Source organism: Paludibacter propionicigenes WB4 (assembly GCF_000183135.1).
Classification (GTDB): domain Bacteria; phylum Bacteroidota; class Bacteroidia; order Bacteroidales; family Paludibacteraceae; genus Paludibacter; species Paludibacter propionicigenes.
The window spans coordinates 1,903,156-2,018,498 of the sequence record NC_014734.1 but is presented as its reverse complement, the minus strand read 5'-3'; the positions used below and the strand labels follow the sequence as shown (position 1 = coordinate 2,018,498).

The window sequence follows — 115,343 nt, the reverse complement described above, 5'->3', positions numbered from 1 at the left end:
TCCAACTCAATGCGACCAATATCTGCCATGGCCGAGAGTTTCAGGTTGGTTTCGTTTTTGCCTACAATGCGTTCAAGGTCTTTTTGCAGGCAGAATTTCCACGGTCCATACACGCTGCGGTCGAATGCTTTTTCGCTGCTCAGATAACCGATCTCCATATAATCGATTCCGGCTTCCACACAGGCGTTGTAAACTCCACGAACGAAGTTGTCGGAAAATTGCCATTTATTCATCAGCCCACCGTCGCGCACGGTGCAGTCCATTACTTTAATTTCTTGTTTGTACATCTGTTGACCCCCAACCCCCTAAAGGGGGCTTTTTGATTAGTTGTTATTTGATTAATTATTGTTTGTTGTTGATTTGACTCTTAAGCCCCTTTAGGGGTTTGGGGTCTTCTTCCCAGAATTTCCAACTCTTTGCCGATATTATGATCTACCAGAAAGCGGTAAATCTGTTCGAAAGTATCTTTGTCTAACCCGTGATTTTCTGCCCATTCGCCACGCACTTTTATCACATGATCTTTGCGATCCTGCGCTACCACGCTTTCTGCATCGTTCTTGTATTTCACAATTTCGCTGACATATTGAAAACGCAGTGCAAACAGTGCAATGATTTCTTTATCAATGATATCAATTTGATGACGAATTTCGTCTTTGCTTATGCATTCGGAAGGTTTTTTTGTCAGATTCAAAGCCGCAATGTTTTATATTTGTGTAAAAGTCGCACAAAAATAGGGAATTTGTTTTGAAATTTAAAACGCAGGATTGAAATAAGTTTCAATTTGATATTTATTTGGTCGGGCATAGATTCAATATTCGGGCTCACTGCTGCTGAATAAAAAACCGGCGATAGAACATAAAGTCCTATCGCCGGTAAATTTTCAATTTTCGACTATCAATTATAAAAGATCTACGCTTCGTTTTACAAAGTTGGCTAACGCTTCGCCTTTCAGCATGTTGTTTGCCAATAGTGCCAGGTCAATTAACTGACGTACTTGTTTGTTGTTGCCGGCAAACGCTTTGTAAACAGCCTTTTTCTTGTCGGTAAGATCCTGAATTTGTTTTTCCAGTTCTTCCAGTTGGGCTTTTTCTTCGCTTGGGATTTCTTCGTCTTTTTTGCCTTTCTGGTTGTCTTTCAACGTCGATTTCTTTTCTTCGGCAAGAGTCAGTTCAGTAGCAAACGGACTTACTTCTGTTTTGCAGGCTGTTTCTTCTTCGGTCAGCAGTTTTTCGATAACGGGGTGAGCCGTATTTACCACCAGGTTATAGCTGTCGGGCATTTCGCCGTAGAAGCCCATCATGCCGCCTTGTAGTGCCGACATTTCTTTCATGCGGCGCATAAATTCGTTTTGAGTAACGAAAACAGGATTGGCAGTAGCCGAAAGTTGTTCAAAAGTTACAATGAAATTGGTTTTGTCCAGCGTAGGAATCTGCGATTCGAAAACGGTAACGAGAGCATCGCGTTGGTCGTTGGTGAGAGTTACTTTATTGTCGTCATTTTTTTGAATGATTTTGTCAATAACATCGCTGTCAACACGAACGAAACGCGTTTTCTCGAATTTTTGTTCCAGTTGGCTTACCACGTGTACGTCCAGTTGTCCGTCCATAATCAGCACGTCATAACCTTTGTCTTTGGCGTGTTGAATGTAGCTGTATTGTTCGTCGGCGTTGCTGGCGTACAGGTAAATAAGGTCGCCGTTTTTGTCTTTTTGGTTTTCGCCCACTAATGTTTTGTATTCTTCGAAGGTGAAGTATTTTCCATCGACATTTTTCAGTAAAGCGAATTTTTCGCCACGTTCGTAGAATTTTTCGTCGCTGAGCATGCCGTATTGGATGAAGAGTTTGAGGTTATCCCATTTTTCTTCGAAGGCAGTACGGTCGGCTTTGAAAATTTCGTTCAGGCGGTCAGCCACCTTTTTGGTGATATGGCTTGAAATCTTTTTCACGTTACCGTCGCTTTGCAGGTAGCTGCGCGAAACGTTCAACGGAATATCGGGTGAATCAATCACACCGTGCAACAGCGTCAGGTATTCGGGTACGATGTTTTCCACGTGGTCGGTAACGTACACCTGATTGCAATACAGCTGAATTTTGTTGCGCTGCATGTCGATGTTGTTCTTGATTTTTGGGAAATACAGAATACCTGTAAGGTTGAACGGATAATCTACGTTGAGGTGAATGTGGAACAACGGATCTTCGCTCATTGGGTTTAGCTCGCGATAGAAATTGCTGTAGTCTTCTTCTGTCAGGTCGGTAGGTTTACGTGTCCAGGCAGGGTTGGTATTGTTGATGATGTTGTCCTGATCGGTTTCTACGTTTTTGCCGTCTTTCCATTCTTTCTTTTTGCCGAAAGCAATTTCGATAGGGAGAAACTTACAGTATTTGGTGAGCAATTCCTGGATTTTTGATTCTTCGAGGAAGTCTTTGTTTTCATCGTCGATGTGCAATACAATGTCAGTTCCGCGGTCGGCTTTGATGGTGTCTTCCAGGTTGTACTCGGGGCTACCATCGCATGCCCAGTGCTGAGCTACGGTGTCTTCTTTGTGCGACTGTGTAAAGATTTCAACTTGTTTGGATACCATGAACGAGGAATAGAAACCAAGTCCGAAGTGACCGATAATGGCTTGCGCATCGTTTTTGTATTTTTCCAAAAACTCTTCGGCTCCCGAGAAAGCAATCTGGTTGATGTACTTGTCAATTTCGTCGGCGGTCATCCCTATTCCGCGGTCGGAAATGGTCAGTGTGCCTTTCTTTTTGTCGATGGCCACGCGCACGGTGAGGTCGCCAAGTTCGCCTTTGTATTCGCCAACGGCTGCCAACGTTTTGAGCTTTTGTGTGGCATCTACGGCATTCGATACTAATTCACGCAAAAAGATTTCGTGATCGCTGTACAAAAATTTCTTGATAACGGGGAAAATATTATCACTCGTAACCCCGATGTTTCCTTTACCCATTGTAATCTATAAGTTAATTGGTTTAATATGTTGATTTGTTTTATAAGTGCTTAATCGGGGCGCGACGTTGAGTCGTACTCCGATTTATAGGTTGTGCGGTGTTGTGCTATTCAAAAAAAGTGCCAGCGGGGCAGGGGTGACAGAATGACAGGAATTAATGCATAATTCATAATGCATAGTTCATAATTGGCGGAGATTAATTTTTCTAACCCTTCGTCGGGTTGCGCGTCTCTCGATTGAATTCTGTTTTTCTAACCCTTCCCCCTGCGGGTACTTCCCTTTATCAAAAGGGAAGATTTCGGTGTGCGGGAGTTTGTGCGTTGAATATGATAATTGCAATGTGGAAAGACAGCCTGTAAGGCTACTATATACTAGCCCAAGGTGAAGCCTTGGGGTTTTATGAGTGGGATAGGTTTTCGGGCTGCAAGCCCGGCATAATGTGATGAAACAAATATATTGCCCTTTCAGGGCGCATTGCGCATTTGTGGAACTAAACCCAACGCGTCACTTCGTTTTGCATTGGGCTAGTGTATACCGGGCTTACAGCCCAAAGATGCTTCAGCATGAAAGACGGATTTCAATGACATTTATTTGGCACGTATTATAGATATACGCATTGGTGCGAGTAAAACTACTTGCAGAATTGAGCCAACAAGTTGGTTAATCAGATTCTGCCACTTAGTTCTTATATGTAGTATTACAGTAAGGATGTGTAAGTTGACCATTGTCTGGAATTCCTAAACCTCCATCTTCTTTTCTTTGAATGTGATCAATTGAAATGGCATTTTTATGAAGGAAACCGTTACAAATTTTACATCTTAATCCGTTTTTTATTGCTTCCCTTATAAACACTTCTGATTTTGTATCTGTGGTGAAATCTTTATACTCATTACTCTCATTTTCATTATCCTCAAGTTTTAGAAACTTGAATTTTTCTGTTTTTACTATTTTCTGAATAGATTCATTGAGAGTGATATTGTTATTTAAATCAGAAATGAGAATTAAGAAAAAATCAACAACATGAGGAATACTCCTTGTCGCACTTCTAAAATTTCTTGTGATTTGGGTTATAATGTAGTCATAATCAAGCAAAAACTTCTCAAATTGTTCTCTAGCTTTGATGAAATTATTAAAGTAACTTTTTCTTTCAAGTTCTAATAAGAAAGCAACTATATAGTAAAATGATGCAGGTTTATGTTTTCCCTCAATAGAATAAAAGTAAACAATTGGATGTAGGCCAAGTGAGGATGGATGAACACTATTTATCCTCCAGGCGATTTTTCTTGCTTGCTTTAAATAATTAATTGTCACATCTCCTTCTTTGTCATCATTTAAAGTTTTTGAAAAGTCATCATCTATTTTATTAGACATATTGACAAATTCCAAAATTAAAGGAAGGCTTTGTGCTGAAAATAATTTACCACCAATTGGTATATCTAGAGTCTTTACAGGTGTTTTTAAAACAGGACTATAAATTATATCGTGAATTTCTTTTGACAATTTTTGAATCTCTGCTTGATTCTCTGCGGAGAAGTCAGCCCAATATTTGTGTCCTTGCCCACCTCTAATAATACCTCTAGCAGCTATGCAGTTTGGTTTTTTTCTTGATTGTAGAATCTTTAATTCAGTAGGGTCGATTTTTGAAGCTTGTTGATTGATTTTGAAGAATGAATTTTCTGCTTTCTTAGCATCTCCATCAACCCATTGCACTTGAATTGAATATGCTCCAAGATTTTTTGCCCTTTCAACAAAAATAGGATTTGAATTTATGTTATTAGGGGCTTTAATTATATCTAGGTACTTTCCAATTCTTTTGTTGACGAGTTGTCTTGTCTTATTCGCAACGTCTATTTGTTCTTCGTTAATAATGGAGTTGTAAAATTTTTTAGATATCTCACCGTCGCCATAATCATCATTTATCCATGAAATTAAGGCGCTTAATCTGTGTGCTCCATCTATTACAAAATATAATCCAGTCTGACTACGCCACAAAATGATCGCAGGAATTAATTCTCCATTTATATAGCTTTCAATGAATTCTATGATCTTTTTACTCTCCCATTCGTTTGTTTCTCTTTGAAAGTCTGGTTTTCTTAAGAAAGGGTAGAAAAAACCACCAGTAAAATTTGTGATAGAAATAGAACTAAATAAGTTCGTCGAATTTTGTACTCCCGAAATTTCAAAGTCCTCTCTTGGTATAAGAGCATCTAAATTTACTTTTGACATAGTTTTTAAATTGTAGTTATCATTTTTGTGTTGAATATGGCAGATTATATTGGATAATATCAATGTAATCTAAAATAAAAATATATATACTGAGTAAATATATTTACCCTTAAGGGCTTAATTTGCAAAATTATTCTTTTTTGTTGAATAATTAATAACTTTATAAGTTTAGTTATATTTGTAATGTTCGAATAGGGGCGCAAACCTTGCGCCCCTCTCAATCCTCATTTATTTCCCCGTTGCGTTGGCATCGGGTGCAGTTCCCTTTTTATGTCCACCGGCTGTGTGAATTATTTCGCGGGCATTCTGATAATGGCCGTATGCCGTTGGGTTTACGGTTTTGTATGGCAGCATCATGGCATCGAGCGAGTCTTTGGTGAAGTTGTAGGCTTCGTCCAGTTTTGCTTTGATGTCGGCAGTGGCTTTTGCTGAGCGCGCTTTGATGTTTTTGATGGCGGGATCTTTTGCATCAAATTCGGTCGAATTGGTGTTGAGCGCATCAATGTCTTGTTGCGCCACGTGCCAGGTTGACAGATAAGGCATTAAGGGCAACGCCATGTCGTAAATAGTATGAATCTCTGTAATCAGGTCGTTTTGACGCAAGCGGTTCAGGTCATACTCCGTGATGTCCGAATCCATCTTCAGACGGCTGTCATTAGTAGCCGCAGCGTGTGCACCTATGCCTGCCAGCACTTTTAAAGCAGCATTTATTAAAGCTGTTTTGGTTTCGCCTTTTAATGCTGTCTCTGTTTTTGCATTTTTGGCTTGCTCTAGTTCAAGTGCTTCCACTTCGGCAACGTAATTTCTCAGTTTTTCAACCGCCTGTTGTAGTGCTGGTTTGCCTTCAAACAATTGTGGGTTTTCGTCGAAAAAACGAAGTACGCTTTTCAACATGTCTAACAAATTAATCAATTTTCTGGTCATAATTTTAAATACAGTTTTAGAGTTAATGATTTGTTTTTGATTTTTATAATGGAGAATTGCCTGTCGACAATTGCCTATTATCGAAATTAAAATGGAGTGCGAATAGATATTTGCTCGTTGTGCGTCGTACAGATGGCGTTGCGTGTGCGACTGGTGTCATTGTGAACTTGTCAGACTTCAATGTGAGATCGGCAGATGCCATTGTGCGCGCGACAGACATTGTTGTGTAGTTGACAGATGTCATTGTGTAAAAGTCAGACGTCGTTGTGAGCTTGTCAGACCTTATTGCGCGGCTGAAAACCGTTTGAGTATATAAGGGATGTTTTGTCGGATTGTTGGCGGGGTTAACCAGTTTTACATAATATGCGAAACCCGCATGGATAGGCAATTTCGGGGATGTGTGGTTCATAAGTATAGTAAGGGTTAGGTGATTAATGACAAACAATAGATAAAGACAGCACAAATATATATAAATGTTTTAAATTAAAAAATAACTCTTTGTATTTTTCTTGAAAAATAATTCGAAGCTTGTTTATTAGCCTTTCGGCGTCTCTTTATCTTTCCAGTTATTTTTTGTAATTTTGCACCCCTGAAATGGTTATCGGTCTGTCCGGTGGTCGTATTAATTGGTAAATGCATATTTCTGATGAAAAAATTTAAAGAATATAGCGGTCTGAATTTGTCGGACATCAACAAGGAAATGTTGTCGCAATGGAGCGAAAAGGACATTTTCCATAAAAGTATAGAAACCCGCGAGGGAAAACCATCGTTTGTTTTTTATGAAGGACCTCCTTCGGCTAACGGTCTGCCCGGAATTCACCACGTGATGGGACGTACGATCAAGGATGTTTTTTGTCGCTATAAAACTATGCAGGGCTTTCAGGTAAAACGTAAGGCAGGATGGGATACGCACGGACTTCCCGTGGAACTTGGTGTGGAAAAAGCACTGGGCATTACCAAAGAAGACATTGGTAGCAAAATCAGTGTGGACGACTACAATGCCGCCTGCCGCAAAGACGTGCTCAAATACACCAAAGAGTGGGAAGACCTGACCACCAAAATGGGTTATTGGGTGGATATGAACGACCCGTACATCACGTACGATAATCGTTATATCGAAACACTGTGGTGGTTGCTCAAACAACTTTACAACAAAAACTTATTATACAAAGGCTACACCATTCAGCCTTACTCGCCGGCTGCCGGTACCGGACTTTCAACGCACGAGCTCAACCAACCCGGTTGCTACCGCGATGTGAAAGATACTACTTGCGTGGCGCAGTTTAAACTGAAAAACGAAGAGAATACCTACTTCCTGGCCTGGACAACCACGCCCTGGACTTTGCCTTCGAACACCGCTTTGTGTGTTGGACCGGCTATTGATTACGTAAAAGTAAAGACTCAGAATCCGTATACCAAACAAGACTGTAACCTCATTTTAGCCGAAAGTCTGCTTGCAGCCGTTATGGGCAAAAATGAATACGAAATACTTGATCGCAAAAAAGGTACTGAACTGGCAGGAACTCCTTACGAGCAACTAATCCCCTGGGTAAATCCGGGCGAAGGCGCTTTCAAGGTTATCACCGGCGACTTTGTAACTACCGAAGACGGTACGGGTATCGTTCACATTGCACCTACTTTCGGTGCCGACGATGATCGTGTGGCGAAGCAAAACGGAGTACCTCCCATGTTGCTTATCGACAAAGATGGTAACCGCCAGCCGATGGTAGACCGCACCGGTAAATTCTTCAAACTGGAAGATTTAAGCGCTGAGTTTGTAGCTTCAAACGTCAATGCCGAATTGTATGCCGAATATGCCGGACGCTATGTGAAAAATGCGTACGACAGTAGTCTGACTGAAGATGATGCCACGCTGGATATTGATATCTGTGTGATGTTGAAACAACAGGGCCTAGCTTTCAAAATAGAAAAACATACACACAATTATCCACACTGCTGGCGTACCGACAAACCTGTATTGTATTATCCGTTGGATAGCTGGTTTGTGAAAACCACTGCTTGCCGTGAGGAAATGATGGCACTCAACGACACCATCAACTGGAAACCACAATCAACCGGAACCGGACGTTTTGGTAAATGGTTGGAAAACCTGCAGGACTGGAACTTATCGCGCAGTCGCTACTGGGGAACTCCACTTCCTATCTGGCGCAGCGAAGATGGAACCGAAGAAATCTGTATTGGTTCGGTCGAAGAACTTGTTGCTGAAATCGAGAAATCAATTGCAGCCGGATTTATGTCCGAGAATCCATACAAAAACTTTAAAGTGGGTGAATATACAGCCGAAAATTACGCAGTAAAAAATATAGATTTACACCGTCCGTATGTGGATGGCATCGTGTTGGTGTCTGCCTCAGGCAAACCGATGAAGCGCGAGCTCGACCTGATCGACGTTTGGTTCGATTCGGGTGCTATGCCCTACGCACAATTGCATTATCCGTTCGAAAACAAAGAACTGATTGATAATCATACGAATTTTCCTGCCGACTTTATTTCGGAAGGTGTTGATCAAACACGCGGTTGGTTCTTTACACTTCATGCTATCAGCACCATGGTTAAAGGAAGTGTAGCGTTTAAAAGCGTTATCTCCAACGGACTTGTTTTGGACAAAAACGGCAACAAGATGTCGAAACGTCTGGGCAATGGTGTCGATCCATTCTCAACGATTGAGAAATACGGTTCCGATCCGCTTCGCTGGTACATGATGACTAATGCTTCGCCCTGGGATAACCTGAAATTTGATTCGGAAGGTATCGACGAAGTGCGTCGTAAATTCTTCGGAACGCTTTACAATACCTATTCGTTCTTCTCGCTGTATGCCAACGTGGATAAATTCACCTATGCCGAGGCTGAAGTTCCGATGGATAACCGCCCTGAAATCGATCGTTGGATTATTTCGTTGCTGAACACGCTGGTGAAAGACGTAACCGAGTATTACGAAACTTACGAACCAACCCGTGCGGGACGCGCGATATCTGATTTTGTGGGTGAAAATCTCAGCAACTGGTATGTTCGCCTGAACCGTAAACGGTACTGGGGCGGCGAGTATGATGAAGATAAAATTTCGGCTTACCAAACACTTTATACTTGTTTGGAGACCGTTACACGTCTGATGGCTCCGATTGCTCCGTTTTTTGCCGATCAGTTATTCCTCGATCTGAATGCTGTTACCGGAAAAGACAGCAATGAATCCGTTCACCTGGCCGATTTCCCAACGTACGACGAAACATTGATTGACAGCAACCTCGAAGCATGTATGCAATTGGCGCAGCAAACTTCGTCCATGATATTGGCATTACGCCGTAAAGCGGAAAAGAAGGTTCGTCAGCCACTTAGCAAAGCCGTGGTTCCTGCACCGGACGAGATCACTTTCAATCAACTCAGCTACATTGCCGATTTGGTAAAGGCTGAAGTTAACGTGAAAGAGTTCGAGGTAATTCCTGCCGACAACGACATGGAAAACCTGGTAAAGAAAATCAAACCAAACTTTAAAACGCTGGGTAAGAAATACGGTAAACAAATGAAGGAAATTGCTCAGGCAATGACCTCATTTGGCAACCATGAAATAGCCGAAATAGAGCGTAACGGAGTATTTGTACTCGCATTACCAACAGGTAACGTGGAACTAACCACCGAAGATGTGGAAATCTTTACGGAAGATATGCCGGGCTGGTTGGTAGCCAACGAAGGAAAGCTCACCGTGGCGTTGGATATAACCGTTACTGATGCTTTAATTCGCGAAGGAATTGCCCGTGAGTTGGTAAACCGCATTCAGAATATCCGTAAGTCAAGTGGATATGAAATAGTGGATAAAATCGCCATTGAAATTGAAGGACGCGACGAGATAAACGATGCTGTAAATGAGTATGCGGGTTATATAGCTTCGCAAACGCTCGCAAATTCCGTAGAATTGGTGCTGAATCTGGAAGATGCCACCGAGCTGGAGTTTGATGAATATATGGTGAAAGTAGCCGTGAAAAAAGTGTAAAATAGCCTCTTCGGCTAAAACGGGCTTTTTTGCGTGTGTATCTTTCTGAAAATCGTTTATGAGTGTTATGATAAATATATATTGCGTTTAGCTAAAATTAAATACAAAAATAATTGGCAAACTGAAACTTATTTCCTATTTTCGCAGGCAATTAAAAAAGCAGTCTAACTGGCTTTTACAAAGAGAATTTCAAAACCTTTTTTAAAATATATGAATATGGCTGAGAAGACTAGATACACAGATGCTGAATTGGATGAATTTCGGACGCTGATCACCGAAAAGCTCGAAAAAGCGCAACTGGAATATGAAGCATTGCGCAATGGCATTACCAATTTGGATGGGAACGATGTAATGGATACTTCTCCCACTTTTAAAGTACTGGAAGAAGGTGCTGCTACACTTTCGAAAGAAGAATCAGGACGATTGGCTCAACGCCAAATGAAGTTTATACAACATTTACAATCGGCTTTAATTCGTATCGAAAACAAAACTTACGGAATTTGTCGGGAAACCGGAAAATTGATTCCTAAAGAACGCTTGCGTGCCGTGCCTCATGCTACACTGAGCATCGAAGCTAAAAACGATAAAAAATAAGAAGTTGAAACATAACGAAATTCGGCAACGGGGCAATTGCCTGTTGTCGAATTTGTGTTTTTTAAAACCCGGGAATGTTGCCGTCAGGTGTACTTTCATAGATTATCCCGGGTTGAATATTAATTAATAATGATATCTCTCAATGTCAATCACTAAAAAGTCAATTTTACTGATATTTCTGGTTTTGTTTATAGATCAGGCGGCTAAAATCTATGTCAAATTGCACTTCACCATTGGCGACCATGTTGATATTTTCAGCTGGTTCCAGATTTATTTCATCGAAAATAACGGAATGGCATTTGGAATGGAAATTCTCAGCAAACTGTTTCTGACGCTTTTCCGTATAGTTGCAGTGGTGTTGTTGGCTTTCTATATTCGTAATCTGATTCGGAAAAACTTCAAAACAGGCTTTATTCTTACCGTTTCGCTGGTATTGGCCGGAGCTGCCGGTAACATTATCGATTGTCTGTTTTACGGGGTTCTATTTAGCGAAAGCAGCTTTGCTAGCGTAGCTTCGTTTCTACCCGATGGAGGTGGATATGCACCCATGTTTTATGGCAAAGTGGTGGATATGCTTTATTTTCCGTTGATTCGCAGCGCGGAAGGTCAAACCCTCTTTTTCAGTCCTATATTTAATATTGCCGATTCGGCTATCAGTGTTGCTGTAGTTGTCATTTTGTTGTTTTATCGCAAAGAACTCAATGAAAGTCTTGAATCCAAAAAAGATAAGAATGTTGAACCAATCGAATAGATTTTACACACGTGTAGTCTGGTTTCTTGGATTCATATTGCTTTTATCAGCTTGCGAAGGCCGACCAAAAGGCGTGCTGAATAAGTCTGATATGACCAAGGTGTTGGTGGACATGCACAAAGCAGAAGCAGTTTTGTCGGAAAAAGGCCTGAGTTATGGTTTATATTCCAAAAAAGCTCCTTATTACAAATACATTCTGAAGAAATACGGTATCACTCAGGCCGAGTTTGATTCATCGTTGGTGTGGTATACCAAACACCCGAAAAATTTCACGCTGGTATACGCTAATGTAGTTGAAGAACTGACTGATTTCCAAAAAGAAATAAAAAACGGCAAGTATCATCCTGTAGATACTATGTCGTATAGAATTATCAAAAACAATGTGTGGAATCAACGTACAAAATACGTACTCACGAAGGATTCTGCCAGAACGCATTTGGCTTTTCTGATTCCCACTCAGGGATTTATGTATAAAGATGTATACGTGTTGAAGTTCTTGCAATGTATTGCACCGGAAGATTCGAGTGTGAGACAACGGATTGTTTTACGGATAAACTATTGGAATGGTAAGACAGACAGTGTTTCCAAAATGGCTTATCACGATAGCATTCTCCGCCGCTATACTTTCCGCTTCCCGGCGATAAGAAAATACAAAATCAAATCCGTTTCTGGTGAATTGTTGAGTAGCACTGCTTACAAAGGGAAATTGAATGCTTTTGTGGATAGTATAAGTCTGACCCGTGAGTTTGATTATGTTCTGCAGGACAGTCTGCGGAGAATGGTTGAAAAAGCGGACCCTAAAAATTATGAAGTGAATGGCAATCCTGCTCAGCCTTTGCCTGGACGCAGAGTCATTCGACCCAATCACAAGATATTACCTCAGTAATCATGGTCTGCATTGGTAGCCAACTGACTTTTTGTTCGCCCGGCAACATCCTCCGAAGAACAGCTGTAGAAAAAGATGAACGTAATGTTGTAAGCCGTATTTTCAGCTTGGATGAATCCTCGGTAGAGTCTGCCCATACCTTGTTTTACGATGGTATTATTTCTGCCGAAATGGTGTCGCTGAAGCAGCATGTGTCGAGTGAAAAAATAGCAGAACTAACCGCAGATTATTGCTATATTGATGCTTCTGAAGATAACTTTTCGGAGAAAATTATTGATCATGCAAACCCAATAATTCTCGATTTTGGAGGCTTGACGCTGAAAGAAATTAATCGGAAACTTGCTGAAATAGCTCAACAGTGTTCGTTAATTCCGGTGTTCGACGTAATAGCCGGATGTGTTTTTTATCCGGCTTTGTTGCTCGGATATGAAGCGCAACTAACCCAGGGTCGTCAAACAAAATTGCTTCTTTGGGAGCATACTGACTTAGTGAATAAGACTCTTACAGTTTCTACAAAAATACAGGAATTTTAGTATTTCTGAATTGTAACCGAAACAAAAGTCAATCAACTGTGTTATTACAGAGTCTCAATTAATCATCCGTTATAACTGGCTAAAGGGCATAGTGAGTTCTTTCGGAGATGTATTTTTCAACAATAAAACAACATTAACAATGTGGCAAATATTTCTTGGTAGTTTACTCCTTAGCCTGATTCACGCATTGATTCCTCACCATTGGATTCCAATTATTGCTATTTCGAAGACGGAAAAATGGACTAACAGACAGGCTATTAATGCAACTTTGATTACCGGGCTCTCGCACATGATAAGCACCATTGTTATTGGTATTGTTGTAGGATTTGTGGGCATAAAACTATTTGAAAAATACAGCTCCATCACAAGTATAGTTGCGCCCACCATCCTGTTGGTGATAGGTATCGTGTATTTGATTCTGGATTTTCGCTCAGGACATCACCACCATCATTTCGATTTGGATGATGAAAAACTAAAAAGCCGAAAATCAAGAACTGCGATTATTTCTTCGTTGAGTTTGGCCATGTTTTTGACGCCTTGTGTAGAAATTGAAGTTTACTATTTTCAGGCAGCCAACTTTGGTTGGGCAGGAATTTTTACGGTGTCAGCGGTTTATCTGATCATGACTTTGCTTTTCATGTCTGCTTTGGTTTATTTTGGACTGAATGGAGTGAATAAATTAAATCTGAGCTTTCTGGAGCATCATGCAAAAAGAATAACCGGTGTTGTTCTTATCGCTTTGGGAGTTGTGGCTTATTTTGTTGAATTTTGAAATACACCGAGACGTTTTTTGTATGTCCTAAACAAGTAGATAGATTAAAATATGGCAAGTCAAAAATGGATTGTATCAAATATGCCTGATTTATCAGGCAAAACAATAATTGTTACAGGCGGTAACAGTGGATTGGGATTTGAAGCCGTTAAGGCTTTTGTTTCAAAAAACGCGGATGTTATCATAGCTTGCCGTTCGCTGGATAGAGGTGAAAAGGCTAAAAAGGAAATAATCAGATTTTTTCCGAATGCTCAAATTACAGTTATGGAGCTTGATTTATCCAGTATTCAGTCGATATATAGTTTTGCTGCAAAATTTAAAAAGAACTTTGTTAGATTGGATGTTTTGCTCAACAATGCCGGCATTATGATGGTTCCTTATGGAATGACACTGGACGGATTTGAGCAACAGCTAGGAACGAATCATCTAGGTCATTTTGCATTGACCGGTTTGTTGTTGGAATTTCTCCGGAAAACGCCGGGCTCCAGAGTCGTGAATGTAAGTAGTCTGGCTCATAAACAAGGCAAAATAGACTTTGCAAATTTACTTTACGTCGGAGGGAAAGGATATACTCCATTGAAAGCATACGGACAGTCGAAGTTGGCTAATTTGCTTTTTACCTATGAATTGCAGCGTTATTTTGAAAAAAACAATATTGATTGCAAGGCATTGGTTGCGCATCCGGGTGTTTCTGACACCAATCTTTTTGTACACATTGCGCCTAAATGGGTTATGAAATTGATACGCCCTGTTTTTAAGCGCTTAACCCAGCCTGCATCTATGGGAGTTCTTCCGGAGTTACGTGCGTCTGTCGATCCGGAGGCGAAAGGAAGTGATTTCTTTGGGCCTGATGGGAAGTATGAAACTAAAGGTTATCCTGTTCTTGTTCGTTCGAACGCTGCTTCGCTGGATAGAGAAAGTGCCGCAAAGCTGTGGGAAGCTTCTGAAAAACTGACCGGAGTGATTTATAATTAGCCTCTATCGGTTGTTCCCAAACCTCAAGATTGATATTGCTCATAGTTTCTAAAGTTATCCTATATTTCGATAGAATAGGTTAACATTTGCGAGAGCATGACTCTCATTTCGGGAAAAAATTAGTATTTTTGCAGTCAAATTTATAAATATAGGTTGTCAATTGTCTGATAGATCTTCAATTTTCAACTGCCATTATCAAATTGTACATGAGTGTTGTAGAAAAGATTAAAAGTGCCAAAACAACGGCTTTCTCGTTTGAATTGCTGCCTCCTTTGAAAGGAAATGGTATCGAAAGTGTGTATAGAACCATCGATGCTTTACGCGAATTTGACCCAAAATACATTAATATCACAACGCACCGTAGTGAATTGGTTTTTAAAGAAAATGCACAGGGACTTTTCGAACAGGTTGCTGAGCGTCATCGCCCGGGCACTGTGGCAATTGCAGCAGCTATTCAGAACAAATATAAAATTGCCGTTGTACCGCATATTATATGCAGTGGATTTACACGTGAGGAAACTGAATATGCACTTATCGATCTACAATTTCTTGGAATAACAGATTTGCTTTTGCTCAGAGGAGACAAGGGCAAACATGAACGTGATTTTTCCCCAACGGGTCATAAGAATGCTACTGAACTTCAGGTTCAGGTGAATAATTTTAATCAGGGCTCATTCCTTGATGGCTCTAAAATGAAATCGCCTATTGTTCCTTTTTCTTACGGAATGGCTTGTTATCCTGAAAAACATGAAGAAGCTCCAAATTTGGATTCAGACTTGTTTTATGCTAAAAAGAAGGTAGATGCAGGTGCTGAATATCTGGTAACTCAAATGTTCTTCGATAATCAAAAGTATTATGATTTTGTTGAGAAATGTAAGGCTAATGGAATAAATGTACCCATTATCCCGGGCATAAAACCTATAACGCTGATGAATCAGCTGACTGTTTTGCCAAAGATATTTCATACCGATATTCCGGAAGAGTTTGCTGCCGAGTTGAGAAAGTGCAAGACCGATGCAGAAGCTGTTGAAGTAGGAGTGGAGTGGTGCGCAAAGCAAGCCAAAGATTTAATAGCGCAGGGTGTGCCAAGTATTCATTTTTATAGTATGATGGCTACTCAGAGTGTGAAACGAGTGGCTAAAGATGTATTCTAAATATATATTCCGATGTTAGGTTTTCTTTTATTTATAATAGTTTTTGTACTGGTAATCGGGCTAATACTTATTACTACAGTACTGGGATTTATACGCTCTATTTTCAGCTTTGGAAGACGCGCTGATAAAACGCAAAATTCAGCTTCCGAAACTTATCAGCAGCCTTCGGCAAAATCAAAGATATTTGATAAGAATGAAGGTGAGTACGTTGATTACGAAGAGATAAAGTAGCAGGTTCTATTGGAATCTTACTTCTTTAAAGTAAAATCCTTTTCTTTCTCCAAGCTTAGTTTCCAATTCAAGCTGCCCATCGGAGTGTACAGATATTATTCTGGCCTGAAAAGTTTCTGTTTCCGTACTGTAAGTATGAAAACCATCCTTGCGATATAATGCTTCTGCATAAGATGTGCGAATTTCCGACAGGTTTAATTCGGCATATAACTCCATGATATTGCGGTGGATTTTATCAAGCAACGCTTTTCTGTTCTGACGTTTTCCGGTTATTTGGAGTAACGAAACCGGATTTGGGGCGTTGCTTACAAACGTTTTTTGGTTTACATTTAAACCAATCCCTATCACAGCCGACTTAATTTTATTCCCCTGAAGAGAATTTTCTATCAGAATTCCAACCAGCTTTTTTTCATTCCAGTATATGTCATTCGGCCATTTTATGGTAATTCCATCAGTGTATTCGTCTAATGCTTTTTTTATGCCCAGACTTACTATCTGGGAAAGCAAGAACTGATTTTCAACCGATACTCGTAGAGGATAAAGAATCATACTGAAAAGTAGATTCTTACCGGCTTCCGATTCCCACGAATTTCCAATTTGCCCTTTGCCGGCTGTCTGAAAATCTGTCCGAACAATGAAACCTTCTTCTAAAGTGCTTAACCGTGACATTTCCCATAGCAGCGCATTGGTGGAGTGGGTTTCTTTACAATAATAGCTTTTTAATACGCTCGTGGTATTTTCAACTGGTGTTTTCATGGATTCTATATCGGCGAATTGCTATTATTGCGTTATTTGTAAAAGCAGCTCTTCTATTTTTTTCGTTGCGGCTTTCGATGTTCCGTTGAAATGATTTACAAGGATAGAGAAGACAAAGGTTTTATTATTTTTCTCAATATACCCGGCATAGCATTTAACCCCGCCTATGGTGCCGCTTTTTGCATATACTTTTCCTTGCAGCGATGTTTTTGCAAGGAAATTAGTCAGTGTGCCACTTTTACCTGATATCGGTAGAGAATTAAAGAACGCATCTTTATAGAGGCTCTTTGTTTTCATGTAGGTCAGTAATTCCACAAAGAAATTAGCTGAAACAGCATCCAATGGTGATAAGCCGCAACCATCGTACATAAAAAGCTGATTTGTGTTTAATCCTTTTTCTTTCCAATAGGTTCTTATCTCTCTGATTGCACCGTTTGAAGTTGCTACTTTGTTGCTTTTCAATGCCAGATACCGGAAAATTTCCTCGGCATAACCATTGTTGCTATGCACGTTCGTTTCTTTGATTATTTCGGCAAGTGTTGGTGAGTTATGTACGTATATAACTTTGCGTTCAATTGTGTTTTTGACAATATCGGAAGGCAACTCACTTACGAAAATACCACTCTGTTTAAGTTTTTCCTGAAAGTGCTCGGCCAGCAATATGCTTGGATTAGGAATGTCACCCTTGATTACAAATTCTTGTCTGTCAGCAGGAATCTCGCCACGAATAACCCGATGATTCGATTTCGGTGCACCGTAGAAGTAGGCACTGTCCGAGTTGATTTCGGTCGATTTTAAGTGGTTTTCGAACAACAGAGATGGTAGTGTTGGCTCTGTTCGCAAAATTTCGGGCACCGTTCCTGTATTTCCTGATTTCAATACCAGTTTGAAGGTATTGTCCATATACGAAATGCCGTATGCTCCTGCAGCATAATAGTTTCCTATATCTTCCCATGTCCATTTGGGGTTCACTCCTTCGTCATCAAAGATAGTTCCGTCAGCCACTATTTGTCCGTTGATTTTCTTAATGCCGCATTCCTTTACAGCTTCCACCCATTTTTTTAGAAAATCAGCATCGCCCATTTTTTCAGATCCCAATGTCGGGTCGCCTCCGCCACGAATATATAAATTCCCGTTTAATGTTCCATCGTGGCTTAAAGTTCCGTCAATTTCAAGCTTGGTTTGGAAGCAAAATGAAGGCCCGAGTAGTTCCAATGCAGTTGCCGTTGTTACCAATTTCATGGTTGAGGCTGGGATGGTTACATTGTTCGATCTGTATTCGCAGATGGTTTTGTCAGATGTCAGGTCTTTTACGATCAGGCTTATGTTGGCATTTTTCATCAGAGGATTATTGATGAAATTTTCCATCGGATTGGCTGCAAAGCTTAGCAAATGGCACAACAGAAAGGATAACAGACAAAATTTGAGTTTCATTTTCGGATATTTAATGTGTTGGAAGAATAGAGTGATATGCGAACTCCAATACCTTACAAAAGTAAGAAAAAATGCAATGGCAGCCATGAAACTTATCTTTTTCAATCAATTATTTCGATTAGGGATAGAGTAATGTGTTATTCATTTTGCTATATTTGTAGCCCTAAAGCTAATGAAAGTATAATCCTTCAGAAAATACTGAACCTCTATCTCCTTATATTTTATATGAAAAACACATTTTTCTTCTTAATAGTTGTCTCCCTTCTCTTGTTATCTTCATGTGCCACCAATACGGATTTTCTTACTTCTCCGCTGACTTTTAAAGGCGTGTCGATAACATCTTTAAGCAATGCCGAAACCGAAGTGTTTACGAGTTATGATATCAAATCATTTAATGGAACAACAGGTCAGATATGTTTTGTGGATGAAAAAGTGGGCAGCAAGCTAAGTCACTACCGAAAGTTAAACTGCTATATAGGAACTGACTCTATTTTTTCTGTTAATCTTACTTCGGATGTTATGTCATCGGTAGTAAATGATTTGGTACTAAATTCCAGCAGCAGTGGTAACTATTATTTTGCGGATGGATATCCTGCGCTTATTCAAAATGCAGGTTCAATAACTTTGCGTGCTCAGAATAAGACTAAAAGAGCAAATTCCTGGGCTCTCTTTATTGCGATACTAAAAACGGAACAAAAATACAACGACTGACAGTTAACAGTGATCAATCAATAGTGATCAGTTAGCTTTTCTATATCTCTGTGACAAAAAGAGCTGCAACCCTTTCGGATTGCAGCTCTTTCTTTAGTCTCCTTTAGGGGATTTAGGGGTTTTATTCCGCTTTTGGTTTGTCTTCACGTGGAGGACGTGGCAACAACGCTTTGCGTGAAAGTTTGAATTTACCGGTCTTTTGGTCAATTTCCAACAGTTTCACATCAATCATATCGCCTTCTTTAATTCCGGCTTGATCCATGGTTTCGATGCGTTTCCAGTCGATTTCGGAAATGTGCAACAAACCTTCTTTACCCGGCATAAATTCAACAAATGCACCATAAGGCATTACCGATTTTACTTTAGAAGGATAAGTTTCGCCAATTTCAGGGATCGCAACAATTCCTTTGATTTTAGCAATAGCAGCATCGATAGCAGCTTTATTGTTAGCCGCAATTTCTACACGACCTTGGTCACCAACTTCTTCGATAGTGATTACAGCACCTGTTTCAACCTGCATGTTTTGAATAATTTTTCCTCCAGGTCCAATTACTGCGCCAATCATCTCTTTAGGTATCATCATGACAATAATACGTGGAGCATTCGGTTTCATATCTTCACGTGGAGCTTCCAATGTTTCCTGGATTTTGCCTAGAATGTGCATACGTCCTGCTTTAGCCTGGTTCAAAGCTGTTTCCAGAATTTCGTACGAAAGTCCATCAACTTTGATATCCATTTGTGTAGCAGTGATACCATCTTTAGTTCCGGTTACCTTGAAGTCCATATCGCCTAAGTGATCTTCATCACCCAAGATGTCCGAAAGAACAGCAAAGTTCTTACCTTTATTTTCAGAAATCAATCCCATGGCAATACCCGAAACCGGTTTCTTGATTTGTACACCTGCATCCATCAACGCCAATGTTCCGGCACAAACCGTTGCCATTGAAGAAGATCCGTTTGATTCCAAAATATCAGAAACCACACGTACTACGTAAGGATAGTTTTCAGGAATCATGTTTTTCAATGCACGTAGCGCCAGGTTACCATGACCTACTTCGCGACGACCAACACCACGAGAAGCTTTTGCTTCACCGGTAGAGAATGGAGGGAAGTTATAGTGCAACAAGAAACGTTCTTTACCTTTGAACAAAGCATCATCAACCAATTTCTCATCCATTTTTGTTCCTAAGGTAACAGTAGTCAACGACTGAGTTTCACCACGGGTAAATACGGCAGAACCGTGAGCTCCCGGAAGGTAATCAACTTCCGACCAGATAGGACGAATTTCAGTTGTTTTACGACCATCCAAGCGTTTGCCTTCATCCAAAATAGAACGACGCATAGCTTCTTTTTCTACTTCGTGATAGTATTTACCAATCAGACCCTTTTTCTCAGTAGCTACTTCTGGCTCCAATGCAGCAATATATTCATCTTTGATAGCTTTGAAATTGTCAACGCGTGAGTGTTTGTCGGTATTGCACGAAGCAGCCACAGCATACACCTTGTCATACGTTTTAGCCCAAATATCTTTTTTCAGATCTTCGTCGTTTTCTTCGTGGCAATAAACACGTTTTACGGTTTTACCTACAGCTTCCATTAGCTCTAACTGCACCTGGCAATGAACTTTGATCGCTTCGTGAGCCACTTTCATTGCTTCCAACAAAACTTCTTCACTTACTTCTTTCATTTCGCCTTCAACCATCATAATGTTGTCGATAGTTGCAGCTACCATGATTTCTAAATCGGCAGTTGCCAATTGAGCAAAAGTAGGATTTATAACAAATTGTCCGTCGATACGCGCAACACGTACTTCAGAGATTGGTCCGTTAAAAGGAACATCCGATACAGCCAAAGCAGCTGAAGCAGCCAAACCGGCCAATGCATCAGGCATATCTTCGCCATCAGACGATACAAGCATTACGTTTACAAAAGTCTCAGCATGAAAATCATCAGGAAACAAAGGGCGCAACGCGCGGTCAACAAGGCGAGACACTAAAATTTCGTAATCGGATGCACGACCTTCACGTTTCAGGAAACCTCCCGGAAAGCGACCAAAGGCAGCATATTTTTCTTTATAATCAACCGAAAGTGGCATAAAATCGGTTCCCGGAACAGCATCTTGTGCCGAACAAACGGTAGCCAACAGCATGGTGTCACCCATACGAACCATAACAGATCCATCGGCTTGTTTGGCCAATTTTCCTGTTTCAATAGAAATGGTACGACCATCACCCAATGTGATAGTTTTTGTAACTACATTCATAAAATTACATTTTTTCTTTTTAAACTTCTAAATTTCGCGCGCAAAGTTACGATATTTTTTGCAGAATGAGCTTTAGCCGTCGTTAATTTTATTAGCGATGTTCTTATAGCTATTTGTACGATAGAAAATTTCAAATTTGTTTTTTTGTACTCATGCAAAATTTAGATTACGAAACATCTCAAATTACATTGCTAATTTGGGATGTTTTTGTACTTTAGCGTCAATATTGAGTTTGTATAAGGTTAATCATGAATCTGATTATTTCCATTTGTCAATAGCAAGATATAGAAGTGAATTAGTTGTCTGTAATTGATTGATTAGTATGTTTTTTGCCTGCTTTACTTTAATGAACGAAAATTGGGGACGGACATTAATTGTATGGTTGTAAGATTTTTCTAAAAACTCATAAAAATGTAATATTGCTAAAATCACAACTTGCCCAGAACAAATATTTAAATGAAAAAGATTCATTCAATAACATTTCTTCTTTTTTTTCTGCTATTTCAGCCTTTCTTAACTTTTGTGTGGAGTAATACAATGCTACCTCAATTGCATGTAGAAGGCAGAAACCTTAAGGATCCTAATGGTAATACAGTGATTTTGCATGGTTTTGCTCAGACATATTCGCCTTTCTTTAATGAGGTAGGAAAATATTGGAGCAATTATGATGTCAATGGATGTTTGACGTATAATAAAGGGTTGATAGATAAAATGCTATCGGCGGGTTGGAAAGTGAACTTTATACGTTTACATATGGATCCTTATTGGAGTAATACTCCGGGCTGTCAGGGGAGATATGAGGGAGAAGAGTGTTTTGATGAAACTCGTTTTACAAAATATCTTGATGAGGTTTTTGTCCCTATGGCAGAATACTGTGTATCTAAGGGATTGTATGTGGTTATGCGTCCTCCGGGAGTTTTTCCGGATAAAATTCAGGTAGGAGATGTATACAACCAATACCTGATAAAAGTCTGGAAAATTGTAAGTAACCACCCCAAATTAAAAAATCACCCGAATATTATGTTTGAATTAGGGAATGAACCAATTGACATACTGGGAACTGATGGAGCTTATGGCTCAAACGGTGATGCTAAATTTGCCAATCTGCAAAAGTATATGCAAGTAATTGTTGACGCGATCAGAAATAACGGATCAAATAACATTCTTTGGATTCCCGGCTTATGTTGGCAGCAATCGTATTCAGGTTATCTTAAATATCCTATAGTCGGTGATAACCTGGGATACGCCATCCATCTTTACCCGGGCTGGTTTGGTAGTTCAGCAGGATATAAAGCGTTTCAAAGTGAATGGGACAGCGCAATTAAGCCAATTGCTGATGTTTCGCCAATAATGGTTACCGAAATGGATTGGGCTCCGGAAGTTTACAACTCGTCATGGGGAAAAAGTACTACAGGAGTTGTTGGAGGAGGAGGTTTTGGAGCCAATTTTAAGTATATTACGGATAATTCAGGGAATGTAAGCTGGCTCGTTTTTACTGATGCCGCTAAGCTTGCTGAATTTAAGGATGAAGCACCTGCCGCTGGTGCGCCGTATAATTTTTTGAACGATCCGGAAGCATGTCCCTGGCAAACATATCATTGGTTTAAAGACTATGCTAACCCTCCCGTTAGCACTGTGACGAATCTTGAGATTTTTGATGGCATGCTAAAACCGATAGTAAATAATCAAACAATTCAAATATCGGCAGGGAGCAATGCTTATATTTTGGTAAGAGCAACGTATGCAGATGGACGAATTGATTTTGTTAGTTCAAAAGCTAATTATCAAAGTAGCAATCCATTGGTAGCAATCGGGTCTGCGGGTCGAATCTCAGCGCTTAAGGAGGGCTTGGCAACCCTTACTGTTAGTTATGGCGGCTTTCAGAAAGAGATTTCTGTAAAATCAAATTACTTTTTGTTGCAATCAGAAGCAATGAATCTGACTATGTTTGGTGCCAATACTTTTGATAATAACTCGCACACACTCCATTTGACACAATGGGGACAGGCAGGCTGGAGTTTTCCAAATGGTATAGATCTTTCAGGATATAAGTATTTGGTGTTCAAATTTGGTTCATATAATTATCCATGGGGGAGCAATATAGTAATTAAAGATGGATCTACAGAGTCCATAGGGTATAAATGGGAAGGAAAGAATGAACTTATCATTGATTTGAATAATCTGGTAACTGAAACTGGAATTAAGATTTCACCCAATCATATTACTGCTGTCAGATTTTGGTCAGGAGGTGGTGACTACATTATTGATAATGTATATCTGACAAATAGATCTGATGCAAGCCAAGAAACTACCGGTTTAGAAATTCCTATAATTAAAAGTGAGGATGATATTGTAGATGTTTTTTCTGTAACCGGAAAGTTACTAAAGAAACAAATTAGGCGTGGTGATGCTCAAAAGAATCTTTTAAATGGTGTTTATATTATAGGTCACGAAAAAGTGTTGATTTATAGGTAAAGCTCGTAAACTCTTAAATTCTAATAAATAATGAAATCAATAAAGACTATTATTGCATTGATGCTTTTTGTAAATTGTACTTTAAAAGCACAGGAAGTTATTTCGCTTTACAGCACAACAATCCCGAATTCCAAAGTTGTGCCTGCCGATTATAAAGAAAGTTTTGGTGGTGGCATGTATCGAAATGTCACAAACCCTACATTGGAAATTTATCTGCCCGAGAAAGGCAAAGAAACCGGAGCAGCAGTAGTAATTTGTCCCGGTGGTGGTTATAGTGTGGTGGTGTATCAGGGCGAAGGAGTATCTAATGCTAAAGAATTAGCTAAGAATGGTATAGCTGCTTTTGTACTTAAGTACCGCTTGCCGAGTGATGCCATTATGACCGATAAATCTACAGGTCCGTTGCAAGATGTTCAACAAGCCATTAAACTTGTACGCGAAAATTCAGTCAAATGGAATGTAGATCCATCTAAAATTGGCATTATGGGTTTTTCTGCTGGAGGGCATTTAGCTTCTTCCGCAGCGACACATTTTGAGAAAGCATTGATTGATAACCCAAAAGCTACAAGTTTGCGCCCCGATTTCCAGGTGGTTGTTTATCCGGTTATTACTATGCAGCAGAGTCTGACGCATCGCGATTCGAGGAAACAGCTTTTGGGAGATCAGCCTTCTCAGCAGCTGGTTGATTTGTTTTCGAACGAACTTCAGGTGAAAGATAATACTCCGCCGGCATACATTACCCATGCAGCCGATGATAATGTGGTGGATGTGGATAACAGTATCAACTACTTTGAAGTATTGCGTCGCCATAAAGTATCAGTTGAACTGCATGTATATCCTAAGGGAGGACACGGATTTATTTTCGGACGCAAAGGCTGGATGACTCCGTTGTTGGAGTGGATGAAACAATCAAAGATAATTCAATAAATAACTAATAATAAAAATAATGAATCTAAATTTGAAAATCAGTTTATTGGTATTAGGGCTATCTTTGACTGTTGTCAGCCCACAAGCTGCCAATAAAAATAAGTCGGGCAAACAAGACAAAAATAAGTCTGCAGCTTTTTATACTGGAAAATACCGTAATGTTTTTGCAGAAGCGGGATACAGTAAAAAGGACATCGATCAAAAAGTGGATCAAGTGTATCGTGACCTTTTCGAAGGACCGAATAAAATTTATTTTGAAGTCGGCGATTCAATGGGTTACGTTTCAGATATAAAGAATCATGATGCGCGTACCGAAGGTCTTTCGTATGGAATGATGGTGGCGGTACAGCTAAACAAAAAAGATGTTTTTGACCGTATATGGCGTTGGTCTAAAAAATACCTGCAACATCAGAGTGGTCCTCGTGAGGCTTATTTTGCATGGAGCTATGATCCTGCAAAACAGAGACAGAATTCACCGGGTTCGGCAACTGATGGTGAGCTTTATTATATTACCAGTTTGTTGTTTGCATCTAATCGTTGGGGCAACAATACTGGTATTAATTATTACGGTGAGGCTCGCAGAATACTGGATGCTATGTGGAAAAAAGATGGAACAGGCAACATCTACAACCTGATTAATGTGGAGCACAAACAAATCACTTTTGTACCAGAAGGTGCCAGTTACAAGTGGACAGATCCCTCATATCATTTACCAGCCTTTATGGAAGTGTGGGCTATGTATGCCAAGGATGGTCATGAGCAATTTTATAAAGAATGCGCCGATACTTCGCGCGTATTCCTTCACAGAGCCTGCAATTCTGTTACCGGATTAAATGCCGATTATACCGAATTTAGCGGAGCTCCTCATACTTCACGCTGGATGCCGTCTGCTTTCCGTTACGATTCATGGAGAGTACCAATGAACATTGCTATGGATTACAACTGGTTTGGAAAAGATAAAGCATGGCAGGAAGATTATGCTAAACGAATTCAGACATTCTTCAAATCGAAAGGTTTGAATACTTTTGTTGATCAGTTTAATCTGGATGGTACTACGCCTGAATTTATTTTGAAAGCAGGAACTAATACTCAGAAACTAAGACATTCGATAGGATTGATTTCCACTGCAACATCAACAAACCTAATGCATAAGGATTTTGACTACGTGCATAAATTGTGGAATGAGAAACTACAACCTTATGAAGATGGTTACTTCGATCCATATTATGATGGATTGTTGTATCTATTTAGCTTGATGCATTTAAGCGGAAAATACCAGGTTATTACTCCGGCAAAAGTGCCTGTTGCCATAAGATAGAAAATATAAAATGCTAAGAACATCTGAGCTTCTCATTGGAGCTCAGATTTTTTGGCTTACTAAGAAAACACATTGAATTACAACAATCAAATATAATAAAATGAATAAAGTAAAAGTAGTATTGTTAACCTCACTGTTTGCACTTTTGCCTTTGGCTCAGTCAAGCGCACAAAAAGGTGGTAAACTAAAGCTATGGTATGATAAACCAGCTGCGAACTGGAATGAAGCATTGCCAATAGCGAATGGAAGAATTGCTGCGATGGTACACGGAAACCCATCCAAAGAATTACTTCAGTTAAATGAGAGCTCATTTTGGTCTGGTGGACCTTCTAGAAACGACAATCCGGATGGATTGAAAGGGCTGGATTCTATTCGGACTTATATATTTCAAGGAAATTACACACGTGCGAATACACTTTCCAATCAGTTCCTCACAGCCAAACAACTTCATGGTTCCAAATTTCAATCCATAGGAAACCTAAATATCAGTTTTCCAAATGCTGAAAAATTTACTGATTATTATAGAGACCTTGATATCGAAAATGCTTTATCGTCAGTTTCTTATAAGGTCGATGATGTAATTTATAAAAGAGAAATTCTGGCTTCAATTCCTGATCAGGTTATTGTAGTTAGGTTAACTGCAAGTAAACCCGGGAAACTAACTTTTACGACTAATTTTGACAGCCAACTCAAAAAAACATCAGTTGCACTGGATAACCACACACTTGAAATGACTGGATTGTCGGGTACACACGAAGGTGTAATCGGTCAGGTGAAGTTCGATGCTCGGGCAAAGGTAATCAACAATGGAGGAACTGTTAGTTTTGTTTCTGACTCGTTGAAGGTGAAAAATGCCAATGAAGTTATAATTATGGTTTCTATAGCAACAAATTTTGTAGATTACCAAAATCTGACAGCTAACGAAACTCAAAAATGTATTCAGTATTTATCTGTAGCAGAGAAAAAGCCGTTTAATACTATTCTGAAAAATCATATATCGACTTATCAGAAATATTTCAAACGTGTGAATTTTGATTTAGGAACTTCGGAAGCTGCTAAAGCTACCACCAAAGACCGAATTAAAAATTTCTCTAAAAGCTATGATCCCGAATTGGTTAGTCTGTATTATCAATTTGGTCGATATCTGCTGATTTGCTCGTCGCAACCCAATGGACAGCCTTCCAACTTACAGGGCATCTGGAACGGAAGCAATAACCCAATGTGGGATAGCAAATACACAATTAATATCAATACAGAAATGAATTATTGGCCGGCCGAAAAAACGAATCTTACAGAAATGCACGAGCCGCTGATTAAAATGATCAAGGAGCTTTCTCAGTCAGGTAAAGAAACTGCCAAAGTAATGTATGGTAGCAATGGTTGGGTGGCTCACCACAATACAGATATTTGGCGTATAACCGGTGTTGTTGATTTTGCCGATGCAGGTCAGTGGCCAATGGGTGGAGCTTGGCTTTCTCAGCATCTTTGGGAAAAATATCTTTACAACGGAAACCTCAAATACCTGGAATCTGTATATCCTGTTTTAAAATCGGCTTGCGAATTTTATAAGGATTTTCTAATAGAAGAACCTACTCATAAATGGTTAGTGGTGTCTCCTTCAGTTTCGCCGGAGAATACACCTCAAGGTCACAAAAGTGCATTGGTAGCAGGTTGCACCATCGATAATCAACTTCTTTTCGACTTATTCACCAAAACAATCAAAGCTGCAAAATTATTGAAAAAAGATGCTTCTCTGATGGTCGATTTCCAAAAAATACTTGATCGCTTACCTCCTATGCAAATAGGTCGTTTAGGACAACTTCAGGAATGGCTGGAAGATTGGGATAATGCTAAAGATCAAAACAGACACGTTTCACATTTGTATGGACTGTTTCCTAGTAATCAGATAACTCCGTATACCACTCCGCAATTATTTGACGCAGCTAAAACTTCGCTTCTGTATAGAGGGGATGTGTCAACCGGTTGGTCAATGGGTTGGAAAGTGAATTTCTGGGCACGTTTACTTGATGGAAATCATGCAAAGAAATTGATATCAGATCAACTTACATTAGTTGAACCCGGTCAGGGTAGAAATTCTACTATGGGCGGTGGCGGAACATATCCGAATATGTTTGATGCGCACCCACCTTTCCAAATTGATGGTAACTTTGGTTGTACCTCCGGTATTACCGAAATGCTTTTGCAAAGTCATGACGGATCAGTTGATATATTACCGGCTCTGCCTGATGATTGGAAAAACGGTAGTATTACCGGTCTGAAAGCCTATGGAGGATTTGAGGTGAGCATAATTTGGAAAGATAATAAAGCTCAAAAGGTGATAATCAAATCGAACTTTGGTGGAAATTGCCGCCTTCGTGTACCCAATGCAATGGTGTTAGCGGGAGGCAAGAAACTGAACACTGCTAAAGGAACAAACCCAAATCCATTTTTTGAAATTGTCAAGGTAAAAGAACCAATAATATCTTCAGCTGCGAAGTTGAATACAGTGGTTGTTAAACCAACCTTCTTGTATGATATTCCAACAGAATCAGGTAAAACTTATACCTTTATTATAAAGTAATTCAATAACATATTTATTAATGAAAGAAACGAATTTAAAATTGAAGAGATTTAGCCGGGTACAATTGTTTTTAATGACAGTTTTAATGACATCATTTTCTGTTATGTCATTTGCAGCCGATAAACCGAATAAAGTGAAAGTGGCAAAGAATGCTCCGTTATTCTCCAAATTTGTTTATCAGGGAGAAGATGAGGTTTACAAAAACAACCCGTTGAAAGCGAATGAGTTTTATAACCCTATTTTACAGGGCTGTTACCCTGATCCAAGTATTACGCGTAAAGGAGATGATTATTATCTGGTATGTTCATCGTTTGCGATGTTCCCCGGTGTACCCATCTTTCATTCTAAAGATTTGGTGAACTGGACACAAATAGGTCACGTGCTCGATAGAGTCTCGCAACTGAAAGTGCACGATTGCGGTATCAGTGCAGGAGTTTATGCACCACAAATTTTGTATAACCCCAATAACGATACCTTCTACATGATTACCACAGAATTTGCTGGTGGTTTTGGTAATATTATGGTTAAATCAAAAGATCCGCTTAAAGGATGGAGTGACCCCATTAAACTGAATTTTGATGGAATTGATCCTTCTATCTTCTTTGATGATAATGGTAAGGCGTACATTGTACACAATGATGCTCCTGACAAGGGAAAAGAGCTTTACAACGGGCACAGAGTCATTAAAGTATGGGAATATGACGTGGAAAAAGATCAGATTATTCCCGGAACATCTCAAACGATAGTTGATGGTGGCGTTGATTTGTCTAAGAAACCTATCTGGATTGAAGCTCCTCATTTATACAAAAAGAATGGTCGTTATTATTTGATGTGTGCGGAAGGTGGAACCGGAGATTGGCACAGTGAAGTAATTTTTGTGAGCGATAGTCCCAAAGGTCCGTTTAAGCCAGCTCCAAGCAATCCAATTTTATCTCAAAGATATTTGAATCCAAAGCGTACCAATATGGTAGATTGGGCTGGTCATGCTGATTTGGTTCAAACGCCTGATGGAAAATATTACGGAGTATTTCTGGCTGTGCGTCCAAACGAAAAGAAACGGGTAAACACGGGTCGCGAAACATTTATTCTACCGGTTGACTGGTCGGGAGAGTTTCCTGTTTTCGAAAACGGTTTAGTTCCGATGGAACCTAAACTTAAAATGCCTAAAGGAGTAGAAAACAAAACCGGAAAAGATGGATTTTTCCCAAATGGGAACTTCACTTTTACCGACGATTTCCTGGCTCCCAAACTGGATTACAGATGGATTGGACTAAGAGGTCCGCGTGAAGATTTTATTGTGACTTCCAAAAAAGGTTTAATTATCAATCCGTTTGCAGCGAATATTAAGGAGCTAAAACCAACTTCAACTCTTTTCTATCGTCAGCAACACATTAGTTTCACTGCAACGGCTACGCTCTCTTATCAGCCTCAAACAGAAAAAGACTTGGCTGGAATTACTTGTGTGCAGGGCGAAAGATTCAATTATGTGTTTGGAGTTACAAAGAAAGATAAGGACTTCTATTTACTGCTCGAAAGAACAGCAAGAGGAAAATCAACCATTGTTGCCAGCACTAAAATTGACATGAAAACCGCTGTACAACTCAGGGTGAAAGCAACTGGCGACAATTATGAATTCAGTTATTCAGCAAACGGAACAGACTTCACTAATCTTGGAGGAACTGTTTCCGGTGATATTTTATCTACAGACGTTGCGGGTGGTTTTACAGGAGCTATGATAGGATTGTATGCCACATCGGCAAACAATGCAATACCTGAATAATCACATTTAAAACATGGATTTGATTGACAGTAACTAATCTTAGATTAGCTACTGTCAATTCGTTGTTTTATTGATGTTTAAATGAGAAAAATGATAGATGTTGTTGTGGTAATATCTATCATACATTTTTAATCCCCAATAAATAGTTTTCGTAGAATTTCAACGCTTAATGTATTTTTGCTAGGAAATCTGCTGGTGTGAGTATTATTTTGAATGAATGTTTAATATTAAAATTATAATATTATGAAGAAAAGAGTAAGTTTTTTGACTGTATTATTTTTGCTTTCTTTTGTAGGAGTTGCTGTTGCTCAACAACCTGCTCCCGTAAAAGTAGCTGAAGGTTTAGTGCAGGGTGCAATTGAAGGAGACTTGACTGTTTACAAGGGTATTCCTTTCGCCGCACCTCCGGTTGGCGATCTTCGTTGGAAAGCGCCTCAACCTGCTTCAAAATGGCAGGGTGTGAAACAAACAATCAAATTTGCTCCCGGCCCCATTCAGGGAGGAAACCCTCCTTCAGGAAAAAGTGAAGATTGCCTCTACCTCAATGTTTGGACTCCTGCAAAGTCAGCTAAGGAAAAAGTTCCTGTGTTTGTGTGGATTTATGGTGGCGGTTTTGGTGCCGGAGCTACATCCGAATGGCCGTACAGTGGTGAAAAACTTGCTAAAAAAGGAGTCGTGTTAGTCAGCATTGCTTACAGAGTGGGACAACTTGGTTTTTTTGCACATTCTGAACTGACTGCTGAAAATCCGAATAAAGTTTCAGGGAATTATGGATTGCTGGATATGATTGCCGGCTTGAAATGGATTAAAAAGAACATTGCAGCATTCGGTGGTGATCCTGATAAAGTGACTATTTTTGGTGAATCTGCTGGTGGCATTGCAGTTAGTATGTTGTGCGCATCGCCTCAGGCAAAAGGCCTGTTCAAAGGAGCTATTTCTGAAAGTGGTGGCTCTTTTGGTCCTTCGAGACAGACGATAACCTATCCGGGTGAAAATATGAAACGTTTAAAAGACGCAGAAATAGATGGAATTACCTACATGAAAAATGCAGGTGTAACTTCAATTGCTGAATTGCGTAAAATAGCTCCGGATAAATTACCGGCTGCCCGCGGCTTAGGTATGTTCTGGCCTATTGTAGATGGATATGTTATCCCTGACGATCAACACAAGCTATATGAAGCAGGTAAATACAACGATGTAGCTATTCTTGTAGGATATAATTCCGACGAAGGTGCCAGTTTTTCACCTCCCAAAACCCCACAAGATTATATCAACGGAGTCAAAACCCGCTATGGCAAATTTGCCGATGCATTGATAAAAGCGTATCCGGTTGGAGAAACCACAGTCCCTAAAACTGCTCGTGATTTAGCCAGGGATGCAGCATTTGGATGGCAAACATGGAGCTGGGCTCGTTTACAAGCTAAAACAGGAAAATCCAAAGTTTTCTACTATTATTTCGATCAACATCCGGATTATCCGGAAGGATCGCCACGGGCAGGTGCAGGCTCGCCTCACGGTCAGGAGGTTGCTTATGTTTTCAATCATCTTGATCCGAACAATCCTCAGACAAGCAAAACCGATTTGGAAATTTCGGATGCAATGGCTACTTATTGGACAAACTTCGCGAAATACGGAGATCCTAATGGCAGCGGATTACCACATTGGCCATCATTCAGTGATGCGAATCCTGTATTGATGTACTTCCAACAAACTCCACACACCGGTCCTGTACCTAGTGCCGAATCGTTGAAAGTGCTTGATTCGTACTTCGAATGGAGACGTACTCCTGAAGGAGCTGCTTGGGCTAAGTAACCGACTTATCAACTGATAGATTATGAAATACCAATCGTTGGTTATTTTAGTTATTACCGGATTGTTTGCATCGTTTTCGTACGGGCAAACGCCGGTAATTGGGAAAACTCCCCGATACTGCAATCCGTTGCCGATGGTAACTGCGCCCGGTGGCAATGCTTCAGGCGATGTCACAGTCATTAAAGAAAATGGAAAGTACTACATGTACTGCACAGGTGGCGGGGCTTGGGTTTCGGATGATATGCTGAACTGGACTTTTCATCGTATCGATAATGTACCGGTTGCACCGCATGTGGTCAAATTCAACGGAAGCTTTTACATGTGCGGCAATGATTGTCCGGTGTACAAAGCCGATAATCCGCTAGGACCGTTTACCAGTATTGGCGACTGGAAAAATACTCCCGATGTGAAAGGTGGTTGGAATGGAGCCTTTGATGTAGATATTTTTATTGATGATGACAACAAACCCTATCTCTATTATCCCGGTCGTGGTGTCAGTGGAATTTATGTCGTACCGCTCGATCCAAACGATATCAGTCGGTTTGCCGGTCCGGTAAAACATCTTTTCGGATTCAATAACAAGCATGAATGGGAACGATATGGGGAGATGAACGAATATCCCGATGTTGCATGGATTGAAGGACCGTGGTTACAAAAACACAAGGGAACTTATTATCTGCAATATTCTGCATCGGGTACTCAGTGGAAAACCTATGCCGAAGGTTATTATACTGCAAAATCTCCTTTAGGGCCTTTTACGTATGCGCCAAATAATCCTTTGCTCCGCAAAACGGAAGGACTTGTCACCGGAACGGCTCATGGCAGTATTGTTGAAGGCCCGGATGGTAATCTTTGGCAGTTCTACACCATCGTTCTTTCCAATCCTCCCGGCGGACGACGCATTGGTATGGATCGCATTACTTTCGACAAAGCAGGAAATATGTCGGTTAAAATTACCGATACACCACAATGGGCACCGGGCACCGTAACTGATCCTGCAAAAGGCAATAGCGAATCTCTTCCTGTTATCATCAATAAAATCCTGGCAATGAATGCCTTGTCTAAATTTTCGACAGAAAAACCCGGACACGAGGCTGCTTATGCTGTAGATAATTCCAGCGGTACCTGGTGGGAACCTGCTGCGACCGATTCTCTGCCATCTTTATTGATTGAATTATCGCCGGCTACGCGTTTCGATGTGGTGCAGATGTTCACCATTGACGGTGTTCGGTTAATGTTCAACGGCGGACGACGCGGGTTCGGAAGACCCGCTCAAGGAGCGCAACAACCTTCAGCAGAAATATACCAGTACAAAATTGAAGTTTCAACCGATGGAAAAACGTTTGAGACTGCACTGGATCAATCTCGAAATACCATCGCCCGAAATACTATTTTTGATGAGATATCTCCGGTCAAATGTCGTTTTGTCCGCCTGACTGTTACCAACTGGCCAAAAGCATCACCGCTGGGACTTCTGGAATTTACTGTATTCGGAAAAGCCGCAGGGGCACTACCGGCCGCTGTAGCCATTCCCGTCTCTAATTGAAATAAATTTAATCTGTAGATTATGCTAAAGAAGCAATTACAATATCTGATTCTGTTATGGTTGACGATTGTTATGCCATCAACCTTAATTCATGCTCAGGAAACTATCGATGTCGGAAAAACAGGTTGGGATGTAAAACGTCCGGTGATTGCAGGAGCATGCGATACCGGTTGTCCCTGGGGTGAGTTGGGTGATTTTGTGCAGCAATCCATGAAACCGTACGGCTATTCAGTCATTATTTGTCGCAATTGCAACCGTTCGTACGGTCCTCGGCTGGTTTCAACCAACGATTATCCACCTCCACTCGATGAGATAAATCTGGAAGATGGGGTCAATGTTCGTGTCAATGCGCGTGTTGACTTTGGCTTAACGTCCAGCGCCATGCTGAGTTCTGCCTATCGTGGAACCCCCGGGGGTAAAGAAGGGTATAAAAATCTTCGTTTAATAGCAAAACTCGAAGACCCTTTTTATTATCTGATTGCTGTAAGGAAAGAAACCGGAATAAAAGATTTCAGCAACATTAAACAGCAACATTTACCTGTTCGGATTGTGGGTGCCGATGCTGCTATGAGTACTATTCTGAATTATTATGGAATTTCTACCGACGATATCAAGTCTTGGGGTGGAAAAACAGATGTAACGCTGGATGAAGCCAAAAAAGGAAATTTTGATATAGTTGCTGGATTTCTTGCAAGTCCGGCACTCAATCCGGAATCTTCTTGGTGGACTACCCTGAGTCAGAAATTTGATTTTTATTTTTTAGAGCTGCCCGAAAACTTATTGAAACAGATTGCACAGCAAAATGTGGATGCTGAAATAGTGGAGGTGCACTACGGTTTGCTCAAAGGGGTCAATCGTCGTTTCAAAACTCTTGGACGATCGGGAGAAGCTGTTTTTGCGCGCGATGATACGCCGGAGCAGGCGGCATACGACATTGCAAAAGCGATTGATGAAAATCGCGGTGCATTAAAGTGGTTTATCCGCATTTATACTTATGATACAAAGACTGTGTGGACAAATTTCGGGGTGCCGCTTCATCCTGGTGCACAGAGATATTACCGGGAAGTCGGATATATGAAATAGAGATTTTATCCATTCTATTTTAGAACCCTTGATAAACTGAAAATTTCGGAAGGATAAATAGACCCATAAAAAATGTTCAAAGTTCGTTTGGACGTTAAACCTTTGTGATAAACTTTAGTCAAAATATATTGTCAACCTGAAAAAGTTCAATTTTTAAAAACAGACCGATTAAAAACACGAAATAATAAAATTTAAACTCAATATGTCAAAAAAACAGTTTCTTATTCTTGCACTTTTTGTTGCATTTGGAGCTTCCACGGTGCTTAACGCACAAATAAAAAAGGCTACTAATCCAATCATCTATGCAGATGTACCTGATATGTCGATGATTCGCGTAGGTGACACTTATTATATGAGTAGCACCACTATGCACATGAACCCGGGTGTTCCAGTTATGAAATCTAAAGATTTAGTGAATTGGGAAACCGTAAGTTATGCTTATAATACGTTGGGAGAGATGGATAAGTTGAACCTGAATAACGGCAAGAATGATTATGGTAAAGGATCGTGGGCAAGCAGTATACGTTTCCATAAAGGGCTTTATTACATTTCTACCTTTTCTTCAACTACAAATAAAACCTACATTTTTACAACTAAAGACATAGAAAAAGGTCCTTGGGTTGAACACTCATTTAGTCCTTCATATCATGATAATTCATTATTTTTTGACGATAATGGAAGTATTTATTTAGTAACAGGTGCCGGAAAGCTAAAAATCTATGAAATAAAAGAAGATTTGTCAGGGGTGAAGGAAGGAACGGAAAGAGTGCTAATAGAAAATGCTAGTGCTCCGGGTGGAAGTATAATGCTTCAAGCCGAAGGTTCGCAGTTGTTTAAGCACGATGGCAAATACTATTTATTCAATATCTGCTGGCCTAGAAATAGTATGCGCACTGTATTAGTTCACAGAGCCGATAAAATTACCGGACCCTGGGAGGGAAAAGTAGCACTTCAGGATCAGGGTGTAGCGCAGGGAGGTATGATTGATACCCCCGATGGACGTTGGTTTGCATATCTGTTTCAGGATCACGGTTCGGTAGGTCGTATTCCTTACCTTGTACCAATGAAATGGGAAAATGGCTGGCCTGTAATAGGTGAAAATGGCAAAGTTCCAACAACACTTGATCTGCCTGCAAGCAAAGGTTTGATTCCGGGAATTGTAAATAATGATGAATTTACCCGCAAAAAAGGAGAACCTGCTTTGCCGTTGGTTTGGCAATGGAATCATAATCCGGACAACAAGTTATGGTCTGTAACTGAGCGCAAAGGATATTTAAGATTAAAAACCGGACGGATAGATTCTATGTTTGTACAAGCAAAAAATACGCTCACTCAACGAACATTTGGTCCGGTTTCAGCTGGTATCACTTCGCTCGATGTGTCAGGTTTGAAAGATGGAGACTATGCCGGTCTTGGGCTTTTGCAACAAAAGTACGGTCAGGTAGGAGTTAAAGTGGCGAATGGAACCAAATCGATTGTAATGATTAATGGAGAAGCACGCAAACCTGTCGAAGTTCAAAATGTACCTATTAATCAAAAAGTGGTTTATCTAAAAGCAGAATGCGATTTCACGAATAAAGTGGATATAGGCCGTTTCTTCTACAGTCTGGATGGAAAATCATGGAAACAAATAGGCTCGCAGATAAAAATGGAATACACCTTGACTCATTTTATGGGTTATCGCTTTGGATTATACTATTATTCTTCCAAAACTCCCGGTGGTTATGCCGATTTCGATTATTTCCACATAACAGATAAGATAACAAAGAACTAGGCTAATACTCTTAACCAGCAATAATACATGAAAAAAATAGTAGTTGTTTTAGTCGTTTCCATTTTAATGGGAAATGCTTTAATTGCTCAAAATAAGAGTAGTAAAACTCCTCGTCCGCCATTGATGGGATGGGCAAGTTGGAACCAATTCGGGCCTAAGATTGATGAAGGTGTCATCAAAGGGCAGGCCGATGCCATGGTGTCCTCCGGATTGGCTGCCGTTGGTTTTCAATATGTTAATATTGACGATGGCTTTTTCAATAAACGTTATGCTGATGGAACCCTGAAAATTGATTCGATAAAATTCCCCAAAGGAATGAAAGAGTTGGCCGACTATATTCATTCAAAAGGATTGAAGGCAGGATTTTACTCTGAAGCAGGCGAAAACACTTGTGGCTCTCAGTACAGCGGTCAACCCGGTGGAGTTGGTGGAGGTCTGTACGGCCATGATCAGCAAGATGCCGATTTGTTTTTCAAAACCTGGGGTTTCGATTTTCTTAAGGTTGATTATTGTGGTGGACGCGTGCAAAAACTTGATGAACAAACACGCTATACTGCCATTCGTAAAGCAATAGATAATACCGGTAGAGACGTAAACTTCAATGTATGCCGCTGGCAATTTCCCGGAACCTGGGTGACTAAACTGGCTGATTCGTGGAGAATGTCTAACGATATAAATTTCGTACCAGGCTCTAAAGCAAAGTGGAAAAGTGTAATCGATATCATTAATCTAAATAAATACCTTGCTCAATATGCCAGCCCGGGTCATTACAACGATATGGATATGCTCGAAGTTGGGCGTGGAATGAGTTTTGAAGAAGACAAAAGCCATTTCACCATGTGGTGTATCTTATCGTCACCCCTTGCTTTGGGTTGCGATATGACTAAAATGTCGAACGAAACAAAGACAATTCTGACCAATAAAGAAATTATCGCACTTAATCAGGATGTAGCCGGTTTGCAGGCTCATTTGATTTATGAAGGTGATAGCGTGCAAATTTGGGCAAAAAACCTGAAAGATCGTCAAAGTAAAGAGTTTGTCGTTGCCATGTTAAATTTGAAGAAAAGGCCAGCTGAATTGAAGTTGCGCTTGAAAGATTTGAATATAGTAGGTAAAGCCGCTGTAAGGGATCTTTGGGCACATGCTGATTTTGGAACAATTGATTCTGTTTTTTCGGCGACTGTTCCGAGTCACGGTGTTTCTGCAATAAAGATAAATGCACAAAAAACAAAACTCAAAGAGGTGTTTGAAGCCGAATATGCATGGATGAATAATTTCAATTTGACGGTTAATACTCAAGTCCTTCCGGAACAAGCCAAGCCGGTGGCTGATGCTTTGTGTTCAGGAAAAACAAAAGTGATCAATATTGGTAAACGTCCTGACAATTACATTGAATTTCAGGATGTATTCGCTAATGTTGCCGGAAATTACTCTTTGGAATTATTTTACCTTTCGAATGAAGACAGAGACGCTACAATTCGTGTAAATGGAAAGAACTTTCATCTTACTAAACTGAATTCAGGTGCTTCAAAACAAATAGCTAAGGAGACAATTTCTGTAACGCTAAATAAAGGCTACAATACTATTCGAATTTCAAATGACAAGGCTTTCGCTCCTGAAATTGATAAAATCCGAATAAATCTGAACAGGAATACTAAGTGAAACATAAAGAAATAATTAACCAATAAATAGATTTAATAGAATGAAAAGTAGAAAATTAAAGTGGGTGGCTCTGGTTGCGACAGCGTCTTTTTTTATTTCCGGAGCAATGGCACAAAATCCAATTATTCGGGATCAATTCAGTGCCGATCCAACAGCCAGAGTGTTTAATGGTAAAGTTTATCTTTATCCGTCACATGACATCATTGCGCCAGTAGACAAGAATTTGCGTAAAGATTGGTTCTGTATGGAAGACTATCATGTGTTCTCTTCTGAAAATTTGACTGACTGGACCGATCATGGAGTTATTGTAACGCAGACCAAGGTACCCTGGCTTACCAAAGCTAATTATGACATGTGGGCTCCTGACTGTGTTTTCAAAAATGGGAAGTATTACTTTTATTTCCCGGTTGGAGGTAAAATTGGTGTAGCTACAGCTGACAAACCTGAAGGTCCTTACACTGTTTTGGAACAAGCTGTTAAAGGTGCAGGTGGTATTGACCCATGTGTGCTGTTCGACAAAGAAGGAAAGGCTTATATTTTCACAGCGGGCGGACGTATTCGTGTAGCAAAGCTTAAAGACAACTTGATAGAAACAGATGGTGCAGCTCAGGTTATAGATAATCTTCCGACGAAAGGCCTTATCGAAGGTCCGTTTGCATTTGAGCATAATGGAAAATACTACCTCACTTATCCTCATGTTGAAAACCAGATTGAACGGTTGGAGTATGCCATGAGCGATAGCCCAATGGGACCTTACAAATTTACCGGAGTTATCATGGATGAATCAAAATCCGGATGCTGGACTAACCATCAATCTATCGTTCAATACAAAGGTCAATGGTATCTTTTTTATCACGACAGAGATTACTCTCCAAAATTTGACAAAAATCGTTCGGTAAGAGCTGACAGCTTATTCTTTAATGCTGATGGAACTATCCGTAAAGTTATCCCAACGCTTCGCGGGGTAGGGTTGATAAATGCTTCTAAGGAAATACAGATTGACCGTTATAGCCGTATTTCTGACAAGGGCGTGTCTATTGCTTTCAATGATACCACGAACACCTTTAAAGGATGGAAAACTGTTTTCGAAGCGAAAGATGCTTGGCTTCAATTCAATGCAGTCAATTTCGCATCGACCAATCTCAAATCCATCGTTGTTCGAGCAAACTCTGCTAAAGGCGGTAAAATTCAAATTCATTTAAATAGTGCCAATGGTCCTGTAATCGCTAATGTTTCAATACCGAAAGGTCAGGCTTGGCAAACAATTAAATCACCTGTCACAAAACTCAAAAAAGGAGTTCAAAATCTGTATATTACATCAGCTGATACCAATCCTATCGAAATTGATTGGATAAGCTTTAAATAATTAACGAGCTCTCAACAGACTTCTCTTGATTAATACAACATTACACTTTTGAAGATTTAAATTTTTATATATAACCAAAAAAGATATCACATGAAAAACAAATTATTAGTTGCAATTTTTGCAATTTTGACAACGAGCGGATTTTGTTTTGCACAAACAAATCAACCTGCTATCATTGAAGACTTCAAGCCTTCTACATGTAATCAACCGGGTCAGGAATACCCGAAAGTAAACTCACAGGGATATGCACGTTTTCGTGTAGTAGCTCCACAGGCTCAAAGCATTGTAGTAAGTCTCGGACTTGGTGGCGCAAAGGGTGGTACTCCACTTACCAAAGCTGATGATGGATCATGGATGGGAACTACTGCTGGTCCAATGGATGAAGGTTTTCACTACTATCATTTAACTATTGACGGTGGTGTATTCAACGATCCGGGTGCATTAAATTTCTACGGTTCTACCCGTTGGGAAAGCGGTATCGAAATTCCTGCTCACGACAAAGATTTCTATGCATTGAAAGACGTTCCTCACGGTAATGTTCAGCAGATTCTTTTCCCTTCTAAGAGCACCAACACTTCACGTCGCGCATTTGTGTATACTCCTGCCGGATACGACAAAAATGCAAAGACCAAATATCCTGTACTCTATTTGCAACATGGTTGGGGTGAAGATGAAACAGCTTGGAGTGTTCAGGGTCATGCCAATTTGATTATGGATAACCTGATTGCTGAAGGTAAAATCAAACCGTTTATCATTGTGATGACTTACGGAATGACAAATGATACTAAACCAGGAGGTATAAGAAGTTTCAACTATAATGCTTTCCAAACAGTTCTTGTAGATGAACTTATACCTTATGTTGATGCTAATTTCCGCACAATTGCAGCAAAGGATAGTCGTGCTATGGCAGGTCTTTCAATGGGTGGTATGGAAACTCACTCAATTACGCTTGCTCGTCCTGAAGTATTCTCGTATTATGCATTATTAAGCGGCGGAACTTATACACCGGCTGAAATTAAGGATAAATCTCAGGCAAAACTTATTTTTATGAGTTGCGGTAGCCGCGAAAATCCTGATGGAGTGAAGAAAGCTGCAGTAGATTTGAAAGCTGCTGGTTATAATGCAGTATCTTTTGTTTCAGAAAATACAGCGCATGAGTTTCTTACATGGCGTCGCAGTTTGAAAGAACTTGCTCCGCTTCTTTTCAAGTAAAATAACTATATTATAAATTATTATCATGAAATATAAATCATTAGCTTTATTATTGATATCTGCATCAAGCAGTTTGCTTTGTTTGGGTCAAACAAGTACTGCAACTGTTGTAGAAGACTTTAAAACGACTCCTACAACTCAGCAGGAGCAGAAGTATCCTCAGGTAAATTCTGAAGGTAGAGTACGTGTAAAAATATCTGCGCCTCAGGCGTTGAAAGTTCAATTAGATATTGGCGGAGTGAAGTATGACCTTGTTAAAGATGACAAAGGAGTATGGACAGGCGAATCTGCTCCGCAAGATGTTGGTTTTCATTATTATCAATTGAATATTGATGGCGCTTCAGTTCCGGATCCGGGAAGTTTGTACTATTATGGAGCCAGTCGTTGGGGTAGCGGTATCGAGATTCCTGCTAAAGACCAAGAGTTTTATGCATTGAAGAATGTTCCCCACGGTCAGTTGCGCGAAACTCAATACTTCTCAAAAACATCGAATAGTGTTCGTCGTGTGTTCATCTATACTCCTCCAGGATACGATAAAAACAACCAAAAGTATCCTGTACTCTATCTTCAGCATGGTATGGGCGAAAACGAAACCGGTTGGGGAAATCAGGGACGTACAGCGCAGATTATGGATAACCTGATTGCCGAAGGTAAATCACTTCCATTTATCATCGTTATGGAAAATAGTAGTGTGAATATGGGAGGCGCTCCACGTGGTCCAAGACCTGCAGGAGCACCTACAGCAGCTCCTCCTGCTCCAGCACCAGGACAAGCTGCACCTGCCCCTGGCGCACCTCGTCCCGGCGGAATGGGTGGAATGAACTTCGCTGCTCAGTTTGAACGCATTCTTATTGACGATTTAATTCCTTTTGTAGAATCTAATTTCCGTGTCATTCCAGATCAGGCTCATCGCGCGATGGCCGGATTGTCGATGGGAGGTATGCAAACTCATACTATCGTGGTTGCTAATCCAAATCTATTCTCACATGTTGGAATGTTCAGTAGCGGAACTTTCGAACCTAAAGAAATTAAAGATATTGATGCATTCAAGAAGAAAGTAAAAGTTGTATTTATGAGTTTCGGAGGTCGCGAAGGGGGTTCAGCTAGAATTGGAGCTGCTGCCGAAGAATGGAATAAAGTTGGAATAAAAGGTGTTTCTTATATTTCGCCTGAAACTGCTCATGAATGGCAATCATGGAGAAGAAGTTTACATGAATTTGCTCCGCTTCTTTTCAGATAATTGATAGAATGAGAATCTAATTATGAATATTAGAAACGCAATTATAGTTCTTGCAGCAATAGTTCTGAGCCAATTTTCTATGGCTCAGAACGTTGTTGAAGACTTTAAACCATCCTCTGTAAATCAGGTCGGTAGTCAATATCCTCAGGTTAATTCCGAAGGGCGTGTGCGTGTGAAAATTTCTGCGCCGTGGGCATTACGTGTTCAACTGGACATTGGCGGTATAAAATATGACTTGAAAAAAGATGAAAAAGGAGTCTGGATAGGTGAATCTGCCCCTCAAGTGGAAGGCTTTCACTATTATCAATTGAATATTGACGGAGCTTCAGTACCCGATCCGGGAAGTCTTTACTTTTATGGCGCAAGTCGTTGGGGTAGTGCTATCGAAATTCCTGCCCCGGATGAAGATTTTTACGCCCAGAAAGATGTACCTCATGGTTTGGTAAGTCAGAAAATGTATTTTTCCAAGGTTACCAATTCATGGCGTCGCTGTTTTGTTTATACCCCGGCAGAATACGACAAAAATTCTTCAAAACGTTATCCAGTGCTTTATTTACAACACGGAAGTGGTGAAGATGAAACAGGTTGGCCAACTCAGGGTAAAGCAAATCTGATTCTCGATAACCTTATTGCTGCAAAAAAGGCGGTACCCATGATTATCGTCATGGATAATGGCTATGCCACCAAAGCTCCCGCACCGAATGGTATAACTGCACAGAGCAAGTCTGCTTTTCCATTTGAAGAAGTGATAATTAATGAAATTATCCCGATGATTGATGGCTCTTTCAGGACGCTTAAAGATCGTGACCACCGAGCAATGGCAGGGCTTTCGATGGGTGCTAATCAGACTATCACCATTACCATGAATAACCTGGATAAATTCTCCTATATTGCCGGATTTAGCGGAACATCCAACTATCCGCGTACCGATGTGATTGATCCGGCTACATTTATGGGAGGTAAATTCAAGGATGGAGCAGCACTCAATAAAAAAATTAAACTTTTCTGGCTGGGATTGGGAACGAAAGAACCTGCTCCATTTCCCGGCTCGGTTAAAGCATTTCGGGATATGTTGGATAAACAAGGTGTGAAATATACCTACTACGAATCAATTGGTACAGCACATGAATGGCTAACATGGAGACGGGATCTGAATCAATTTGCTGCTTTGATATTTAAATAATCAAATTATACTAGTTATGAAAAAATTTTTATTGGCAATGCTGGGTGTGACTATCAGTATTGCAAGCTACTCACAAAGTGCCGATTTTCCAGCTGATACTAAACCAGCCTCTACAAATATTGTCGGACAGGAATATCCTCGTATTGACTCTCAACGTCGTGTTTATTTCCGTTTTCTTGCTCCCGGAGCACAAAGTGTGTCGGTAGGTCTTGGCAATACTGCCCTGACTAAAGGTGAGGATGGTTTCTGGACAGGTGTAACCAAGCCCGAAGATCCCGGTTTTCATTACTATACGCTTAAAATTGATGGAGTTGATGTGGCAGATCCATCAAGTGAATCGTTTTTCGGTGCAGGTAAGATGATGAGTGGAATGGAAATCCCTGAAGATGGAGTCGATTTCTACAATATCAAAAACGTTCCTCATGGCAATGTTAACTCTTTCTGGTATTTTGCGAAATCTACCAATGAATACCGTCATGCTTACATTTACACTCCGCCGGGATACGACAAAAATACAACTCAACGTTATCCGGTTCTTTATCTTCAACATGGTATGGGAGAAGATCGTCGTGCCTGGTCAAATCAGGGACGTGCAAACTTTATTCTTGACAACCTGATTGCCGAAGGAAAAGCAACACCGATGATTATTGTAATGGAAGATGGTGGTATTGCTGCCGGTATGGGTGGTGGTGCACGTCGTCCTGCCGGTCAACGTCCTCCACAGGCTCCTGCTGCAGGACAAGCTCCCGGTGGTGCTCCTCAGGGGCAGGCTCCACGTGGTCCTATGGGTGCTCCGGGCGGAATGGCTTCTTTTTGGGATGGTTTTGGCAAAGTTATCGTAAATGATCTTATACCTACCATAGATGCAAGTTACCGCACGCTTTCCGATCGTGAGCATCGTGCTATAGCCGGTCTTTCGTTGGGAGGAACTCAAACTTATGGAATTTCTCAGGCTAATTTAGATAAATTCTCGCATATCGGTATATTCAGTGCTCCGTTTGGTTTTCCGGGAGTAGAAACAGGCTATAACGGATTATTGAAGAAACCGGCTGAATTTGCCAAACTAGTGAAGGTATTTTATGTAAGTATGGGATCCAAAGAAGGTGCAAACTCAGGACGTGCAATCCACGAAGCCCTTGATCAAGCGGGTGTGAAGAACGTATATTACGAAGCTCCGGGCACCGCTCACGAATTCCAAACATGGCGCAAGAGCCTGTATGGTTACGCACAACTTTTGTTTCAGAATAAATAACTGACTCGATGAAAAAGACGATTCTGATCCTTTTTGCTGTTCTCTCGCAGACTGCTTTTGTCTGTTTCGGACAGGAAGCTGATAATTCGAAACCGGCATCAACCAATGTTGCCGGCGCCGATTATCCGCGTGTCGATGCACAGCATCGCGTACTCTTTCGTATCAATGCTCCAAAGGCAACGAGTGTTGTGGTGAGTCTTGGAAATACGGCGTTGACTAAAGGAGAAGATGGTTTCTGGACCGGTAGAACAGAGCCTCAGACTCCCGGATTTCTTTGCTATTCGATCAAAATCGACGGTGTTGAACTCAACGATCCTTCGAGCGAGACATTTTACGATGCGGGTCATATTTACAGTTGTATTGAAATACCTGAACAGGGTGTCGACTTTTACGATGTAAAGGATGTGCCGCATGGCGATGTTCGTTCGGTGTGGTACAAAGCCAAATCGACCGGCGAAATGCGTCACGCGTACATTTATACTCCGCCGGGATATGACCAGAATATCAAACAGCGTTATCCTGTTCTCTATCTCTTGCATGGTATGAATCAGGATCGGCGTGCGTGGGAAAGTCAGGGTAGGGCCAATTTTATTCTTGATAATCTCATTGCTCAAGGCAAAGCCAAACAGATGATTCTTGTTATGGAAGACGGAGGCTTAGCCGGAATTAATCTTGCCGCCCGCAGGACTCAGAATCCTGCAGGATCGGCGAATGGAGCAGCTGCTCAACGTCCGGGTGGAATGGATCCTTTCTGGAATGGCTTTACCAAAGTTATGATAGAAGATATCATTCCGATGGTCGATGCACGATACCGTACGCTTACCGATCGGGAACATCGGGCTATTGCCGGTCTTTCTCTCGGAGGTGCGCAAACATACCAGATTTCCGAAACTCACCTCGATAAGTTTGCAAGCATCGGCGTTTTCAGCGCAGCTCCTTTCGGCTTCTCGGGAATAGAGACGGCCTACAATGGGCTGCTTGCCAAGCCAGAGGCTTTTTCCAAACAAGTGAAAGTTTTTTATATCGGTCAAGGTTCAGAAGAGGGTCCGAATGCCGGGCGTGCCATTCACGAAGCGCTTGACAAAGCCGGTGTGAAGAACGTATATTACGAAGCTCCGGGCACTGCGCATGTCTTTCAGACCTGGCGTAAATGCCTCTATGGCTTCGCTCCATTGTTATTTCAGGATAAATAATTGATTGCATGAGAAAAACACTTTTACTAGTTTTTGTTGTCTTGTTGCAGGCTACCTTTGCCTGCTTCGGACAGCAATCTGATAATTCGACGCCGGCAGTAACCAATATTACCGGTGCCGGATATCCGCGTATTTTGCCCGACCTGCGGGTTACGTTTCGTATCAAAGCGCCCGAAGCCCAGAAGGTGCAGCTTGATTTGGGTAAGAAATATGACATGGAAAAGGGAAGTGATGGTTTCTGGACTGTTACTACGGCTCCTCAGGTTCCCGGCTTTCACTACTACTCTTTAGTGATCGATGGCGTTGCGGTTGCCGATCCTGCCAGCGAAACTTTTTTCGGCATGAGCCGCGAGGCGAGCGGTATCGAAATTCCTGAAGCGGGAGTCGATTTTCATCTCATCAAGGATGTGCCTCACGGAACGGTTCAGAGCAAACGCTATTTCTCCACCAAAACCAACTCGTGGCGTAGAATTTTTGTCTATCTCCCTCCCGGGTACGAACAAAACCCGACAAAAAAATACCCGGTGCTCTATCTGCAACATGGTGCCGGTGAAGATGAAACAGGATGGGTGAAACAGGGTCATTTGGATATTATTATGGATAACCTGATTGCCCAAAAGCAAGCAATCCCGATGATTGTTGTTACAACCAACGAGTATGTTATTCGTGACATAGGAGCCGGTTACAATACCGAATCTACCAACCACTTCATGGATCTTTTCAAAGACGAACTGGTCGACGTGATTATCCCGTTTGTGAACCAAAACTATCGGATTGCGAATGATCGCGAACATCGCGCCATTGCGGGACTTTCAATGGGTGGCGGTACCTCTTTCCGGATCGGTATGCTGAATCCGGATAAATTTGCCTGGGTCGGTGCTTTTAGTTCGAGCGCCTTTCGTGGAACAAACGGCAATATTTTTGATGCCGAAAAACAAATTCCCGGCATCTTTACCCATCCCGAAAAATTTAATACTCAATTGAAATTGCTCTATATCTCCAGTGGAGAGCAGGATCATTCGTACGAATACACGAAGAAGACCATTGAAACATTTAAAGAAAAGGGATTGAAACTGCAATATAACTATTTCCCGGGTGCACACGAATGGCATGTCTGGCGAAAGGCTCTGCATGATTTTGTACCCAAACTTTTCAAATAAATTACCAGTACCATGACACACAAAAACATTTCAGCGCTGATGGCGTTGTTTGCATTTGCATTTCTGTTTTCAGGAGTGGCCAGCGCCCAGCAAACAGTCGTTGGCAAACCTGCCGTAACCAACATTAATCCGGATGGTTTTCCGCGTATTTTGGACAACCTGAGCGTTGTTTTCAAGATCAAAGCCCCTGATGCTAAAAAGATGCAGATTGATTTGGGAAAACTGTACGATATGACCAAAGACGATCAGGGTTTCTGGACGGTTACCACCGCTCCTCAGGTTCCCGGTTTTCATTATTATTCGCTCGTAATCGATGGCGTTAAAGTTGTCGATCCGGCCAGTGAAACGTTTTACGGAACAGGACGTATGTCCAGCGCCATCGATATTCCCGAAAAAGGTGTCGATTTTTATGATGTAAAAGATGTTCCGCACGGAGCGCTAAGTTCCAAATACTATTTCTCGAAGGTGACCAATAGCTGGCGTCGGTTGTTTGTCTATACTCCTGCCGGATACGATGTCAATACGAAGCTGAAATATCCTGTGGTATATATTCAGCACGGTGGTGGAGAAGATGAACGTGGATGGGCTGTACAGGGTAAAACGGATATTATTCTCGATAATCTTATTGCCGAAGGCAAGGCAAAACCGATGATTGTTGTCATTTCAAATGGAAATGTATCTGCAAGTGGCGGATATACTTCCTCTGCAATGGCTGCATTCAAAGAAGAAATAACGAATAACGTTGTTCCATTCATCGATAAAAATTTCCGAACATTGGCCGATGTAAAAAACAGAGCACTTTGCGGTCTTTCTATGGGCGGTGGTCAGGCTTTTTATGCCGGATTGGGCAGTCTTGACTGTTTTGCTTCTGTGGGAGTATTCAGTTCGGGCATTTTTGGCGGAATTGCTAACCCGACAGGCAAGGTGTTTGATGCCGATAAAGAAATTCCCGGTTTACTCACTAAGGCGCAGCAATTCAATCAAAAACTGAAATTGTTCTATGTCTCTGTTGGCGAGCAGGATCCCCGTTTCGAATTTACTCAAAAGGAAGTGAAAAAATTTCAGAATAGCGGATTGAAAGTTCAGTTTGCATCTTTCCCCGGCGATCATGAATGGCAGGTTTGGCGCAAATCCTTACACGACTTTGCTTCCAGAGTTTTTAAATGAATAATTTTTCAAAATAATGCTGTCTGAAAAATGACTGCGAATAAAAATATGAAATACTCGGTTTTAGGATTAATTTTAATGTGTATAAGTCCACTTTTGCATGCAGAAGATGGGCATAGTCTTTGGCTAAGGAATAAGGGCAAGGGATCGGTAAATGTTGTATGTTCAAAAAATTCCCCAACACTTGCATTGGCTAAACAGGAGCTACGCGAAGGTTGGTCAGGAAATGCAGGAGCAACAGTCAATCTTATTCTCAAAACAGATAAAGCACTTAAAGCCGATGGTTTTAAGCTGAAGGAAAATCAGATACAAGCCAATACAGAGTCAGGAATTCTGTACGGAGTCTATGAATTATTACGCCGTCAGCAAACGGGTGAAGTCATTAAAGAAGAAACGATTAATCCATCGTACGAGCGCCGTATATTGAACCATTGGGATAATCCGAACGGGACTATTGAACGCGGATATGCCGGACGTTCTATTTTTTGGAGACCGAGTAAAGACTCTTTGGGAGTTACCGAGAAAGATAAAACGCTTTGGACTGAGTATGCCCGTGCTAATGCTTCGGTGGGTATCAATGGTGCTGTACTGGACAATGTGAATGCGGATCAAAAGATGCTCACAGCGCCTTATCTGGAAAGAGTAAAAGGCATTGCTGATATTTTACGTCCGTATGGAGTGAAAACATATCTTTCCGTAAAGTTCTCATCTCCTAGTATGATAGGAGGCTTGAAAACTTCAGATCCGTTGAATCCGGAGGTAATCAAGTGGTGGAAAGATAAAGTGAAGGAGATTTATAAAATCATTCCTGATTTTGGTGGTTTTTTAGTGAAAGCGAATAGTGAAGGTCAGCCGGGACCACAGGATTACAAACGTACACATGCCGATGGTGCCAATATGATGGCCGATGCACTGAAGCCTTACGGTGGAATAGTAATGTGGCGTGCATTTGTGTACAGCACTTCTGATGAAGACAGAGCAAAGCAGGCCTACGGTGAATTTATGCCGCTTGATGGACAGTTTCGTGACAACGTAATCATTCAGGTAAAGAACGGACCTGTAGATTTTCAGCCACGCGAGCCTTTCAGTCCGCTTTTTGGTGCGATGAAAAAAACATCGGTTATGCCCGAAGTCCAAATTACTCAGGAGTATCTCGGTCATTCAACTCACTTGGTTTATTTGGCTCCAATGTGGGAAGAGTTCCTGAAAAGTGATACTTATCAGGCAGGTGTAGGAAGTACGGTCGCCCGTTGTACCGATGGAAGTGTCTACTCTCAGAAACATACAGCTATTGCGGGAGTATCTAATATCGGTCTGGATACCAACTGGTGTGGTCATGATTTTGCACAGTCAAACTGGTACGCATTTGGTCGCTTGGCTTGGGATAATAAGCTGACAAGTGAGCAAATAGCTGATGAATGGATTAAACTCACTTTCAGAAATGAAGGGGCAGAAAGCGCTGATTGGAATAACAATTTTTTGAAACCGGTAAAAGAAATGATGCTTCTGAGTCGGGAAGCAGCGGTGAATTATATGATGCCGCTTGGCTTGCATCATATCATGTCTGCAAACGAACACTATGGTCCGGGTCCGTGGTGGGCTCCGGCCAGAACGCGTAAAGACTGGACGCCTCCCTATTTTCATAAAGCGGACTTAACAGGAGTTGGATTTGACAGATCAAAAACCGGCAGTAATGCGGTAAGTCAATACCATGAGCCGCTGGCATCGCAGTTAAATGATATCAATACATGTCCCGCAGAATTACTCTTGTGGTTCCACCATACGCCGTGGAATTTTAAACTGAAAACAGGACGAACCTTGTGGGATGAAATGTGCTATAAGTATGACACGGGTGTGAAACAGGTTCGTCAGTTCCAGAAAACCTGGGATAAAATAGAACCATACGTAGATGCTGACAGATTCACCCGTATTCAAAACAAGCTTCGTGCTCAAAGTCAGAATGCTCAGGTCTGGAAAGACGCTTGTTTGCTATACTTTCAGCAATTCAGCAAAATGCCTATCCCGTATGATATAGAGCGTCCGGTAAATAATCTGGACGATTTAATAAAAAATGATATGAAAAGACGATAGTCTATCGATATTTAAACATAATAAGCAATTAAAATTAATTTGCAAGAATGATATTGTCTTGATATTCTATTTTTTTATGGTATTTTTATGCCTCGTTATCCAAATGAGCGGTTTCACGCCAGATTAATATAAGATATAATAATATTAAAACATGTTGACTTTGCGGAACTATCTGTGAACCAAAGATTAGGTGTGTTTGAATTAAATATAAATAATATGAAATCAAAAATTAAATTTTTTGTATTAGCAGGTTTTCTCTTGTTGAGTACAGGTGCATTTTCTCAAGATCCCAATTTTTACATTTTTTTGTGTTTTGGACAGTCAAATATGGAAGGTAACGCCAGATTTGAACCGCAAGACACTGTCGTAGATAAACGTTTTCAGGTATTAGAAACCTTGGATTGCGCTAATCTGAACAGAACAAAAGGCAAATGGTATACAGCTGTACCACCGTTGTGTCGTTGTAATACAGGTTTAACTCCGGCTGATTATTTTGGCAAAACTCTTGTTGCAAATCTGCCAAAGAATGTGAGAGTAGGAGTTATCAACGTGGCTGTTGGCGGTTGTAAAATCGAATTGTTCGACAAAGACAATTATCAATCTTATGTGGCTACTGCACCGGGTTGGATGAAAAATATGATTAAGGACTATGATGGAAATCCTTATGGCCGTCTTGTTGAGATGGCTAAGCTGGCTCAAAAGGATGGTGTTATAAAAGGAATTTTAATACATCAGGGCGAGTCTAATACAAACGATAGTATTTGGCCTGTAAAAGTAAAGGGTGTATATGACAACTTGATGAAGGACCTGAATTTGAAGCCTAAATCTGTACCTTTATTGGCCGGAGAACTTGTAAATACAGATCAGAATGGAGCTTGTGCAAGCATGAACAAGATTATTGCAACTTTGCCTCAGGTCATCCCTAATTCGTATGTCATTCCTTCTACAGGATGTGTAGGCATAAAAGATCACCTCCATTTTAGTGCTGAAGGTTACCGTGAATTAGGTAAACGTTACGCTACACAAATGCTAACTCTTTTGAATTCTAATTCTAAAGTAAGTAAGAAGAAAAAATAAATGCCTCAAGAGTAATGCACATCTTTACATTTCGAAGATTCTGAGCTGTTCTAAGATAAAAATGAAGGCTTTTCGAGAGTAAAGGCTTGGATTACAAAAGAAAAAATAATCATTACAATTAATGAAACACCTGTTATTAACGATTTTCTGCACGCTGTTTTTATTGTCTTCTGCCTCTGCTTTTGCAGGACAAGAGAAAACCTACATAACCAATAATGCAGCAGATAACCAATTTATATTATCAACTACCAAAGGTTCAACTCCATTAGTTATCAGTTCCGAAGACTTTCCGGGAGTAATTTCAGCGCTGAAAAATCTGAAAACTGATATCGGCAAAGTTACAGGAAGTGAACCGGAAATTAAATATACCAACAAACCGGATACCAAGGAAGTGGTTATTGTTGGAACTATCGGTAAGAGTCCACTTATTGACCAACTGATCAAAAGCAAAAAACTCGATGTGAAGAATATTTCAGGTAAATGGGAGTCTTTTGTCATACAGACCATTGATTCTCCCCTCCCCGGAGTTGAAAAAGCACTCGTTATTGCCGGTAGCGACAAGCGTGGTACTATTTATGGGATCTATGATGTATCCAAAAATATTGGTGTTTCACCCTGGTATTATTGGGCAGATGTTCCGGTGGTAAAACAAGAATCGTTATTTGTAAAGAATGGCCGTTATGTCACTGACAGTCCGAAAGTGAAGTACAGGGGTATTTTCCTAAATGACGAAGCTCCATCGCTAAGTGGCTGGTCAAAAGAAACTTTCGGAGGATTCAATAGTAAGTTTTACGAAAAAGTGTTTGAATTATTACTTCGTTTAAAAGCCAATTACCTCTGGCCTGCCATGTGGGGAAATGCTTTTTATGACGATGATCCTGCAAATGGCGTGTTGGCTAATGAAATGGGCATTGTCATGGGAACTTCTCATCATGAGCCTATGGCTATGGCTCAGCAAGACTGGCACCGATACACCGAGCGCAATAAGCTGTCTAAGGTTTGGGATTATTCCAAAAACGCTGATGCCTTACAAAAATCATGGAAATTCGGTATTGAAAGAAGTAAAAACTGGGACAAAGTTGTCACTGTGGGTATGCGTGGTGATGGCGATGAAGCTATGGGCGAAGGAACAAATATCGCACTGCTTGAGCAAATTGTAAAAGATCAACGCAAAATTATTGAAGACGTAACCGGACAAAAAGCCGAAAAAACCCCACAGGTATGGGCATTGTATAAAGAGGTGCAAGATTATTATGATCATGGCATGCGTGTGCCCGATGATGTAACTCTGCTATTTTGCGATGACAACTGGGGTAATGTGCGTAAGCTTCCTGAAATTAATGCCAAACCTCGTAAAGGTGGATACGGAATGTACTATCATTTCGATTATGTCGGTGCTCCGCGCAATTCTAAATGGATTAATATTAGTCCTATTCAACGGGTATGGGAACAAATGAATTTGAGTTACACGCATGGTGTTCAAGAACTCTGGGTTGTAAATGTGGGCGATCTGAAACCGATGGAATATCCAATCAGCTTCTTCCTCGATATGGCATGGGATCCATCTAAATTCAATGCAAATAATCTACTGTCTCACACAGAGAATTGGTGTGCCGAGCAGTTTGGTCAACCATACGCTAAAGAAGCTGCACGCATTATTAATCTTTATACAAAGTATAACAGACGAGTAACGCCTGAGACGTTGAACGACAGGACTTATAGTTTGGAAAATTATAATGAGTTTGAAAACGTGACTGCCGATTATCGCAACCTGGCTTTGGATGCGCTTCGTTTATATTACACTATTCCTCCGAAGTACAAAGATGCTTTTGACCAGTTAGTGTTGTATCCGGTCAATGCCTGCAGCAATCTTTACGAAATGTATTATGCCGTAGCCAAAAATAAATTTTACGCAAAAAATAATGATATACAGGCTAATGTATGGGCTGATAAAGTACAGGAATGCTATAAAAGAGATTCTGTATTGACTTATGCTTACAATCATATCATTGCGAATGGTAAGTGGAATCACATGATGGATCAATTGCATATTGGATATACTAATTGGCAAGAACCCCGAAGAAGTAAAATGCCCAATGTGACGTATGTTGCTGAAAAGGATCAAGCCAAAGCGCCGAAAATATTTGTAGAGAGTGATGGGTATGTATCTATTGAAGCTGAAAATTTCAATCGTGCCGTTAATTCTGATAGAATTAGCTGGCAGATAATTCCTTATCTGGGAAAAACTAAATCGGCTATAACTACCGTTCCACAGAATGTATATCCAAAGGACAATGAAAATATCTATGTTGAGTACGATATTGACTTCGCAACTACAGGTGAATTTGATGTGCAGCTCTTATTTTCGCCGACATTGAACTTTAATGCTAACAAAGGGCTACGGTACAGCATTGCTTTTGATGATGCAGCGCCGCAGGTGATAAATTTGAATGGTCATTACAGAGGTGAGTTGGGACGCTGGCAGTCCGAACATATTATCAATTCGGTTACAAAGCATAAGATTGAATCTGTCGGTAAACACACACTACGTTTCTCTGTGAAAGAAGCCGGGCTTGTGTTGCAAAAGATATTAATCAATACCGGTGGACTGAAACCAAGTTATCTGGGAGCTCCCGAAAGTAAAATACTAACAAAGTCTGAAGCAGGTAAATGAAATCGGTTAGTAGATTATTAGTAATCCTGATAGTGGCAGGCTTGTGGTCAAACCCTGCAAAAGCTGTGGTCAAACTGCCTCGGCTGATAAGTAATGGTATGGTGCTTCAGCGCGATACGCCGTTAAAGATATGGGGCTGGGCAGATCCGGGTGAAAAAGTGAAGGTTGAGTTTCTGGGAAAGAAATATCAAACTAAGGCTGACAAACAAGGAAACTGGAAAGTAGATTTTCCTTCCATTGCTGCAGGTGGTCCTTACACAATGAAGGTAAATGATATTGAGATCAAAGACATTTTGATGGGCGATGTGTGGTTGTGTTCCGGTCAGTCCAATATGGAGTTGATGGTTTACCGAGTACTGGATTTATATCAAAAAGAAATAGACCAAACGAATAATACCAATATCCGTTATTTCAAACCAACTATACGTACCGATTCGCAAACTCCTCAGACCGACTTTAAAGAAGGAACATGGCTTCCGGCTACTCAGGAGAATATCCTGAACTTTTCTTCACTGTCATATTTCTTTGGAGATCAACTGTATCAGAAGTATAAAGTTCCTATCGGTCTGATCAATAATGCTATTGGCGGTACAGCCATTGAATCTTGGGTGAGTGAAGATTTTATGAAATCTTATATGGATAAATGGAAAACGGCCAGAGCTAAAGCTGATTCCATTCGTGCAACAAGATCTTCTTCCGGTAGTCCGGTTCGATTTAATTTTAATGCTGAACTGGCTAAAAATGATCCGGGACTGGGACGTTGGTCAAAGGGCGATGTGAATACCTCCGACTGGCCTCAGATTTCGCTTCCGGGTTATTGGTCGGACAAAGGTGTTGATCTTCGCATGGGGTCTATGTGGTTCTACAAAGAGTTTGATGTGCCGGATTCACTGGTGAATAAGAAAGATGCAGTCCTTCGGTTGGGTCGTATCATCGAAAGTGATTCGGCTTTTCTGAACGGAACATTTGTAGGAACTATATCTTATCAATACCCTCCGCGCATTTACAAACTGCTTGTAGGCGTGCTTAAGCCGGGTAAGAATAAATTGATGGTACGCGTAATTCTGCCGAATGGTAAAGGTGGTTTTGTGGAAGATAAAACGTACGAACTTCGTATCGGCTCTCAAAAAATAGATTTGACCGGTCAGTGGAACTATCATATAGGTGCTAATCTGAAACCGCAAATGGGACAAGGTGCCGGCGGTGGAGGCGGAGCGGGAACACGCCCTTCGGGATTGTATAACAGTTTGACCAGCCCGATAATCGGCTACCGCCTGAAAGGAACAATCTGGTATCAGGGAGAATCTAATACAGGTACATCGCAGGATGAATATCAACGCCTGTTCAAAGACTTGATTGTGAGCTGGCGTACAAAATTCAACCAACCTGATATGCCGTTTATATTTGCTCAGATAGCTAATCTGGGAGTTCCAAACAAGCAACCCGTAGAAAGTGGCATGGCTGGTGTGCGCGAGGCGCAAAGACGTGCGTTGGAAATACCCAACACAGGTATGGCTGTTACCACCGATTTGGGTGAGTGGAATGATATTCACCCATTAAACAAAAAGGAAGTAGCACGAAGATTGGGAATGGAAGCTGCGCGCGTTGCTTATCGCGACAATTCGGTTGTCAGCTCAGGTCCGTTATACCAATCTATGGAGATTGAAAATAGCAGTATTATTCTTACTTTTGCATCCGTTGGTAGTGGATTATTCACTAATAGCCTTCTGGATGGATTTCAAATTGCGGGTTCTGATGGCAAATTTGAGTGGGCAAATGCAGTTGTTGTGTCTACCAACAAGGTGAAAGTATGGAGTCGTAAGATCACGCATCCAACTGTTGTGCGATATGCATGGGATGATAACCCGGCTTATGCAAACCTGAAAAACAAAGAAGGATTGCCTGCTTCGCCATTTACTACGAATAAATAAATCACTAACAAATATAATATGAATAATTCAACTTCACAGAAACTTTCTGTTCTCGAAAAAGTAGGGTACAGTTTTGGAGATTTGGCTGCCAATCTGATTTTTCAAACGCTTGTTACCTATTTAGCTTATTTTTATACCGATATTTATGGACTTAAAGCAGCCGATGCGTCTGCAGTTACTTTGGCTGTTGGGTTGGTTGCTGCCTTTTTGTTTAACCCATTGATTGGTGTTCTAGCTGATCGCACCAGTTCAAGATGGGGAAAATTCAGACCTTGGATACTCTTCACTGCTGTTCCAATGGGTGTTATTGCGTTATTGGCATTTTCAACACCTGATTTTTCGTACAAAGGTAAATTGATTTATGCTGCAGCAACTTATACGCTTTTGTTGTTGTGCTATGCTTCCAGTAACTTGCCTTATTCTGCGTTGAGTGGTGTAATTACCGGCGATATGAGTGAAAGAAACAGTCTTTCGTCTTATCGTTTTGTAGCTGTAATGTTTGCTCAGTTTTTCGTACAGGTATTTATGTTACCTATTATCATTTATGCCGGTCATGGCGATAAAGCAGCCGGTATTGAGCAGGTAATGACCTGGATGGCTATCCTGGGTACAGTATTGTTGCTTATTACATTCTTAACAACAAAAGAACGTATCGTTCCAAGACCAGAACAAAAATCAACATTGAAAGAAGATTTTTCAGACCTTTCTAAAAATAAACCTTGGTTTATAATGTTAGTTCTGACCATTTTATTGTTCGTTACGCTGGCAATGAAAGGTGGTTCATATGTGTATTATTTTTACAATTTTGTGGATAGACCTGCGCTTGCAAATCTTATTAGTCCGGTAATTGCAGGCCTGAATGGCATGGGAATCAATTTCTTTGGTTCTGACCCTGTTTCAGCTGGATTAGGTCTGTTTAATGCCGGTGGAATTATTTTCCAAATTATTGGTATTTCTTTGTCAAAAAAATTGGCTGATAAATATGGAAAACGCGATGTGTTTAAAACAGGATTGTTTATTTCAACTCTTTTCATTTTAGCATTCTACTTTTTTACGCCAAGTAACGTTATTTTAATGTTCGGATCACAAATACTTCACGGATTCTTCTATGGTATTACAGTTCCAATTCTTTGGGCTATGATTGCGGATGTTGCTGATTTCTCCGAATATAAAACTTCACGTAGAGCAACAGCTATTATTTTCTCAGCTATGATGGTTGGGCTTAAAGCCGGTTTGTCAATTGGTAGTGCGCTTGTTACATGGATTTTAGGTCTATATGGTTATATTGGAAAAGCCGGTGCTGCCGGTGCTGATATCGTGCAACCCGCAAGTGTGGCCAGTGGCGCAAAGATGTTGGTAAGTATTTATCCATCTATTCCATTTCTTATCGGAGTTGGCTTACTGTTCTTCTATGTGATTGACAAGAAATTGGAAGTACAGATTGAAACAGAACTGAAAGCCCGTCGTGCAGCTAACGCCGAAGCCGATAATTTGGCAGAAAGCGCTAAATAAAACTAATATTTAAACAAATCAAGAAAATCATGAAACACAAATCAATTTACGCAATTGCTGCTATGTGTTGTTTGGCATCTGTGCAAACAATGGCCCAAAAAACCTTAGGTGAAGCAACTAAAGGTAAATTTCTGTTTGGTACCGCTGTAAATATGCAGCAGGTAAATGGTGTAAATGCAGCTGAATCAGCAATTATTGCCAGTGAATTTAGTGCAATTGTAGCCGAAAATGATATGAAACCCCAACCGATTCATCCGGCAGAGGATCGTTTCAATTGGGATAATGCAGATAAGATTGTAGCTTTTGCTGAAAAAAACAAGCAAACCCTTACCGGTCATTGCCTTATCTGGCATTCGCAAGTGCCTAACTGGTTCTTTGTTGGTGAAGACGGCAAACCTGCTACTCCTGAAGTTCTCAAAGAGAGAATGCGTAAACATATTCATGCCGTTGTAGGACGTTATAAAGGTAAAATCAAAGGTTGGGATGTAGTGAATGAGGCTTTTGAGGATAATGGATCTTACAGAAATAGCAAGTTCTATCAGATTTTAGGTAAGGACTTTATTAAGTATGCTTTCCAATTTGCACATGAAGCAGATCCAAATGCCGAATTGTACTACAATGATTATAATGTAGAAACTCCGTCCAAATGTGATGCTATTGTACAATTGGTAAAAGAGCTAAAGGCAGCAGGTCTTAGAATTGATGCGGTTGGTTCTCAGTCGCATATGCATATGATTAATCCTACAGTAGAGGCTGCCGAAGCAAGTTTCAAAAAACTGAAAGCTGCCGGAGTTCATATCCTGATAACAGAATGGGATATTTCGATACTTCCAAGTCCGTATGAAGGAGCTAACATCTCTACAAATTTTAGTTATTCTAAAGAAATGGATCCTTATCGTGACGGTGTACCGGCTGATGTTCAGGCAAAATGGAATAAACGTATGTTGGATATGTTTAATCTGTTCTTGAAATATGATGATGTGATTGACCGTGTTACTGTTTGGGGTGTTACCGATAATGGAACCTGGTTGAATGGATTCCCTATCCGTGGAAGAATGGATTATCCAATGCTTTTCGATCGTAATAATAAGCGTAAGCCTATTGTTGATCAAATGATTAAACTGGCAAAGAAATATAAAACTATAAAGAAAAAATAATTTATAGCTTTATTCACAAAAACGCTTCAGGATATTTTGAAATAAGAAATATCCTGAAGCGTTTTAATTTTATGGGAATTGATTAATGCTTGTGAAAGAAAATGTTAGCTTAGTTTATGTTTTTATATTGAGACGGTTTTACCCCGAATTCCTCTTGAAAACATTTTGTAAAGTAACTGGTTGTTCCAAATCCAACCCTGGATGCTACTTCGGAAACCTGCAACCCGTTTTTTAATAACAGTGCTGCCTTCTTTAATCTAACCGATCGGATAAATTCACTGGGCGTTTGTCCGGTAATGACTGATAATTTTCTGTACAAGCCTGTCCTGTCCATAAAAAGGTCTTTACTGAGTTGTTCTACAGAATAAGATACATTGCCAAGATTTTTCTCAATGTGCCCAAGTGCGTTTTTAATAAGCTCTTTATCAACGCTCGTTGATGCAAGTACTCCGGGGTTTATAGTTATAGCATTTTTAAACTGCTCTTTTCGTTGATTCTGTTGTTCAATTAAATGATGAATACGCAGCAGGAGTATGTCCATATTAAATGGTTTTGAAATGTACGCATCTGCACCTGCTTCAAAGCCCTCAATTTGTGCTTTATCTGATGTTTTGGCGGTAAGTAATATCACCGGAATATGAGAAGTTTGTATATTCTTCTTGAGCAGTCGACAAAGTTCAGTACCTGACATTTCAGGCATCATAACATCGGTAATTATCAAATCGGGTTGATGTTTCAGCGCTTTTTCGAGTCCATCTTTACCATTTGCAGCTTCAATGACGTGGTATTTTTCCATCAGTTCTCCCATGATAAACATCCGAAATTCAGCATTATCTTCCACAACGAGTACTTTTATCTTTTGTTCATCTATACTCTCTGTTTCCGATTGTATTTCGTCCGCAGACTGTAAGTCTATCGGAATGCTGACTGTGAATAAGCTTCCTTCATTTAAACGGCTTTCAACTTCAATCGTACCATTGTGCAATTCTACGTATTCTTTGACCAGATGCAGACCAATTCCACTACCCGTATTGATACTTTTTTGTTTTTTTACCTGATAAAAACGATCAAATATCTGGCTTACATCAACTTCGGGGATGCCTATTCCTGTATCTGAAACTTGTATAACGAACATTTGCTCATCAGTATCTTTCATAGCTTTCAGCAGTATTCTTCCTCCGGACGGAGTGAATTTGATTGCATTGGACAGCAGATTGTTGATAATTTTCTGCATTTTATCCTTATCAACATAAGCGTAGATATTATCATCTTCGCATTCAGAAACTAATTCTATACCATTGTTTGCCGCCATTTCCTGAAATGAAAAGGCTGTTACTTCGATAAAGTCATTTATACTGCAATAACTCAGTTCCAGTGTTTCACCTTTCATCTCGAGTTTACGGAAATCCAGCAGTTGGTTTACGAGTTTAAGCAATTCGTTAGCATTTCTGTAGATGCCATTGAGTTGTTTTTTTAATGATTCATCGTCAACTTTTTTCAGAATAGAATCAAGAGGCGTCAAAATTAATGTCAACGGCGTTCTCAATTCGTGACTAATATTGGTGAAAAAAGAATACTTCAATTGGTCAAGTTCTTCTTTTTGTAGCGTCTCCATTTTATGTCTGTTCCGTCTTATGTAGTAAGAAACAGAGGAATATAGAACATAGATAATTATCAGCAGATAGAAAATATACGCCCAAATAGTTTTCCAGAATGGAGGACTGATGACGATTTTTATCTCAGCATACTTCTTTCCCCAATTGTGCCTGTCATTTGAAGCATAAACTTTAAGCGTGTATGTTCCGGGCGACAAGTTTGTGTAGTTCGCAGACCCAACTCCATTGACAGCTTTTATCTCATTCCATGCGTCATCCGCTCCTTCCAGCTGGTAACGGTAATAAGTTTGCGTAGGATTTACATAATTGAGAGCTGAAAACTCCAATCCAATAAAGTTTTGAAAGTGTTTGAGGTGTATTTCCGAAGTAGAACTTATAGATTGTTTTAAAATTATATTTCCATCAGAATAATCATTTTGTCTGATTTCTTTGCCGGATAGAAGAAGCTTTGTAAATAACGGAACTGAGAGTGGTTGTTCATAGCTGTTTATTTTTGCCAGATTTATCTCGTTAAATCCATCCAATCCTCCCCATATTAGGCTGTTGTAAGATGTTTTTAATACTGAGCGCGGCAGGAACTCGGTTTCGATGACTCCATCGAATTTGTTGTAATTATAAAAGCTGTACTGGTATGATTCGTTTTTTTCGCTTACTGCTATTCGTGAAATTCCATTGGATGTGGAAACCCAAATCATTCCTAAATCATCTTCTACGATAGAACGTATGCTATTGTTGATTAAACCATCTTTTTCGGAGAAACTTTTCGTGCTGTTATTTGTAGGATTATATACGTTAAGACCATCCATAGTTCCAAGCCAAACCAAGCCCCGACTATCTGTAAACAAGCAATGGTAATGATGGCAATTGTGCTGTTGTAAAGGGTTTTTCTTATCTGGAATTGTAATATTATTTTTCCGGGTATTATATAAAAATAGACCGTTGTCAGAATACCCAAGCAACATATCCTTTTTCAAATAAGTCAATTGGTATGAATAATCAGGTAAATTTTTCGATGTGTAACTAGCCTTTTTGAAATCTCCAGTTGAGGGATCGAGTAAGCCCACTCCGTCGTTAGTACAGAGGTAAAGCTTGTTATCAAAGGATTCGTAAATGGACAAGCAGTATTTAGGTGTGTTGAAGCGTTTGATTACGTTATTTTCGATACAAAACAAACCATTATTTTGTGTACACAGCCAAATGCGTTGTTTACTGTCCTTTAAAAGCATTTCGCACACAGAATTGGTAGGAATGCTTTTGTATAGCTCCAATGAAGCAGATCCTTTTTCTTTTCGAAACAAACCATTCTGCGTCCCGACTAAAATATAATTGTCTTTTTCAGCAAAACATCGAACGCTTATTTTCTTGATTTCCTGCAATTTGAATAAAGAACGTCCAAAATTTTGAAACTTAAACCTGTCAGGGTGATAGTACAATACTCCTCTATCTACAGAGCCAACCCATATACCTCCTTTGTTGTCAATGTATTGAGTGCTAATCTCGGTTTCAAATACGCGTCCATCCACTAAATGCAGAGGGGAGATCAGTCGTTTGTTCTGGAGGTTTTTATCTATTGACCAAAGCCCGATTAAAGAACTAATCCAGCAATTACCTTTGTTGTCAAGAGTGAGTGTATTTAGCCAATAATCGGTCTTCAGGATATTCTCCCACCTTCTGTTCTTTACATTGAATCGCAGCAATGATCCAATCCCACTTCCATTACGCACTTGGTAGAAATAATTCTTGTAGGGTATAACGGCTAAATTACTTGAGTATATATTATTGCCGTTGAATGGATCTTCAACATACAACTTTTTACGAGTAACCATATCGAAACAGGCCATTCGTCCCGATTTATAGAACAGAAAAAGTTGTTTTTTATATACGACTAAATCGTATAAGCGATCAGAATTCCCGTTTATCCTCGATACATGGCTTAAGAAGGTATGTGATGTGTTGTTATTTCTATAGATCAATTCATCATTTGCTGTTGTATACCAGAAATTATGCTCTGTATCCATGAAAAAATTGCTAACCTGGCTTTTAATCCCCTGAGAAACGAACACGCTATCAGTATTTGGAATAAACAACTCTTTGCGGATATCAAAAATCAGAAGTCTATGTTGATTCTTAACCCACAACCGTTGATCATTATCAATGTAAACACGATGCCATCCTGAATAGTCTTTTAAAAGATATGCTTTTCGATCGTCGTAGTGTATATATCTAAAGTTGGCTCCATCATAAATATTAATCAATCCTTCGGTGACGATTATCATTCTGTCATCAGGCAATTGGCAGATAGAACGTACACGATTATCGGAAAGCCCGTTGCTACTGTTGATAGGCGAAAAAACATAATGTTCCTGTGCAGCACAGTGAATACAAAGCAAAAAAATGATGGTTAATAGAGAATTTCTCATTTGTGAAAAATATTTGTTGCAAAAGTACGAAAAATGATTATAGCTAAGTATTTATTTTCTCAGCTTTACTTACAATTCAACAAAAACGATACTTCTTACAACATATGTTTTATAATTTATCCGGAAAACTAAAGTATATTTGTAGCAAAATGTAATGTTTTAATTTAGCCGCAAAATCACACATGATAATCGTGCAATAAGAGCCACAGCTTTTTGAGCAGAAGGGATTAAATGTGTTATTTTTTCGTGCAGCTTTAATCCAAATGATGAAATCTCAGTCTTATTAAGTTTAGGGTAATTTTTTTCTCTTGTTCCAAAATGTAGAGAACCTAAAAGCAATACCATTGTCTTAATAGTTTAAAGACAATAGAAACCGGCAGGGACTAATGAAATTGAAATAATTTGGCTATTTCACATTAAAAGCAGTTTTAAATGTGATAGTAAAATAAAGTATAATCTAATGAAATGTAAGACAATTGTTGGCCTTTTTTTAATGAGTACGCTTGCCGTTTTTTCTCAAAATGCGAGTGTTGTTTCTCCGAATAAGAAAATATCAGTAGAACTCCGTAACAGCGCAAATACTCAAGTGGGCGGATGGTATTTGAAAGTGAATTATTCGAATGACGGTAAAATCTCTGAGGTTTTTCAACAGATAACATTAGGTCTCGATAGAGCAGATCAATCTTTCTCAACTGCCCTGAAGTACCTAAAGACAAGTAAACCAAATTTGATAAATGAGCATTATTCTGTTGTACATGGCAAACGTGTGCAATGCACAAACTCCGCTAATGAAGTCGTAGTGTCATTTGAGAATCAGGGTAAATCAAAATTGAATCTGATTATCAGAGCATATAATGATGGGGTGGCATTTCGCTATGAATTTCCTGAAAAAGGAGGGACTTTTGTTGTAAACGACGAACTCACAACTTATTGTGTGGCGGATAGTACTAAAAGATGGTTGGAAAAGTTTAATCCGGCCAATGAAGGTCTTTATACCAGCTCAAAAGATGGAAATCTTCAACAGGACTGGGGTTATCCTGCGCTTTTCAATACGCCCGATAAAGGCTGCTGGTATTTGATTCATGAAGCCGACTTGGATAAAAATTATTGTGGAACAAAGCTCTCTAATGTTGCAGAAAAATCGAAATATAAACTTACTTTCCCCGATCAATGGAACGGAAGAGGACAGGGAGAAGTAAAACCGACTATTACGCTTCCGTGGAAATCGCCCTGGCGGGTTGTTATTATCGGGAGTCTGTCTGATATTGTAGAATCTACTTTGGTGGATGATGTTTCGACTCCTTCAATTATTTCTAAAACCGATTGGATTAAGCCGGGAATTGCTTCGTGGAATTACTGGTCAAGCAATCATGGTACGAAAGATTTTAAAAAAGTGTGTGAGTTTGCCGATCTGGCCGCCTCAATGGGATGGCCTTATACTTTGCTGGACTGGGAATGGGATACCATGGGCAATGGTGGAAAACTGGAGGATGCTTTAAAGTACATTCACTCGTTGGGTCTGAAACCCTTGATGTGGTATAACTCGGGAGGTAATCATACATGGGTTTCTTCCACCCCTAAAGATCGAATGTTGACACACGAGAACCGTGTTGAAGAGTTCACCAAACTAAAGAAACTTGGTGTTGCTGGTGTGAAAATTGATTTCTTCGAGAGTGAAAAACAAAGCATGATTCAATATTATCTCGATATTCTGGAAGATGCCGCAAAATTTGATATGATGGTATATTTCCATGGCTGTCTGGTTCCACGCGGTTGGGCGCGCACTTATCCTCACCTGATGACATACGAAGGCGTACGTGGTGCCGAATGGTACAATAACGGACCTGAGTTTACCACAACAGCTCCTGAACATAACACTATTTTACCTTTTACCCGAAATGTAGTGGGTGCAATGGATTATACGCCGGTAACTTTTACCAATTCGCAATTTCCGCATATTACTTCTTACGGACACGAACTGGCACTTAGTGTAGTGTTTGAATCCGGTATTCAGCATATGGCTGATCGTCCGGAAGGCTATCAGGATTTACCCGATGCTGCAAAGACATTTTTGAAAGAAGTTCCCAATGCCTGGGATAACACCAAACTCCTTGATGGTTATCCCGGAAAAGACGTGATTATTGCCCGTAGTAAAGGAAATGCATGGTATATTGGAGGTATAAGTGCAGAAAGATTTCCTAAAAATAAGACACTAAGCTTTAATTTTCTGCCAGAAAACGTAAAATACAAACTGACATTGATATCCGATGGCGAGCACGATAAGAAGCTTGTAACAGAATATATGGTAGTTGAAAAATCAAGTGTCGTAAAAGTCAGATTATTAGGAAGAGGTGGTTTTGTAGCATGTCTTAAACCAATTTTGTAGTCAATAATTGCATAAATAAAGTATGAAAAAATCAACACATTTAAGCTTAAAGGGTGGATTGTTTGTTATTGCCGCTCTTTTGTTTTCAGTAAGTTCGTGGGCTCAGCAATTGCCGTACAAGAACCCTAATTTAAGTTCGGAAGAACGTGCTAAAGATTTAATTTCCCGCCTAACGCTGAGTGAAAAAGCAACATTAATGTGCGATATTTCCGATGCAGTTCCCCGCTTGGGTATCAAAAAATTCAACTGGTGGAGTGAAGCATTGCATGGCTTTGCCAATAATGGTAATGTGACTGTTTTCCCTGAACCGGTTGGTATGGCGGCATCGTTTGATGACAATCTGGTCTATAAAATTTTTGATGCAGTTTCGGATGAAGCCAGAGCAAAATACAACGAAGCTACGAAGAAAGGATTAGAGAACGCTCGTTTTCTAAGTCTTTCGGTTTGGACTCCGAATGTGAATATATTTCGTGATCCTCGTTGGGGACGTGGTCAGGAAACATACGGAGAAGATCCCTATCTTACTTCGCGCATGGGGGTTTCGGTGGTAAAAGGTTTGCAAGGACCGGCTGATGCCAAGTACAGAAAACTACTGGCTTGTGCCAAGCATTTTGCCGTTCACTCAGGACCTGAGTGGAGTAGACATTCTCTAAACATCAACAATCTCGATCCGCGAGATTTATGGGAAACTTATCTTCCTGCTTTCAAATCCCTGGTGCAAAAATCCGATGTGCGTCAGGTAATGTGTGCGTATCAACGATTGGACGATGAGCCTTGCTGTGGAAATACGCAATTACTTCAACGCATTTTGAGAGACGAATGGGGGTATAAATATATGGTTGTTGCAGATTGTGGTGCGGTATCCGATTTTTATACCAGTCACAAAGTTTCATCCGATGCGGTTCACGCAGCATCTAAGGGAGTTTGGGCCGGGACAGATGTTGAATGTCAATGGGATAATCACATTTACAAACAATTGCCTGATGCTGTAGCCAAGGGCTTAATTACGGAAGCTGAAATAAATAAACATCTCCTGAACGTTCTGATTGGTCGTTTCGACTTAGGCGAAATGGACGATGATGCATTGGTTCCATGGTCTAAAATTCCTATGTCAGTAGTAAATAACGAAGAGCATAGGAAACTTGCTTTGGATATGGCGCTAAAATCGATGACTCTGCTTCAGAATAAGAATAATATTCTTCCGCTTAGTAAATCAAAGAAAATAGCTGTAGTTGGACCAAATGCTAACGATAAACCCATGTTATGGGGAAATTATAACGGAACTCCGGTGAGAACTATTACGATTCTTGATGGTATCACCTCCAAACTCTCAGCGAATAAAGTTCTTTATGAGAAAGGCTGTGATTTGGTTGAAGATAAAGTGACCGAAAGCTATTTTCCGCAATGTTCTATTGATGGAAAAAAAGGATTCAAAGTAAGTTATTGGAATAATAAAGATCTTAAAGGTGATGTTGTAGCTACACAACAAATTGTAAACCCAATCAAATTAACCACTGCCGGACAACACGAATTTGCGACCGGTGTTCGACTTGAAGGATTCTCAGGAAAGTACGAAACAGAATTTGTGGCACCCAAGACAGAAGAAATTGTGTTCAAGTGCGGAGCTACCGGATATTTTGAATTGTTTGTCAATGGCGAATCTCTGGTAACCTATAACAATTGGAGAACACTACCTTCTCGAATTCCGTATAAAGTTGAGAGCGGTAAGAAATACAAGATTGAAATTCGCTATGCTCAACTCAATAATTGGGAGGCTAATATAGAATTTAACTTGGGGAAAGAAGTAGATGTTGATTATAGTGATCTTCTAAAGAAGCTCAAGGGAGTTGATGTTGTTGTATTTGTAGGAGGGCTTTCTACATTATTAGAAGGAGAAGAAATGCCGGTTTCATATCCTGGTTTCAAAGGTGGTGACCGTACCGATATTGAGCTTCCTGCAGTACAACGAAATTGTTTGAAGGCTTTGAAAGAAGCAGGAAAGCAAGTGATTTTTGTGAATTGCTCGGGTTCGGCAATTGCTCTGATTCCAGAAACTGAAAGTTGCGATGCCATTCTCCAGGCTTGGTATGGTGGTGAATCGGGTGGTCAGGCAGTGGCAGACGTACTCTTTGGCGACTATAATCCATCGGGAAAACTACCGATCACTTTTTATAAAAGCGTGAAGCAGTTGTCTGATTTTGAAGATTATTCTATGAAAGGCCGCACGTATCGTTACATGTCCGATCCGTTGTTTCCGTTTGGTTTTGGTTTGAGTTATACCACTTTTGCTATAGGTAATGCTAAATTAAGCAACCCCGAAATTAAATCCAACCAATCTGTGGAGCTTACGATTCCTGTTTCAAATAAAGGTAAGCGCAGCGGAACTGAAATTGTACAGGTTTATGTTCGGATGGTAAATGATACTGATGGACCGCTTAAGACTTTAAAAGGCTTTCAGCGAGTAGAAGTAGCGGCGGGCAAGACTGCGCAGGCTGTTATCAACTTACCGTATAATTCATTCGAATTTTTCAATCGAAATACAGTGAAAATGGAAGTGGTGCCGGGTGAGTATGAAGTGTTGTACGGTAACAGTTCAGCGACTAAAGATTTAAAAACAGCCAAAGTAAGAATCCTGTAAATCTATTTTAATAACAAATAATGACCCTTAAATATTTAATCATGAATTTAAAAAAATCTAGAGTAGTAATTTTATTTCTTTGCACTCTTCCGATGATGGCCTTTATGCCTCCGAGAGATAATAAGAAACCAATTTATTTAAACACTGCGTACTCTTTTAAGGAAAGAGCTGCCGATCTTGTCTCAAGAATGACTTTGGAAGAAAAACAAAGCCAATTGGGTAATACTATGCCTCCAATTCCTCGTCTTGGAGTAAATAAATACGATGTTTGGGGTGAAGCTTTACACGGAGTAGTGGGTAGAAATAACAACAGTGGCATGATTGCTACTTCATTTCCTAACAGTGTTGCTGTGGGTTCAACCTGGGATCCGGCTTTGATCAAGCGCGAAACTTCGGTTGTGGCTGATGAAGCACGCGGTTTCAACCACGATTTGATTTTTACACTTACCTACTGGTCGCCAGTTATTGAACCGGCGCGTGATCCAAGGTGGGGTCGTACTGCTGAAACATTTGGAGAAGATCCATTTTTAGTATCGCAGATTGGTAGTGGATTTGTTCAGGGATTAATGGGCGACGATCCTACTTATCTGAAAACAGTGCCCTGCGGCAAGCATTATTTTGCTAACAATTCGGAATTTAATCGTCACAATGGAAGTGCCAATATGGACGACCGTGATATGAGAGAATTTTATCTTACACCATATCGTACGCTTATTCAAAAAGATAAATTGCCATCTATTATGACAGCTTACAGTGCTGTAAATGGTGTGCCTATGTCGGCCAGTAAATTTTTAGTTGATACAATTGCTAAAAGAACTTATGGACTAGATGGCTATGTGACAGGTGACTGTGATGCAGTGGCCGATGTTGTAAACAGTCATCGTTATGCAAAAAGCAAAGCTGAGGCAGCTGCAATGGGTTTAAAAACGGGAGTTGATTCCGACTGTGGAGGTATATACCAAACCAGTGCACTCGAAGCATTGAAACAAGGGTTGATTTCTGAAGCTGATATGGATAAAGCTTTGGTAAATATCTACACGATACGAATGAGACTGGGTGAATTTGATCCTCAGAATATTGTTCCTTATGCCGGTATCAAACCAAGCATTATCAATGACCCTTCGCATAACGATCTTGCTTTAGAGATCGCCACTAAATCTCCGGTTTTGCTTAAAAATAATTTGGTGGGTAAAAGTGGAAAGAAAGCCTTGCCACTTAACGCAGGAACTATTAAGAAAATTGCTGTTTTAGGACCGCAAGCCGATAAAGTTGAGCTTGGTGATTACTCCGGCGAAGCAGATCCTAAGTATAAAATAACTCCGTTGGAAGGAATTAAAAATTATATAGCTCAGAATAATCTGAACACTGAAGTTGTTTCAAAAGCAAGTGGAAATACTGCTAAAAGAACAGATTTCTTTACTATGGTTGGTTTTTCAACAGTGACTAAAGCAGGTGTTAAGGACTATGATGCTACAAAATTCGATGCTTCTGCCAGCGGTTTGATAACATCTGCACGTTTTGGTTCGGCTTCCGTAAGAGGAATTAAAGATGGCGACTGGACTTCGTACAACAATGTGGATATTACCAACGTAGATTCGATGCGCTTTAATATGACAGTGTCTCCTGATGGGGGAGTAATCGAAGTCAGAGTTGGATCTAAAACAGGAAACATTCTTGCTTCTCAGAAAATTGCCGGTTCACCACAAGCTGGAGGCATGGGTGGTTTTGGCGGAGGCAGATCCAAAATTATTCCTGTGAAAATTAATACACTTGGTATTACCGGACCACAAACTATAGTGCTTGTTTACCGCGAATCGGAAGTTCCGGCTACAGATAAAGAAACGCTTGATATGGCTGCTTCAGCTGATGTTGCGGTTGTCTTTGTTGGTACCGATCAAACAACAGGTAGAGAAGAATCGGACAGGTTTGCTATTACCTTGCCGGGAAATCAAAATGAATTGATTAAATCAATTGCTGCGGTTAATCCGAATACCATTGTTGTCATTCAGGGAATGGGAATGGTAGAAGTAGAGCAATTTAAAAATAATCCGAATGTTGCCGGAATTATTTTCACCGGATACAATGGACAAGCACAGGGAACGGCAATGGCTAAAGTTTTGTTTGGAGATGTCAACCCCGGAGGAAAAACAAGTTTGACATGGTACAAATCCATTAACGATCTTCCTGCATTAACTGACTATACATTGAGAGGTGGAGCAGGAAAGAACGGTAGAACATACATGTATTTCAACAAGGATGTTTCGTATGAATTCGGCTACGGATTGTCATACACTACATTTGCGTATAGCAATTTTAATATTAGTAAAACCAGTATTACTCCAAACGATAAAGTAACTGTGACTGTGGATGTAAAAAATACAGGAACTGTTGATGGAGACGAAGTGGTACAAATCTACGTGAAAACACCGGACAGTCCTGCATCGCTTGAGAGACCAATTAAACGCCTGAAAGGTTTCAAAAGAGTGGCAATTCCAGCCGGTCAGACCAAAACTGTATCAATCGAAGTTGACTGCGCCGATCTTTGGTTCTGGGATATTAAAGGGAAAAAGATTACTTTTGATCAGGGAAAATATGTGTTTGAAATCGGAGCTTCTTCGAAAGACATTAAAGGTCAGTTAGAAGCTACTATGAGCGGTTCATTTAAACCGGTATTGAAAACCGTTGTGCTTGATTGTGATAAAGTTGTACTACGTCCGGGTAATACCGTTACCACCAGTGTAACAGCTTCCATGTCGGATGATAGTTTCATAAATATTAAAGATGCCAAAGTGACTTATAAAAGCAACAATCCGCTGGTTGCGACAATCGATGAATCAGGGAAAGTGACTGCAACCGGTGTTGGAGCTGCATTGATTTTTGTAGATGTAACGGTGAACGGAAAAACCGTATCAAACAGTTGCCCTGTGAAAGTTATGCCTGATTTGACTCCAAAATTAATCACTATTGATGGAAAGAATATTGACGGATTTAGCAAGGATGTAAAATCTTATAGCTATTTGTTGAAGAATAACGCCAAAGCACCTGTAGTTAAAGCTTCTGCAATGGTGAAAGATGTTACAGTTGATATTGAACAAGCTAAAACTGTTCCGGGAACCACTGTAGTAAAATATGTTGATAATATAACTCAAGAAAAGAATATCTACTACTTTAATTTTGATATTCAATCAGTTAGTGATGAGTTCAATGCTTCGACACTAGGTAAACCTTGGGAATGGGTAAGAGAAAATAAATCAACTTACAGTTTGACAAAGAATTCAGGTTCTTTGACTATAACCAGTGAGAAGGGAGATGTTTCTGAGAATAGCAATAATGCCAAGAATTTACTCTTGCAGAGCGCTAACAACGATTGGACTATTGACACAAAGTTAACTTGTTCGCGTATTCCATCTCAACCTGAGAATGCCGGAATTTTGGTTTATGAAAATGATGACAACTTTGTGAAGTTGATGCTTCGTGCGGTAACAAAAACTACACGGTCGGGAAGAGGCACTGAAGAGCAACCGGGAACGCTTGATTTCATCATCGAAGAAAATGGTATCGCGAAGTCAATGGCATCCTTTAATTTGAGAAAAGCAATTACTGGAAGTAATTCTTTGATTCTAAGATTGGATAAAAAAGGTGGTATTTATACAGCCTACTATTCGTTAGACGGCGAGAAGTTTGACAAACTGGGAACGGCAAGTATCTCGCTTAAAGACATTAAAGCCGGATTGATGGTTTGCGATGGTATTATTATTCAGGGAATGAAAAGTACATTCTATTTCAATCCTGATACCACTAAACCAAGTACTCCGTTTGATGTTTCGTTCGACTATTTCCATATAAATAACAAATAATCATGAACATACTGAGATTAACATGATCTCAGTATGTTTCTAATTTTTATAAACATGTTCAAGAGAAAAACATTATTCTTTAGTTTGGTTTTTGCAGGAATGACCTCATTAGGTGGAATTTTTGCTCAAAACAATGCTCCGATTCCTCCGGAAATTGAAAATCCCGAATTACTCGGCATAAATAAAGAGCCGTATCATGCAACCTTAATGCCTTATGCCAATTTGCAGGAGGCTTTAGTCGCCAAACGACATGCTTCATCGCTTTGTCAAAGCCTTAACGGATCATGGAAATTCAATTGGGTTCCAACGCCTGAAAAACGTCCGGTTGATTTTTACAAACCAGACTTTGATGTTTCGGGCTGGAAAGAAATTCCGGTGCCTTCTAACTGGGAGGTACAGGGTTACGGTACGCCTTTTTACAGGAATTTGGGTTATACCATTAAAAAAGATTATCCACATGTAATGAGCGAACCGGATAAGAACTTTACTGCTTACGTTGAGCGCAATCCGGTAGGAAGCTATCGTAGAGAGTTTAATGTTCCTGCAGAATGGACCGGTCGCCGTAATTTCATCACGTTCGATGGAGTTGATTGTGCTTTTTTCTTATGGGTTAATGGAGAAAAAGTAGGTTTTAGTGTCAACAGCCGCAATGCTGCAGAATTTGATCTGACGAAATACCTCAAGCCCGGTAAAAATATGATTGCTGTGGAGGTATATCAGTATAGTTCGGGTACCTGGCTCGAAGATCAGGATATGTTCCGTCTTCACGGAATTTTCCGCAATGTAACTATGTGGAGTGCTCCACAGATACATATCCGCGACTTTTTTGCTTTGCCAGATTTAGATAAAGACTATAAGGATGCAACACTTGATGTAACAGCAAAAATCCGAAACTACGGTGGTCAGACAGCTAAAGCTCAAACTTTGACTGCCACTTTGTATGACAAAGAGGGCAAAGAAGTGGCTAAAGGCATTGCAACAGGTGCGGCTCTTAAGGCAAATCAGGAAGAAGCGCTGAAGGTAAAACTTCAAGTGACTAATCCTCAGAAGTGGACAGCCGAGACTCCAAATTTATATACTGTTGTTCTTACTAATTCGGAAGGAGAAATATTGTCTAAAAAAGTAGGTTTCCGCAAAATAGAAATTAAAGGACGAGTTTTCACCGTTAATGGTGTGCCTATCAAATTGAAAGGGGTGAACCGACACGAACATTGGTCGGATGTGGGTCACGCTGTTACCGAAGAACAAATGATTCATGACCTTCAGGTGATAAAACAGGGAAACTGTAATCACATACGAACCAGTCACTATTCCGATGATCCTCGTTGGTACGAGCTTTGCGATGAGTGGGGAATCTGGTTGGTGGCCGAAGCCAATGTAGAATGCCACGGATATGACGGCCGTTTTGATAACGAACCTACCATAAAATCAGCTATTATTGATAGAAATGTGGCTAATATTGAAAACTTCAAGAATAGTCCGTCAGTAATTATTTGGTCATTGGGTAATGAATGCGGATGGGGTGCTACTCCTAATTTTGTAGCCGCCATGAATGCCGTGAAGGCAATGGATCCTTCCAGACCAATTCATTACGAACGTTTTGGAACAGGCAAAAACAATCCGGCTGATTTGGATGGTCGTATGTATGGAACTGCGCAGGATTATGCGCGTAGCGCTCAGGACAAATCTCTCACAAAACCATTTTATATTTGTGAGTTTGTTCATGCCATGTTCAATTCTATGGGTTCGCTTGACGAGTATTCGGAAGTTTTTGATAACAATCCTGAAATTTTGGGAGGTGCTATTTGGGAATACCAAGATCAGGGCTTGTGGAACAAACGCGATCCTAATCATCCTGTATTAGCATACGGAGGTGGTTTTGGCGAAACACCAAACGATCATTACTTTATCCACAAAGGTGTTGTGTCTTACGATCGTTCTACCGAAGGAAATAAAGTGAAACCACATTATCCTGAAATGAAAAAAGCATTTCAATGGATTGACACAAACCTATCTGATCCTATTTCAGGAGAAATTTCTATTCGGAATAAATTTCAATTTATTTCTTTGAGCAGATTTGAGGCAACTTGGAGTTTGACAGAGAATGGTGTAGAGATAGCCAAAGGCAATATTAATCTGAATCGTCCTATCAATGCTCGTAGCACAGGCAGAGCATTTGTTCCTTATAAGATAGAACATCCAAAAGCAGGAGCCGAATATTATTTGCGCATTTCGTATAAGCAAAAAGAAAAGACGCTTTGGGCTGACAAAGGATTTGAAGTAGCTACCGCTCAATTTAAACTTCCAATTAATACCCCTCCGGTGTTGGAAGCTAAAGTAACTCAGTCCGTAAAACTGGTTCAGAATGAGCAGGCTGCAACTGTTTCAGGTAAAGATTTTTCAGTAAGCTTCGACAAGAAAACAGGCTTTATGAGTCAGTTAATCAAAAACGGAACAAATCTGTTGGCTACCGATGGTGCTCCAAAATTGCACTTGTGGCGTGCAGCTCACCGTACTGACGATGACTGGGCTTACAGACAATGGGATAAATTTGGGGTAACCACCCTTCAATATAAGCCGGTTGATTTTAAAGTGGAGATTGTTGACAACGCAACTGTAAAAGTTATTTCGACAACAAAAGCCGACGGGAAAGAAGGATTTGGAGTTTACCATACTGCAACTTATGTGGTAAAAGGTGATGGAACAATAAAGGTAGATAATCAGGTTAAATTTACCGGTTTGCCAATTAATCTGGCTAAAATAGGTGTGCGCATGTTGCTCGACAAAAAACTTGATCAGATGGATTTCTTTGGCCGTGGTCCGTTCGAAAATTATTCAGATCGCAAGAGTGCTGCTGAAGTTGGTCTTTATGAAATTGGAGTAAACGAACAGTATGAATACGAAAAACCTATGGAGCGTGGCAACCACGAAGAAGTACGTTGGGCTAAGCTAAACGGTAAGGATATGCCTTCGTTATTGGTTCAATCGGATGAAAAACTAATGCAAGTGGCTGCTATTCCTTATACGGATGAACAAATGAATCCGGTAGAGTACAAAATAGATTTGCCTGCAAGCACATCAACTGTGTTCACCGTTTCTACAAAAACCCTGGGCGTTGGTTCTAACAGTTGTGGTCCACAGCCGCTTGACAAATTCAAAGTAGCTGCTGAAGATACTTCTTTTAGCTACACTATAAAATTGCTAAATACAAAATAAGCAGACCCTTTAAAATAACCTCACCGGTTTGAATAAAGCCGGTGAGGTTTTTGGCTCAAATAAAATAAATATTTGTACAAATGGACAACAGAAAACCAATCAAGCTCGCAATAATCAGTTTGATTTTATTTTCGACATTGATTTCATATGACCTGCACGCTCAGAATTCGCAAACGGTGAAGAATGACAGTGTTTATGGGAATCTCAAAGCGGAGTTTGTTTGGGAAGCCAAAGTAAAAATTGCCAATATGATTAATGTTGGGAAAAGTAAGTACGGCGCAAGAAGAGTAATTCCGATAACGGGAGGCACATTCACCGGCAACAATATTAAAGGAGTGGTTTTGCCTGGAGGTGAAGACTGGCAGTTGGTTCGTCCCGATGGGGATACCGAACTTCAGGCACGTTACCTGCTGAAGACCAATGATGGTTATGTAATTCAGGTAATCAACAGAGCATTGATCCATGTTCCGGCCGCGGGTGATAACAAAACTCCGTACATCAGATCGGTTATTGATCTGGAAGCGCCAAGCGATAGTCCGTACGATTATCTCAATCATGCAATATTCCTTGGAACGTTGAAAGTGCCTGAAATAAAAAATGGCGAAGAGCCTTATGTAATAATTGGTTTTTATAAACTATTGTAATATCGTTAAGAAAAAATGAAGATTATTAGTGTCGCAGAGCTGGCAATTCCCTTGCTGCTATTTACCTTTTACATAAAGGCTCAAAACCCTATCATTCAAACCAAATATACAGCTGATCCTGCACCGATGGTGCACAATGATACTGTTTTTCTTTATACAAGTCATGATGAAGAGAATGCAGATGTGTTCTTAATGAAAAACTGGCTATTGTATACATCCACCGATATGGTTAACTGGACTGATCATGGACAGGTTGCCTCTCTTTATGATTTTAAATGGGCGGATAAAGCCATTACGGGGTGGGGTGGATTTGAAAACGGTGCATGGGCGCCTCAATGTATTGAAAAGGATGGAAAGTTTTACATGTATTGTCCGGTACAGGGAAGAGGTATCGGTGTACTTGTGGCCAACAGCCCCTATGGCCCTTTTACCGACCCAATCGGTAAACCACTCATTGGTGGAAATTACGACAGCATTGACCCAACCGTATTTATTGATGACGATGGACAAGCCTATCTTTACTGGGGAAACCCTAATCTATGGTATGTAAAACTCAATAAAGATATGATTTCGTTTGGTGGTGACCCGATTAAAGATCCTTCGATAGCAAAAGTGAAGGATCAACCAGATCCATTCCATTATCAGGAGGGACCGTGGGCCTATAAACGAAACGGAAAGTATTACATGGCCTATGCTTCTACCTGTTGTCCTGAAGGTATCGGTTATGCCATGAGTAATTCTCCTACCGGTCCCTGGCAATATAAAGGAAGCATAATGGATGGCGACCCACGATCCAGTGGAAACCATCCGGGAATTATCGACTACAAAGGAAGTACCTATGTTTTCGGGTTTAATTATGCTATTATGAAGCAAACTATGTCGAAACACTACGAACGTCGTTCAGTGTGTGTTGAAAAACTCACTTTCAACAATGATGGTACTATTCAGAAATTGCCTTTCTGGAAAGTAACAAACAATGCAACCCAATTAAGTACTTTTAATCCCTATGTTCGCGTAGAAGCCGAGACCATGGCATATAGTGAAGGTCTCAAAACAACTAAATCACCGATATGGGAACGCGACGATATCTGGAATCATGGAAAAAAAATGGGTGAGATGAACTTTGTTACATCTATTCACAACGGCGATTATATTAAAGTACAAGGTGTGAATTTCTCAAAAGGAGCTTCAGCGGTCGATGTTTCTGTAGCGTCTTTATTCGGAGGAAAAATAGAAATTCGGACCGATAAGATTGATGGACCAATAATGGGAACAATAAACGTAACCACTTCAGGCGAAGGTGATAGTTGGAAAACGATTACAACTCCTGTAAAGAATATTAAAGGAGTACACGATTTATTTTTTATTTTCAAGGGAGAAAAGGATTTATTCAACTTTGATTGGTGGAAGTTTAATGTTCAATAGCAAATTCAAAAAACAATAATATCAAATAGAAAGACATTAATGAAAACAACAAGTAACATTAGATTAGCTGCTATTGCAGGTTTTATAATCATTTCCAGTCTGCTGGGTTTTGGGCAGGTTTCTGCTCAAACTGTATGGCTTGATCAACTCGATCTTAGCACAGCAACTCAGGGTTATGGAGTTCCAATGAAAAACAAATCTCTCGATGGTCACCCACTAACTATAGCAGGTAAAACTTTCGAGCGTGGTTTTGGAAGCCATTCTGAAAGCTCGTTGACTATTTTGCTCGAAGGGAAAGCTACTTTATTTACAGCTCAGGTTGGTATAGACGATGAGGTAAAAGGGCAGAGGCCTGCAGCCGAATTTGTTGTTTATGGTGACAATAAAAAATTATGGGCGAGTGGAGTAATGCATCTAGGCGATGCTGCCATCCCTTGTTCTGTGAAGCTTGATGGAGTTAAAAAACTAGAGTTGGTGGTAACCGATGGAGGAAACGGCAATTACTACGATCACGTTGATTGGGTAGATGCAAAGTTTGAAACCACCGGAGTAAGTACTTTTAAAACTTTCAGTCCTGTAGCGACCGAGCCTTACATTCTTACTCCTGCTCCTAAATCAACCCCAAAGATTACCGGAGCTAAAGTTTTTGGTGTGCGTCCTGGTTCACCGTTTCAATATCTTGTAACAGCTACTGGCGATCGTCCGATGACTTTCTCAGCTACAGGTTTGCCGAAGGGCTTGAAGATAAACACCCAAACTGGTCTTATTACTGGTAAACTTACAAAGGTGGGTACTTATCTTGTTTCGCTGGAAGCTAAAAATGCGAAAGGCAAGGCAGTAAGAAAATTTAAAATAGAATGTGGCGACAAAATTGCACTTACTCCACCGATGGGTTGGAATAGCTGGAACTGTTTTGCGCAGGAGGTCTCAGCCGACAAAGTGAAACGAGCAGCCAACGCCATGGTGAAAAGCGGACTTATCAACCACGGTTGGACTTATATCAATATTGATGACTTCTGGGAAAACAACCGTGATTCCAAAGATCAATCCATACGTGGTAAGTTCCGCGATGAGGCAGGTAACATTGTTCCAAACTCACGTTTTGTAGATATGAAAGGTCTGGCTGATTATGTGCATGGACTTGGTCTGAAAATTGGATTGTATTCAAGTCCCGGCCCATGGACGTGTGGTGGATGTGCCGGAAGTTATGGTTATGAAAAACTTGATGCCGAAAGCTATGCCAAATGGGGCTTCGATTACCTTAAATACGACTGGTGCAGTTATGGTAATGTGATTAACGGTTTGCCGAACAACGATCCATTGAAAGTATCGTCTTTGTCGTACAATGGTGGTAGTGTATTGAGTACTGCCATGAAACCATTTCAGCTAATGGGTGATTTATTGAAGCAACAACCCCGTGATATTGTATTTAGCGTGTGTCAGTACGGTATGTCTGACGTTTGGAAATGGGGTGGTTCGGTTGGTGGCAATTTATGGCGCACCACCAATGACATTACCGATACCTGGGCTAGTGTAAAAAGCATTATACTCGATCAGGATAAATCGGCTGCTTATGCAAAGCCGGGCAATTGGAATGATCCTGATATGCTTGTAGTTGGTCATGTAGGTTGGGGAAATCCGCATCCAAGCAAACTTAGACCCGATGAACAATATCTTCATATCAGTTTATGGAGCTTATTTGCTGCGCCGCTTCTTATTGGTTGCGATATGGAAAAACTGGATGACTTTACCTTGAATTTGCTAACAAATGATGAAGTCATTGAAATCAATCAGGATCCGCTTGGTAAACAAGCTACATGCATACAAACCATAGGTGAGCTTCGTATTTACGTGAAAGAGCTTGAAGATGGCAGTCGTGCCGTTGGATTCTGTAATTTAGGTGCTGATATTATAGATATTTCATACAAGGATTTCGATAAAATTGGTCTTAACGGAAAATTTAATGTACGTGATGTATGGAGACAAAAAAATATTAGCACAATCGAAACTAAAACAAGTCAGCTAGCACTCAAAGTTCCTGTTCACGGAGTGTTACTTTATAAATTTACAGCTACAAAATAATCTTGAATAAAAATACAGAATCATGAAAATGAGAATATCAGCCATACTTGTGCTGATTTTGATTGCACTCGTGCCATCGAAATTAAAAGCAGATAACCCGATTGTTCAGACAAACTACACTGCCGATCCCGCACCAATGGTGCACAACGGTACGGTGTATTTATATACCACTCACGATGAAGATAAAACAGTAAGAAATTTCTTCACCATGAATGACTGGAAATGCTATTCTTCAACCGATATGGTGAACTGGACCGATCATGGTACCATCCTTTCTTACAAAGACTTTAGCTGGTCGAGAGGTGATGCTTGGGCAGGGCAATGTGTTTACAGAAACGGAAAGTTTTATTTTTATGTTCCTATGAATATGAAAAACGGAGGCAATGCCATCGGTGTGGCGGTTTCCGATAGTCCAACCGGCCCTTTCAAGGATGCGCTGGGTAAACCATTGCTTGTTGGATATGGCTATATCGATCCAACCGTGTTTATCGATGACGATGGGCAGGCTTATCTGTATTGGGGAAATCCGCATCTCTGGTATGTGAAACTCAACAAAGATATGCTTTCGTACGACGAAAAAGCTGGTATTGTGCAGGTTCCGCTTACCGATGAAAGCTTCAAACTACGCACTATCAATGCACATAAAACCTTCTCGTGGGCTTCGTCTATCGATGGACGAGCCTCGCACAGTATCAAAGGTCCTAACAACAAATACTACTGGTTTGTAAGCGCGGTTGATAAAGCCACCAACAAACAAGTAATCGGATTGGGTGTCGGTACTCAGGCTATCGGTCCGTTCGAAGATGTGCTTGGCAAACCGTTCATCACCGAACATTGTGGCGATGGCAACATCAACCCAACTGTTATTATCGACAATGAGAAACAACCGTTTTTGGTTTGGGGTGAATCGGAACTTTGGTCTGTCAAGCTTAATGCCGACTGGATTTCTTACGACTCAACCAAAGGAGCGGAGCTTATTCCGGCAGATAAAAAAGAATGGTTTGCTTCCAAAATAAAAGGAACGGTCAATTCAACTGAAAAAAGAACCACCACTTACGAAGAAGGTCCATGGGTTTTCAAACGTAACTCAAAATACTATTTGCTTTATCCGGCGGGTGGTGTGCCAGAACATTTGGCTTATTCCACAGGTAAAAGTGTAACCGGCCCATGGGTTTACGGCGATACCATTATGCGTATCATTCCAAAAGATGGCGCATTCACCAACCATCCGGGATACATTGACTATAAAGGCAAATCGTATCTGTTTTATCACAATGCAGGATTGCCAGGCGGAGGTGGATTCAAGCGCTCGGTATGTATTGAGGAATTTAAATTTAATGCAGATGGTTCTATTCCGGTCATTCAGCCAACTAAAGTAGGTGTAAATGAAAGTGTAACAAAACTGAATCCTTTTGCCAGGGTTGAAGCAGAAACCATCGCCTGGGAAGAAGGTATTGAGACTGCAGCGCAAGAAACTACAGGGGTTTATGTGACGGATATTCATAACGGCGATTATATCAAAGTTCGGAGCGTTGATTTTGGAAAAGGTGCAAAAAATTTCCAGGCTAATGTAGCAACTGCCACCGAAGGCGGAAGCATCGAAATTCACTTGGACAGTAAATCAGGGGCTATTATTGGAACGCTGAATATCAAGACTACGGGTGATGCTCTTAAATGGGCGGTTCAATCGGCAAAGATCAATAGAGCAAAAGGTGTACACGATATTTACTTCGTATTCAAAGGCGGAGAAGGCAATCTGTTCAATTTTGACTGGTGGAAACTGAATTAATAATATCCATAATTTATACTTATGCTTAAAAAATATTTCTCAATCATTCTATTTTCATTGATTTTCACTGGTTTTGCCAAATCCGAGAATCCGATTATGCAATCTCATTTTGGTCCGGATCCTGCTCCAATGGTGTACAAGGGTACGGTTTATGCTTATGTGGGAGATGACATCCCCGGAACCGACTTTTACTACATGACCAAATGGAGAATTCTTTCAACCACCGACATGGTGAATTGGACAGATCACGGATCGCCTATCTCGCTTGAATCGTTCTCGTGGGCACGCGACCGTGCATGGGCTGCTCAGTGTATCGAACGTAACGGTAAGTTTTACTGGTATATATGTGCACAAAGTACTAAAAACGATATGTCAATCGGTGTGGCGGTATCCGATTCACCTACCGGCCCTTTCAAAGATGCTATAGGAAAGCCGCTGATTGCTAACGGAAGCTGGTCGAATATTGACCCAACAGTGGCAATTGACGATGATGGACAGGCTTATCTTTACTGGGGTAATGGAAGTTTGTTCTATGTAAAGCTCAACAAAGACATGATTTCCTATTCGGGCGATATTGTTACGGTTCCGCAAAGTGTAGAATCATTTGGTGGAGTAAGAGGCAACAAAAGCACTGATAATCCGAACAAGGATAGCTATGTGGAAGGTCCATGGTTTTACAAACGCAATGACATTTATTATTTGATGTACGCCGGAATGGGCAAAGGTGGCGAGTGTCTTTCGTATTCAACAAGCAAAAGTCCAATTGGACCCTGGAAATATCAGGGAAAGATTATGGAAGACCAAAAATTGAACAGTTTCACCAATCATGGTGGAATTATCGACTACAAAGGAAACTCATACCTTTTCTATCATAGCGGTTTGCTTCCTAATGGTGGTAGTTATGGTAGAGCGGCCTGTGTCGAGCAATTTACCTACAACCCCGATGGCACAATTCCTTCGGTAAAAGCAACTAAAGAAGGTCCTGCTCCGGTAGGTACCGTGAATCCCTACAATCGTGTAGAGGCCGAAACAATGGCATGGTCGGAAAAATGCACTATTTCTCAAAACAAGAATAACGGTATTTACGTGTCAGGCACCCGTCAGAAAGGTTATATCAAAGTTCGCGAGGTTGATTTTGGAACTCAATCACCTGCATCCTTCACTGCATCGCTGGCAGCCGGAGTTGATGGTGGCATTCTGGAAGTACGACTGGACAGTGTAAAAGGCAAAGTGCTTTCATCAATCAGCGTACCACGTACAGGTGGCTGGGATAAGTTCAAAACATTTACGTCGGAGATAAAAGAAAAGGTTACGGGCAAACATGACCTCTACCTGTATTTCAACGGTCAAAACATCACTGCCGGACGCGAATTGTTCAATTTCGACTGGTGGAGTTTTAAATAAAAATCAATTTTTAAAGATGGGTCTCGTTTCAAAAAATATAAAAATTAAAAGTTTCATAGGCTTTTTCCTGTTTTTTCAGGTTATCTTCTTATGTCCGTTAAGAAGCCAGAATGTTATCATTTCCAATACCTCAAGCCGGAATTCTACCAGTTTAAATGGTAAGTGGAAATATGTAATTGATCATTATGACGCAGGACAACTTGGATTTCTACCCATTTATACTAACTTGAAACCCAAAGATAAAACGGATAGGGTTGAATATAGCTTTGATCAGGCTGAATCACTCTGGGTTCCGGGATCGTGGAACACCCAGAAACCTGAACTGTTCTACTTAGAGGGAACGATTTGGTATCGGAAAACATTCGATCAGGAGAATATCTCAAAAGACAAGCGGTATTTTGTCTATTTTGGAGCGGCTAATTATCTTAGTACGGTAACTTTTAATGGGAAGATTTTAGGAAAACACGAAGGTGGATTCACTCCTTTTTGTTTTGAAATCACCAAGCTGATTAAAGATAAAGACAACTATTTGATAATAGGAGTGAGTAACACACGGGCAAGCGATTATATTCCGGGTAAAGTAACCGACTGGTTTAATCACGGAGGAATAACCCGCGATGTGAAATTGATTGAAGTGCCGACGACTTTTATCAGTAACTATTTTTTGTCACTGGATAAAACAACGCTTAACAGTAAAACTAAAATCATTAAAGGAAGCTTGACGCTTAACGGAAAAGCTGCCGGACAAAAAGCCAGAGTAACAATTCCTGAACTTAAAGTAGTGAAGGAAGTAACTATTGATTCGACAGGTTCTTGCAAGTTTAGCTTGGCTTCGAACAAACTCGAATTATGGTCACCCGAAAATCCAAAGCTCTATGATGTTACCATTGAATCGGGAACGGATAAGGTGACAGACCGGATTGGGTTTAGAACAATTGAAGCAAAAGGTAAGCAAATTTTGCTCAATGGCAAGCCTGTATTTTTGAAAGGAATTTCGTTACACGATGAAAATCCGCTTCGCAAAGACAGAGCAAATTCCAAGGACGATGCACGGCTTATGTTGGGATGGGCAAAAGAGCTGGGCTGTAATTTCCTGCGTTTGGCGCATTATCCGCACCAGGAGAATATTGTACGGCTGGCCGACGAAATGGGGATCATGCTTTGGGAAGAACTGCCTTTATATTGGGGTATCGACTGGGGAAATGCCAAGGTGCTTCAAAAAGCGAAGGATCAATACTCCGAACTCATTAATCGGGATTATAACCGGGCAAGTTCCATTATTTGGTCGATAGCCAACGAAACTTCGCCTTCGCCTACCCGTAATCAGTTTCTGATTTCGTTGGTGGAACATGTTAGGGGCATGGATAGTACGCGCTTGCTCAGCGCAGCTTGCAAGAAAGATCAGGCTGTGGATGGACACCCGGATGATGACTATACACTTGGCGACCCGATAATGAAGTACCTCGATATTATAAGTTTTAACGAATACTTGGGGTGGTATGGAGGTTTGCCCGAGGAATGTAGGAAAAAAACATACAAAGCCAGTATGGAAAAACCTGTCATTGTCAGCGAATTTGGTGGCGATGCCTTGCAGGGATTTTATGGCGATAGCCTCACCCGTTGGAGCGAAAACTATCAGGAAAATCTATACAAAGAGAATCTTGCCATGTTTGATCGCATTGATGGACTGGCCGGCTTAACACCCTGGATTTTGACTGATTTCATGACACCGCTTAGGCAATTGCCTAATGTTCAGGATGGGTGGAATCGCAAGGGACTTATCTCAGAAAAAGGAATTAAAAAAAGAGCCTTTTTTGTCTTACAAAAATATTATAAGAAGAAATAAGAAGATTAAATTAGATTTTTTGCTAACTATATAATTTTTAGAATCATATGAAATTAAAAAAATCACTTGTTCCGTTAGTTCTATGTTATGCTATGAGCATATTAAGCGTTACGGCTCAGACTCAAAAAAAATATCACACATGGGCACCAACTCCTCCATTGGGCTGGAATAGCTGGGATTGTTTTGGTACGACTGTGACCGAACAACAAATCAAAGAGCAGGCGGACGCCATGGCTAAGTATCTTTTGCCAAGCGGGTACAAATACCTCACGGTGGATATTCAATGGTATGAACCGGAGGCTAAAGGGCATGCCTATGATCCAAAGGCTACGCTAACAATGGATGAATATGGACGTTTAACCCCGGGTTTGAAGAAATTTCCATCAGCGGCTAATGGCGTAGGTTTCAAAGTTCTGGCAGATTATGTTCATTCCAAAGGACTTAAGTTTGGAATCCACATTATGCGCGGTATTCCACGTCAGGCTGTTGAAAAAAACACACCTGTACTTGGAACCACGGTCAAAGCGCAGGATATTGCCGTTAAGAGTTCTACCTGTTCCTGGAATCCGGATATGTACGGCGTGGATGCTACAAAGCCGGAGGGACAGGCTTACTACAATTCTATTGTTAAGATGTATGCCGACTGGGGTGTTGATATTATTAAGTGCGACGATATTTCGCGCCCATATGATGATGTTCAAAAAGCAGAGGTTGAAGCCCTCCGAAAAGCGATTGATAAAACAGATCGTCAAATTATTTTAAGCTTATCACCCGGTGCAACGCCGGTGAAAATGGGTGAACATGTGATGAACCATGCCAATATGTGGCGTATCACTGACGATTTTTGGGATAGATGGGGCTTGCTCCTTGCTATGTTCGAAAGGCTTGATGCATGGACTCCTTACCGCGGACCCGGACATTTTCCTGATGCAGATATGCTTCCGATTGGAATTGTTGAATTTACGCGTCCTACAAACTTCACAAAGAATGAGCAATATACTCTTATGAGTATGTGGGCTATCGGTCGCTCGCCACTTATTTTTGGTGGTGATATGACTAAGCTGGATGATTTCACGAAGGAAATGCTTACCAACCCCGAAATGTTGAAGGTAAACCAACAAAGTACCAACAATCGTCAGGTGTCACGCGATAAGAACCTGATTGTATGGACTGCCGATGTGCCAAAAAGTAAGGATAAATATGTCGCGCTTTTCAATGCACAAAGCAAAGGAGATAATATCGATTTTAGCAATGCTGACTATTCAAGTCCGATAATTGCAGGAAAAGGCAGTTCACAAAAAGTGGAAGTGTCGGTAAAAGACGGAAAGAAACTTGTATTATTTGTAAAAGATGGTGGCAATGGTTTCGATTGGGATCACGTGGTGTGGGTCGACCCGGTTCTTCACGGACCTAAAGGAGATCTTAAACTGACCAGTTTGAAATGGATTAATGCTACTGCCGGTTGGGGCGAAGCAAGGGTAAACCGAACCTGTGACAACAGACCGATAATTATCAACAATAAACCTGCTGAAGGTATTGGTACTCACGGAGAATCTGTCATTATTTACGATTTGCCCGAAGGTTATGATACATTTACTGCTACCGGAGTGGTTACTCAGGAAAAGGGCTCGGTAGTTTTTGGTGTGCTTGTTAGTAAAGGTGGTATGGATTTTCCGGAGAAAGCTCAGGTGAAGATAAATTTCGAATCGATTGGTCTGAAAGGCAAAGTGAAAGTGCATGATTTGTGGAGTCACAAAGATCTTGGTACTTTCAAAGGTAGCTTTGGTCGTGAGTTACCTCAACACAGTGCAGGATTATATCGACTAACTCCAATAAAATAAACATGAAAAACAATATATTTATGAAAAGAGTCAAACTATTAGTATCGTTATTGCTGGTACTTGCCGTGAGTATTCAGGCTCAATCGTATCAGAAAACCGATTTGGGAATAAAAACAAAAATAAATTCAACCGATGTTGAAATTCAGTTTTTTAGTCCAACAACTGTTAGGATTTTGAAGTCCCCTGTTGGGAAACCGTTTAAAAAAGAAAGCTTGACGGTAATAAAAAAACCACAAGCAACCAAATTGGCAATCAGTCAACAAGGAGACATCGTTTCGTTGAAAAGTAACAAGTTGAAAGTAGATGTTGATGTGAAATCAGGCAAAGTCTCTTATTCAACGCTTGTAGGAGCAAAACTCTTAAGCGAAAAAGAAGCGAGTGCAACCTTCACCGATTTCGACGATGCTGGTTCAAAGACATACACCGTAAACCAATCATTCACACTCGATAAAGATGAGGCTGTTTATGGTTTAGGACAACAACAACGCGGTAAACTATCGTTGCGGAACGAAAAAATCAACATGGTTCAGGGTAATACCGACGACTATGTTCCTTTCCTTGTTTCAACAAAGGGTTACGGTCTGTTCTGGGATAATTACTCTCCAACAACTTTTGAAGATAAGCCCGAAAGCACTTCATTCAGATCGGATGTGGGAGATTGCATTGATTACTATTTCATGCTGGGTGGAAGCATTGATGGTTCCATTGCCTGCATGCGTGATTTGAGCGGTCAGGCTCCGATGTTCCCATTGTGGACATTTGGTTACTGGCAAAGTAAAGAACGCTACAAAAGCCAGAACGAATTGGTGGGTGTAGTGAATAAATACCGTGAATTGGGCGTTCCACTCGATGGTATTATTCAGGATTGGCAATATTGGGGCAACAACTACTTGTGGAATGCTATGGATTTTCTCAACACTGAATTTCCGGCTCCAAAGAAGATGGTTGAAGATATTCACAAGCAAAACGCACACGTAATTATTTCTATCTGGAATTCTTTTGGCCCTCAAACCAAGCAATACCGCGAAATGAAACCAAAAGGTATGCTTTTAAATTTTGGCACATGGCCTCAATCAGGTTTGGAAGCTTGGCCACCGAATCGTGAATATCCTTCAGGTGTTGAACCTTATGATGTATATAATCCCGAAGCGCGTGATATTTACTGGAAATACCTGAACAAAGGGCTTTTCTCGGTGGGAATCGACGGTTGGTGGATGGATTCTTCCGAGCCGGATCATTTAGATTTCAAACCTTCAGATTTCGACTTGAAAACCTATCTGGGTTCATTCCGTAAAGTTCGCAATGCTTTCCCGTTGATGACGGTAGGAGGTGTTTCTGAACATCAACGCGCTACAAGTTCAGATAAACGTGTGTTTATCCTAACCCGCTCAGCATTTGCCGGCCAACAACGCTATGGAGCCAATACCTGGTCGGGCGATGTAAATTCATCATGGCAATCGCTTCGCAACCAAATTCCGGCTGGTCTTAACTTCTCAATGAGTGCTATTCCTTACTGGAATACAGATATAGGAGGTTTCTTTGCCAGCGCATATAACAGAGGTTGGAACGAAGGTGCTAAGAATCCTGCTTTTCAGGAATTGTACGTTCGCTGGCTTCAGTTTGGCGCATTTACGCCTATGATGCGTTCACACGGAACTGACATACCAAGAGAAATTTATAACTTCGGAAAAAAAGGAGAGCCTATTTACGATGCGATAGCAAAATCGATTGATTTACGTTACTCCTTGTTGCCATACATTTATTCAGCCGCTTGGGATATCACCAACAGTCAATCTACTATGATGCGTGCATTGGTTATGGATTTTAGTGATAAAAATGTAGTGAATACGAACAACGAATATATGTTTGGAAAATCGATATTGGTGGCTCCGATTGTAAATGCTCAATATACTCCGGAAACCATCTTAAGAGCCAATGCAGAAACCGGTTGGGATAAGAAAGAAGCTACTGACAATGCAAAAAATCAAGCTGTAAGCTTTGCTCAACCAAAATCGACTAAAGTTTATCTTCCGGAAGGAACTTCATGGTACGATTTCTGGACGAACGAGAAAGTGAAAGGTGGTCAGGAAATAACCAAATCAACCACTATCGATGAAATTCCTTTGTTCATTAAGGCTGGAAGTATCATTCCATTCGGACCTCAGGTACAGTATGCTACTGAAAAGAAATGGGATAATCTGGAAATCCGTGTTTATCCGGGAGCCAATGGAGAATTTAGCCTGTACGAAGATGAAAACGATAATTACAATTATGAAAAAGGGGCTTACTCAACCATTACTTTTACCTGGAATGACGCCAGTAAATCATTAATTATTAATAATCGAAAAGGCTCGTTCCCCGGAATGATTACTTCTCGAAAATTTAATGTTGCAGTGATTGCAGCAGGTAAGAAAATTGAGAAAGCAGTAACTTACACTGGAAAAAAAGTTGTAGTTAAACTATAAAAATGCTATTGATTTACAGATTAATCAGTTTTTGATCTGTGTTTTAGTTGTACTTGGTTTTAGCTTTTTAGCTGAAGCCAAGCCACTAAAGCATATTTAGAGATATAACCTTCAAAACTGATTGGCAGCATGTCAAAAGCACAAAATTATTGAGAAAATATAGCTATTTAACTATTAGTCAATAATAACTAACTAAATATAATACATTATGATGAAAAAATTTTTTATTGCAGGATTTATCCTGATTGAGGCTTTAGCAGTCTCTGTACATGGTCAGGACAATGCGTCCCTGAAGACGCTAAAACAAGCATTTCACGGAAAATTTCTTATCGGTTGTGCTGATGATCTTACATCGAATAATGATGCCTATCAGGCAAGTATTAAAGCGCAGTACGACATCGTTACTCCTGAAAACTGCATGAAACCGCAGTCGCTTCATCCATCGGAAGATGTTTATAACTTCAAAACAGCCGATGCGATGCTTGATTGGTGTCAGAAAAACGGGTTAAAAGTATGGGGACATACTTTAGGCTGGCATTCACAGACTCCGAACTGGTTTTTTCAGGCAGTAAACCCAAAAACAGAAGAAACTCAACAACCTCAACAAGGTCAGCCTCCAAGACGACCGGGAGCAAGACCGAATTTTGATCCAAATGCACCACGTCCTACAATGGATGAAATGTGGGCACGCGGTATCAAAGGGGATTTGGCGAGCAAAGAAGTTGCGCTGGAGCGTTTGGAAAAACATATCAAAACTGTGGTTGGACGATACAAAGGACGCATTATTGGTTGGGATGTGTTCAATGAATCTATTGCCGATGGTGGTGATGGTTCTACAGAGAACCTTCGAAATTTCAGTTGGTATAAAGTTGTTGGACCGGAAGTATTAGCCAAAGCATTTAAATGGGCGCATGAAGCCGACCCTAAAGCTAAATTATACTATAACGACTACAACATCGAACAGGGTGCAGTTCAAAACAAAGGAAAACACGCAAGCTCTATGTTGTTGCTTAAGCGTCTCATCAAAGAAGGTGCTCCTATCACAGGTGTTGGAATTCAAGGACACTGGCACTTGGATACTAACCTTGCCGACGTTGAAAAAGCCATTGAAAACTACGCATCGTTGGGATTGAAGGTCTCTATCACAGAACTTGACGTAACTGCAACTGGGGAGAACAGTGGTGCTTTTAGCGTGAATCAGGGCGACAGAAAAATTCCGGTTGAAAACTATATAAAACAAGCTGAAGTATACAAGAAACTATTCGAAATTTTCATGAAACATTCCAAGGTGATTGAACGTGTAACTTTCTGGGGACTTAGCGATACTCGCTCATGGCGTCGTGGACAGGATGCGCTTTTATTTGATGGAGAATTGAATCCAAAACCAGCCTATAAAGCGGTTATTGAAGCAAGCAAAGCGAAATAAATCTGTTTTTCTATAAGTAAATTTGTTTTTATAAGAATAAACATAAAATCAAATAATTATGAACCATCGCACCCCGATAATACTGTTATTTATTACCTGCTTTTTGACTCAGTAATTCTTCGAAGGAAAGCAAGAAAACTACTGCCACCGGGTATATACAGTAGGAGGGGTGGGATGGTATCGTAAAACATTTACTTTTAATTCAAAAGATATTTCGACAGAAAGTCAAGTTTTCACTCAGTCTATGTGCTGTAAATCAACATGTAATAAGAAAACTAATACATAAATATCAACAAAATATGAAATTAAAATTTTTATTATTAGCTGGACTTTTTCCTCTTCTATGTCAGGGGCAAATTGTAAAAAGCTTCAAACAATTATCCGACCGGGTAAATGTGACCTTAGCGGATGGAACGCTCAGCATTTCTCCTTTGTCCGACAATGCCGTAAGAATTAAATTTTACAAAGTGTCAGAGGGAAATTTACCGGAGCTTGTTTTTACAGCAGGGACAGTAAATCCTGTTTTTCAGGTTGTCGATTCGCCTTCCAAACTTGAAATTAAAGTACCTAAAATTACCGTATTGCTGGATAAGCAAACCGGTACACTATCGTATGCTGACAAGACCGGCAAGGTTTTTCTGAGCGAGAAAGCCGGAACCCGTAAACTCACTCCTGATGTTATTCAGGGCGAATCCTGTTTTGCTGTTGAGCAAAGTTTTGAATCGCCTGCAGACGAGTCAGTTTTTGGCTTGGGACAATTTCAGGATGGACAATATAACCTGAAAAATGTAGCTCGTAGGCTGACACAGGTAAATACGCAGATTGCTATTCCGTTCATTTATTCAAGCAAAGGATATGGTTTGTTGTGGCATCAGTACGGCCTTACCGATTTTAATCCGGCGGATAATTCTATTGCTTTAAACAAACAAGAGCAATCAACCAACGGAAATGCTCAAATGGCAGAGGTAACTACTACTTCCGGAACCCAAAAAGTATCCCAGAATCAATCATTATACCAAGGGAAGTTTAATGTCCCTGCTGACGGTGAATATTCCATTTTCCTTGATCTTGGCGATATGGGTAACCGTCATTTTGTGGTCATAGATGGAAAGCCTTGCATGGATCAAAGCAATATGTGGCTTCCACCTACTGCCGGAGCATTGGTCAATCTAAAAGCAGGTGAACATCAGGTCCAAGTGCTTTGTAAATCGAATAATACACCTAAACTGTCGTGGAGACAGAGCGACAATTCTGCTACATTCCGCTCGCCGGTTGCTAAGGCTTTGGATTATATTGTGTTTTACGGACCATCCGCCGATGATGTGATTGCTTCTTACCGGAATTTATCGGGCAATGCACCCATGTTCCCTAAATGGGCTTATGGTTTCTGGCAATGTCGGGAGCGTTACACATCTGGAACGCATTTGGTAGAAACAATTAAAGAATTTCGCAAAAGGAATCTTCCGGTGGATGTAATCGTTCAGGATTGGCAATACTGGGGCAACAGAGGCTGGGGAGTTCCTCAGTTTGATGAAAAGAATTACCCAAATCCAGCTGGTTTTATCAAGGAATTACATGATTTGAATGCACACTTTAATATCTCAATCTGGTCGAACCCTGATAAGAATTCAGCAATAGGAAAAGAGTATGTGGCTAAAAACCGATTTATCCCCAACACTAAATGGTTGGATTATTTTAATCCTGAAACCCGGAAAGAATATTGGAATACATTGAAAGTAAATATGTTTGATAATGGAGTTGATTCATGGTGGATGGATGCTGTAGAGCCCGAAAATGATGCTTTGAAAGGAGAAAAAACATTTATAGGAGCAGGTGACTTTTATCGTCTAACTTATCCACTGATGGTTAGTCAGGCTGTGTATGAAGGGCAGCGCGAAGCTTCGTCCGACAAGCGGGTTTGTATACTTACCCGTTCGGCTTTCTCAGGACAGCAACGTTACGGTGTCATCAATTGGTCCGGTGATATTGGTTATACATGGGATGTGTTCAGAAATCAAATTGTGGCCGGATTAAACTATACCATCACCGGAATGCCATACTGGACTACCGATATAGGTGGATTTTTCCGTCCCGGACGTACGCAATACACCGACGAAAAATACCACGAACTATTGACCCGCTGGTATCAGTGGGGCGCAATGAGTCCGATTTTCCGTATGCATGGTTATCAAACAGAAACCGAACCTTGGAAATTTGGGCAGAAAGTAGAAGACAATATGCGTAAAATGCTGAATCTGCGTTACCGATTGCTTCCGTATATTTATTCCGAAGCATGGCAGGTTACCAAAAATGGTTCAACTATGATGCGTCCGTTAGTGATGGACTTTAATGGAGATGCTGATGCGGTTAGCCGTCAGTTCCAGTATATGTTTGGTAAATCAATTCTGACAGCACCTGTGACCGAAGCCAATGCAACTGAATGGAATGTTTATTTACCTAAATCTGCAGGTTGGTTTGATTTCTGGACAGGGAAACAATTCAAAGGTGGACAAACGGTGAAAACGGCTGCTCCGTTGGATAGAATTCCTTTGTTTGTAAAAGCGGGCTCTATTATTCCGATGGGTAAAATTATTCAATCTACTGCCGAAAAATCTGACACGCTTGAAATTCGGATTTACAAAGGTGCCAATGGTGGATTTACATTGTATGAAGACGAAGGCGATAATTACAATTACGAAAAAGGTAAATACTCCACTATTTCTTTCCATTGGAATGAGAAGACTCAATCGCTTACCATTGGAGACAAAAAAGGAAATTATTCGGGCAGCCTGAAGAAACGAATCTTTAATGTTGTATTAGTTGATGAGAATAAAGGCTTTGGAATAAATACCAATGCAGCCGGAAAAAAAGTCTCGTATCTGGGCAAACAAATTAAACTTAGTTTCTGATTGATCGTCTATAAATAGCCTTGAATGATATCTATTAAGGCAAAATCAAAAAAAGAGAACAATTAATCCGAAAATAACTAATTATAAACATTATATAAAAATCAAGAATGAAAAGAAACTTTTCTATTTTAAAAAAAACATTGGCGATGTCATTGTTTACCGCTATGTTTTTGTTTGTGGTAAATGGAGTTAAAGCACAAACCACTTCTGCTACAAAAGCCAAGTCGAGTAACAAATTCACGCATACTTTAGCAGGTAATCCTTACTTACCGTTGTGGGAACATTTGCCGGACGGAGAACCACGTGTTTTTGAAGATCCGGACAATCCCGGGAAATACCGTGCTTATATTATCGGTTCGCACGATGTCAGATTTAATAGCTATTGTGGCCCTGACATTCGGGCTTGGTCGGCACCTGTTGAGGATCTGACCAGCTGGCGCGATGAAGGCCCTATTTTTACCTATCCGATCGATGGACAGTGGGATGTAATGTATGCTCCCGACTTGGTTGAAGTAAAAGGGAAAGACGGCAAAAAGGTATATTATTTGTACCCACATAGCCGCGGTCGTAACAGAGAAGCAATGGTTTGTAAAGGCGATCGTCCTGATGGACCATTTACTCCTGTCAATATTACACAAGATGGAACCAAAACAATTCCGGGGAGTACCTTGGGATTTGATCCTGGAATACTTGTTGATTACGTTACTGATAAAAAAGATCCAGATTTTGAGAAGGGATATCGTGTTTATGGTTACTGGGGATTCCAAACCTCGTCCGCAGGTGAGTTGGATCAAAAAACGATGTATTCACTCAAGCCCGGAACTCAGGCTATTAATCGTTTTCAAACCAATGTTTATCCGGATCAGGATGCTACTTCATTCGCCTTTTTTGAAGCTGCTTCTATACGCAAGATAGATAACAAATACATTTGGGTGTATAGCGGATATTCAGGTACTGAATATGGATTAGGCAGATCGAACTCTGCTTTGCGTTATGCATTTAGCGATTCACCGCTAGGCCCATGGAAAAGTGGCGGTGTACTTGTAGATTCACGTGGTGTTGTTCTGAATGAGGATGGAACTAAGCTTCAAACAACCAATGCAGGACACAATACCCATGGTAGTATCCAGCAAATCAATAATCAATGGTATGTTTTCTATCACAGACCACCTAGAGGATTCGGATATGCTCGTCAGGCAATGGTTGCTCCGGTCACTATTAAGTGGGATAAGAAATCGGTAACCGATGGAGGAAAAGTTGTTATCAGAGCATATGACCCTTATGCGAAAGATAATATATGGACTGCTAAAGATAGTCAGAGTAAAGAGTATACCGGAGCAGAAGTTACTTCTGAAGGTTTCCATATTTATGGTCTTGATCCTTATCAATACTATTCAGCCGGATATGCTTGCTATCTTTCAAACATTGGAAGTCAACAGGATTCGTGGGATATTTGGGACAACAATATGCCTATAACCGCGGTAAAGAATGGTAACATTATTGGATATAAATATTTCGGTTTTGGAGGTCTTGCCAAAGATACTAAAGGATTGAAAGCTTTTGAAGGTGTAAAAGTTGGAAACAAAACCGCTTTCAATCTTTTCCTTACTCCAAAAACCAAAAATGCATTTAAAGTCAACGTTTGGATAGACGGACCGTGGGACAATGCTACATGGAAAGGTAAAAAAATAGGCGTGATTGATGTTCCTGCAAATTCAGTTCAGGAAACCACAAAGTTTACGATAGATGTTTCATCAGTTGTTGATAAACTAGGAAAGAAACATGCTGTATACCTTGTAGCAGAAGGTGCTGAAAATGAAGGCCTATTCGATTTAATTGGATTAGGATTCAGCTCCGCCAAAAAGGAAATTGTTCGTCCTGTTACACCTCGTGTAAGCATTAAGGTGAACGGTGAAGCGATAGTTGTGCCTGAAACTCCGGTTAGATCTACAAATGCCAACGGTATTGTTGGGTATGATATTTATCAGGCTACTTACAAAGTTCCAGCCAGTGCTACTGCAACACCAAATGTAACAGCTTCTTCGAGCAACCCTGCTGTAAAAATAAATATTACTCAGGCTGATTCGAAAACTGGTACCGCTGTGATTAAATGCGATTATAAAGGGTTGATTAAAACCTATAAAGTAGTGTTATCACCAGCAGAATAATCAAACTGTAGAGACATGCTCTCAAATAATTCTGATATCAAAAAGGCACAAGAAATTGTGCCTTTTTATTTGCGGCATTGTGAATCCACTACGGATAATTAGCTCATGCAAAAGGATGATATAGAAAAAACTCACGGGATTGAAAATGCAATGCAACATTTTCAATCTCATGAGTTTTTATTTGATGTTGGTAAATTTTGCAGAGAGGAAGAAAAATGAACTTTTCCTCCTTTATTCCGTAATTATCAGGTAATTAATTATTCAATTATTTCTATTAGTAACGATTTAGTAACTCATTTTTTTATAAAGCGTGGGGCGACTAATTTTTAGTAAGTTAGCGGTCAGGTCCTTGTTATTCCGGGTCGCATCAAGTGCTTTGATAATGTGTTCCCGTTCTTCGTTTCCGGCTTTTAGAGCATAACCGTCAGCCGTTACTTGTAAGTCAATATACAGTTCTTTTTTCCCAACTGTATCGTTATCCACCAATAGTACCGCACTGCGGACACAATGCCGAAGTTCCCGCACATTTCCAGGTCATTCATAAGCTTGCATTATTTTCTGTGTCTCCACATCAAATCGGATGACTTTTTTACTAAATTCTATACAACTCTGTCCCCGGAAGAATTCTGCTAGTGGCAGAATATCTTCCCTACATTCTGCGAGAGAGGGAACAGTGATGGTGAATTCACAGAGGCGTGGTACAAATCTTCCCGGAAACGTCCCGTTTCAATCGCTTTTCCAATATGTTCGTTACTCGCAGCAATAATCCGTACATTGGTCTTCAATTCCAATTTACCTCCAATTGGGCGATAGCTGCGTTCTTGCAATGCCCTTAGCAATAATGCCTGTATCTCGTACGGAAGATTACATACCTCGTCCAGAAACAGTGTCCCTCCATTGGCACTATTTAGTACGCCATGTTTGTCATCCGTTGCTCCTGTGAACGCTCCCTTAGTGTGTCCAAAGAACTCCGAAGCCGCCAATTCTTTCGGGATAGCCCCGCAATCGATGGCTACGAAAGGTTGACTTGCCCGTTGACTTGCAGCATGAATGCTCCGTGCCACTGGCTTTACTCTCGCGCCGAAAGATAATAGTACGTTCTGGTTTATTTTTTCGTTGAAACAGTTCCCTAAGCAGACTGTAAAGCTTATCAGGATTTCCGGGCTTAGGTAGATAGTCCTCCGCACCAAGTTTCATGGCCTGTACAGCAGAAGATATACCGGAGTATTCTGTCATCACAATAAAAGGGATGCGAATTTGTTGTTTGTTCATCCACTTCAATATATCTTCCACGCCGTCACCATCACTAGTTGAATCCGGTATCGCATCCTTTTTTTATATCAATATGCAGGATAAGGTAGAACCCAATAGCAAATAGGATGGTACCAATACCAAGGTAGGAGATAAGCCTTAAAGTTTTTTCCTGTCCGAGAAAATAGGTGTCCGACTTTTCTTTCGCATTTAGTTGTGCTGTATGGTAGAACTCCGTTATTAACCGGCCTATTTGGGTATTCTACCTGTTTAGGCTGTCCATGTGTAAAAGTAATAGCTCACTTTTTTTCTTCTGTATATGCAGCATGTTGTTCGCTAAAGAGTGGGATAGGATACCGGAACTATCTTGATTTTTATGTAGGATAGTTTCATTCATCTTCTATGCTCCGCTAGCTTTTGTTTATTTTGTTTTGTCTGTTGAATAATGTTAGGCATCCATTCACTTATCAGTTTCTTGCTAGCCCGCAACTCTTTCAAATCTTCCACGATGGCAAGGGTCTGAGTTTTTTTTTGACCGAAAGTAAGGTGAGAATAGAACAAATACGGCGATGTTGACTTCATTCCAGCAATTGATTTTGTAGCCTTTTCAACGAGCTCATGACTTCATCTCGTTTTCCCTGGTAAGTGGTGATGTCATTCTCGTCCCAGATAATGGCTTGCTCGCTCAATAGAGCAATGTCGAGTATTTGTACAATAATAGCCTCGCCTTGTTTTTGTTGTATCAGTGCAGTTTTGGAGTACTTGTCTATGAGCGAAAAACGGTTGTTTTCTCGATAAGTCAGCAATGAGAAGAACCACAAACAGTAGCACTAGTGTTATGAAGCCCGTGATGATTTTCAACTTTAAAGAGAATAATGAAGATGCCATAAGCAGGTATTATAAATACGTACTAAATTCAATTAAAGAATAGCTGCCTAACTATGGAATGTCTATATGCCAAACAATTGTGATTACAGTATTTTATTAAAAACCATAATGACTGCACATTTATTTTCGTTTCTAGGATTTTACACATTGACATTGTTTATGATTTTTGAGGACAGCTACCACTTAGAATTCATAACCTTTTACAATTTATCAAACCTCTTTTTGAATAGTCTCAGACAAGAGTTTTTAACCAAATGAAAATCTTTTTTTTCTAATCATAACTTTCCAAAAAAGACCTTCCTGAATTACTGAAACCACTTGATGGCCTTCATTCCGAACCGATCCCGGTACGTTTTGAATTGGTTGTCCATCATCAAGCCAGATCTCTAACAATTCACCCGATTTCATGGTCGCCAGTTCAATTTTTGTTTTTACAAAGTTCATCGGACAAGCCACCCCACGATAGTCTTTTACGCGAATATCAACGTCGGTTGTTTTTATTTCCTGAACAGGATTTTCCTGTTGCGTTTCAATTTGTTTCGTAGAAGGAACTTTAAATTGCAAAGAATCGTCCATGCCTTCGTACAATTTTATTACCGCATCAGACAATGAGACGATCTCCTCTTTTCTTGTTGAAAAATCAGTATCCGGATTGGTTTGAGCAATTTTTACCAAGTCTTTAAACGATTCGTCCACCAAGCCTTCGTTTATAAATTTATCAATAAAAAGTTCAAAAGCCTCAGCAGTTATTCTAGGCTCTGCTCCTTTAGTCACCAACAACATGCGCGCTGACGAAAAAACGATGTCAAACAGGATTTGATTAATCTTATTTGCTTCTGTTTCGCTTTTCAATGAGTCAAAACCTTGTTTGATAAAATTCAAATCTACATCTATCATATCAAACAATCCCGCCGAACACTCTGCCGGTCCTTTGTTTGCAACCGAGAAGAGTTCCTCACTTCCCCAATCGTAATAATAGTTTTTATCCTCATCGAAATCGGGAATGTCCTTGTATTTCTCTACCAACGATTTTATTTTGTCCTTGCCATTAGCATCCAAATAGTTTCGGAATGAAGAGTGCGCAACTTTTACACTAATGTAATCCGCCAAAATATCTTCCGTAAATTGTGGCAAATCTTTGGCACTTACTGTTCCTATAGCCTCGCCTAACTGTGGATTATTTCCTTTTTGAGCACCAACATATACATTGTAAGCTGCATACATTCTTTCATTGCGTCCCACTCTACCTGAAAAGCCTATGTCGGACCAAATTTGCTGAGCACATGAATTAGGACAACCTGAAATGTTGATTTGCAATTCGCTAACCTCGTTTAAATTCAGCTTACTTTTACCCAGTTTTTTTCGTAAAGCCAGCGAAGCACCCTTAGAATAACAAATGCCTAATCTACAGGTATCAGCTCCGGTACAAGAAACGATATTATCTATAACAACCGGAAGTTCTGTTGGAATATTCAGTTCCTTAAGCAGGAGGTATACATTTCCCAGATATTTTTCGGGAATATTTCGTAATTGAAGTTGCTGACGAGCTGTGAAACGCAATACGTCATTTCCAAATTCAGAAGCAAAACCGGCAATTTTCAACAGTGTTTCACTATCAGTATTCCCATTTACAAAAGAAACGATAGTAGAGAAAAGTCCGTTTTGCTTTTGAGACGATGCATGCTGTTTCTTCCACAATTCAAATTCAGAAGAATGTACGTCAGATGCTGCAAATGAAGGATTTCTATATTCAAAATTCAAACTAGCGGGAGTATAAACTACATTCTCTTTAGCTTTAATCTCATTGTAGTAATTGAAGAATAATTCTTTGGTTTTTTCTTCACCTTCTTTGTAAAAGATGTAACGGATTCGGGCTTTATGCTTATTCTTACGGTTACCGTGGTTATTGAAAAATCTTTTGGCGGCAATAGCTATATTGATTAATTCTTCCTCGGGAGCAAAATCGAACAATTCCCATCCAAGCGTTGGATTTGATGCCACCGAACCACCCAGATAAACTTTAAAACCTCGTTTTCCATCTTTAATCGTAGCAATAAATCCCAAATCATTAATAACAGCAAAATCCGCCTTTGATTCACTTGTAGAGAATGCAATCTTCAGTTTGCGAGGTAAACTGAATGAGTCAGGTTTAGCAATTAACTTGGTAGTCAAATCTACGGCATAAGGCAACACATCAAAAACTTCGGTGTGACTAATGCCGCTGTTTACATCTACCAAAAAATTACGTACTGTATTACCTCCGCCACCTTTCGATGATAGTTCAACCTTTTGCAGTTCGGGTAAAATCGTTTTCACCTGATCGATGCTAATGTGATGAATCTGAATTTCCTGACGAGTGGTGATGTGCAATAGTGTAGAATGGTGGCTTTGAGCAGTCAGAGCCACTTGCTTTAGTTGTTGCGGGCTGATATATCCGCCGGTACAACGAACACGAACCATGTATGTCCCATCTTTACGTTGCTCGTAAATACCCATTGGCACTCGCGTTCCTTTAAACTTTACAGGTTCAATCTTTCCCTGATGGAAATCATCAATAAGTGTTCCGAAGTAAGCAATATCTTCTGTGAGAGTAGTTGGTAATTTGTACATTTCAAATAGAAAAAGCACCCAAAGTTCCTCCTATAAAGAACTTTGGGATAGCTGTATTATGATGAGTATTATAATTTAGGACGAATTAAACTTCCGTTAAGTCGACCTTGGATATTTATTGGACTTTTATTTCAGTTTGGCAATTCCTTTATTCAATTTTTCTTTTGGCAGACTGATATAACCGTTTGGAACATTGTATTTTTGACCTTCGGTAAGGATAAATTTCAAAAATGCAACTACTGCAGGATTTGTAGGTTTTCCATTTGCAACCAGATACAAATCGCGAGCAGGAGGTGAAGGATACTTACCTTGCGCAATAGCTGAAATCAATTGATTAGATGTTGCATAAAAATTTTCGGCAGCATCAATCTTTCCATTATTATTTACATCAATAGGCAATACCAAAATGCCGGAATTTGGTTTTTTAGTTTTCAAATCATAGGCATATGCTATGTTGTTATAACCCAAACCAAGTGGATCTTTCTGAACAGCCGATGCCACTCCGGGATCACCAAAAACGGCAGTCCCTTTCAGGTCTTCCTGTTTTTTATTTCCAAGATATTTAGCCCAGGTTTCGCCGGCACCGCATGCATCTGAACGTACATAAAGATGAAGCGGAATATTGCTTTGTACACCCAATACTTGTCCCCATGTTTTATATTCTTCGGTTATAAAGATTTTGGTTGCAGCAGCCTGTGTTAATCCTTTAGCCAACAATTCCTTGATTTTAGGGTTCTTTGCATTGATAGTTGGCACAACGGCATCTTTCGCCACGGCTACAAACCATGCACCTTGAGCAACTTCCTCCGGTTTAACTTCTCTTGAAACCATACCTAAATCTACAACTTTTGCCAAGGCATCAGTTATTCCCTTACCAGCTCCACCACCAGAAACATCAATTTTGACATTAGGGTGAAGTTTTTTAAACTCCTCAGCCCATTTAACGGCTAATGGATAAAGAGCAAAAGCCCCTGATAATGAAATTTGTCCTTTAAGTTCATTTTTTTGGGCTTGTACCTGATTGGTAAGTCCCAAAATAACCGCAAATACGAGTGTTAATGTTACAATCTTTTTCATATATTTTTTTATTTATGATGATATTTAAACTTACGATACAAAACCAATCTGTATAATCTTTCACTTGTACAAAGTTCTCACAATTAGGAGATTTGCACAATCCCATTCAGATGGTATTTCTCTACCCTGTTTATGGTATTCATCTTTGTATAAAAAACCAAATCAACGACACTTTCTGAAAAGCAAAAAACATATCAAATATCTTTAGCTCTTGCCCAGTGTATAACATTAGCAGGTGGGCGCTTATGTTTTAACTCATTAGCCATAAACTGCATGTAAGGATGTACATGATTAAAGTAGTGTTTAAGACCTGAACAGAGATAATTGTGAGCCGATCCATCTGACAATTTTAGAATGCGATTCTTGGGGCACTCCCCATGACATGCTTTCAGAAATTGGCATTGTTTACATGCTGATGATAACTTATCACGCTTGTCATTTCCAAATTTGAATTGTGCCGGCGAAAGCATCATTTCTGTAATGGTTTTTTGATGGATATTTCCCTGCTTAAATTCCGGAAAAACAAAATGATCGCAGCTATACAAATCACCGTTAGCTTCGAGAGCTGACGCATGACCACAAGTCTCTGAAAAAATACAGGTACATGGCGCCACTCCAACATAGCCCGCTAGCGTAGCATCAAAGGTTGTAACATATATTTGTCCTACATCATTTCGAACCCACTCATCAAAAATAGCTGACAAAAACTGTCCATACTCCAATGCTCCAACCGACCACGAAGTGAGCTTTCCTTCCGTGTTATCAGGTGCGGTAAGCAATCCTGATTCTGCATTCAACCTTTCTACAACTGGCGAAAATTGAATGTATTTAGCACCTATTAGTTTGAAAAAACGATATACTTCGAGCGGATATTGAGCATTGTAGTCATTTACCACCGACAGTACGTTGAATTCTACCTGATGTTTTTGAAGCAATTTTATTCCATTCATTGCTTTCTGGAAAGAACCATCGTTACCGATAGTCCGTCGATATCGATTATGGCAATGCTCCGGGCCGTCAATAGAAAGTCCGATCAGAAAATTATTCTCCTTGAAAAATTTGCACCATTCCTCGGTAAGTAAAGTTCCATTAGTTTGCAATACGTTTTCTATCCTGCGATTTCGCCCATAAACCTTTTGTAAGCGAATGGCACGCTGATAATACTCAATTCCCATAAGAAGAGGTTCTCCACCATGCCATGTAAAAAGCACTTCTTCACCCGGTTGAGCATTGATATATTGTTCAATAAATAATTCAAGCGTTTCTTCGCTCATTCTATTGGAACTATTATTCGGGCTTAAACTTTTTTTATCTAGGTAATAGCAGTAGCTGCAACGCAGGTTACAAGCCGGACCAATAGCTTTGGCCATAACGTAAACAGGATATTTCAGCGGGTTGAATTGAATGGTTTTGTTCATATGATTGCAGCAGTGAATAGAATTTTTGTCGATTTGTCAATGCAAAATCGTCTTTAATTGCTTGAAAAAAACTATTAATAATATCCTAGATATAATACTCTGTCAGATCTACCAAGCCATTTTTCAAAGCAAACTTGATCAGCTCCTGTACATTGTTGATTTCCAGTTTGCGAAATATATTCTTGCGATGTGTATTAATGGTGTGGTGACTCAGACAACGCGAATCGGCAATTTCTTTTGCAGTCTTCCCTTGCGTAAATAACTGAATAAGCTCCAATTCGGTGTGAGTAAGCAAATCTCGTTTACCGGAAGATTCTTTTTTTCGATTATGCCCATCCATGATAATCTGAAGTGCTTCGCTACAAAAATACTTTTTGCCGGAAAGTGTATCCAAAATAGCCATGGTGATCACATCGTACTCGTTTGATTTGAGAATAAAGTTAGCTCGTTCAAAGGAGGCAGTTAATGGCATCAGAAAAGACTCATCAGGAATATCACCCATAAACAACCAATTAGATCGTGGAAAACAGTCGGATAGTACGATTACTTCTTCTATGTTATCTATGGCCAAGCTTTCAAAATCAATGATGACAGTTGCATCCTCATTATACAGCAGCGCCTTGTGCAATTCCAACTTACTTGAAACTGTCACAATAGTAGGTGACTGGACTTGATCTTGAATGATACAAGTGAGTCCCAATCGACATAAATCGCAATTCTCAGCAATTATAAAAGTAGCTTCGTCCATTAATTTCGGTTATGTTGTGTGATTATTTGTTCGTGTAAGTACTTTCTTCCAATAAAGAAATTTTACTTATGTTCAAAAGCTGATAATAGAAATGCTTTATAATTGAGCATTAACTTTTGTATGATATATCGGGTAGATAGTTAGTATAATATTAGCATCCTAATTTGAATGAATGACAGTATATCATTGCGTAGAAATTCTGTTTCCAGAAATTAATGGGTAAACAAGATTATCCTTCATTTTTAATGTTCCTTTAGATATCCATTAATTTATTTGCAAAGTTCATACTATTTTGAGGTATACGAAATACCCCAATCATAGTATTTACATACCATAATTGGGGTATATGATTATAGCTTAAACAATCAACAATCACTTAAAGACTTCATCCAGTTTTTTCTCTAATTCTTCTCCTCTTAGATTTCGTGCTACGATGTTTCCGTGAGGGTCAATTAATACATTAGAGGGTATATTCCGTACAGCATACAATCTTGCAGGTTCACTATTCCAAAACTTCAAATCAGATACATGCGTCCAAGTTAAATTATCTTTAGAAATCGCCTCTATCCAGTTTTCTCTTTTTTGATCTAGTGATACGGCAAAGATATTGAATCCTTTAGATTTAAATTTATTATATATTCTCACCAGATTGGGATTTTCACGTCGGCAAGGACCACACCACGAAGCCCAAAAATCAAGTAATAAATAATTACCATAGAACTGAGAAAGTTTCAATAATTTACCATCAGGTGTTAATGCCGAGAAGTCAATGGCTTTCTGCCCAACATCCACCTGCTTTTTTATTGCAAGAATTTCTTTCAGTTCTTTAATGTAACTCAAATCAGCTAATGACGGATCGAAAAGTGCAAGATTCTTTTCAAGCTGATTCACCGATAAATCATTAGCATAATTACGATATAAAATATAAGCTGCCACGGGTGATTGGGGTTGAGCTGTTATAAGCGAATCAATTTTATATCCTCTGCGAGCGGCTTTGAAACTTTCAAAAAGATCATTTGAAGCTGAACCATATATTTTGATTGGATGATGATTAGCTGTATCAATGAGCACTTTTATTGGAGTATTTTCGATGAAAATATAGTATGGGTTGAACGTTTCATTTCTGTCTGTACTTAACCCAAATAAATCGGGATTCTTTACACTACCTTTGAATTTAAAATGACCGTTTATTATTTGAGTAGAATCAATGTTGAAAAAAATCTTATTATGGAAGCCTTTTAGATAAATGGTTCCCGATGGGAGATTGATTTCCCCATTGATCAAAAAATGCGGAGGAGTTTGTTTATTCCTTGCTTTCTGTTGTGCCAACAGAATGGACATAGTTGCAACCAACAGCAATATTACCATCCAGTATTTTTTATTGAGTTTCATTTCTTTTCTATTTTAAATTGTTGTTTATAAACTAGCCGGTATATTGAAAGCATCATGGTAAGACTGAGTAACAAACTTATCTACCCAATTATAAAAACCAATGATTTCTTTTTCATTAACCGTAGGTTGACTGCGCCACTTAATCAAGTTCGTGTTTGCCTGATTCAGAATTTGCTTTTCAATTGGCAATAAATTCTGTAAAATACCTTTCTTATCTTTCGAAATCAGAGCAGCCAGATTGATATAATCACTCCCTTCGCCTCTTTCAATCGGGAACAACTGTTTCTTCAATGTCAACGACCATTCGTTGAGTTTGGCAGAGCCACCGGTCTTATCAGCTATAAGAATTTTGGGCAAATCCAGTGTAGAAGTTATCCAAACAGGAATGGCAACTGTGGTTAAAGGAGATCCCAGAATTGTCCATAAAACGGTTTGAGTAGGAGATTCATTCACTTTTACTCCTTGAACGATGATAGAAGATGCTGTAAGATACCTTGGGATATAATCTCTGAAAGCTACAAAAACAGGTTTTGCTCCATTGTCGGGAGCTAATGACAAAAGGTCTGTTTTAGTTATTCCATGTTTTAAATAACGGGTTACATCAATAAGAAAATCAACCGAGATCGAGTTGTTCAATGAAGCCTGAGAAAACAACTCCTGAGCAGACTCATATCTTGCCAATCCTTTATCTTGTAATCTGTCCCCAGAATATGAGAAATTGGTACGGATGATATAACCGAATGGAGCTGTATCAGGATTATTGGCATCGTACTTTTTGTAGTTGTAATTGCCTGTTTCGTAATAAGCAGCGCCTCCTTTGGCGTCAATAACACCAAAATTTGAACTTACATTCAACGGTTTCGGTAGCGAATCGAGCAGACGCTCAAAATCGGCCAACGTAGCGCATTTTTGTAAAGCCTGTTTCATAATTAAACCATCTGCTCCATCATCCTTACCCGAATCGTTTGGATTCAGATTGTACGAAGCCGAATTCATTATTGCAAACCCGGCTTTATTGAAACCTCCAAATACCTCTTTACCAAGTGTATCTTTGGTGTTTACCAATCCAAGATAAGGATATTTTCCATCTTGAAAAGCTACCAACTTATTTTCCAATTGAGGCGTATCCCGTTGTTTAAAAAGCATAGGACGCCCATCGGCGGTATATTTCCCCGAAACAACGGCAGTAGTACAGGCCTGTAACGATTTGAATGAGAAAAAAACAATAAGAATTGTAAGAATCACGGTTATTCTCTGTTTCATATGCTTGGATTCATTATTTTTTTAAACAAAATGCATCCAACAATTATCTCCTTTAAAAAAGAATGATAATTGTTGAATGACTTTGTATTGAATTATTAAGATAGTAGTTGAAAACTACAGCTGGTTATTTTTTTCAGAGCACAGCTTATTTGGCATCAAACCACAATTTTGTAGTAAGTATGTCTTTCCCCTGTACAGCTACTGCAGCCTGATAACTAGCACCATTCAACGATTGCTCAGTTCCCGGATAGAAGAAACGCGAAGGTATCTGTCCGTCCAAAACAGTAGCCGGACCTGCAGTCAACTGAGGATAATCAAGTCTTCTCCATTCTGCAAAAGCATCCAATCCCTGTCCGAAAAATGCAATCCATTTTTGTATACCAATTGACTTGGCATAATTCGTTGCATCGTATTTCACAATTGACTGGTTAAGATAATTGGAGATAACGGTTGCATCGGTAATGCCAAATTGGTTGAATGATGCTGTAATTGCATTTTTATAGAATTGCTCAGCATCACCTGCAATGTAACCACGAGCCACAGCTTCAGAAAGATCGAATAACACTTCGGAGTAAGTGAAAATTACTGCCGGTGATTGCGAAGTCAGGAAGTAAGTACCCGGTTTTGATGTTTTGGCAAAACCCTGACTATTAGCAGCACTGTTTGACAATCCATTAGCACCACCAACGTATTTTCCTACACTAGCATCTGAAGGTAATTGAGCATAGACCGGTAAACGCGGATCGGACAATTCATATAATTTATCAACCAGAGTCTTAGATATGCGATAATCATCTCGGGTCTCGAACCATGCTGAAGCCGGATTTTGCTGTGGCGAACTGGTGTAAACAAACTGGAATATTTCACTGTTGCTGCTAATTAAACCAGCTGCATCCGTAGTTGCATCAATCACTGCTTGTTTAGCCAATGCAGGTTCTTTATCCGAAATACGTAACGCAATACGCAAACGAAGCGAGTTCACCAGTTTTTTCCATTTCGCAATATTGCCTTTATAAGCCAAATCACCTGTAACAGTACCATTGGCAGTACCCAGCAAAGATTGAGCTTGCTTCAAATCTTCGAGCAAACCGGTATACACTTCTTTTTGAGTATTATAAGCCGGCGTTACTTTCAGACCAGCTTCTTTGTAAGGAATACTTCCATAAGCATCTGTCAGCAATAGGAATGTCCAAGAACGCAATGTCAGCGCAATTCCTTTATAGTTTGAATTAGCTTGTTGATCTGAGAAATTCAGAATCGTGTTCAAGTCCGTGATAAGTGTTGAATAGCCTGTGTTCCACAAAGAGGTGAAACTAGTGTTAGATACATCATATCTGTCTGGTTCGGCATACTGAATCTTTGCCCATTGCTGAACAAACAACAACGATGAATTAAAATTACTTTCCGAACCCCAGTAGAGATCGGCACCCTGTTTTAAAGTGCTGGTTAACAGGTAAGGTGGCAGTGGCGTTTCAGTTGCATTTGGATTTTTATTGATTTCATCCAATGTGCTGTTGCAAGAGCTTAATGCAAGTGCGAATATGATTATATATAATATATTTTTTAGCATAATTTCGTGTTTTTAAAATTTGAGATTGACATTAAAGCTAAAGCTTCTGGTAGTTGGCAATGCAAGACTTTCCAGTCCTTGAGCATTTCCCGTGTTGAATGCTGTTTCAGGATCGATATTAGGCACCGACTTGTAAATAAAGAAGAGATTACGACCTGTAGCAGTTATACTGGCTCCATCAAATCCGATCTTCTTAATCAGCTTTTTATTGAAATTATAAGTAAGTTTTACTTCTCTCAACTTCACAAAACTTGAACTGTAAACATAAGCTTCGCTGATATTATAGGACGCTTTGTAATACTCCTGAGCACTGATTACCTGAGTATTGGGTGATCCATTGGCATATACACCTGTAAAGATAACTCCATCATCATATACTGTTTCACCATTTGGAGCAGTAGCAGTTGTTAGTAAGGTCTTTGTACCGGCAGTGTTATTTCCCGGGTAATAATAGTTTAGTCCGCCGTGAGCTGCATCGCGACCAGGAAGAGTTTGTGCTAGCACCCCTGTATAAATACCTGTTCGGTTGGTTCCTGAAAATATTTTTCCACCTACACTTGCATCAATAAGGAACGATAATTCAAGATGTTTGTAAGTAATCGTGTTGGTGATACCACCTAACCAATCGGGAGTATAATGTCCCAACACTCTGTTTTGAGGATCGGCTTTCGGCAATCCGTTAGCACCTACTACGATATTTCCATTTGCATCGCGCAGATATGCCGTACCGTACAATGTACCGTAAGCTTTTCCAACCGATGCCAATACGTCTACACCGCCGGAAGAACCAATTGTATAGTTTTGAATTTTTCCATCATAGTCAAGAATTTCTACTTTACTTTTATTGCTTGAATAGTTTAAACCTACATTCCATTTGAAATTACGACCTTCAATAGGAGTTCCATCCAACTGGATTTCGATACCATGATTGTTTATTTTACCTGCATTGATCAACTGTGAAGTATAACCGCTTGCTGCAGTTGTTTTTATTTCCAGAATTTGGTCAAAACTATTGGTATTATAATATGCAACATCAAAATGCACTCTGTTTTTCAAGAAAGATGACTCAAGACCTAACTCAGTAGAACGTGTTGTTTCCGGTTTCAGATCCGGATTCAGTTTCTTTTGCGAAGATGTTTGAATCGGGTTTCCGTCGAATGCTGTTTGAAAATTATAAACGGTTGACAATTGGTAAGGATCAGCATCATTACCAACTTCCGACCAACCACCACGTATTTTCAAGAAATCAAGCGTATTGCTCTTCAGGTTCAATGCTTCGGACAATACTAAACTTCCGTTGATTGATGGATAGAAATATGAACGGTTACTGCTAGGCAATGTCGACGACCAATCATTACGGGCTGTCAGGTTCAGATAGGCATAATTCTTATAGCCCAATTGAGCTGACGCGTAACCACTGTACACTCTCAATTTTGAAAATGAGTTCGACGAAGTAAGTGCATCGCGCGAGTTGGTCAACGTATACAAATCCGGTACCGCTAAACGTGGTGCTTTTTGGTAATTATTAGCATAGCTGCGGTTACGAACATTGAATCCGGCAAGAGCATCTAAACTAAAATCTTCATTCAGCTTCTTAGTATATTGCAAGATAGCCTCCGTATTTTTCTCGTCAACAGTGTAAGCATCTTCGGCATAGGATCCGAAAGGAGTTCCGCTTGTACCATATTTGATCGTATATTTTCGGCGATCATTATAATAATCGGTTCCCGTGCGGAATTTGAAGTTAAGTCCATCAATAATTTTTGCTTCCAGATGAATATCACCAATTAAGCGGTTACGTTGCTGACTGGTAGTATTATAATTAGCATTCCAATACGGATTGCTGTAATAGCTATTGTTCCAGTTGTTATTCCAGTTATTCTTCAATTCGTTGATGTCAACCTGACGTCCGAACCAAAGGAACTGAAGCATTACCCCGGCTGCACGGTTACCTGATGGTCCGCCCGGAAGGGTTGGAGCACTGGTAACAACATAGTCAGCTGTAACGCCTACCTTTATATTCTTGGATAATTGATAGTTAGCGTTAATTGAGAAGTTTGTTTTGTTTACTTCACTATTAGGTACTGTTCCTTTTTGTTTTTGGTTATTTACTCCCAAACGGAAATCAGATTTTGCATCGGATCCGGCTACAGAAATACCATTATCAAAAGTAAGACCGGTATTGAAGAAGTCTTTCACATTATCAGGATGAGCCACAAACGGTACAGCTACCCCATTTGAGTAAAACTGTGGAATGAGGCGACCATCCATCTTGGGTCCCCAACTTTCATCAACGCCATCATTAACGCCACCTCCTTTACCATCTACATAGCTAAACTTACCATTTGATCCTTGTCCAAATACGTTCTGATAATCGGGTAAAGTGGTAACATTAGAAACGGTAATACCGGAGGTCAACGTCACGCCCAGACCTTTTTGGCCTTTTCCCGATTTTGTGGTGATAAGAATCACACCGTGTGCAGCACGCGATCCGTAAAGAGCTGCCGCATTTGGCCCTTTCAATACACTTAACGATTCAATGTCTTCAGGATTTAGATCGGCAATAGCGTTTTTGAAATCACGGGTTGCTCCACCATAGTTCAACTGTGAGTTATCTACCGGCACTCCATCGACAACAAACAGCGGTTGGTTATTTCCGGCTATTGACGTTTCACCACGAATAACGATACGTGAAGATCCCATATCACCTTGCGAATTAGTAATTCTGACTCCGGCTATTTTACCCGTTATACTATTAAGAATGTTGGTTTCTTTTGTATTTTGAAGGTCTTTGCTTTTGAGCTCCTGCATAGTATAACCCAGCGATTTTTTCTCTTTTGAAATACCCAATGCGGTAACCACCACTTCGTTCAATCTGTTTACATTTTCCGAAAGATAAGCCGTCACAGGTTCGTTTTCATAAACATCAATTTCCTGATTTTTATATCCTACACTCGACACCAATAAAGTTATAGGAAGCGACTTTACATTCAGGCTAAAGTCACCCTTTACATCGGTTACGGCACCTCCATTCTGTCCTTTAATTTTGATTGTAGCACCAATCACAGATAGTTTTGTACTTTCATCAAGTACTACACCCTTAACGATAATCTGTTGTGCATAAACTGACAAAGTAGTCAACACCACAAGTAAAAGGGTGACAACACTTTTACGAGCATACTGATTTCGTCCTTTTTTGTTTTTTGGAAATAAAAGTTTTTTTGTCATATAGATTATTTAAATTATAGCAAACTTTGCAATCATTTTATTAATGAAGTACTTAGAAAGCTTTGTTGTTTAAAAAAAGAATATACTATTAGCCTTATCGAACCAAAAGAATAATGATTCGAACAACATAATTAAGTTTGAAATTGAAAATTGAGAATTTGTCGATCCGCCATTCAGAATGAAGTATTGGGATCAGAATAAAAGGGCGCACCTGTTCTACATGCAGCAGCCCATTCGGGTGGAAGAAGAAAGCGAAAAAGTTAATTTCGAAGTAAACATAATTCCAAATAAAGAGAAAATCTGATTGAACACCTGACGAATTATTTTCTTTTCGCCAGAAACAATGATCGAAATATTCTGTATTATTATGTGATGAATATATTTTTGCATCTTATAGCATTTATGTGTTAAGTATTATTTTTACATCAGCCTAATGTTACATAGTATTAAGGTCTATTTAGATAGTGCAAAATTAGACTATTGCGGTTTGTACATCAATACCCTTTTTATGGCATTTATATACCCGAATAGAGGTATATTTTATATTTCAATACATTTATAGGATCTCTACAAATTAAAACTTATGAAATTTCAATAAAAAAAACATCCAATCAATATTACTTGATCGGATGTCATTTTATCTTTATATTCAATACTATATCAGCAATAATCGATAAATTTAAAGACGGCTAAATATATTTATAGATATAACCCCAACTAAAATAAACGTCGTTGCTTCAATAAAATCTTATACATTTATTGCCTCCAATGCTTCTTCAATATCCGCTTTGATATCTTCGATATTTTCAATACCAACAGATAGGCGCAATAATCCGGGAGCAACACCTGAAGCAATCTGGTCTTCCGGCGAAAGTTGCTCGTGAGTAGTGGCTGAAGGGTGAATGATTAAACTCTTAGCATCACCCACATTGGCTAAATGGCTTAATAGCTTCACATTATCTATTAAAATATCGGCATTCTTGGGATCGCCTTTAATTTTGAAAGTGAGCACCGAGCCCGGACCTTTTGGAAAGTATTTTTTAGCCAGGTTATGATATTTACTACTCTTCAACCCCGGGTAGTTCACATATTCCACTTTAGGATGTTTCTCCAACCATTCCGCTAAAGCCTGTGCATTCTGTACATGGCGATCGACACGTAATGAAAGTGTTTCGATGCCTTGCACCAGCAAGAAAGAATTGAATGGACTGATAGTGTTTCCCCAGTCGCGAAGTCCTTCTACACGTGCACGAATATTGAAAGCTATGTTACCAAACGGACCGTTAGCTCCGAACACATCCCAGAAAACCAATCCGTGATAACTATCCGAAGGTTCGGTAAATGAAGGAAATTTACCATTACCCCAGTTGAATGTTCCTCCATCTACAATAACACCACCAATGGAAGTACCGTGACCGCCAATCCATTTGGTTGCAGATTCGACCACTACCGAAGCACCGTGTTCCAACGGACGGAACAAATAACCGCCGGCACCAAAAGTATTATCTACGATTACCGGAATATCATGCTTCTTTGCTACCGCAGCAATGGCATCAAAGTCAGGAACATTAAGTTCAGGATTACCGATTGTTTCCAGATAAATAGCTTTGGTATTTTCGTCAATCAGAGCTTCAAATTCTTCGGGTTTATCATCTTTGGTAAACCGGACTTCCACTCCCAATCGTTTAAACTGATTTTTAAACTGGTTGTAAGTTCCTCCGTACAAATGAGGTGTTGATACAAAATTATCGCCATCCTCAATGATATTGTTCAAGGCTATAAACTGAGCCGATTGACCTGATGAAGTAGCTAACCCGCTTACGCCACCTTCCAATGCAGCAATGCGCTTTTCAAACACATCTGTCGTAGGGTTTTGTAAGCGGGTGTATATGTTTCCAAACTTACGTAGTCCGAAAAGATCTGCACCATCTTTTGCATCGTCGAACACGTAAGAGGTTGTCTGATAAATTGGTAATGCACGTGCATGAGTTGTTCCATCCACTTCCTGACCTGCATGTACTTGCAGGGTTTCAAATTTCAATTTAGTTGTTGCCACGATTTCTTGATTTTTTAAAGATTCAACACTATGTTTAATGGGCTTCAGGTTGAGAAGCTTAGCCAATGCTTTTTGAAAAGAGATAGAAAAACCAGCCATAATATTATTTTTTTAGTGCAAGAAGAAAGAGATGATTATCTGTTGGAAATTCTTGCTGGATTATGTTTATGTTGAGAGTCTATAATTCTTATAATTTCGGTCTGCTAAAAAATTGAAACAATCCATCATTTTCCTTCTTTTTGCATTAAAGGAAAACGATGGATAGAAACAATAAAACTAAATAACAATAACTCAATTTTAAAAGACCCTGTTTCAGTAACAAATCTTCTAATTTTAGCCATTATTCATTATCCTCACCCGATTCACATCGTAAAAAATAATTTTAAATTAATATCAAAAAAAGATCTATCGATTGGTAATAAAAACCTTACCTTAAAATATGCCTATTTATTGCTTTTCCGCGATTCACATCGAAGAAAAACAACTTATAAGCGTTACTAAACAAAATAAATATGTGTACAAAAGATAACAATTGAATGTATAAAAAAACGCAGCCGATCAGTTTTCCTGACCGGCTGCGTTTTTGTTTGTTTGTAAAATCTATTTTACGAATATGCACAAGCGTCTAGACCGGTCATTGAAATGATAATGACAGCAACACATATACATGTACATAAATAATGAGTTCATAAAATAAAATTTACAGAATTTGTTTACTATATATTTCATAAATATAACGATACAAAGATAGGGCGTACAAACAACTAATGAAATACCTTAATATAGTCATTTTTAATACCTTTTTGTAGGTATATTTAGCAAAAAACTGGCTTTACAGCCATTCTTTCTTTAAAGGATATTCCTCAAAAGCGTATAATACTGTGGAAAGATATCGTTCACCTGTATCGGGTAAAACTGTTACTATTCGTTTTCCTTTGTTTTCTGGGCGCCTTGCCAACACTGTTGCTGCATAAACTGCTGCTCCTGACGAAATACCCACCAGCAAACCTTCTAATCGGGCAAGTTCACGAGAAGTGAGAATTGCATCATCACTCTTTACTGCAAGAATTTCATCAACTACGGAACGATTAAATGTGCCCGGAACGAAGTTTGGGCCTATTCCCTGAATTTTGTGCGGGCCGGCTAGGCCACCTGAAAGTAATGGTGATTCGGCTGGTTCCACGGCTACTATTTGTATATTCGGATTATATTTTTTCAAGACCTCACCTATTCCACTCACGGTTCCACCGGTTCCTACTCCGGCCACAAATATATCTAGCTTCCCAGCCGTATCGCGCCAGATTTCTTCAGCAGTAGCGCGCTTATGAACTGCAGGGTTTGCAGGGTTTTCAAATTGTTGAGGAAAAAATGAGTTCGGTGTATTAGCAGCTATTTCTTCAGCTTTTTCCACTGCACCTTTCATGCCCAGCGATCCGGGAGTCAGTACCAATTCGGCTCCAAGTGCTTTGAGTAGATTACGACGCTCGATGCTGAAAGTTTCAGGGAGTGTAATGATGAGCTTATACCCTTTAGCTGCAGCAACAAGCGCCAGGCCAACACCTGTGTTACCACTGGTGGGCTCTACAATGACAGAATCTTTATTCAAAATTCCTTTTTGTTCAGCATATTCAATCATTGAAAGCGCTATCCGATCTTTTACACTTCCGGCAGGATTAAAGCTTTCAAGTTTTGCTACAATAGTTGCATCAAGTTTGTAACCCAATTCGTAATTACTTAGTTCCAACAACGGCGTGTTCCCGATCAATTCGGTAAGTTGCTTTGCTATTTTTTCCATTTCATCTGATCTTTAAGTGAGTATCGTTTTAATGATACAAAGTTAATGGACATAATTAGCATAATAAATACCCTATTTTAGGTATATTTTACAAGCAACAAAAAATAGAATTTCTAAGAGAAAGAGATAAATATATCAAACTTGGATTGAAAAAGTGAAGGAGTGACTACAAGCCACCCCTTCACTACTGCCACAAAAATCTGATTCACAGACCTATAAGCATTGCTTATTTTACAGCACGATAAATCTTTTCTTAGAGAACTTTCGTTGGTTTAAATTCCGGAATAGTTTGTGCCAGAACAATCTGGCTAGTGCTTCGAGATATTGCCGGCAATTTCCGTCCGATGCTCAACCTCGAAATTATTACTACAAAAAATTATTCAGTTTCAATCTGAAAATGCATAATTATTTTCCAAACGAACAGAGTCTGGCTCAAAATACTAAAATCTGTTATTTTACTGGAGCTTTTTCAGAAGCGGCTTCACCCACGAGCCTTCTTTGTGTAAAAAATCATCGGTAGGCAGATAAATACGAACGGATAAATTAAAATTACCTATTGGTGCCGGTAACCAGTTACTTTTTTTATCTGCGCCCGGATATTGATTTTGAATGTATAAGTCTAACGATCCATCAGAATTAAATTTCAAATCATTACGGTCGCCTATAGCATAACGGTCAATTGGGTTATCAACCAGATAGCCATCTTTATCATAGAGTGTTACCGACCAAAAAGCACGGGCAGGAGGCAGTTTTCCTGCATCAAAATGAAGCAGGTATTTATTTTTTCCTTCCAACGGTCGATTATCGGCATCCACACTGTATGAGCGATAAACAGCTTCTTCAGGATTAAGAGCTCCCAAACCCACATAGGCTATTAGTCCGCGTTTCAGATAGTCAGTTCCATAATTACCAATGGTCAAATCGATTTTTTCATCGTTTTTAGCACGAAAGAATGATTGATTTTTACTCAATTCATCGGCTAATGTGACTGGCAATGAGTTTAAAACCAATCGGGTATCTTCGGAGAATTGATTCAGGTTAAAGGATTTACCCGGAAGTATACCTATTTTGGCAAAACGAACCAATGCTTTTTTATCTGCAAGAAGTCCTGGATTTTTCACTAACAATTCGTTTAAGTAGGTGAAATACTGCTCTACAGAAAGTCTATTCAGAGCTTCCACTACAGTAAGCTTCTTACTTTTTAAATCGCCGATTACAGCTGTACTCTCGATGGAGTAAGTCACCGAAGCTACTGCCGGAGCAGTAGTATTGCTCCATTTGCTCAGTGGAGTAACTGTAAGTTTATTCTGAATGGGTACCACAAAGGTTTTACCATCTTCGGGACTGTTTACCTGATACCTGCCTATTATCCACACTTCATCTGTAGGCGATTTTATTTCTTCAATTCCGGCGGGCAAAATACCCTTCCACTTAGGACCGGTTATCACATAGGTTTGTGCTTTAGTTCCCGTAGTTCGTTTTCCAAAAGATTTGAAAACATTAGTCCATGCATCCATCAGAGGTACAACAAAATAACGCTCCTTAGAATCGGGAATACTCAATACGACAGGTT

The 115,343-nt window shown here is 40.0% G+C and carries 73 protein-coding genes and 2 pseudogenes (2 of these 75 only partly in view); 50 read left to right on the top strand and 25 right to left on the bottom strand.

Going from position 1 to position 115,343, the window contains the following annotated elements:
* From PALPR_RS08380 to PALPR_RS08360, 5 genes are all read right to left on the bottom strand, one after another.
* Positions 1 to 287 carry the 5' portion of an aldolase catalytic domain-containing protein gene (locus PALPR_RS08380; protein WP_013445191.1) on the bottom strand. The gene continues 664 nt to the left of window position 1, outside the view, so 287 of the gene's 951 nt are visible here — the first part of the coding sequence; its start codon is at positions 285 to 287; its stop codon lies beyond the left edge, outside the window.
* Between the two features lie 80 nt (positions 288 to 367).
* On the bottom strand, positions 368 to 691 hold the full coding sequence (locus PALPR_RS08375; protein WP_013445190.1) for a chorismate mutase: 324 nt from the start codon (positions 689 to 691) through the stop codon (positions 368 to 370).
* 207 nt (positions 692 to 898) lie between these two features.
* Positions 899 to 2,953 carry a molecular chaperone HtpG gene (gene htpG, locus PALPR_RS08370; protein WP_013445189.1) on the bottom strand — a complete coding sequence of 685 codons (2,055 nt, stop codon included), beginning with the start codon at positions 2,951 to 2,953 and terminating at the stop codon, positions 899 to 901.
* 678 nt (positions 2,954 to 3,631) lie between these two features.
* A complete protein-coding gene (locus tag PALPR_RS08365) occupies positions 3,632 to 5,179 on the bottom strand; it encodes a GmrSD restriction endonuclease domain-containing protein (RefSeq protein WP_013445188.1) in 1,548 nt (515 codons plus the stop codon).
* Between the two features lie 228 nt (positions 5,180 to 5,407).
* A complete protein-coding gene (locus PALPR_RS08360) occupies positions 5,408 to 6,103 on the bottom strand; it encodes a hypothetical protein (RefSeq protein WP_013445187.1) in 696 nt (231 codons plus the stop codon).
* 643 nt (positions 6,104 to 6,746) lie between these two features.
* On the opposite strand from PALPR_RS08360, the gene ileS reads away from it, so the two are divergent.
* The 9 genes from ileS (at position 6,747) to PALPR_RS08315 (ending at position 16,005) form a co-directional block, all read left to right on the top strand.
* Positions 6,747 to 10,109: an isoleucine--tRNA ligase gene (ileS, locus tag PALPR_RS08355; protein WP_041620829.1), complete on the top strand. Its 3,363-nt coding sequence runs from the start codon at positions 6,747 to 6,749 to the stop codon at positions 10,107 to 10,109.
* 216 nt (positions 10,110 to 10,325) lie between these two features.
* Positions 10,326 to 10,703 (top strand): TraR/DksA family transcriptional regulator, encoded by a 378-nt coding sequence (locus PALPR_RS08350; protein WP_041620828.1) that lies wholly within the window; start codon positions 10,326 to 10,328, stop codon positions 10,701 to 10,703.
* A 142-nt stretch (positions 10,704 to 10,845) separates the two neighbouring features.
* Positions 10,846 to 11,454: a lipoprotein signal peptidase gene (locus tag PALPR_RS08345; RefSeq protein WP_013445183.1), complete on the top strand. Its 609-nt coding sequence runs from the start codon at positions 10,846 to 10,848 to the stop codon at positions 11,452 to 11,454.
* Positions 11,435 to 12,340 carry a DUF4296 domain-containing protein gene (locus PALPR_RS08340; RefSeq protein WP_013445182.1) on the top strand — a complete coding sequence of 302 codons (906 nt, stop codon included), beginning with the start codon at positions 11,435 to 11,437 and terminating at the stop codon, positions 12,338 to 12,340. Before PALPR_RS08345 ends, PALPR_RS08340 begins: the two co-directional genes overlap by 20 nt.
* Positions 12,341 to 12,342: 2 nt before the next feature.
* Positions 12,343 to 12,873, top strand: coding sequence for a hypothetical protein (locus tag PALPR_RS08335; protein WP_013445181.1), 531 nt, complete (start codon positions 12,343 to 12,345; stop codon positions 12,871 to 12,873).
* Between the two features lie 139 nt (positions 12,874 to 13,012).
* Positions 13,013 to 13,645, top strand: coding sequence for a hypothetical protein (locus PALPR_RS08330; RefSeq protein ID WP_013445180.1), 633 nt, complete (start codon positions 13,013 to 13,015; stop codon positions 13,643 to 13,645).
* Between the two features lie 51 nt (positions 13,646 to 13,696).
* On the top strand, positions 13,697 to 14,620 hold the full coding sequence (locus PALPR_RS08325) for an oxidoreductase (protein ID WP_013445179.1): 924 nt from the start codon (positions 13,697 to 13,699) through the stop codon (positions 14,618 to 14,620).
* A gap of 206 nt (positions 14,621 to 14,826) precedes the next feature.
* Complete coding sequence (metF, locus tag PALPR_RS08320) at positions 14,827 to 15,774, top strand: methylenetetrahydrofolate reductase [NAD(P)H] (RefSeq protein WP_013445178.1); 948 nt, start codon at positions 14,827 to 14,829, stop codon at positions 15,772 to 15,774.
* Between the two features lie 12 nt (positions 15,775 to 15,786).
* Complete coding sequence (locus tag PALPR_RS08315; RefSeq protein WP_013445177.1) at positions 15,787 to 16,005, top strand: DUF4834 family protein; 219 nt, start codon at positions 15,787 to 15,789, stop codon at positions 16,003 to 16,005.
* Between the two features lie 6 nt (positions 16,006 to 16,011).
* Here the strand turns inward: PALPR_RS08315 and PALPR_RS08310 are convergent, their stop codons facing one another.
* Both PALPR_RS08310 and dacB read right to left on the bottom strand, forming a co-directional pair.
* A complete protein-coding gene (locus PALPR_RS08310) occupies positions 16,012 to 16,761 on the bottom strand; it encodes a biotin--[acetyl-CoA-carboxylase] ligase (protein ID WP_013445176.1) in 750 nt (249 codons plus the stop codon).
* 24 nt (positions 16,762 to 16,785) lie between these two features.
* Complete coding sequence (dacB, locus tag PALPR_RS08305; protein ID WP_041620827.1) at positions 16,786 to 18,195, bottom strand: D-alanyl-D-alanine carboxypeptidase/D-alanyl-D-alanine endopeptidase; 1,410 nt, start codon at positions 18,193 to 18,195, stop codon at positions 16,786 to 16,788.
* Between the two features lie 225 nt (positions 18,196 to 18,420).
* Between dacB and PALPR_RS08300 the strand changes: the two genes are divergently transcribed.
* Positions 18,421 to 18,906, top strand: coding sequence for a hypothetical protein (locus PALPR_RS08300; protein WP_041620343.1), 486 nt, complete (start codon positions 18,421 to 18,423; stop codon positions 18,904 to 18,906).
* Positions 18,907 to 19,027: 121 nt separating this feature from the next.
* Here the strand turns inward: PALPR_RS08300 and pnp are convergent, their stop codons facing one another.
* A complete protein-coding gene (gene pnp, locus PALPR_RS08295) occupies positions 19,028 to 21,169 on the bottom strand; it encodes a polyribonucleotide nucleotidyltransferase (RefSeq protein WP_013445173.1) in 2,142 nt (713 codons plus the stop codon).
* A gap of 456 nt (positions 21,170 to 21,625) precedes the next feature.
* Here pnp and PALPR_RS08290 point away from each other — a divergent pair, with 456 nt between their 5' ends.
* The 24 genes and pseudogenes from PALPR_RS08290 (at position 21,626) to PALPR_RS08175 (ending at position 58,342) form a co-directional block, all read left to right on the top strand.
* Positions 21,626 to 23,644, top strand: coding sequence for a glycoside hydrolase family 5 protein (locus PALPR_RS08290; RefSeq protein WP_013445172.1), 2,019 nt, complete (start codon positions 21,626 to 21,628; stop codon positions 23,642 to 23,644).
* Between the two features lie 30 nt (positions 23,645 to 23,674).
* Entirely contained in the window at positions 23,675 to 24,571 is an 897-nt protein-coding gene (locus tag PALPR_RS08285; RefSeq protein WP_013445171.1) for an alpha/beta hydrolase, read from the top strand.
* A gap of 19 nt (positions 24,572 to 24,590) precedes the next feature.
* Positions 24,591 to 25,889, top strand: a complete 1,299-nt coding sequence (locus PALPR_RS08280) for a family 8 glycosyl hydrolase (RefSeq protein WP_013445170.1) — start codon at positions 24,591 to 24,593, stop codon at positions 25,887 to 25,889.
* Positions 25,890 to 25,989: 100 nt separating this feature from the next.
* Positions 25,990 to 28,470, top strand: coding sequence for a glycoside hydrolase family 95 protein (locus PALPR_RS08275; protein WP_013445169.1), 2,481 nt, complete (start codon positions 25,990 to 25,992; stop codon positions 28,468 to 28,470).
* 85 nt (positions 28,471 to 28,555) lie between these two features.
* Entirely contained in the window at positions 28,556 to 30,250 is a 1,695-nt protein-coding gene (locus PALPR_RS08270) for a glycoside hydrolase family 43 protein (protein WP_148226447.1), read from the top strand.
* Between the two features lie 243 nt (positions 30,251 to 30,493).
* The gene (locus PALPR_RS08265) at positions 30,494 to 32,062 is read left to right on the top strand and encodes a carboxylesterase/lipase family protein (protein WP_013445167.1); all 1,569 of its coding nucleotides are present in this window, start codon (positions 30,494 to 30,496) and stop codon (positions 32,060 to 32,062) included.
* Positions 32,063 to 32,084: 22 nt separating this feature from the next.
* Positions 32,085 to 33,608 (top strand): family 43 glycosylhydrolase, encoded by a 1,524-nt coding sequence (locus tag PALPR_RS08260; RefSeq protein WP_013445166.1) that lies wholly within the window; start codon positions 32,085 to 32,087, stop codon positions 33,606 to 33,608.
* Between the two features lie 21 nt (positions 33,609 to 33,629).
* Complete coding sequence (locus PALPR_RS08255) at positions 33,630 to 34,691, top strand: TAXI family TRAP transporter solute-binding subunit (protein ID WP_013445165.1); 1,062 nt, start codon at positions 33,630 to 33,632, stop codon at positions 34,689 to 34,691.
* A gap of 202 nt (positions 34,692 to 34,893) precedes the next feature.
* The gene (locus tag PALPR_RS08250; protein WP_013445164.1) at positions 34,894 to 36,465 is read left to right on the top strand and encodes a glycoside hydrolase family 43 protein; all 1,572 of its coding nucleotides are present in this window, start codon (positions 34,894 to 34,896) and stop codon (positions 36,463 to 36,465) included.
* A gap of 27 nt (positions 36,466 to 36,492) precedes the next feature.
* Positions 36,493 to 38,127 carry an alpha-galactosidase D gene (locus tag PALPR_RS08245; RefSeq protein WP_013445163.1) on the top strand — a complete coding sequence of 545 codons (1,635 nt, stop codon included), beginning with the start codon at positions 36,493 to 36,495 and terminating at the stop codon, positions 38,125 to 38,127.
* A 40-nt stretch (positions 38,128 to 38,167) separates the two neighbouring features.
* Positions 38,168 to 39,493 carry a family 43 glycosylhydrolase gene (locus PALPR_RS08240; protein WP_013445162.1) on the top strand — a complete coding sequence of 442 codons (1,326 nt, stop codon included), beginning with the start codon at positions 38,168 to 38,170 and terminating at the stop codon, positions 39,491 to 39,493.
* Between the two features lie 90 nt (positions 39,494 to 39,583).
* Positions 39,584 to 40,705, top strand: coding sequence for an alpha/beta hydrolase-fold protein (locus tag PALPR_RS08235; protein WP_013445161.1), 1,122 nt, complete (start codon positions 39,584 to 39,586; stop codon positions 40,703 to 40,705).
* A gap of 25 nt (positions 40,706 to 40,730) precedes the next feature.
* On the top strand, positions 40,731 to 41,945 hold the full coding sequence (locus PALPR_RS08230; protein ID WP_013445160.1) for an alpha/beta hydrolase: 1,215 nt from the start codon (positions 40,731 to 40,733) through the stop codon (positions 41,943 to 41,945).
* 22 nt (positions 41,946 to 41,967) lie between these two features.
* A complete protein-coding gene (locus tag PALPR_RS08225) occupies positions 41,968 to 43,128 on the top strand; it encodes an alpha/beta hydrolase (RefSeq protein WP_013445159.1) in 1,161 nt (386 codons plus the stop codon).
* Positions 43,129 to 43,144: 16 nt separating this feature from the next.
* Positions 43,145 to 44,380: an alpha/beta hydrolase-fold protein gene (locus PALPR_RS08220; protein WP_041620341.1), complete on the top strand. Its 1,236-nt coding sequence runs from the start codon at positions 43,145 to 43,147 to the stop codon at positions 44,378 to 44,380.
* 8 nt (positions 44,381 to 44,388) lie between these two features.
* Positions 44,389 to 45,573 (top strand): alpha/beta hydrolase-fold protein, encoded by a 1,185-nt coding sequence (locus tag PALPR_RS08215; protein ID WP_013445157.1) that lies wholly within the window; start codon positions 44,389 to 44,391, stop codon positions 45,571 to 45,573.
* Between the two features lie 8 nt (positions 45,574 to 45,581).
* On the top strand, positions 45,582 to 46,733 hold the full coding sequence (locus tag PALPR_RS08210) for an alpha/beta hydrolase-fold protein (protein ID WP_013445156.1): 1,152 nt from the start codon (positions 45,582 to 45,584) through the stop codon (positions 46,731 to 46,733).
* Between the two features lie 12 nt (positions 46,734 to 46,745).
* Positions 46,746 to 47,900 (top strand): alpha/beta hydrolase-fold protein, encoded by a 1,155-nt coding sequence (locus PALPR_RS08205; protein ID WP_013445155.1) that lies wholly within the window; start codon positions 46,746 to 46,748, stop codon positions 47,898 to 47,900.
* Between the two features lie 48 nt (positions 47,901 to 47,948).
* Entirely contained in the window at positions 47,949 to 49,991 is a 2,043-nt protein-coding gene (locus tag PALPR_RS08200; RefSeq protein WP_041620824.1) for an alpha-glucuronidase, read from the top strand.
* 216 nt (positions 49,992 to 50,207) lie between these two features.
* A pseudogene (locus PALPR_RS08195) lies at positions 50,208 to 51,032 on the top strand (sialate O-acetylesterase); the annotation flags it as partial.
* Between the two features lie 157 nt (positions 51,033 to 51,189).
* Positions 51,190 to 53,742: a glycosyl hydrolase 115 family protein gene (locus PALPR_RS08190; RefSeq protein WP_013445152.1), complete on the top strand. Its 2,553-nt coding sequence runs from the start codon at positions 51,190 to 51,192 to the stop codon at positions 53,740 to 53,742.
* Positions 53,739 to 55,673, top strand: a complete 1,935-nt coding sequence (locus tag PALPR_RS08185) for a sialate O-acetylesterase (RefSeq protein WP_013445151.1) — start codon at positions 53,739 to 53,741, stop codon at positions 55,671 to 55,673. The genes PALPR_RS08190 and PALPR_RS08185 overlap by 4 nt, the downstream gene beginning before the upstream one ends.
* 18 nt (positions 55,674 to 55,691) lie before the next feature.
* A complete protein-coding gene (locus PALPR_RS08180; RefSeq protein ID WP_013445150.1) occupies positions 55,692 to 57,185 on the top strand; it encodes an MFS transporter in 1,494 nt (497 codons plus the stop codon).
* 29 nt (positions 57,186 to 57,214) lie between these two features.
* Positions 57,215 to 58,342, top strand: coding sequence for an endo-1,4-beta-xylanase (locus PALPR_RS08175; RefSeq protein WP_013445149.1), 1,128 nt, complete (start codon positions 57,215 to 57,217; stop codon positions 58,340 to 58,342).
* A 109-nt stretch (positions 58,343 to 58,451) separates the two neighbouring features.
* Here PALPR_RS08175 and PALPR_RS08170 read toward each other — a convergent pair whose 3' ends face one another.
* On the bottom strand, positions 58,452 to 62,378 hold the full coding sequence (locus PALPR_RS08170; RefSeq protein WP_041620340.1) for a hybrid sensor histidine kinase/response regulator transcription factor: 3,927 nt from the start codon (positions 62,376 to 62,378) through the stop codon (positions 58,452 to 58,454).
* 460 nt (positions 62,379 to 62,838) lie between these two features.
* Between PALPR_RS08170 and PALPR_RS08160 the strand changes: the two genes are divergently transcribed.
* The 16 genes and pseudogenes from PALPR_RS08160 to PALPR_RS08090 all read left to right on the top strand — a co-directional run bounded on the left by PALPR_RS08160 (position 62,839) and on the right by PALPR_RS08090 (position 94,474).
* Positions 62,839 to 64,764, top strand: coding sequence for a glycoside hydrolase family 97 protein (locus PALPR_RS08160; protein WP_013445146.1), 1,926 nt, complete (start codon positions 62,839 to 62,841; stop codon positions 64,762 to 64,764).
* A gap of 22 nt (positions 64,765 to 64,786) precedes the next feature.
* Positions 64,787 to 67,402 (top strand): xylan 1,4-beta-xylosidase, encoded by a 2,616-nt coding sequence (gene xyl3A / locus PALPR_RS08155; RefSeq protein WP_013445145.1) that lies wholly within the window; start codon positions 64,787 to 64,789, stop codon positions 67,400 to 67,402.
* A gap of 41 nt (positions 67,403 to 67,443) precedes the next feature.
* On the top strand, positions 67,444 to 71,259 hold the full coding sequence (locus tag PALPR_RS08150) for a glycoside hydrolase family 3 C-terminal domain-containing protein (RefSeq protein WP_041620339.1): 3,816 nt from the start codon (positions 67,444 to 67,446) through the stop codon (positions 71,257 to 71,259).
* Positions 71,260 to 71,313: 54 nt separating this feature from the next.
* The gene (locus PALPR_RS08145; RefSeq protein WP_245544409.1) at positions 71,314 to 74,475 is read left to right on the top strand and encodes a glycoside hydrolase family 2 TIM barrel-domain containing protein; all 3,162 of its coding nucleotides are present in this window, start codon (positions 71,314 to 71,316) and stop codon (positions 74,473 to 74,475) included.
* An 80-nt stretch (positions 74,476 to 74,555) separates the two neighbouring features.
* A complete protein-coding gene (locus tag PALPR_RS08140; protein WP_013445142.1) occupies positions 74,556 to 75,119 on the top strand; it encodes a DUF3237 family protein in 564 nt (187 codons plus the stop codon).
* 15 nt (positions 75,120 to 75,134) lie between these two features.
* Complete coding sequence (locus tag PALPR_RS08135) at positions 75,135 to 76,544, top strand: glycoside hydrolase family 43 protein (RefSeq protein WP_013445141.1); 1,410 nt, start codon at positions 75,135 to 75,137, stop codon at positions 76,542 to 76,544.
* Positions 76,545 to 76,583: 39 nt separating this feature from the next.
* A complete protein-coding gene (locus PALPR_RS08130) occupies positions 76,584 to 78,626 on the top strand; it encodes an NPCBM/NEW2 domain-containing protein (protein ID WP_013445140.1) in 2,043 nt (680 codons plus the stop codon).
* 28 nt (positions 78,627 to 78,654) lie between these two features.
* A pseudogene (locus tag PALPR_RS16180) lies at positions 78,655 to 79,263 on the top strand (family 43 glycosylhydrolase); the annotation flags it as partial.
* 168 nt (positions 79,264 to 79,431) lie between these two features.
* Positions 79,432 to 80,415 (top strand): carbohydrate-binding protein, encoded by a 984-nt coding sequence (locus tag PALPR_RS16175; RefSeq protein WP_419185429.1) that lies wholly within the window; start codon positions 79,432 to 79,434, stop codon positions 80,413 to 80,415.
* Positions 80,416 to 80,436: 21 nt separating this feature from the next.
* On the top strand, positions 80,437 to 81,819 hold the full coding sequence (locus tag PALPR_RS08120; RefSeq protein ID WP_013445138.1) for a glycoside hydrolase family 43 protein: 1,383 nt from the start codon (positions 80,437 to 80,439) through the stop codon (positions 81,817 to 81,819).
* A gap of 16 nt (positions 81,820 to 81,835) precedes the next feature.
* A complete protein-coding gene (locus PALPR_RS08115; protein WP_013445137.1) occupies positions 81,836 to 83,665 on the top strand; it encodes a glycoside hydrolase family 2 protein in 1,830 nt (609 codons plus the stop codon).
* 47 nt (positions 83,666 to 83,712) lie between these two features.
* A complete protein-coding gene (locus tag PALPR_RS08110) occupies positions 83,713 to 85,506 on the top strand; it encodes an NPCBM/NEW2 domain-containing protein (protein ID WP_013445136.1) in 1,794 nt (597 codons plus the stop codon).
* 20 nt (positions 85,507 to 85,526) lie between these two features.
* Entirely contained in the window at positions 85,527 to 87,971 is a 2,445-nt protein-coding gene (locus tag PALPR_RS08105; RefSeq protein WP_041620821.1) for a glycoside hydrolase family 31 protein, read from the top strand.
* Between the two features lie 208 nt (positions 87,972 to 88,179).
* A complete protein-coding gene (locus PALPR_RS15375; RefSeq protein ID WP_013445134.1) occupies positions 88,180 to 89,397 on the top strand; it encodes an endo-1,4-beta-xylanase in 1,218 nt (405 codons plus the stop codon).
* A gap of 299 nt (positions 89,398 to 89,696) precedes the next feature.
* Positions 89,697 to 92,306 (top strand): glycoside hydrolase family 31 protein, encoded by a 2,610-nt coding sequence (locus tag PALPR_RS08095; protein WP_013445133.1) that lies wholly within the window; start codon positions 89,697 to 89,699, stop codon positions 92,304 to 92,306.
* 107 nt (positions 92,307 to 92,413) lie between these two features.
* A complete protein-coding gene (locus tag PALPR_RS08090; RefSeq protein WP_013445132.1) occupies positions 92,414 to 94,474 on the top strand; it encodes a hypothetical protein in 2,061 nt (686 codons plus the stop codon).
* A gap of 285 nt (positions 94,475 to 94,759) precedes the next feature.
* Here the strand turns inward: PALPR_RS08090 and PALPR_RS16070 are convergent, their stop codons facing one another.
* The 16 genes from PALPR_RS16070 to PALPR_RS08020 all read right to left on the bottom strand — a co-directional run.
* Positions 94,760 to 94,957 carry a helix-turn-helix domain-containing protein gene (locus PALPR_RS16070; protein WP_245544408.1) on the bottom strand — a complete coding sequence of 66 codons (198 nt, stop codon included), beginning with the start codon at positions 94,955 to 94,957 and terminating at the stop codon, positions 94,760 to 94,762.
* Positions 94,958 to 95,103: 146 nt separating this feature from the next.
* Positions 95,104 to 95,538, bottom strand: a complete 435-nt coding sequence (locus PALPR_RS16065) for a sigma-54 factor interaction domain-containing protein (protein ID WP_245544407.1) — start codon at positions 95,536 to 95,538, stop codon at positions 95,104 to 95,106.
* Positions 95,426 to 95,767, bottom strand: coding sequence for a response regulator (locus tag PALPR_RS16170; RefSeq protein ID WP_148226446.1), 342 nt, complete (start codon positions 95,765 to 95,767; stop codon positions 95,426 to 95,428). The genes PALPR_RS16065 and PALPR_RS16170 overlap by 113 nt, the downstream gene beginning before the upstream one ends.
* A gap of 351 nt (positions 95,768 to 96,118) precedes the next feature.
* On the bottom strand, positions 96,119 to 96,307 hold the full coding sequence (locus PALPR_RS08080) for a hypothetical protein (RefSeq protein WP_041620338.1): 189 nt from the start codon (positions 96,305 to 96,307) through the stop codon (positions 96,119 to 96,121).
* Complete coding sequence (locus tag PALPR_RS08075; RefSeq protein ID WP_041620337.1) at positions 96,304 to 96,546, bottom strand: hypothetical protein; 243 nt, start codon at positions 96,544 to 96,546, stop codon at positions 96,304 to 96,306. Before PALPR_RS08075 ends, PALPR_RS08080 begins: the two co-directional genes overlap by 4 nt.
* A gap of 313 nt (positions 96,547 to 96,859) precedes the next feature.
* Positions 96,860 to 99,223 carry a sulfurtransferase TusA family protein gene (locus tag PALPR_RS08070; protein ID WP_013445129.1) on the bottom strand — a complete coding sequence of 788 codons (2,364 nt, stop codon included), beginning with the start codon at positions 99,221 to 99,223 and terminating at the stop codon, positions 96,860 to 96,862.
* 126 nt (positions 99,224 to 99,349) lie between these two features.
* Positions 99,350 to 100,300 (bottom strand): PstS family phosphate ABC transporter substrate-binding protein, encoded by a 951-nt coding sequence (locus tag PALPR_RS08065; RefSeq protein ID WP_013445128.1) that lies wholly within the window; start codon positions 100,298 to 100,300, stop codon positions 99,350 to 99,352.
* A gap of 194 nt (positions 100,301 to 100,494) precedes the next feature.
* Positions 100,495 to 101,718, bottom strand: coding sequence for an anaerobic sulfatase-maturation protein (locus PALPR_RS08060; RefSeq protein WP_013445127.1), 1,224 nt, complete (start codon positions 101,716 to 101,718; stop codon positions 100,495 to 100,497).
* An 85-nt stretch (positions 101,719 to 101,803) separates the two neighbouring features.
* Positions 101,804 to 102,466 (bottom strand): helix-turn-helix transcriptional regulator, encoded by a 663-nt coding sequence (locus PALPR_RS08055; protein ID WP_013445126.1) that lies wholly within the window; start codon positions 102,464 to 102,466, stop codon positions 101,804 to 101,806.
* A 372-nt stretch (positions 102,467 to 102,838) separates the two neighbouring features.
* Positions 102,839 to 103,858 carry a TlpA disulfide reductase family protein gene (locus PALPR_RS08050; protein WP_013445125.1) on the bottom strand — a complete coding sequence of 340 codons (1,020 nt, stop codon included), beginning with the start codon at positions 103,856 to 103,858 and terminating at the stop codon, positions 102,839 to 102,841.
* A gap of 24 nt (positions 103,859 to 103,882) precedes the next feature.
* Positions 103,883 to 105,121, bottom strand: a complete 1,239-nt coding sequence (locus PALPR_RS08045) for a C45 family peptidase (RefSeq protein WP_013445124.1) — start codon at positions 105,119 to 105,121, stop codon at positions 103,883 to 103,885.
* A 145-nt stretch (positions 105,122 to 105,266) separates the two neighbouring features.
* A complete protein-coding gene (locus tag PALPR_RS08040) occupies positions 105,267 to 106,691 on the bottom strand; it encodes a SusD/RagB family nutrient-binding outer membrane lipoprotein (RefSeq protein WP_013445123.1) in 1,425 nt (474 codons plus the stop codon).
* 12 nt (positions 106,692 to 106,703) lie between these two features.
* A complete protein-coding gene (locus tag PALPR_RS08035; RefSeq protein WP_013445122.1) occupies positions 106,704 to 109,919 on the bottom strand; it encodes a SusC/RagA family TonB-linked outer membrane protein in 3,216 nt (1,071 codons plus the stop codon).
* A 748-nt stretch (positions 109,920 to 110,667) separates the two neighbouring features.
* Positions 110,668 to 112,074, bottom strand: a complete 1,407-nt coding sequence (locus PALPR_RS08030; protein WP_013445121.1) for an O-acetylhomoserine aminocarboxypropyltransferase/cysteine synthase family protein — start codon at positions 112,072 to 112,074, stop codon at positions 110,668 to 110,670.
* A 733-nt stretch (positions 112,075 to 112,807) separates the two neighbouring features.
* Positions 112,808 to 113,770, bottom strand: coding sequence for a cysteine synthase A (gene cysK / locus PALPR_RS08025; protein ID WP_013445120.1), 963 nt, complete (start codon positions 113,768 to 113,770; stop codon positions 112,808 to 112,810).
* 455 nt (positions 113,771 to 114,225) lie between these two features.
* Positions 114,226 to 115,343: the 3' portion of a DUF1254 domain-containing protein gene (locus tag PALPR_RS08020; RefSeq protein ID WP_013445119.1), read on the bottom strand. 286 nt of this gene lie beyond the right edge of the window; 1,118 of the gene's 1,404 nt are visible here — the last part of the coding sequence; its start codon lies beyond the right edge, outside the window — the gene reads right to left on this strand; its stop codon occupies positions 114,226 to 114,228.

Coding starts and splice junctions, on each gene's coding strand:
- PALPR_RS08240 (WP_013445162.1), top strand. CDS start 38,168: ATGAAAAGTAGAAAATTAAAGTGGGTGGCTCTGGTTGCGACAGCGTCT.
- PALPR_RS08290 (WP_013445172.1), top strand. CDS start 21,626: ATGAAAAAGATTCATTCAATAACATTTCTTCTTTTTTTTCTGCTATTT.
- PALPR_RS08230 (WP_013445160.1), top strand. CDS start 40,731: ATGAAATATAAATCATTAGCTTTATTATTGATATCTGCATCAAGCAGT.
- PALPR_RS08105 (WP_041620821.1), top strand. CDS start 85,527: ATGAAAAGAGTCAAACTATTAGTATCGTTATTGCTGGTACTTGCCGTG.
- PALPR_RS08055 (WP_013445126.1), bottom strand. CDS start 102,466: ATGGACGAAGCTACTTTTATAATTGCTGAGAATTGCGATTTATGTCGA.
- PALPR_RS08175 (WP_013445149.1), top strand. CDS start 57,215: ATGAAACACAAATCAATTTACGCAATTGCTGCTATGTGTTGTTTGGCA.
- PALPR_RS08215 (WP_013445157.1), top strand. CDS start 44,389: ATGAAAAAGACGATTCTGATCCTTTTTGCTGTTCTCTCGCAGACTGCT.
- PALPR_RS08365 (WP_013445188.1), bottom strand. CDS start 5,179: ATGTCAAAAGTAAATTTAGATGCTCTTATACCAAGAGAGGACTTTGAA.
- PALPR_RS08275 (WP_013445169.1), top strand. CDS start 25,990: ATGAATAAAGTAAAAGTAGTATTGTTAACCTCACTGTTTGCACTTTTG.
- htpG (WP_013445189.1), bottom strand. CDS start 2,953: ATGGGTAAAGGAAACATCGGGGTTACGAGTGATAATATTTTCCCCGTT.
- PALPR_RS08225 (WP_013445159.1), top strand. CDS start 41,968: ATGAATATTAGAAACGCAATTATAGTTCTTGCAGCAATAGTTCTGAGC.
- PALPR_RS08110 (WP_013445136.1), top strand. CDS start 83,713: ATGAAATTAAAAAAATCACTTGTTCCGTTAGTTCTATGTTATGCTATG.
- PALPR_RS08090 (WP_013445132.1), top strand. CDS start 92,414: ATGAAAAGAAACTTTTCTATTTTAAAAAAAACATTGGCGATGTCATTG.
- PALPR_RS08040 (WP_013445123.1), bottom strand. CDS start 106,691: ATGCTAAAAAATATATTATATATAATCATATTCGCACTTGCATTAAGC.
- PALPR_RS08285 (WP_013445171.1), top strand. CDS start 23,675: ATGAAATCAATAAAGACTATTATTGCATTGATGCTTTTTGTAAATTGT.
- cysK (WP_013445120.1), bottom strand. CDS start 113,770: ATGGAAAAAATAGCAAAGCAACTTACCGAATTGATCGGGAACACGCCG.
- PALPR_RS08280 (WP_013445170.1), top strand. CDS start 24,591: ATGAATCTAAATTTGAAAATCAGTTTATTGGTATTAGGGCTATCTTTG.
- PALPR_RS08220 (WP_041620341.1), top strand. CDS start 43,145: ATGAAAAAATTTTTATTGGCAATGCTGGGTGTGACTATCAGTATTGCA.
- PALPR_RS08145 (WP_245544409.1), top strand. CDS start 71,314: ATGTTCAAGAGAAAAACATTATTCTTTAGTTTGGTTTTTGCAGGAATG.
- pnp (WP_013445173.1), bottom strand. CDS start 21,169: ATGAATGTAGTTACAAAAACTATCACATTGGGTGATGGTCGTACCATT.
- PALPR_RS08310 (WP_013445176.1), bottom strand. CDS start 16,761: ATGAAAACACCAGTTGAAAATACCACGAGCGTATTAAAAAGCTATTAT.
- PALPR_RS08330 (WP_013445180.1), top strand. CDS start 13,013: ATGTGGCAAATATTTCTTGGTAGTTTACTCCTTAGCCTGATTCACGCA.
- PALPR_RS08070 (WP_013445129.1), bottom strand. CDS start 99,223: ATGTACAAATTACCAACTACTCTCACAGAAGATATTGCTTACTTCGGA.
- PALPR_RS08350 (WP_041620828.1), top strand. CDS start 10,326: ATGGCTGAGAAGACTAGATACACAGATGCTGAATTGGATGAATTTCGG.
- PALPR_RS08255 (WP_013445165.1), top strand. CDS start 33,630: ATGCTAAAGAAGCAATTACAATATCTGATTCTGTTATGGTTGACGATT.
- PALPR_RS08115 (WP_013445137.1), top strand. CDS start 81,836: ATGGGTCTCGTTTCAAAAAATATAAAAATTAAAAGTTTCATAGGCTTT.
- PALPR_RS08065 (WP_013445128.1), bottom strand. CDS start 100,300: ATGAAAAAGATTGTAACATTAACACTCGTATTTGCGGTTATTTTGGGA.
- PALPR_RS08135 (WP_013445141.1), top strand. CDS start 75,135: ATGAAGATTATTAGTGTCGCAGAGCTGGCAATTCCCTTGCTGCTATTT.
- PALPR_RS08035 (WP_013445122.1), bottom strand. CDS start 109,919: ATGACAAAAAAACTTTTATTTCCAAAAAACAAAAAAGGACGAAATCAG.
- dacB (WP_041620827.1), bottom strand. CDS start 18,195: ATGAAACTCAAATTTTGTCTGTTATCCTTTCTGTTGTGCCATTTGCTA.
- PALPR_RS08190 (WP_013445152.1), top strand. CDS start 51,190: ATGAAACACCTGTTATTAACGATTTTCTGCACGCTGTTTTTATTGTCT.
- metF (WP_013445178.1), top strand. CDS start 14,827: ATGAGTGTTGTAGAAAAGATTAAAAGTGCCAAAACAACGGCTTTCTCG.
- PALPR_RS08360 (WP_013445187.1), bottom strand. CDS start 6,103: ATGACCAGAAAATTGATTAATTTGTTAGACATGTTGAAAAGCGTACTT.
- PALPR_RS08170 (WP_041620340.1), bottom strand. CDS start 62,378: ATGAGAAATTCTCTATTAACCATCATTTTTTTGCTTTGTATTCACTGT.
- PALPR_RS08050 (WP_013445125.1), bottom strand. CDS start 103,858: ATGAAACTCAATAAAAAATACTGGATGGTAATATTGCTGTTGGTTGCA.
- PALPR_RS08210 (WP_013445156.1), top strand. CDS start 45,582: ATGAGAAAAACACTTTTACTAGTTTTTGTTGTCTTGTTGCAGGCTACC.
- PALPR_RS08060 (WP_013445127.1), bottom strand. CDS start 101,718: ATGAACAAAACCATTCAATTCAACCCGCTGAAATATCCTGTTTACGTT.
- PALPR_RS08185 (WP_013445151.1), top strand. CDS start 53,739: ATGAAATCGGTTAGTAGATTATTAGTAATCCTGATAGTGGCAGGCTTG.
- PALPR_RS08260 (WP_013445166.1), top strand. CDS start 32,085: ATGAAATACCAATCGTTGGTTATTTTAGTTATTACCGGATTGTTTGCA.
- PALPR_RS08265 (WP_013445167.1), top strand. CDS start 30,494: ATGAAGAAAAGAGTAAGTTTTTTGACTGTATTATTTTTGCTTTCTTTT.
- PALPR_RS08205 (WP_013445155.1), top strand. CDS start 46,746: ATGACACACAAAAACATTTCAGCGCTGATGGCGTTGTTTGCATTTGCA.
- PALPR_RS08335 (WP_013445181.1), top strand. CDS start 12,343: ATGGTCTGCATTGGTAGCCAACTGACTTTTTGTTCGCCCGGCAACATC.
- PALPR_RS08080 (WP_041620338.1), bottom strand. CDS start 96,307: ATGAAGTCAACATCGCCGTATTTGTTCTATTCTCACCTTACTTTCGGT.
- PALPR_RS08150 (WP_041620339.1), top strand. CDS start 67,444: ATGAATTTAAAAAAATCTAGAGTAGTAATTTTATTTCTTTGCACTCTT.
- PALPR_RS08200 (WP_041620824.1), top strand. CDS start 47,949: ATGAAATACTCGGTTTTAGGATTAATTTTAATGTGTATAAGTCCACTT.
- PALPR_RS08130 (WP_013445140.1), top strand. CDS start 76,584: ATGAAAACAACAAGTAACATTAGATTAGCTGCTATTGCAGGTTTTATA.
- PALPR_RS08325 (WP_013445179.1), top strand. CDS start 13,697: ATGGCAAGTCAAAAATGGATTGTATCAAATATGCCTGATTTATCAGGC.
- PALPR_RS15375 (WP_013445134.1), top strand. CDS start 88,180: ATGATGAAAAAATTTTTTATTGCAGGATTTATCCTGATTGAGGCTTTA.
- PALPR_RS08270 (WP_148226447.1), top strand. CDS start 28,556: ATGACATCATTTTCTGTTATGTCATTTGCAGCCGATAAACCGAATAAA.
- PALPR_RS08095 (WP_013445133.1), top strand. CDS start 89,697: ATGAAATTAAAATTTTTATTATTAGCTGGACTTTTTCCTCTTCTATGT.
- PALPR_RS08340 (WP_013445182.1), top strand. CDS start 11,435: ATGTTGAACCAATCGAATAGATTTTACACACGTGTAGTCTGGTTTCTT.
- PALPR_RS08160 (WP_013445146.1), top strand. CDS start 62,839: ATGAAATGTAAGACAATTGTTGGCCTTTTTTTAATGAGTACGCTTGCC.
- PALPR_RS08300 (WP_041620343.1), top strand. CDS start 18,421: ATGAAAAACACATTTTTCTTCTTAATAGTTGTCTCCCTTCTCTTGTTA.
- PALPR_RS08120 (WP_013445138.1), top strand. CDS start 80,437: ATGCTTAAAAAATATTTCTCAATCATTCTATTTTCATTGATTTTCACT.
- PALPR_RS08345 (WP_013445183.1), top strand. CDS start 10,846: ATGTCAATCACTAAAAAGTCAATTTTACTGATATTTCTGGTTTTGTTT.
- PALPR_RS08180 (WP_013445150.1), top strand. CDS start 55,692: ATGAATAATTCAACTTCACAGAAACTTTCTGTTCTCGAAAAAGTAGGG.
- PALPR_RS08250 (WP_013445164.1), top strand. CDS start 34,894: ATGTCAAAAAAACAGTTTCTTATTCTTGCACTTTTTGTTGCATTTGGA.
- xyl3A (WP_013445145.1), top strand. CDS start 64,787: ATGAAAAAATCAACACATTTAAGCTTAAAGGGTGGATTGTTTGTTATT.
- PALPR_RS08315 (WP_013445177.1), top strand. CDS start 15,787: ATGTTAGGTTTTCTTTTATTTATAATAGTTTTTGTACTGGTAATCGGG.
- PALPR_RS08140 (WP_013445142.1), top strand. CDS start 74,556: ATGGACAACAGAAAACCAATCAAGCTCGCAATAATCAGTTTGATTTTA.
- PALPR_RS08235 (WP_013445161.1), top strand. CDS start 39,584: ATGAAAAACAAATTATTAGTTGCAATTTTTGCAATTTTGACAACGAGC.
- PALPR_RS08030 (WP_013445121.1), bottom strand. CDS start 112,074: ATGGCTGGTTTTTCTATCTCTTTTCAAAAAGCATTGGCTAAGCTTCTC.
- PALPR_RS08245 (WP_013445163.1), top strand. CDS start 36,493: ATGAAAAAAATAGTAGTTGTTTTAGTCGTTTCCATTTTAATGGGAAAT.
- PALPR_RS08045 (WP_013445124.1), bottom strand. CDS start 105,121: ATGAAACAGAGAATAACCGTGATTCTTACAATTCTTATTGTTTTTTTC.